At 41.1% G+C, this 97,199-nt stretch carries 78 protein-coding genes, 1 tRNA gene and 1 pseudogene; 42 read left to right on the top strand and 38 right to left on the bottom strand.

Going from position 1 to position 97,199, the window contains the following annotated elements; genetic code table 11:
* Nucleotides 1-355: 355 nt before the first annotated feature.
* Together B3R63_RS03395 and B3R63_RS03390 are read right to left on the bottom strand one after the other, a co-directional pair.
* Entirely contained in the window at nucleotides 356-982 is a 627-nt protein-coding gene (locus B3R63_RS03395; RefSeq protein ID WP_005015109.1) for a superoxide dismutase, read from the bottom strand.
* Between the two features lie 149 nt (nucleotides 983-1,131).
* Nucleotides 1,132-1,890 (bottom strand): Nif3-like dinuclear metal center hexameric protein, encoded by a 759-nt coding sequence (locus B3R63_RS03390; RefSeq protein WP_286728294.1) that lies wholly within the window; start codon nucleotides 1,888-1,890, stop codon nucleotides 1,132-1,134.
* 170 nt (nucleotides 1,891-2,060) lie between these two features.
* Between B3R63_RS03390 and B3R63_RS03385 the strand changes: the two genes are divergently transcribed.
* A complete protein-coding gene (locus B3R63_RS03385; protein WP_005015106.1) occupies nucleotides 2,061-3,242 on the top strand; it encodes a S1C family serine protease in 1,182 nt (393 codons plus the stop codon).
* Between the two features lie 52 nt (nucleotides 3,243-3,294).
* Here B3R63_RS03385 and B3R63_RS03380 read toward each other — a convergent pair whose 3' ends face one another.
* The 9 genes from B3R63_RS03380 to B3R63_RS03340 form a co-directional block, all read right to left on the bottom strand.
* Complete coding sequence (locus tag B3R63_RS03380) at nucleotides 3,295-4,542, bottom strand: multifunctional CCA addition/repair protein (protein ID WP_286728293.1); 1,248 nt, start codon at nucleotides 4,540-4,542, stop codon at nucleotides 3,295-3,297.
* An 85-nt stretch (nucleotides 4,543-4,627) separates the two neighbouring features.
* On the bottom strand, nucleotides 4,628-6,898 hold the full coding sequence (locus B3R63_RS03375) for an NADP-dependent malic enzyme (protein WP_005015102.1): 2,271 nt from the start codon (nucleotides 6,896-6,898) through the stop codon (nucleotides 4,628-4,630).
* A gap of 357 nt (nucleotides 6,899-7,255) precedes the next feature.
* A complete protein-coding gene (locus B3R63_RS03370; protein ID WP_286728292.1) occupies nucleotides 7,256-7,975 on the bottom strand; it encodes a 16S rRNA (uracil(1498)-N(3))-methyltransferase in 720 nt (239 codons plus the stop codon).
* A gap of 40 nt (nucleotides 7,976-8,015) precedes the next feature.
* Nucleotides 8,016-8,852 (bottom strand): methylenetetrahydrofolate reductase [NAD(P)H], encoded by an 837-nt coding sequence (gene metF / locus B3R63_RS03365; protein WP_286728291.1) that lies wholly within the window; start codon nucleotides 8,850-8,852, stop codon nucleotides 8,016-8,018.
* 81 nt (nucleotides 8,853-8,933) lie between these two features.
* Nucleotides 8,934-10,316: an adenosylhomocysteinase gene (gene ahcY, locus B3R63_RS03360; RefSeq protein WP_005406147.1), complete on the bottom strand. Its 1,383-nt coding sequence runs from the start codon at nucleotides 10,314-10,316 to the stop codon at nucleotides 8,934-8,936.
* A gap of 481 nt (nucleotides 10,317-10,797) precedes the next feature.
* Nucleotides 10,798-12,237, bottom strand: a complete 1,440-nt coding sequence (locus B3R63_RS03355; protein ID WP_286728290.1) for a cryptochrome/photolyase family protein — start codon at nucleotides 12,235-12,237, stop codon at nucleotides 10,798-10,800.
* A 138-nt stretch (nucleotides 12,238-12,375) separates the two neighbouring features.
* Entirely contained in the window at nucleotides 12,376-12,858 is a 483-nt protein-coding gene (locus tag B3R63_RS03350; protein ID WP_005015096.1) for an FKBP-type peptidyl-prolyl cis-trans isomerase, read from the bottom strand.
* Nucleotides 12,859-12,996: 138 nt separating this feature from the next.
* Nucleotides 12,997-14,268, bottom strand: coding sequence for an NAD(P)/FAD-dependent oxidoreductase (locus tag B3R63_RS03345; protein WP_286728289.1), 1,272 nt, complete (start codon nucleotides 14,266-14,268; stop codon nucleotides 12,997-12,999).
* A gap of 115 nt (nucleotides 14,269-14,383) precedes the next feature.
* Nucleotides 14,384-15,697: a D-alanyl-D-alanine carboxypeptidase PBP6B gene (locus B3R63_RS03340; protein WP_286728288.1), complete on the bottom strand. Its 1,314-nt coding sequence runs from the start codon at nucleotides 15,695-15,697 to the stop codon at nucleotides 14,384-14,386.
* Nucleotides 15,698-15,877: 180 nt separating this feature from the next.
* Here B3R63_RS03340 and B3R63_RS03335 point away from each other — a divergent pair, with 180 nt between their 5' ends.
* Both B3R63_RS03335 and B3R63_RS03330 read left to right on the top strand, forming a co-directional pair.
* Nucleotides 15,878-17,581, top strand: a complete 1,704-nt coding sequence (locus tag B3R63_RS03335) for a M61 family metallopeptidase (RefSeq protein WP_286728287.1) — start codon at nucleotides 15,878-15,880, stop codon at nucleotides 17,579-17,581.
* A gap of 516 nt (nucleotides 17,582-18,097) precedes the next feature.
* Nucleotides 18,098-20,335 carry an NADP-dependent isocitrate dehydrogenase gene (locus B3R63_RS03330; RefSeq protein ID WP_286728286.1) on the top strand — a complete coding sequence of 746 codons (2,238 nt, stop codon included), beginning with the start codon at nucleotides 18,098-18,100 and terminating at the stop codon, nucleotides 20,333-20,335.
* A 224-nt stretch (nucleotides 20,336-20,559) separates the two neighbouring features.
* Here B3R63_RS03330 and B3R63_RS03325 read toward each other — a convergent pair whose 3' ends face one another.
* On the bottom strand, nucleotides 20,560-21,576 hold the full coding sequence (locus B3R63_RS03325; RefSeq protein WP_286728285.1) for an ELM1/GtrOC1 family putative glycosyltransferase: 1,017 nt from the start codon (nucleotides 21,574-21,576) through the stop codon (nucleotides 20,560-20,562).
* Nucleotides 21,577-21,909: 333 nt separating this feature from the next.
* Nucleotides 21,910-22,734 carry an rRNA large subunit pseudouridine synthase E gene (locus B3R63_RS03320; RefSeq protein WP_111280729.1) on the bottom strand — a complete coding sequence of 275 codons (825 nt, stop codon included), beginning with the start codon at nucleotides 22,732-22,734 and terminating at the stop codon, nucleotides 21,910-21,912.
* 191 nt (nucleotides 22,735-22,925) lie between these two features.
* Between B3R63_RS03320 and icd the strand changes: the two genes are divergently transcribed.
* Nucleotides 22,926-24,182, top strand: coding sequence for an NADP-dependent isocitrate dehydrogenase (gene icd / locus B3R63_RS03315; RefSeq protein WP_005406129.1), 1,257 nt, complete (start codon nucleotides 22,926-22,928; stop codon nucleotides 24,180-24,182).
* Nucleotides 24,183-24,235: 53 nt separating this feature from the next.
* Here icd and B3R63_RS03310 read toward each other — a convergent pair whose 3' ends face one another.
* Nucleotides 24,236-24,829 carry a flavin reductase family protein gene (locus tag B3R63_RS03310; protein WP_286728284.1) on the bottom strand — a complete coding sequence of 198 codons (594 nt, stop codon included), beginning with the start codon at nucleotides 24,827-24,829 and terminating at the stop codon, nucleotides 24,236-24,238.
* An 81-nt stretch (nucleotides 24,830-24,910) separates the two neighbouring features.
* On the opposite strand from B3R63_RS03310, the gene B3R63_RS03305 reads away from it, so the two are divergent.
* The 3 genes from B3R63_RS03305 to B3R63_RS03295 all read left to right on the top strand — a co-directional run bounded on the left by B3R63_RS03305 (nucleotide 24,911) and on the right by B3R63_RS03295 (nucleotide 30,580).
* Nucleotides 24,911-25,738: a PhzF family phenazine biosynthesis protein gene (locus tag B3R63_RS03305; protein WP_005015083.1), complete on the top strand. Its 828-nt coding sequence runs from the start codon at nucleotides 24,911-24,913 to the stop codon at nucleotides 25,736-25,738.
* Between the two features lie 525 nt (nucleotides 25,739-26,263).
* Entirely contained in the window at nucleotides 26,264-27,655 is a 1,392-nt protein-coding gene (locus B3R63_RS03300) for an L-cystine transporter (protein ID WP_005015082.1), read from the top strand.
* Nucleotides 27,656-27,808: 153 nt separating this feature from the next.
* A complete protein-coding gene (locus B3R63_RS03295; protein ID WP_286728283.1) occupies nucleotides 27,809-30,580 on the top strand; it encodes a M16 family metallopeptidase in 2,772 nt (923 codons plus the stop codon).
* Nucleotides 30,581-30,669: 89 nt separating this feature from the next.
* On the opposite strand, the gene B3R63_RS03290 is transcribed toward B3R63_RS03295, so the two are convergent.
* Together B3R63_RS03290 and B3R63_RS03285 are read right to left on the bottom strand one after the other, a co-directional pair.
* Nucleotides 30,670-31,734, bottom strand: coding sequence for an amidohydrolase family protein (locus tag B3R63_RS03290; RefSeq protein WP_265768962.1), 1,065 nt, complete (start codon nucleotides 31,732-31,734; stop codon nucleotides 30,670-30,672).
* 119 nt (nucleotides 31,735-31,853) lie between these two features.
* Entirely contained in the window at nucleotides 31,854-32,249 is a 396-nt protein-coding gene (locus tag B3R63_RS03285) for a DUF3144 domain-containing protein (RefSeq protein ID WP_286728282.1), read from the bottom strand.
* Nucleotides 32,250-32,357: 108 nt separating this feature from the next.
* Between B3R63_RS03285 and B3R63_RS03280 the strand changes: the two genes are divergently transcribed.
* On the top strand, nucleotides 32,358-32,990 hold the full coding sequence (locus B3R63_RS03280; RefSeq protein ID WP_286728281.1) for a hypothetical protein: 633 nt from the start codon (nucleotides 32,358-32,360) through the stop codon (nucleotides 32,988-32,990).
* Between the two features lie 68 nt (nucleotides 32,991-33,058).
* Here the strand turns inward: B3R63_RS03280 and B3R63_RS03275 are convergent, their stop codons facing one another.
* Complete coding sequence (locus B3R63_RS03275) at nucleotides 33,059-34,540, bottom strand: CYTH and CHAD domain-containing protein (RefSeq protein WP_005015073.1); 1,482 nt, start codon at nucleotides 34,538-34,540, stop codon at nucleotides 33,059-33,061.
* Nucleotides 34,541-34,857: 317 nt separating this feature from the next.
* On the opposite strand from B3R63_RS03275, the gene B3R63_RS03270 reads away from it, so the two are divergent.
* The 3 genes from B3R63_RS03270 to hemL all read left to right on the top strand — a co-directional run bounded on the left by B3R63_RS03270 (nucleotide 34,858) and on the right by hemL (nucleotide 37,286).
* Nucleotides 34,858-35,238: a DUF962 domain-containing protein gene (locus B3R63_RS03270; protein ID WP_005015072.1), complete on the top strand. Its 381-nt coding sequence runs from the start codon at nucleotides 34,858-34,860 to the stop codon at nucleotides 35,236-35,238.
* Nucleotides 35,239-35,310: 72 nt separating this feature from the next.
* The gene (gene thiE / locus B3R63_RS03265; protein ID WP_286728279.1) at nucleotides 35,311-35,940 is read left to right on the top strand and encodes a thiamine phosphate synthase; all 630 of its coding nucleotides are present in this window, start codon (nucleotides 35,311-35,313) and stop codon (nucleotides 35,938-35,940) included.
* 44 nt (nucleotides 35,941-35,984) lie between these two features.
* Nucleotides 35,985-37,286, top strand: a complete 1,302-nt coding sequence (hemL, locus tag B3R63_RS03260; RefSeq protein WP_286728278.1) for a glutamate-1-semialdehyde 2,1-aminomutase — start codon at nucleotides 35,985-35,987, stop codon at nucleotides 37,284-37,286.
* Nucleotides 37,287-37,391: 105 nt separating this feature from the next.
* Here the strand turns inward: hemL and B3R63_RS03255 are convergent.
* Nucleotides 37,392-38,174: pseudogene (locus tag B3R63_RS03255) on the bottom strand (hypothetical protein).
* A gap of 186 nt (nucleotides 38,175-38,360) precedes the next feature.
* Between B3R63_RS03255 and B3R63_RS03250 the strand changes: the two are divergent.
* The 3 genes from B3R63_RS03250 (at nucleotide 38,361) to rapA (ending at nucleotide 42,838) form a co-directional block, all read left to right on the top strand.
* On the top strand, nucleotides 38,361-38,855 hold the full coding sequence (locus B3R63_RS03250) for an isochorismatase (protein ID WP_286728276.1): 495 nt from the start codon (nucleotides 38,361-38,363) through the stop codon (nucleotides 38,853-38,855).
* A gap of 359 nt (nucleotides 38,856-39,214) precedes the next feature.
* On the top strand, nucleotides 39,215-39,859 hold the full coding sequence (locus tag B3R63_RS03245) for an RluA family pseudouridine synthase (protein WP_248123404.1): 645 nt from the start codon (nucleotides 39,215-39,217) through the stop codon (nucleotides 39,857-39,859).
* A 141-nt stretch (nucleotides 39,860-40,000) separates the two neighbouring features.
* Nucleotides 40,001-42,838, top strand: a complete 2,838-nt coding sequence (gene rapA / locus B3R63_RS03240; protein WP_010700104.1) for an RNA polymerase-associated protein RapA — start codon at nucleotides 40,001-40,003, stop codon at nucleotides 42,836-42,838.
* A gap of 73 nt (nucleotides 42,839-42,911) precedes the next feature.
* On the opposite strand, the gene B3R63_RS03235 is transcribed toward rapA, so the two are convergent.
* Together B3R63_RS03235 and fabR are read right to left on the bottom strand one after the other, a co-directional pair.
* Nucleotides 42,912-43,301: a hypothetical protein gene (locus B3R63_RS03235; RefSeq protein WP_005015065.1), complete on the bottom strand. Its 390-nt coding sequence runs from the start codon at nucleotides 43,299-43,301 to the stop codon at nucleotides 42,912-42,914.
* A 175-nt stretch (nucleotides 43,302-43,476) separates the two neighbouring features.
* Nucleotides 43,477-44,172, bottom strand: coding sequence for an HTH-type transcriptional repressor FabR (fabR, locus tag B3R63_RS03230; RefSeq protein ID WP_101160901.1), 696 nt, complete (start codon nucleotides 44,170-44,172; stop codon nucleotides 43,477-43,479).
* A 137-nt stretch (nucleotides 44,173-44,309) separates the two neighbouring features.
* Between fabR and B3R63_RS03225 the strand changes: the two genes are divergently transcribed.
* Entirely contained in the window at nucleotides 44,310-45,365 is a 1,056-nt protein-coding gene (locus tag B3R63_RS03225; protein ID WP_286728275.1) for a ferredoxin reductase, read from the top strand.
* A 19-nt stretch (nucleotides 45,366-45,384) separates the two neighbouring features.
* Nucleotides 45,385-46,497 carry a fatty acid desaturase family protein gene (locus B3R63_RS03220; protein WP_286728329.1) on the top strand — a complete coding sequence of 371 codons (1,113 nt, stop codon included), beginning with the start codon at nucleotides 45,385-45,387 and terminating at the stop codon, nucleotides 46,495-46,497.
* Between the two features lie 369 nt (nucleotides 46,498-46,866).
* Here B3R63_RS03220 and B3R63_RS03215 read toward each other — a convergent pair whose 3' ends face one another.
* The gene (locus B3R63_RS03215; RefSeq protein WP_005015057.1) at nucleotides 46,867-47,568 is read right to left on the bottom strand and encodes an SIMPL domain-containing protein; all 702 of its coding nucleotides are present in this window, start codon (nucleotides 47,566-47,568) and stop codon (nucleotides 46,867-46,869) included.
* Nucleotides 47,569-48,037: 469 nt separating this feature from the next.
* Here B3R63_RS03215 and B3R63_RS03210 point away from each other — a divergent pair, with 469 nt between their 5' ends.
* Nucleotides 48,038-49,411, top strand: a complete 1,374-nt coding sequence (locus tag B3R63_RS03210; protein WP_005025302.1) for a diaminobutyrate--2-oxoglutarate transaminase — start codon at nucleotides 48,038-48,040, stop codon at nucleotides 49,409-49,411.
* A 3-nt stretch (nucleotides 49,412-49,414) separates the two neighbouring features.
* A complete protein-coding gene (locus tag B3R63_RS03205; protein ID WP_075040098.1) occupies nucleotides 49,415-50,947 on the top strand; it encodes a pyridoxal phosphate-dependent decarboxylase family protein in 1,533 nt (510 codons plus the stop codon).
* A 104-nt stretch (nucleotides 50,948-51,051) separates the two neighbouring features.
* On the opposite strand, the gene B3R63_RS03200 is transcribed toward B3R63_RS03205, so the two are convergent.
* A complete protein-coding gene (locus tag B3R63_RS03200; protein WP_005015053.1) occupies nucleotides 51,052-51,531 on the bottom strand; it encodes an Lrp/AsnC family transcriptional regulator in 480 nt (159 codons plus the stop codon).
* Nucleotides 51,532-51,667: 136 nt separating this feature from the next.
* Here B3R63_RS03200 and B3R63_RS03195 point away from each other — a divergent pair, with 136 nt between their 5' ends.
* The 8 genes from B3R63_RS03195 (at nucleotide 51,668) to sohB (ending at nucleotide 62,335) form a co-directional block, all read left to right on the top strand.
* Nucleotides 51,668-53,389, top strand: coding sequence for an alpha-keto acid decarboxylase family protein (locus B3R63_RS03195; protein ID WP_286728274.1), 1,722 nt, complete (start codon nucleotides 51,668-51,670; stop codon nucleotides 53,387-53,389).
* Between the two features lie 148 nt (nucleotides 53,390-53,537).
* Nucleotides 53,538-54,920 (top strand): amino acid permease, encoded by a 1,383-nt coding sequence (locus B3R63_RS03190; RefSeq protein ID WP_286728273.1) that lies wholly within the window; start codon nucleotides 53,538-53,540, stop codon nucleotides 54,918-54,920.
* 811 nt (nucleotides 54,921-55,731) lie between these two features.
* Nucleotides 55,732-56,763 (top strand): substrate-binding domain-containing protein, encoded by a 1,032-nt coding sequence (locus B3R63_RS03185; RefSeq protein WP_005406106.1) that lies wholly within the window; start codon nucleotides 55,732-55,734, stop codon nucleotides 56,761-56,763.
* A 100-nt stretch (nucleotides 56,764-56,863) separates the two neighbouring features.
* Complete coding sequence (pstC, locus tag B3R63_RS03180; RefSeq protein WP_075040094.1) at nucleotides 56,864-58,243, top strand: phosphate ABC transporter permease subunit PstC; 1,380 nt, start codon at nucleotides 56,864-56,866, stop codon at nucleotides 58,241-58,243.
* Nucleotides 58,240-59,637, top strand: a complete 1,398-nt coding sequence (gene pstA / locus B3R63_RS03175) for a phosphate ABC transporter permease PstA (protein WP_248123415.1) — start codon at nucleotides 58,240-58,242, stop codon at nucleotides 59,635-59,637. The genes pstC and pstA overlap by 4 nt, the downstream gene beginning before the upstream one ends.
* Nucleotides 59,638-59,650: 13 nt before the next feature.
* Nucleotides 59,651-60,559, top strand: a complete 909-nt coding sequence (pstB, locus tag B3R63_RS03170; RefSeq protein WP_286728271.1) for a phosphate ABC transporter ATP-binding protein PstB — start codon at nucleotides 59,651-59,653, stop codon at nucleotides 60,557-60,559.
* A gap of 92 nt (nucleotides 60,560-60,651) precedes the next feature.
* A complete protein-coding gene (locus B3R63_RS03165; protein ID WP_248123417.1) occupies nucleotides 60,652-61,323 on the top strand; it encodes a hypothetical protein in 672 nt (223 codons plus the stop codon).
* 49 nt (nucleotides 61,324-61,372) lie between these two features.
* Nucleotides 61,373-62,335, top strand: a complete 963-nt coding sequence (gene sohB / locus B3R63_RS03160; RefSeq protein WP_286728270.1) for a protease SohB — start codon at nucleotides 61,373-61,375, stop codon at nucleotides 62,333-62,335.
* Nucleotides 62,336-62,430: 95 nt separating this feature from the next.
* Here sohB and B3R63_RS03155 read toward each other — a convergent pair whose 3' ends face one another.
* The 10 genes from B3R63_RS03155 to B3R63_RS03110 all read right to left on the bottom strand — a co-directional run bounded on the left by B3R63_RS03155 (nucleotide 62,431) and on the right by B3R63_RS03110 (nucleotide 71,827).
* Nucleotides 62,431-63,033 carry a DUF1269 domain-containing protein gene (locus B3R63_RS03155; RefSeq protein ID WP_286728269.1) on the bottom strand — a complete coding sequence of 201 codons (603 nt, stop codon included), beginning with the start codon at nucleotides 63,031-63,033 and terminating at the stop codon, nucleotides 62,431-62,433.
* A 558-nt stretch (nucleotides 63,034-63,591) separates the two neighbouring features.
* On the bottom strand, nucleotides 63,592-64,239 hold the full coding sequence (locus B3R63_RS03150) for a DUF2238 domain-containing protein (protein ID WP_286728268.1): 648 nt from the start codon (nucleotides 64,237-64,239) through the stop codon (nucleotides 63,592-63,594).
* 91 nt (nucleotides 64,240-64,330) lie between these two features.
* Entirely contained in the window at nucleotides 64,331-65,719 is a 1,389-nt protein-coding gene (gene purB / locus B3R63_RS03145; RefSeq protein WP_286728267.1) for an adenylosuccinate lyase, read from the bottom strand.
* A 56-nt stretch (nucleotides 65,720-65,775) separates the two neighbouring features.
* Complete coding sequence (hflD, locus tag B3R63_RS03140; protein ID WP_265768976.1) at nucleotides 65,776-66,507, bottom strand: high frequency lysogenization protein HflD; 732 nt, start codon at nucleotides 66,505-66,507, stop codon at nucleotides 65,776-65,778.
* A gap of 17 nt (nucleotides 66,508-66,524) precedes the next feature.
* Nucleotides 66,525-67,658, bottom strand: a complete 1,134-nt coding sequence (mnmA, locus tag B3R63_RS03135) for a tRNA 2-thiouridine(34) synthase MnmA (protein WP_286728266.1) — start codon at nucleotides 67,656-67,658, stop codon at nucleotides 66,525-66,527.
* Between the two features lie 4 nt (nucleotides 67,659-67,662).
* Nucleotides 67,663-68,148 (bottom strand): NUDIX hydrolase, encoded by a 486-nt coding sequence (locus B3R63_RS03130; protein WP_005406038.1) that lies wholly within the window; start codon nucleotides 68,146-68,148, stop codon nucleotides 67,663-67,665.
* A gap of 846 nt (nucleotides 68,149-68,994) precedes the next feature.
* Entirely contained in the window at nucleotides 68,995-69,531 is a 537-nt protein-coding gene (locus B3R63_RS03125) for a gamma carbonic anhydrase family protein (protein ID WP_005015027.1), read from the bottom strand.
* 98 nt (nucleotides 69,532-69,629) lie between these two features.
* On the bottom strand, nucleotides 69,630-70,778 hold the full coding sequence (gene dacC, locus B3R63_RS03120) for a D-alanyl-D-alanine carboxypeptidase PBP5/6 (protein ID WP_005025331.1): 1,149 nt from the start codon (nucleotides 70,776-70,778) through the stop codon (nucleotides 69,630-69,632).
* Nucleotides 70,779-70,896: 118 nt separating this feature from the next.
* Nucleotides 70,897-71,295 (bottom strand): MCR_0457 family protein, encoded by a 399-nt coding sequence (locus B3R63_RS03115; RefSeq protein ID WP_005015023.1) that lies wholly within the window; start codon nucleotides 71,293-71,295, stop codon nucleotides 70,897-70,899.
* A 160-nt stretch (nucleotides 71,296-71,455) separates the two neighbouring features.
* Nucleotides 71,456-71,827 (bottom strand): MCR_0457 family protein, encoded by a 372-nt coding sequence (locus B3R63_RS03110; protein ID WP_286728265.1) that lies wholly within the window; start codon nucleotides 71,825-71,827, stop codon nucleotides 71,456-71,458.
* Between the two features lie 106 nt (nucleotides 71,828-71,933).
* Here B3R63_RS03110 and surE point away from each other — a divergent pair, with 106 nt between their 5' ends.
* From surE to B3R63_RS03095, 3 genes are all read left to right on the top strand, one after another.
* On the top strand, nucleotides 71,934-72,707 hold the full coding sequence (surE, locus tag B3R63_RS03105) for a 5'/3'-nucleotidase SurE (RefSeq protein WP_248088095.1): 774 nt from the start codon (nucleotides 71,934-71,936) through the stop codon (nucleotides 72,705-72,707).
* A gap of 122 nt (nucleotides 72,708-72,829) precedes the next feature.
* Nucleotides 72,830-73,651: a peptidoglycan DD-metalloendopeptidase family protein gene (locus B3R63_RS03100; protein WP_286728264.1), complete on the top strand. Its 822-nt coding sequence runs from the start codon at nucleotides 72,830-72,832 to the stop codon at nucleotides 73,649-73,651.
* Nucleotides 73,652-73,749: 98 nt separating this feature from the next.
* A complete protein-coding gene (locus B3R63_RS03095) occupies nucleotides 73,750-74,679 on the top strand; it encodes a LysR family transcriptional regulator (RefSeq protein WP_005405327.1) in 930 nt (309 codons plus the stop codon).
* 55 nt (nucleotides 74,680-74,734) lie between these two features.
* On the opposite strand, the gene B3R63_RS03090 is transcribed toward B3R63_RS03095, so the two are convergent.
* The gene (locus B3R63_RS03090; RefSeq protein ID WP_034684245.1) at nucleotides 74,735-75,949 is read right to left on the bottom strand and encodes an aspartate aminotransferase family protein; all 1,215 of its coding nucleotides are present in this window, start codon (nucleotides 75,947-75,949) and stop codon (nucleotides 74,735-74,737) included.
* Nucleotides 75,950-76,110: 161 nt separating this feature from the next.
* Between B3R63_RS03090 and grxD the strand changes: the two genes are divergently transcribed.
* Nucleotides 76,111-76,452, top strand: a complete 342-nt coding sequence (gene grxD / locus B3R63_RS03085; RefSeq protein ID WP_005015011.1) for a Grx4 family monothiol glutaredoxin — start codon at nucleotides 76,111-76,113, stop codon at nucleotides 76,450-76,452.
* Between the two features lie 55 nt (nucleotides 76,453-76,507).
* On the opposite strand, the gene B3R63_RS03080 is transcribed toward grxD, so the two are convergent.
* The gene (locus B3R63_RS03080; RefSeq protein WP_414630829.1) at nucleotides 76,508-79,141 is read right to left on the bottom strand and encodes a Lon protease family protein; all 2,634 of its coding nucleotides are present in this window, start codon (nucleotides 79,139-79,141) and stop codon (nucleotides 76,508-76,510) included.
* A gap of 181 nt (nucleotides 79,142-79,322) precedes the next feature.
* On the opposite strand from B3R63_RS03080, the gene B3R63_RS03075 reads away from it, so the two are divergent.
* The 4 genes from B3R63_RS03075 (at nucleotide 79,323) to rpmE (ending at nucleotide 83,470) form a co-directional block, all read left to right on the top strand.
* On the top strand, nucleotides 79,323-81,476 hold the full coding sequence (locus B3R63_RS03075) for an AmpG family muropeptide MFS transporter (RefSeq protein WP_005406044.1): 2,154 nt from the start codon (nucleotides 79,323-79,325) through the stop codon (nucleotides 81,474-81,476).
* A 2-nt stretch (nucleotides 81,477-81,478) separates the two neighbouring features.
* Nucleotides 81,479-81,880, top strand: coding sequence for a lactoylglutathione lyase (gloA, locus tag B3R63_RS03070; RefSeq protein WP_286728263.1), 402 nt, complete (start codon nucleotides 81,479-81,481; stop codon nucleotides 81,878-81,880).
* A 159-nt stretch (nucleotides 81,881-82,039) separates the two neighbouring features.
* Nucleotides 82,040-83,041, top strand: coding sequence for a bile acid:sodium symporter family protein (locus B3R63_RS03065; RefSeq protein ID WP_286728262.1), 1,002 nt, complete (start codon nucleotides 82,040-82,042; stop codon nucleotides 83,039-83,041).
* A gap of 204 nt (nucleotides 83,042-83,245) precedes the next feature.
* Entirely contained in the window at nucleotides 83,246-83,470 is a 225-nt protein-coding gene (gene rpmE / locus B3R63_RS03060) for a 50S ribosomal protein L31 (protein ID WP_005015004.1), read from the top strand.
* Nucleotides 83,471-83,531: 61 nt separating this feature from the next.
* Here rpmE and B3R63_RS03055 read toward each other — a convergent pair whose 3' ends face one another.
* The 3 genes from B3R63_RS03055 to epmB are packed head-to-tail and all read right to left on the bottom strand — an operon-like array spanning nucleotide 83,532 to nucleotide 88,435.
* Nucleotides 83,532-85,667, bottom strand: a complete 2,136-nt coding sequence (locus B3R63_RS03055) for an EAL domain-containing protein (RefSeq protein ID WP_286728261.1) — start codon at nucleotides 85,665-85,667, stop codon at nucleotides 83,532-83,534.
* On the bottom strand, nucleotides 85,649-87,403 hold the full coding sequence (locus tag B3R63_RS03050) for a GTPase (RefSeq protein WP_286728260.1): 1,755 nt from the start codon (nucleotides 87,401-87,403) through the stop codon (nucleotides 85,649-85,651). The genes B3R63_RS03055 and B3R63_RS03050 overlap by 19 nt, the downstream gene beginning before the upstream one ends.
* Before the next feature lie 15 nt (nucleotides 87,404-87,418).
* Nucleotides 87,419-88,435, bottom strand: a complete 1,017-nt coding sequence (epmB, locus tag B3R63_RS03045; RefSeq protein ID WP_286728259.1) for an EF-P beta-lysylation protein EpmB — start codon at nucleotides 88,433-88,435, stop codon at nucleotides 87,419-87,421.
* Between the two features lie 70 nt (nucleotides 88,436-88,505).
* On the opposite strand from epmB, the gene efp reads away from it, so the two are divergent.
* From efp to B3R63_RS03010, 7 genes are all read left to right on the top strand, one after another.
* Entirely contained in the window at nucleotides 88,506-89,075 is a 570-nt protein-coding gene (gene efp / locus B3R63_RS03040) for an elongation factor P (RefSeq protein ID WP_005406143.1), read from the top strand.
* 180 nt (nucleotides 89,076-89,255) lie between these two features.
* A complete protein-coding gene (locus B3R63_RS03035) occupies nucleotides 89,256-91,361 on the top strand; it encodes a carbon starvation CstA family protein (protein ID WP_005014998.1) in 2,106 nt (701 codons plus the stop codon).
* A complete protein-coding gene (locus tag B3R63_RS03030) occupies nucleotides 91,361-91,663 on the top strand; it encodes a YbdD/YjiX family protein (protein WP_005014997.1) in 303 nt (100 codons plus the stop codon). Before B3R63_RS03035 ends, B3R63_RS03030 begins: the two co-directional genes overlap by 1 nt.
* Before the next feature lie 79 nt (nucleotides 91,664-91,742).
* Entirely contained in the window at nucleotides 91,743-92,702 is a 960-nt protein-coding gene (locus tag B3R63_RS03025) for an AAA family ATPase (RefSeq protein WP_005404840.1), read from the top strand.
* Nucleotides 92,703-92,713: 11 nt separating this feature from the next.
* Nucleotides 92,714-93,622 carry a DUF58 domain-containing protein gene (locus B3R63_RS03020; protein WP_286728258.1) on the top strand — a complete coding sequence of 303 codons (909 nt, stop codon included), beginning with the start codon at nucleotides 92,714-92,716 and terminating at the stop codon, nucleotides 93,620-93,622.
* 2 nt (nucleotides 93,623-93,624) lie between these two features.
* Nucleotides 93,625-95,631 carry a transglutaminaseTgpA domain-containing protein gene (locus tag B3R63_RS03015; protein ID WP_286728257.1) on the top strand — a complete coding sequence of 669 codons (2,007 nt, stop codon included), beginning with the start codon at nucleotides 93,625-93,627 and terminating at the stop codon, nucleotides 95,629-95,631.
* A 25-nt stretch (nucleotides 95,632-95,656) separates the two neighbouring features.
* A tRNA-Val gene (locus B3R63_RS03010) sits at nucleotides 95,657-95,733 on the top strand.
* Nucleotides 95,734-95,888: 155 nt separating this feature from the next.
* Here B3R63_RS03010 and B3R63_RS03005 read toward each other — a convergent pair.
* Nucleotides 95,889-96,260: an META domain-containing protein gene (locus B3R63_RS03005; RefSeq protein ID WP_286728256.1), complete on the bottom strand. Its 372-nt coding sequence runs from the start codon at nucleotides 96,258-96,260 to the stop codon at nucleotides 95,889-95,891.
* A 624-nt stretch (nucleotides 96,261-96,884) separates the two neighbouring features.
* On the opposite strand from B3R63_RS03005, the gene B3R63_RS03000 reads away from it, so the two are divergent.
* Nucleotides 96,885-97,097 carry a transposase gene (locus B3R63_RS03000; RefSeq protein WP_286728255.1) on the top strand — a complete coding sequence of 71 codons (213 nt, stop codon included), beginning with the start codon at nucleotides 96,885-96,887 and terminating at the stop codon, nucleotides 97,095-97,097.
* Nucleotides 97,098-97,199 lie beyond the last annotated feature (102 nt).

Here is a 97,199-nt window from a genome sequence, read left to right as displayed (position 1 = left end):
AGCTATGGGAGAATCTGTGGGCTATTCTATGGAGGAAGAGATAAATGGTCAAGTGGAAACAGCTAAAAAATCATTAGATTTAAAGCGTTTGTTTTAAAAATATTCAGTAAGTGAATCTTGGCGAACAATAAGACCCATCAATAGGAATAATTTGAATATATTCTTGGCGTAATAAAAAAAGCCCACTTAAATAAGCNNAGCTATGGGAGAATCTGTGGGCCATTCTACGGATCAATTATATAGGCGTCAATTAAATAATTTATAAGAATAAACTGATTGATCTATAAATATTCATTTATAAAATAATGTAATAAAAAATCACCCCGCAGGGTGACTTTTTAAGGCAAGAGAAAGATTATTTCTCAACTCCAGCAGGCTGGCCTGCAAGTTTTGCATTTACATATTCCCAGTTTACCAGGCTTTCCAGGAAAGTAGAGATGTACTTAGGGCGTGCATTGCGGTAGTCGATATAATAAGCATGCTCCCATACATCAATGGTCAGAATCGCTACTTTACCATGAGCCAATGGCGTATCCGCATTTGAAGTTTTCATGATTGACAGGTTGCCATTTACTTCATCAGCTACTAACCAAGCCCAACCTGAACCAAACTGTGTAGTAGCCGCAGTTGCGAATTCTTCAGCAAATTTTTCATAAGAACCGAAAGCTGCATCAATTTTCTCAGCAACAGGACCAGTAGCTTTACCGCCACCATTTTTAGTCATACAGTTCCAGTAGAATGTATGATTCCATACTTGGGCTGCATTGTTAAAAATACCTGCTTTAGATGCATCACCCGCAGTTGCTTTGATGATGTCATCCAGCTCTTTACCTTCGAGGTCAGTACCTTCGATTGCTTTAACCAGATTCACCACATAAGTGTTGTGATGTTTGTCATGGTGGAATTCTAAAGTTTCTTTACTAATGTGCGGCTCAAGCGCATCGTAGTCATAAGGAAGAGGAGGTAAAGTAATGGTTGTCATGTTCTAATTCCTTGCATTTGCTGGGTTATACAATTAAGTGCCTCTATTGTAATTGATTATCTGCATGGTAGGCCACGCTTTTTAAATAACAATACATAATAAAGGCCGAATTTATAAACTTGTAAACAATTCCAATCGTAACATAAGGTTTAAACCGGATTGTTCAGTTCATGATAATGATATTCGAGGGCAAACTGTTCAGCCAGTGCTTGACCTAAGCGTTGTACACCATAACGTTCAGTCGCATGGTGCCCACAGGCATAGTAATGTACATCTAATTCCTGAGCCTCATAATAAGTTCGCTCACTAACCTCACCGGAAATATAAGCATCACAACCCTGGGCAGCTGCTTTAGTAATGAAATCCTGAGCAGCTCCAGTACAAAAACCTATTTTTTGCACAGATAACTTTTCCGCAGGTAGATGAAGTACCTGGGTATTTAAACGTTCTGCCAGATAATTTCTAAATGCTTCCGGACTTAATGCTTCTGGTAAATAACCAATGTTACCCACCGGATGCCGTTCAGATGGATCAAGTGCTTCAAGATGCTCAAGGCCAAGTAAATCAGAAATGGCAGCATTATTACCCAATGTTGGGTGCGAATCTAAAGGTAAATGAAAAGCGACAAGAGAGATATTATTCTGTATTAAAGTTTTAATACGTTTGCCGCGCATGCCGGTAATCGGATAGGGTTCGCCTTTCCAGAAATAACCATGATGAACCAATAGCAGATCTGCTTTTTGTGCAATCGCCGCATCAATAGCTTCTTGTGATGCAGTAACTGCACACAAAATTTTATTTACTTCCTGCGAGCCTTCAATTTGCAAACCGTTCGGCGCATAGTCACGAAATTCGGAAGTTTTCAATGTCTGATCACACCATTGAAGAATATCAGTCAACCTGGCCATGATTTACCTTAATAATTAAAATGGACAATGGGATATAGAAACATATTTTATCTTGTAACTAAAGCCAGACAAAACTTTAGTGTGTTTTAAAGCGTATATTTTGTATTTGTATTACAATCACCTAGATCTATTACGCATTAACAAATCAAAAGAATCTAGAGGATAATAACGTGCGCCGAACCTTTGCCTGGTTACCTTGGGTACTGCTGGTCATTGTGATTATCAGTTTTATTGGCTGGCAGAAATTCCATCAGCCCAAAGCGCCAGTCGCTGCTGATGGCGTAAAAATGCCTGCTGAAAAAGTTGAACCTTTAATTGATACCTCCCGTTCTGGAGGAGTAGTCTCTTATAATGCCGCAGTAAAAGTTGCTGCGCCTGCGGTGGTTAATATTTTTACCACGCAAAAAGTTCGGCAGATGAATCATCCCTTATTAAATGATCCGGCATTTCGTGAATTTTTTGGGGATCAGCTACCAGACCAGTTTAATAGCCAGCAGAATGAAAACAGTCTTGGCTCAGGTGTTATTGTGCGTCCTGATGGATACATCCTGACCAATAACCATGTAGTGGCACAAGCAGAACAGATTGTGGTGGCTTTAAATGATGGTCGCCGTGCTGAAGCAAAAATTATTGGTACTGATCCTGATACTGACCTTGCCGTTATCAAGATTGAACTGGATAAATTACCTGTTTTACCTTTTAAACTTAGTGGTAATGAAGTCGGTGATGTGGTGTTGGCAATTGGTAACCCGTTTGGGGTAGGGCAAACGGTAACGCAGGGAATTATCTCTGCAACTGGACGTTCTGATTTGGGAATAAATACCTATGAAGACTTTATCCAGACAGATGCTGCAATTAACCCGGGTAACTCAGGCGGTGCATTAATCGATGTTGCAGGTAATCTGATTGGGGTAAATACGGCAATTTTCTCACAGACCGGTGGCTCACTTGGAATAGGTTTTGCCATTCCGGCTAAAGTCTGTCAGCAGGTGTTAAATGCCATTTTGAAAGATGGCCGCGTAGTAAGAGGATGGCTAGGAATCAGTCTGGTCCCACCTGCACAAACTGATGTACTGGCACCACGTGAGCCAGGTGTCGTAGTTGCGGGAGTACTGGGTAATGGCCCAGCTGCCAAAGCCGGTGTAAAGGTAGGGGACCGCATTTTAAAAGTGAATAATGAGCAGATTACCTCAACATCGCATTTAATCAATTATGTCGCTTTGCAAGCACCGAACAGCACTATCCAGCTTCTGGTGGAGCGCGAAGGCAAGCAGCAGACCTTAAACGTAAATGTAGGAGAGCGTGAAGTTCAGAATCAGGACTCCCAGTTTATTCCATTACCTCGCCGTTAATCTTCCAGTAAAAAGCCTCCATATGGAGGCTTTTTTTATATTTATTTTAAAACTACAACTGGTTAGAAGATTGAGAAGAAAGAAACTCAGCCTTAAATGTGGCAATAGCTTCAATTCGGCGCTGAATCAACATTTCTCCAATATCCGGCCCTTGTATTTCCGGAGGTAAGTCTTGCGCCTTGATTGAACGGACAATCTCGATGACTTGATACATGTAGCTGGCTTGCGGATAAGGACGGTTTTCTAGACCTAAGCGGCCTCTAGAGTCACATTCACATGCCTGTACAAAAGCTTCGACCCGTTCCGGACGGCGTAAAACGTCTAAACGTTGCAACAGGCGCCATAAGGTTCCAGGTTTTAGAGTTAAAGCCTGATGGCATTTTAAGTGTTCTTTGCAGACTGCCAGAGCCAGTTGCTTGGTAGTAGCAGGAACTTTTAAACGATCGCATACAGCAGTTACGGGTTTTACACCACGTTCTTCATGCATGATATGGCGGGGTAGAATATCTGTTGGCGTAAGGGCTTTGCCAAGGTCATGAACCAGTACCGCAAAACGTACATCAAGTGAATAATTCGCCTGACATGCCTGCTGTAAGGACATCAGCGTATGAATACCACAGTCAATTTCAGGATGATATTCTGGCCGTTGAGGAACTCCAAACAGGGCATTCAGTTCCGGTAACAGGATATTTAAAGCGCCACATTCACGTAAAACTTCAAAATAGACATCAGCGCGCTGTTCCATTAAGGCACGAGAGGTTTCTTTCCAGACCCGCTCTGGGGTCAAAGTATCCAGTTCGCCTGTATTAACCAGTTGCTGCATGAGGCTCATGGTCTCTTCAGCAATCTTAAAACCGTAAGGAGCATAGCGAGCAGCAAAACGGGCAACACGTAATACCCGAAGCGGATCTTCAATAAAGGCATCGGAAACATGGCGTAAAACTTTATTTTTGAGATCTTGCCGGCCCTGATATGGATCATATACCTGACCTTGTTCATCCATGGCCATAGCATTAATCGTTAAATCGCGACGGATTAAATCTTCTTCCAGAGTCACGCTGCTATCCGTATGAAATTCAAAACCATGATAGCCCTGACCGGATTTACGCTCAGTACGCGCTAAAGCATATTCATCCTTAGTATCAGGATGCAGAAATACTGGAAAATCCTTACCAACTGGCATAAAACCCTGAGCGAGAAGCTGCTCAGGCGTTGCTCCTACCACAACATAATCTTTTTCTTGATAGGGATGGCCAAGCAAATGGTCCCGGACAGCACCGCCTACTAAATAAACTTGCATGAAAAAACCTCTATTCTTCAAGCAATCATGCAACAGAATAGAGGTTTTCTCAAGTAAAGAACTTTAGCTTTTATTCAGTTGAAGCTTATACCTCAGCTTGCTGAATTTCAGCAACAGTCAGTGCAGTCATATTAACCAGACGACGGGTGGTGGCGGTTGGGGTTAAAATATGCACCGGTTTGGCAGCACCCAGCAGAATCGGGCCAATTGTTACGTTATTGCCTGAAGTAGATTTAAGCAGGTTAAACGAAATATTGGCTGCATCCAGATTTGGCATAATCAGCAAGTTGGCAGAACCTTTGAAGCGTGAATTCGGGAATGCAAAATGACGAATATTTTCATCAAGTGCTGCATCACCGTGCATTTCACCTTCAACTTCCAGCTCTGGCGCAATACGTGACAGAATTTCATATACCTGACGCATTTTTTGTGCACTTGCATCCGTCTGGTCAGAACCGAAGCTTGAATGTGATAACAGGGCAATACGGGGCGCGATCCCAAAACGGCGTACTTCTTCAGCTGCCAGAATTGTCATTTCAGCGAGCTGCTCGGCAGTCGGATTAGTATTGACATAGGTATCTGCAATAAACAGGGTGCGGTCTTCAAGCATTAATGCATTTAAAGTAAAGAACGTACTACGACCTTCACGTAACCCAATGACATTTTTAACAAAATCTAGGTGAATGTCATAGCTTGAATATGTACCGCAGAGCATACCATCTGCTTTGCCATGACGTACCAGCATGCCTGCAATCAAAGTGGAGCGGCGACGTGCCTCACGCTGTGCATATTCAGGTGTTACCCCTTTACGCTGCATTAACTGATAATAATCGTCCGCAAACTTTTCATAGTCAGGATTCTTTTCCTGATCTACGATTTCAATATTTACGCCCTGTTCAAGACGCAATCCTAGTTTTTTGATATTAGCTTCAATAACCGCAGTACGTCCAACCAGAATCGGCTTAGCCAGACCTTCATCTACTGCAATCTGAACAGCACGTAATACACGAAGGTCTTCACCCTCAGCATAAGCAATGCGTTTCGGATCAGTCTTCGCCTGTGCAAAAATTGGCTTCATGATAAATGCCGAGTTATAAACAAACTCGGACAAACGCTGGCGATAAGCTGAGAAATCTTCAATCGGGCGGGTAGCTACACCAGAATCCATCGCTGCCTGAGCGATAGCAGGAGCAATTTCCAGAATTAGGCGTTGATCCAGTGGACGCGGAATTAAATATTCACGGCCAAATGAAGCTGATTTTTCGCCATATGTCGCTGCATCTGCTTCAATATGTGCCATACGTGCAATCGCATGTACACAGGCAATTTTCATTTCTTCATTAATTGTAGTTGCACCCACATCAAGTGCGCCACGGAAGATATACGGGAAGCACAGGGCATTATTGACCTGATTCGGATAGTCTGAACGGCCTGTTGCCATAATGACATCAGGACGGACCTCGTGAGCATGTTCAGGCAGAATTTCAGGGTCCGGATTGGCAAGTGCGAAAATAATCGGGTTCTCTGCCATTTGCTTGACCATTTCTTTGGTCAGGATACCTGCGGCAGAAAGCCCCAGGAACATATCTGCACCGGCCATGACTTCATGGAGCTGGGTTTGCGGAATGTCCTGTACATAGCGTTTTTTAGACTCATCTAGCCCATCACGTGAGGTAGTTAGCAGGCCTCGAGAGTCAGCAACAATAATATTGTCTTTGTTTACGCCCAGCGCACACAGCAGATCAAGACAAGATAACGCAGCAGCACCGGCGCCTGAGGCTACAATCTTGATCTCATCAATTTTTTTATTGATCAGTTGCAAGGCATTTAGTAGGGCAGAACCTACAATAATACTGGTACCATGCTGGTCATCATGAAATACCGGGATATTCATGCGCTCACGGAGTTTGCGCTCAATATAAAAACATTCTGGTGCTTTAATGTCTTCAAGGTTGATACCGCCGAATGTTGGCTCAAGTGCTGCCACAATATCAACAATCTTGTCGGGATCATTTTCAGCAATTTCAATATCAAATACATCGACACCGGCAAATTTTTTAAAGAGTACGCCTTTGCCTTCCATTACCGGTTTAGAGGCTAATGGACCAATATTTCCCAGTCCTAAAACAGCAGTACCATTACTGACCACAGCAACCAGATTGCCCCGTGCCGTATATTTTGCGGCAGCTGAAGGGTCACGTTCAATCTCAAGACATGGAGCTGCAACACCTGGAGAATAGGCTAAAGCAAGATCACGCTGGTTGACAAGCTGTTTACTTGGAGTGACGCTAATTTTTCCTGGTGTTGGGAATTCATGATAGTACAAAGCTTGCTGTTTTAATGATTGATCGTCCATTTGAATCTCGATTGTTACATGTGTTGGCCCAGCAGCATGCTGGTCGGTTTTGGCTAAATTTTATCGAATATACCATTACTTGAGCGCTTATCCCAGCGTAAAACCAGGCTTTTTCCATTCACTCAAGTTATAGTCATAATGTCTGGCTTTATAGTTAAAATATTTTAAGAAAAAAGCGAGCTGAAAATAAAAGCTCACAATGCCCAGAGGATATAAGAGCTTATATCAAAATGATTACAGGTTTTTTTAAATACGAATATAACTGAAACTAGTCATTACTTAATCACATATTTACAAGCTTGAGTTAAAAGTGATGAATAATGAATTAATTTAACCTCGTATATCATCGGTATGATTTTAGCACGTTGAAAAATGGTGATTTAAGATAGATAAAGCGACTACAGGCGCTGTTTCAGTACGCAGTATGCGTTCTCCAATGCACCAGTTTTTAAAGCCAGCATGATTGGCCATGTCTATTTCTGCTTCACTCAACCCGCCTTCCGGACCGATTAACAGTGCCAGATCTGTTTGAGCATCGGTTAAAACATTCTGCTGACGCTTATTGGGAGCAAGCACTAGCCGGGTTGCTGGTAAATCTTGCTGTAGCCAGTCTGTGAGTGGAACAGGGGGTAATATCTCTGGAATTCGGTTCATGCCACATTGCTCACAGGCTGCAATTACAACAGCTTGCCAGTGATCGAGCTTTTTTTGATCGCGATCGTATTTTAAGCGCATTTCACAACGTTCTGATGTTAACAGCTGAATGGTCGTAACACCCAGTTCTGTGGCTTTTTGAATGACATAATCCATTCGGTCACCTTTGCTCATGACCTGACCCAATACTGTTGTAAAAGGTGGAGTACGATCTACCGGGTTAGACGTCCTGATTGCAACAGATGCAGTTTTCTTGCTGATTTCTGTCAAATTCGCTTCAAATTCACCACCCCGTCCATTGAACAGGGTGGCACTATCACCAATCTGTGCACGTAATACCTTCACCCAATGATGAAACACTGTTTCTGTAAGCTCAACTGTTGTTCCTACAGTTAAATCAGCTTCAATATAAAAACGTGGCATGAATGTATTACTCTTCAAAAAAGCAGATGATTAATTTAGCTCAGGCTAAACCCAGGTCAAGTACAAGCTGGCGGGCGGGTTCGGTCTGGTTCATTGAATAGAAATGCAGACTTGGTGCACCACCAGCAATCAGACGTTCGCAAAGCTTTAGCACGACTTCATGACCAAAAGCCTTAATCGCGGCACTGTCATCGCCATAAGCAGAGAGCTGTTTACGAATCCAGCGTGGAATTTCTGCACCTGTGCCGTCAGCAAAGCGGATCAGGTTGCTGGCGTTAATGATGGGCATAATACCTGGTGCAATAGGAATATGAATCCCTTCCTTTGCAAGGCGATCCAAGAAATAAAAATAGGAATCCGGGTTAAAGAAAAACTGGGTAATACCTGCATTTGCGCCAGCATTAACCTTTTCAATAAAGCGACGAATATCAGCATCAAAGCTTTCTGCCTGAGGATGCATCTCCGGATAGGCTGCAACTTCAATATGAAAGTGATCACCTGAATGTTCACGGATAAAACGTACCAGATCCTGTGCATATGGAAGTTCGCCCAGACCGACCTGACCGGATGGCAAATCACCACGCAGGGCAACAATACGTTTAATGTTTTGAGATTTATACAGATCCAGCAGCTCTGCTATACGTGCCTTATCATCCCCGATACAGGAAAGGTGAGGTGCTACCGGTGTACCCTTGCCATTAAACTCTTCAATTGCAGCCAAGGTACGTTCACGGGTGGAACCTCCGGCACCATAAGTCACCGAAAAGAATTCCGGATTCAAATGTTGAAGATCCTGGTGAACCAGTTTGAGCTTTTCTGCGCCAGCATCAGTTTTTGGCGGAAAAAACTCAAAAGAAATCGGAACACGTTTAGTCATTTTTCAAATCCTTTGTTTAATTTATAAATATGCCAGACAAAGAAAAGGGCAGGATGCCTAAACATCTGCCCTTAAGATATCTTAATATTTATAAGCGTCAGACTTGAACGGACCTTCTACCGGTACACCAAGGTAAGCTGCCTGCTCAGTGGTCAGTTGTGTCAGTACTCCACCAAAACCTGCAACCATTGCGGCAGCAACTTCTTCATCCAGTTTCTTCGGTAGCAGTTCTACACGGATTTTTGCTTGTTTTTGATCTTCTGAAAGATCAGCAAATTTCTCGGCAAACAGGTGCATCTGGCCTAAAACCTGGTTGGCGAAAGAACCATCCATCACACGAGATGGATGGCCTGTAGCATTACCCAGGTTCACTAAACGACCTTCAGAAAGAAGAATCAGATAATCGTTTTCATTTTCTGAACGATATACCTGATGTACCTGAGGTTTAACTTCAACCCATTTATAGCCACGCAGGTAAGCTGTATCGATTTCAGTGTCGAAGTGCCCGATGTTGCAAACCACTGCACCTGCTTTTAGTGTATCCAGCATCGCAGCATCACATACGTGATAGTTACCGGTTGTAGTAACAATCAGATCAGTATTTTTGAGAAGATCTACATTAATATCTTCTTTATTACCGGTCTGAACACCATTTTTATATGGAGATACTACTTCGTAACCATCCATGCAGGCCTGCATTGCACAGATTGGGTCAACTTCAGTTACGCGTACAATCATGCCTTCTTGACGAAGTGATTGTGCAGAACCTTTACCTACATCTCCATAACCGATAACAAGTGCACGGCGGCCAGAAAGCAGCATGTCTGTTGCACGTTTGATGGCATCGTTAAGTGAGTGACGACAGCCATACTTGTTATCATTTTTAGACTTGGTTACGGAGTCATTGACATTGATGGCAGGAACTTTCAGTGAACCGTCTTTCCACATTTCGAGTAGACGTGCAACACCCGTAGTAGTCTCTTCAGTAATACCATGAATTTTTGCAATCAGTTCAGGATACTTTTCATGTACAACAGCCGTTAGGTCACCGCCGTCATCCAGAATCATGTTGGCATCCCAAGGTTTGCCGTTTACATTGATTTGCTGTTCAAGACACCACATGTATTCTTCTTCAGTTTCGCCTTTCCAGGCAAAAACAGGAATACCAGATGCAGCAATTGCAGCAGCAGCGTGGTCTTGAGTCGAGAAGATGTTACATGAAGTCCAGCGAACTTCTGCGCCCAATTCAACCAGTGTTTCAATTAAAACTGCAGTTTGAATAGTCATATGGATACAGCCGAGAATTTTCGCGCCTGCCAGTGGTTTTGCTGCTGAATAACGCTTACGCAGACCCATCAGGGCAGGCATTTCAGCTTCAGCAAGTTTAATTTCTTTACGGCCGTAATCAGCAAGTGAAATATCGGCAACTTTATAATCTGTAAATGAAGCAGTAACCGCGTTCATCAGGATCTCCTAGAAAAAATAGTATGGATCATTCAGTTCGCGGATGCCGTTGTTGGTAAGCTTGAACAGACATACCGATCGTCGAGCCTGGCGATTTTACATTTAGTGCCTGTAAAACGTCGCAGCATCCCTCGACTAGCGCAGTATTGTACTTGGATTCTAAAAACGTTCCAAGTTATAAGATGCAATATTATTTATTTTCCTTATACCAAGGTTTTGACTGGTCAAAAGTCTGCCTGTTTTGGTTGTAGTTTTAAAAATTACATTACAGTTTTTAATCTTATTACCAGTTAAAAGTCATGATGCAATTTGCACTTAAATAAATATTATTTTTAATCTGAATAGTGAATACCTGACATGCAGTTTCTTATATCAGGTTTTAAAGTCCAGACGTGAAATCTGCTGTCAAAAAGCATCAATATTATTTCTGCAAAATACATATATTTGTATAATATCCAGTCTCTTTTTAAGAGTAGAAGTTCTACAAATACTGTTTAAAGTGGTCAATAGCCCGGGCACGACTGTATTTTAAATCTACTATGGGTTTTGGATAGTGCAGTTGCTGGACAGTTTTACTTTCATAGGGTGCGTGAATTGTTTTAGCATCCAGATGTGCCAGTTCCGGTATCCATGTACGGATATATTGACCTTCAGGATCAAACTTTCTGGACTGACTGACCGGGTTGAAAATACGGAAATAGGGCACTGAATCCGTGCCGGTGGAAGCACACCATTGCCATCCCCCATTATTTGCCGCCAGGTCACCATCAATCAAATGCTGCATAAACCACTGTTCACCTTGGCGCCAGTCAATCAGAAGATTCTTACACAAGAACATGGCTGTAATCATGCGGACCCGGTTATGCATCCAGCCAGTGACCAATAACTGCCGCATTCCTGCATCTACAATTGGAATACCAGTTTGGCCTTGCTGCCAGGCAGTTAATGCAGTTTTATCATCGTGCCAGGGAATATTCCGAGCATTGGCTTTGAAAGGTAAATATTTTGAGACATTTGGAAACAGATAAAGAATATGCTGATAAAATTCACGCCATAGCAGCTCATCTAGCCAGATGCTCTGGCCCTCCTGTTCAGGTACAAAGTACCCCCTTTGATGCCGGAATAAAGCCTGTATACATTGGCGTATAGAAAGTACGCCAATATTCAAATAGGCAGAGAGCTGACTGGTTCCGGAGTGTGCAGGAAAGTCTCGCTCAATATGATAATGCTGAATATGATTTTCAAGAAATTGTTCAAGTAATGTATGAGCATGGTTTTCGCAAGCAGGCCAGAGCTGTTGAATGGATTCTGGAACAGGTATGTCACAAAGCTGCCTGATATCTGGCGCTGTCTGCTGAAACTGATCAAGAGCAGGGAGAGTTATAGGATTTTGAGCTGTAATTTCTGTATAACATTTTGGTAGCGCTATTTCTAAACGGCTATAACAGGCTTTTTTAAAGGCACCAAAGACCTGATAAGGCTGTCCATTTTGGTTGGTAATACTACCGAAAGGGAATAGAGTGCGGTCTTGGTATAAAGTCAAAGCAATACCGGATGTATCGAGCAGTTGCTGACAGTCCTGATCACGTTGCTGCTCGTTTATACCTGCCTCAATATGGGCATGTATTTGCTGAACACTTAAACTTTGACAGCATTCAAGCAAAAACTCAGGAACTTCCTTCCAAAGAGGAATAGTTTTTATAATGATAGGGATATTGAGCTGTTTTAACTGTTCTTTTAAAACTTTAAGCTGTCTTAAATAAAGATCAATTTTGATCACGGCATCATCATGTTGCCGCCATTGAACTGGTGAAAGGGTAACAAGCGCAATGCAGGGACCAGTCTGTCTGGCATGCCATAATGCAGAATGGTCAACAATACGTAAATCCTGACGGAACCAGACCAGTTGATATGCAGACATAAAAGCCAGTAATTAAAATAACATTATGTTTATCATTAAGAAAAATGGTTAAAAAATCAAGCTGAAGCTATTTCTAATACTGAAAAATAACTATAAAAAAAGCAAAGCCTGAGCTTTGCCTTTTTTGATCAGATGATCTTAGTGGTGGTGACCACCCGCGCCATGAACATGCCCATGATCAAGCTCTTCTTGAGTTGCATCACGGATATCAACAATTTCAACTTCAAAAGTCAGGTCTTGACCAGCTAGCGGGAAGTTCGCATCAACCAGTACGTTTTCGCCTTCAACTGCTTTAACAGTCACAATCTGAACACCGTCATCAGTTTGTGCTTGGAACTGCATACCAGGCTGGATATTATCTACACCTTGGAACATTTGAGCTGGAACTTCCTGTACAAGGTCAGGATTATATTCACCGTAACCTTCAGCAGCAGGTACATTTACAGTAAATTTCTCGCCTACTGTTTTACCAGCCAACGCATTTTCCAAACCAGGAATAATGTTACCCGCACCGTGCAAATAAGCCAGTGGTTCACCCTGAGATTGGTCGAGAGTCTCGCCCTCTGCATTGGTCAGTGTATAGTGGAATGAAACCACATGATTATTTGCAATAGCAGTCATATTATTGATCCAGTCAATTTTTTGAAGGGTACATCATAAGATGAAACACAGCGCTTTTAGAAGAAAAATCCTAAAAAAACTGTGATTTCGATCTTTTTGAAGCCAATTTATTCAATTATGGGGTTGTGTGATGAAATTTCAATGCAATTTTATTTTCGGCCGAATTCTTCGTGTAACAAAATCTCTCACTGTGAGTGCACCAGCCTGGCTGTAGCCATATATATTAGCCTGATGTAAGCGGTATAGTGAGATATACAAGCCTTTGGCGACCGGTCCCTGGACATTTACCTGGCCCAGGAGTTGGCCCACAGCCTTATTCTGGCTTAATGAAATCAGTGAGCCCTTATCGGAAAAATGGAACATGGGTATTGGCCGCTCCGCAATACGGGCTGTTAAAGCTCTAACCAGAAAATTTGCTTGCTGGCTAGCAACCTGAGCACGGGGCCCAAGGGGTGGCTGGCCTGCTTCAAGCTGACAGTGCGCACAATCACCGAAAGCGAAAATATCCGGGTAACTATAAGTCTGCAGGGTTGCATAGATTTTAATACGGTTTAAGTGATCTTTTTCAAAGCTTTCTAGCTGTTCAATGACCTGCGGTGCCTTGATACCGGCTGCCCAGATATTTAAATCAGTTTGCAAGACACTTCCATCCTGAAAAGAGATATGGTCTTTAGCGACATGCTGTACTTTATGGCCAGTCAGGACTTCAATGCCTAGCGTTTTGATTTGTCGTAATGTATTTTCGGCCACTTTTTCTGGAAGGGCAGGCAAAATCCGGTCTGCTGCTTCAATTAAAGTAATTTTAACCAGATCAGGATGTATATGATTCAGGCCATAACGGTAAAAATTTTCTTTAGCCTCGACCAGTTGTGCTGCAAGCTCTACACCCGTTGCACCAGCACCGATGATTGCAATATTAAGATGATTAGGCTGTTGGGAATACTGTGCATCCAGATAAGTGTTCAATAAATCTTTCTGAAACTGGTCAGCCTGAGCACGGTTGTCCAGGAAATAGCAATATTCTTTAGCTCCTTCTGTATTGAAATCATTTGATACCGAACCTACAGCAAGTACTAGCGTGTCATAGCTTAACGTTTTAAGGTTTTTGCCTGTGGCGGAGCAAAGCTGAATCTGTTTTTTCTCGGGTAATACATTACATAGGCTGCCTGATACAAACTGGTAGTGATGTCTGGCGGCATGAGCAAAATAATTGACTTCCTCGCTATATGGGTCCAGCGTACCGGCAGCGATCTCATGAAGAAGAGGCTTCCAGACATGAGTAAGGTTCTGGTCAACTAGCGTGATTTTTGCTTTAGCTTGCTTGCCCAGACTATTGCCTAACCGGGTCACCAGTTCGAGGCCACCTGCGCCACCGCCGACCACGACGATATGATGTAATTCTTGAGCCATTTTGTACCTGTTTATATTTTATTTCTAAGGAAACATAAAAAAGAAGATGGCAAAACTATGCCATCTTCCTGATTGATTCTTTGTTATATTTATATGGGTTTATAGATTTTAACAGTTAAGAATTAAATACTTCTGGTGCAATTTTCATCTCATCATTACTCATAAACGGAAATAAGCTGACCAACCATAAAAAGATTCTCTGAAAAAAATTAGCTTCTTCAATATGCACTTCATTTTCAATATCAAATGTGCTGATCAGCTGGTTATTCTGATAGACATGCACAGTTGCAAGTTTCATGACCTGCATTAACGGGGCAGTTAACTGCTTGGTATTCAGTTCAATATTGATATGAGTGTTGGTCGTCTGCAAGGGTTCGATGGTTTGCAATATACCATTACCCGTATTAAGCATAATACGCTGGGTTGCATTATCAAAAGTCTGTAGGTCAATTGCATAAGGCTGGTTATATAAAGAGGTCGTTATAATCTTCAGTTGGGCTGACTTTACCTTAAACATTTTTAAGGTTGACTTGACTACCGGCAGTTCACCGAGTAGTTGTTTGTCTTTGATCGCAACTTCATCTCGCGTATATGCATAGCCTAGATTCAGCAACTTATAAGCTACCTCGGCACGTTTTATAGCACTGGTTGTACCCATAACTACTACAATCAGGCGGCGGTTAGGTAAATCTGCATTCATGGTAGGGCGACTGGCCGTAAGCGCAAGGTTATAACCCGCAGCTTTGGTAAAACCGGTTTTTAGTCCGTCTACTGTTGCATCCTGCTTGAGTAACAGATTGGTAGCACGATGAAAATGATTGTTATAGGTAAAGCTCTGCTGTTTGGAGTAATTTAGATAATCCGGTGTGTCATTTACCAGTGCCTGGCCCAGCAGTGCCAGATCATGCGCAGTTGAATAATGCCCATCCATGGTGATGCCAGCCGGATTGGTAAAATGAGTATTTTTCATTCCAAGCTTTTGAGCTTCCTGATTCATGCGTTCAATGAATGCAGGCACGTTTCCAGAAATTCGCTCTGCTAAAGTCACCGCAGCATCATTGGCTGACATCACAATAAGACCAGCCAGAAGCTGATCAACTGAAATCTGCTCGCCTTCCTTCAGATACATCTGAGATTCATCCCACATGACCATTTTTACCACCGGGGTCGCAGTCAGAATTTCATTTCGATTCAGTTTCCCGTTCTCAATTTCCTTGAGGGCAATATAAGCCACCATCATCTTGGTAAGTGAAGCAGGTGAGCGCTGTACCTCACTATTATATTCGGCAATTATCTGTCCCGACTGCGGGTCCAGAATGCTCCAGGCTGCGGCTTCAACTGATTCAGGGACCACCTGAAGCAGGCGGGCGTTGGCCAGACTGGCACAGCACAAGCTAAATAAAATAAAGAGGTAAGCAAATATTCTCAACGGGAAGTACCTTTATATGCCGGATTGATCGCAGATGATGCGAAAAACACAGGCATGCTATGCCTTTTTTTTTCTGAATGCTAGCGACTTTTAAGGACAAATAAGACTTATCCGCATCACTTTGTAAAAAAATGCTAAGCTAAATGCTAATTTCTTTCTGTTGATCTTTTATTACGACTTATGTTGCATTATCAAATCGAGTTCGATGACTATCGCCAGCACCTGATTCACGTAACTTTACGCTTCTTGGCCAATCCAAATCAGGTCCTGTGGTTACCGACCTGGATTCCGGGCAGTTATTTGATTCGTGAGTTCTCAAAGCATATCGAAGCAGTGAAAGCCTATGATGAAGCAGGCCGGATTTTAAACATCAGTAAGACTGAAAAAAATAAATGGCGCCTGTTTAATACAGACCATGAGCTGATTACGGTTGAATATGATGTGTATGCCTATGATCTTTCAGTTCGCGGAGCTTATGTTGACCAAACCCGTCTTTACGTAAATCCGGCCTGTGTTTGTCTGGGGCTGGAGGGGCAAGAAGACACAGCTATTGAGGCTGAGGTATTTTTACCGGAAGAGTTGAAACACTTTCAGCTTGCCACCGCTTTAAGCTCTAAGACACTAGTTCGAGGCCGTTATACCTTAAAAGCCAAGAATTATATGGAGCTTATTGATGCACCATTTGAACTGGCAGAGCAGACCCGTTTCAGTTTTAAAGCACAAGGCATTCCACATGAGTTTGTGGTATCCGGCAAACATGCAATGAATGTTGAGCGCATGCAGCAAGATATTGAAAAAATCTGTGCGACAGAAATTTCCATGTTTGGCTCAGCGCCGTTTGAACATTATACCTTTATGACCATGGCTACAGGTAACAGTTATGGTGGTCTTGAACATCCGAACAGTACCAGTTTAATTACTCCACGTGATGATTTGCCTAAGGCTGATGAGCCTGAAGAACCCTCCAAGGATTATCAGCGCTTTTTAGGACTGTGCAGCCATGAATATTTTCATTCATGGCTGGTCAAATTTATACGTCCAGAAAACTTTACTGACTATGATCTGAACAAGGAAGGTTACACTTCACTGTTATGGATTTTTGAAGGATTCACTTCTTATTATGACGATCTCATTTTATTGCGTAGCGGCGTAATCAAGCAGGAATCCTATTTAGAATTACTCAAAGCCCAGATAGACCGCTATTTACAAAATCCGGGCCGTTTTGTGCAGACCGTGGCAGAGTCAAGTTTTGATGCCTGGGTGAAATTTTACCGTCAGGATGAAAATTCAAACAATGCGGGCACCAGCTATTACAACAAAGGCTGCCTGGTAGCACTATGTCTGGATCTGGGCCTGCGTTTACGTGGTTCGAGCCTCGACGCTTTAATGCGTAAGTTGTATGAAAACACTCAAAACGGCATACAGGTAAATGAACGTACTATTTATGATTTGTGCGAGCAGTTGACTGGTGATAAGTGGATTGAACAGATTAATCATCTGATTAACACGACTGATGAATTGCCACTTGAGCAGCTCTTGCCGGAGTTTGGTCTTAGTTACAGTTTGAAAAATGACAAGTCTCTACCATTTGGTTTAAAACTGGCAGATAAAGCCGAGGGGGTAGTTGTGCAGACTGTACGCCGTGATGGAGTCGGTGCAAGAGCAGGACTTTCTGCCCATGATATTATTATTGCAATTGATGGTTTAAAAGCCACCACTAAACTGATTGAAAAATATGCAAAACAGCAAGGAAATTATAGCCTGCTTGCTTTCCGTCGTGATGAACTGATGCAGTTTGAAGTGCAAGGTGGTTCTACAGATCTAACTACTGTAGAGCTAAAAGTAGATAATCAAGCCAAGATTGAAACTTGGTTAAATGCCTAACAAGTGCTATATCTCACTTGAACCGGTACTCATGTACCGGTTTTTTATATTCTGTAATTTTAAAATTAGATATAGTTCGTTTTATCTTATAGAGTGAACTTATTATTTAGTAGAGCAAATCTTAAAATAGGATCTGCTTGATATAAACTATAAGAAATAGCTCATCATTTTATAAATAGAGTTTAGGTACCAAGCGGTAATATATTTGCTGTAGCTTGTAAGCAACTTAACTTAATAGTATTTCTTGGCGAAATAACAGTTGTGATGAATTGTATAAAAAGTGGTCGGTGTTTGGGAGGGTAATATTATATTTTATCTAAACTAACCATATTTCATAGTAAAGCTTTTAAGCTATACACTACTATTTCGTATCGAAATGTCGTTATCACAAGATCTTGCGTTGACTGAAAGGTCATGAGGGCTGATACTCTCAAGGTTTATTCAAGCATTTCGGTTTAAAGGGGCAGGGCCAAAAGCTCAATCCTTAAACACTCAATCCAACGCAAGGGGCTATATATGGCTGGTGGAAAGTCAACTATCATTTACACACTGACTGACGAGGCGCCACTGCTGGCGACCTATTCGCTACTGCCGATCATTGAGACCTTTACTAAGCCGGCCGGTGTTAAAGTTGTTAAAACTGACATTTCTGTGGCTGCACGCGTGCTCGCTGAATTCTCGGACTACCTCAGTGAAGAGCAGAAGGTAGTAGACAATCTTGCAGAGCTAGGTCGTCTTACCCAAGATCCAGATACTAATATTATCAAGCTTCCAAATATCAGTGCCTCTGTTGCGCAGTTGATCTCGTGTATCAAAGAGCTTCAATCAAAAGGTTATGCAATTCCGGATTATCCAGAAAACCCGGTAACTGAAGAAGAAAAAGCAATTAAGATACGTTATAGTAAATGTTTGGGTTCTGCAGTAAACCCTGTACTACGTGAAGGTAACTCTGACCGTCGTGCACCAGCTGCAGTCAAAAACTATGCGAAAAAACACCCGCACTCTATGGGTGAATGGAAGCCTTGGTCACAAACCCATGTTTCACATATGCAGGAAGGGGACTTCTACCACGGCGAAAAGTCAATGACACTTGACCGTGCGCGTAATGTAAAAATGGAATTGATCACCAAGTCTGGTGAAACCATTGTTCTGAAGCCAAAAGTAGCGCTTCAAGATGGCGAAATCATCGACTCAATGTTCATGAGCAAAAAAGCGCTTTGTGACTTCTATGAAAAAGAATTAGATGATTGTAAAGAAGCTGGCATCCTGTTCTCTTTACACGTAAAAGCGACCATGATGAAAGTATCACACCCGATCGTATTCGGTCACTGTGTGCGTATTTACTATAAAGATGCATTTGAAAAGCACGGTAAACTGTTTGACGAGCTAGGCATTAACGTTAACAACGGTATGGCTGGTCTTTACGAGAAAATTGAAACTTTACCAACCTCTGTACGTGAAGAAATTATTGCTGACTTGCATGCTTGTCAAGAGCACCGTCCAGCGCTTGCGATGGTTGATTCTGCAAAAGGGATCACTAACTTCCACTCACCAAATGATGTCATTGTTGATGCTTCTATGCCGGCAATGATCCGCGGTGGCGGTAAAATGTGGGGTGCTGATGGCAAACCTTATGACTGTAAAGCAGTAATGCCTGAATCGACTTTTGCACGCATCTATCAGGAAATGATTAATTTCTGTAAGTGGAATGGTAATTTCGATCCACGTACGATGGGTACGGTACCTAACGTTGGTCTGATGGCGCAAAAAGCTGAAGAATACGGTTCCCACGACAAGACATTCGAGATTCCTGAAGCGGGTATCGCGAACATCACTGATCTTGAAACAGGTGAAGTGCTGATGTCTCAGAATGTGGAAAAAGGTGATATCTGGCGTATGTGCCAAGTGAAAGATGCGCCAATCCGTGACTGGGTAAAACTGGCTGTAAATCGTGCACGTAACTCAGGTATGCCGGCTATCTTCTGGCTTGACCCATACCGTCCACATGAAAATGAGCTGATCAAGAAAGTACAGAAATACTTAAAAGATCATGATACGACTGGTCTGGATATCCAGATCATGTCTCAAGTACGTGCAATGCGTTATACGCTTGAGCGCGTAGCTCGCGGTCTGGATACTATTTCAGTAACAGGTAATATTTTACGTGACTACCTGACTGACCTGTTCCCGATTATGGAACTGGGTACATCAGCGAAAATGCTGTCTATCGTGCCATTAATGGCTGGTGGCGGCATGTATGAAACGGGTGCTGGCGGTTCTGCACCAAAACATGTTCAGCAGTTAGTTGAAGAAAACCACTTACGCTGGGATTCTTTAGGTGAATTCTTGGCACTGGCTGTTTCTTTAGAAGAAATGGGAATTAAGGAAGGTAATGACCGTGCCAAGCTGTTAGCCAGAACACTTGATGAAGCTACTGGTAAACTGCTCGACAACGATAAATCTCCATCACGTCGTACTGGTGAACTGGATAACCGCGGTAGTCACTTCTATTTATCACTATATTGGGCTCAGGCACTTGCTGCACAGGACGAAGATGCTGAACTTAAAGCAAAATTTGCTCCACTGGCCCAAGCCTTAGCTGAAAATGAAGAGAAAATTATTGCCGAGCTTGCACAAGTGCAGGGTCAACCAGCTGATATTGGTGGCTATTACGCTATTGATCAGGCAAAAGTAAATGCGGTAATGCGTCCAAGTACCACATTCAATAATGTAATTTCGAGCGTTGCTGTTTAACATTGTATAAAGCCGGATAACCTGCTGATAATATAAAAGCCAGTGCACATGCACTGGCTTTTTTAATCAAATACTAAAAAAACTTTTATAGAATGAATTTTTTATATGCTAAGGATATCACTGTTATTTTTAACTTTTATGTTTTAATTAGATTTATAAGATAGAACTCTAAACATTATTACTCCTATCTTTATTCCTTAAATGCTTGAGTTTATAAATTGTTTTTAAGCAAATTTCCTGCGCAGATCATAGGGCGCATAATGATCATCAAATAATAAATAATTGCGGAAATGACTACCCAGTGGGCGGATCAGATCTAGATCGGCAATATAAGGAAAACGTTCATCTGTATAAAAGGGCTGATTTGCTGGCTGGCGCTGTATAAGATGATTGTGTAAATACTTTTCAATCAACAAGTTGTTGTGTTCGGGATTCAGGCAGACTGACCGTACAATCCGACCGCTCTGAATTGCTTCAGAAAGCATGGTACTACTATCTTCAGTCACAAAAATATATTTGCTTCTCGCAACCAGATGTTCAATTGGTGTAGTGTCGTTTATAGACACAAATTGTAATCCTGAGGTCTTGAGATATTTTTTAATTCGGCTATTAAAGGCAGGCGTACGCCTCGAGCAAACAATATAACCTTGGATATTATAAGCCTGCACAAAAAAATCAAAATGACGGATAATGTTAAGATAGTCTGCTTGTGTAAAGGGATATTCGTGGGTAGGGCCGCCCAATAGCAAACTTGCCTCACCACAGTGAGGTTGGGCACGGAGTTCAATAAATTTTTTTCTGACCGGAAGTGTAGGTAAAATAATCTGTTCAACCTGAGTAGGCTGAGCCAATGCGCTAATAGTCCAGTGAATTAAGTGTTCATTAAAACTACCTATATCACCTGAAAATGCTAAAGGGATATCGAACTCTTGCGACAGATAAGCTGAATACAGCAGATTGGACATACCTGAACACACAATCAACCGATACTGGGCAATATGCACTGGGGCAGCACCAAATATTAGCTTTGCCATTACACGAAATAATCTAGGAAACCAAGAAAGGCGCTTTAATAGACTGACCATAGAGTTGCCCAGATTTACTGGAACTTTTAAGGTTTCATAAGAATTTCTAAACTGTTGTTCAAGAATCTCTCCAATTGCAAGAGAGGGGTTTAAATGACCAGTATGACCATCATGCACTACCAAAATTTGGGATTGGCTCGAAAGTTCTCTGATCATCCGTTCTATCCTGTGATTAATCTATTGAGCACAGAATAAACAAAAAAATGGTAGCTAGATGCAGGAAAAATTTATATAAATGTCAGATTTAACAGACTATTGTATCTCAAATTACAATTTTAAGAGTTTTAGATTGCAACAATCCAGCCTTTTGTAAGTACTGCATATATATGTAGCTCAGCCTTTATTATTATGCTCCATGTCTATAGCAGTGATATGTTTCAACAAGAAATTTCTATAGAGTAGGGCTATAAAAATACAGTTTCTAAAATAATTTATAAAATTGAAAAAGAGCAGAGAATTATATGATTATTCAACTGCTCTTAACTCTAATTAACCAAAGCGGTTAGATCGACGAATTTTTCCTGGACGGGTAGTCCCATTAGTCTTGCGACGTGGCTTAGCCTCACCTTCTTCTGTTTGCCATACGCGTTTTGTTCCGCCGGATGGTAACTTTTTACCTGCTTTGTTTGCACCTTTGTCTTTAGGCTGTTCTTTATTAAATTTGGACTTGCCATCTTTCTGTTCAAAGGGCTTTTTTGCTGCATTACGTGGTGCACTGCGGCCTGTATAAGGCTTATCTGCAGGCACATCTTTAAAGTCCGGATAAAGCAGAGGCTCAATTTCAACCTGCTCACCTGGTTGGAGACCAAGTTTTACCAAGTCAATAGTGCCAATTTGTGTGCGAATTAGACGTAAAGTCGGAAAGCCTACTGCAGCTGTCATACGGCGCACCTGCCGGTTTCGGCCTTCACAGATTTGCAGCTCAACCCAGCTAGTAGGAATGCTGGCACGAAAGCGCACAGGAGGATCGCGGTCCCATAACCATTCCGGCTGCTCAACCTTACGGGCTTTGGCCGGTAAAGTCATACCATCTGCCAGTTCGACCCCTTGACGTAACTGCTCGAGAGCTTCTTCTGTAATATCGCCATCAACTTGTGCCAGATAGGTTTTAAACTTTTTATTCTTGGGATTAGTAATGAACTGATTCAAACCGCCATGATCGGTGAGAAACATTAAACCTTCTGAGTCCAAGTCTAAACGACCAGCCAGCCGTAATTCAGGATCATGAATAAAATGGGAGAGTGTTAAATGCTTAGAGTCTTCACGAAACTGTGAAAGCACATCATAAGGCTTATTAAAAATGATAATTTTCATACGGAATTTCAACTTCAGTGTATACAACAAAAAATAACGACGTTTTATTTAATAGAGAAATGTTGTTATTTCTCGTATAAATCTCAACCAAGCCCTAAGATCGATTAAAGTATATCATGTAAGGAAAGTTGAAGAGTGTGCCTGCGTGGCATACATTTTATTCGTCAGCTACATAAGGGAGAACCTGCACAATGGGTTATCAGAAGATCGTAGTTCCTGCAGATGGTAATAAAATTACAGTCAATGCAGACCTGTCACTGAATGTACCAAACCATCCGATCATTCCTTTCATTGAGGGTGACGGTATTGGTGTGGATATTACACCAGCAATGAAAGCAGTGGTAGATGCTGCGGTTTTAAAAGCTTATGGTGGCAAACGTTCGATCGAGTGGATGGAAGTATATTGCGGTGAAAAAGCCAATAAAATTTACGGCACCTATATGCCTGAAGAAACATTCGAAGCCCTGCGTGAATTTGTTGTCTCAATTAAAGGCCCTTTAACCACGCCGGTTGGTGGCGGGATCCGCTCACTAAACGTCGCATTACGCCAGGAACTGGACCTGTATGTCTGTGTACGTCCAGTACGCTGGTTCGAAGGAGTACCTTCACCTGTCCAGCATCCTGAATTAACAGATATGGTGATCTTCCGTGAGAACTCGGAAGATATCTATGCCGGAATCGAGTGGAAAGCCGGTTCTCCGGAAGCTAAAAAAGTTATAAAGTTTTTAAAAGAAGAAATGGGTGTAACCAAGATCCGTTTTGAAGAAAATTGTGGTATCGGTATTAAGCCTGTTTCTAAAGAAGGTACGCAGCGTCTGGTACGTAAGGCTATTCAGTTTGCAATTGATAATGATAAACCGAGTGTAACGCTTGTGCACAAGGGTAATATCATGAAATATACTGAAGGTGCATTTAAAGAGTGGGGCTATGAAGTTGCACTTGAGCGCTTTGGTGGTGAACTGCTAGATGGTGGTCCGTGGGTTAAAATTAAGAATCCTAAGACTGGTAAAGATATTATTATTAAAGATGTCATCGCTGATGCATTCCTGCAACAGATCTTAATGCGTCCGGCAGATTATTCTGTGATTGCTACGCTAAACCTGAATGGGGACTACATTTCTGATGCACTTGCAGCAGAAGTTGGAGGCATTGGTATTGCGCCGGGTGCAAATATCGGTGGGGCAATTCAAGTATATGAAGCGACTCATGGTACTGCGCCTAAATATGCCGGACAGGATAAAGTCAACCCGGGTTCAATCATTCTTTCTGCTGAGATGATGCTGCGAGATATGGGCTGGACAGAAGCTGCTGATCTGATTATTAAAGGAATTGCTGGCGCTATTGCGGCCAAGACTGTGACTTATGACTTTGAGCGTCTAATGCCAAATGCAACACTTCTGCGCTGTTCTGAATTCGGGCAGGCAATTATTGAAAATATGGGCGAGTAATTTCTATTTTCCCCAATAAAAACCCGCGACAATCGCGGGTTTTTACTAGAAATCTATAACTCCAGATTTGCTTCTTCTACAGAGACTGCTTTACCGATACTATAAAAGTGTCCTCCTGCTACATGATGAATGGTTCGCCACTCTTCATTTGCATCTTCAAAGTGCCAGCGGCCCTGACTGAAAACCCTATTATCTGCATAGGCTGCAATAACCTTTCCAATAAACAGATCATGTGCCTGCTGGATATGGAGTTCCGGAATTAATTCACACAGTAACCATGCTGAACAGTCTGCAACCACGGGAAGATCGGAGTTTTCAAACTGGAACAGCTCAACCTGACAAATCTCCAGCTTATTAGGTTCAGTCATCTTGCTGGTAGTGCCGAGTTTGTATACGAGTTCCAGTTGTTTAAGAGTGGGAATCTGTAAGGCGAAATAACCCGAATTCTCAATAAGCTGCCGGGTTTTTGTGCTTTTATCCAGCACTACAGTCACTTTAGCTGGATCGAACTCAAGTGCACATGCCCATGCAGCAGCCATCACATCTGTCTCTTTATGGTCTTTACTCGAGACTAAAACAGTAGGACCATGTGTCAGCAGACGATAAGCTTTCTCTAGGGGAACATGTTGAATGTGTGGATTTAACATCTGCATTCTCAGTAAAACAATTTTGCCCAGCCTAGCAGAAAAAGCCTTAAGATACAGAGCAAAGAACGTAGGAAAAATCTTATGAAAATGTATCAGGTTGATGCTTTTAGCACAGAACTTTTTAAGGGAAATCCGGCTGCTGTGCTTGTATGTGAAGAGTGGTTAGATGACAGGATTATGCAAAACATTGCATTGGAGAACAACCTTTCAGAAACTGCCTTCGTCAAAATAATAAATGATGAAAATTATGAGATTCGCTGGTTTACCCCAAGTGTTGAAGTGGATTTCTGTGGTCATGCTACCTTAGCCAGTAGTTTTGTTCTTTTTAAAGATTTTACCACCACAAAAACGATTCATTTTCATGTAAAAGACCTAGGAGTCTTTATTGTCACACAAGGACAAGATGGCAAAATCACCATGAATTTTCCAGTACGTGTACCTGAGCCCTTGCCAGATTATCCTGTCTTGTTAAATAAGGTAGTAGATTGCCCTTTTAATGAAGTTTATGTAAACCAGCAAGCTTTTATTTTGGTCTGTGAATCTGAACAGGCTGTACGTGATGCAAAACCAGATTTTAATAAAATTAAAGAATTGGCAGTAGCCTATCAGCGCAGCACAGCAATCACTGCCGCTGACCTTGATATTTCCATTACCAGCAAGGCACAGCATTATGATTATATTGCTCGTTATTTTGCACCGCATAAAGGGATTGATGAAGACCCTGTAACAGGTTCCATGCATACTGGTCTTGCTCCACTCTGGGCCGATAAACTTTCAAAACGGCAACTGGTTGCCTATCAGGCTTCTGCTCGCGGCGGATTACTGTACTGTGATTTAAAAGATAATCAACGTATAGAAATTTCTGGTTATGCAAAGCTATATATGGTTGCAGAAATCTTTTTAGACTAGAGATATACTTTTCAACCTGGAAATTATCATTCAAGGTTCTCGGCCTCGGGAACCTTTTATTTTTATATTTTGCTTGTTTAATAATTTTTACTGTAGTAATTAAAAAATGCTTTTATTTATACCGCAGACTGAACAGATTAAATAAAGGGTAAATATAGGCTCTATAATAAATGCATGAAAATAGCTTGGTTATTAATATAGTGATTAAAATCATTTGTCTATAATTTTTATTCCAATCTAATATCTAAAAAACCGAAATAGCCAGCTAGAGCTTTAAATAGATTCTTGATATCAGAATTTACTAAAACTATCAGGAAGATAAATAAGTATAGCGATTTGATCCTTTCATCAAATTAGTCTTCATTTAAACTGCTAATTATATATTTAAAAATAATTAAGCATTACAAACAGATCGGTAGTAATTTTGATGCTATAAAATTGTTAAAAAGGCTAGGTGTTTAAGACAGACTATAGTCAAATATGCCACCTTAAAAGAATGCACCGGCAACTAGATGGAGTTTGGGAATGAATATACCCCTAATCATTAATATTGTGGTTTTTATCGGGTTGATATTTTTGCTTGCCCAAACACGCAAAACTACATGGAGCCTGTCTAAAAAAGTACTTGCTGGTCTTGTTCTGGGAGTTATATTTGGACTCGGATTACACGCCGTGTATGGCGCAAACCACCCAATTCTAGCCGAATCTATCAGTTGGTTTAATATTGTGGGCAATGGCTATGTGAAGTTTTTGCAAATGGTCGTGATGCCACTGGTCTTTGTTTCTATCTTAGGAGCTGTGGCAAAACTACATCAGGCTTCGTCATTAGGTAAAATCAGTTTCTATTCAATTGGAACCTTATTGTTTACCACTTTAATTGCGGCCCTAGTCGGGGTTTTCGTAACCAATCTATTCGGTTTAACTGCTCAGGGTCTGGTACAGGGAGCGGCCGAAACGGCCCGTTTAAATACTATTCAGTCTGATTACGTTGGAAAATTAACCGATTTAAGTGTGCCACAATTGATTTTATCGTTTATTCCGAGTAATCCTTTTGCCGAGTTGACCGGAGCTAACCCGACCTCAATTATCAGTGTGGTGATTTTCGCCATATTCTTAGGTATGGCTGCATTAAACCTGATGAAGGATGATGTGGTAAAAGGCCAGCGAATTCTGAATGCTATTCAGACTTTGCAAGCTTGGGTAATGAAACTGGTACGTTTGGTTATGACTTTAACACCGTATGGCGTTTTTGCTTTAATGACAAAAGTAGTAGCCAGTTCTAACCTTGCTGATATTCTGAATCTGGGTGGTTTCCTGATAGCCTCATATGTGGGTTTGGCCATCATGTTTGCTGTACATGCTGTTATTTTACTTCTTACTGGCATTTCTCCGGTAAAATTCTTTAAAAAGGTAGCACCTGTACTGACATTTGCTTTTACCAGCCGATCAAGTGCGGCTAGCATTCCTTTGAATATTGAAGCGCAAACTCGCCGGTTGGGCGTTCCAGAGTCGATTGCCAGTTTTTCAGCCTCCTTTGGAGCCACGATTGGTCAAAATGGCTGTGCAGGTTTATATCCAGCCATGCTGGCAGTGATGGTCGCACCAACTTTAGGAATCAATACTCTAGATCCGATGTGGATCGCATCACTGGTCGGAATTGTGACTTTAAGTTCAATCGGTGTAGCCGGAGTGGGTGGCGGGGCAACTTTTGCAGCGCTGATCGTATTGCCGGCTATGGGTCTGCCAGTAACTTTGGTGGCGCTCCTGATTTCTATCGAACCCTTAATTGATATGGGCCGGACTGCATTAAATGTGAATGGTTCAATGACAGCCGGTATTGTCACCAGTCAACTGATGGGCCAGACCGATAAAAGTATTTTAAATAGCCGTGAAGAAATTGAACTGGCACATCATTAATATTGTTATACCAAGATATTTACAGGCATATTTTCTATACACTGAGCCGTTGAAATAAGCGGTTATTTTTTTAGAAGAGGCTGTTAAATATAACAATCATTACCTATGATGATGAATAAATAGCTTCACTGAGCTGGAATAATTGGAATAATTATGTTAACGCGGTTTAAGACTCTTACTCTTTCATTATGTCTTCTCGGTTTAAATACAGCAGTATTTGCACAGCCGGTTCTGGTTAAATCCCAGCAAAAAATCGAGGAATACAAACTGGACAATGGCTTCCGTATTGTACTTGCCCCGAATGATAAAGAAAATAAAGTTTATATCAACACAATTTATTTGACCGGTTCCCTGAATGATCCGCAAGGAAAAGGAGGGCTGGCTCATCTTTTGGAACATTTGGCTTTTAAAGGTACTCAAAATGTAAAAGGTGAGGAATTTCAGCGGCGTCTGGACCAATATACCTTAATGACAAATGCCAGTACTGACTATTACTCTACTCGTTACCTTAATATTGTCCGACCTGACAGCAAAGCCCTGAATGAAGTTTTGTATCTTGAAGCAGAGCGAATGGATAAGCTGGTACTACAGCAAAAGTTTATTCCCTCTGAAATCGAGATTGTAAAACGTGAGCGCGAAATCCGTCTGGACCAGCCCTTCGCCGTACTCATGGACCAAATGTGGAAATCTGCTTATGGCAACCAGTATCTTGGGCGATTACCAATTGGAGATCTAGAAGAACTTAAATCAATCCGAATGGATGAGCTTAACCGCTTTTACCGTACCTGGTATGCGCCTAACAATGCAGTCATGGTCATTGCCGGAAAATTTGACAAGGCAGCCATATTAAAAACGATTGATCAGCAGTTCAGTCTAATTCCAGCACGTTCAGTGCCTGAGCAGGTTAAAGTGCCAAAACTGGACTCGACCCAGATCAAGAACCGTAATTTTATTGTCAGAAAAGGCAGCGATCTGGCCAAGTTCCATATTTATATGGATGGAAAAAATACCAAAATTCAGCCGGCACTGGCATTGGCACCATATTTGTATACCATGCAGCCAAGCGGTCATCTTTACCAGAGTATGGTCGAATCCGGATTAAGTACTGCTGTCCAGTCTACTACCTGGTTAGATCAGGATTTTAATCTGGTCTTTATGGGAGCTATTTATGCGCCAAGTCATGATGAAAATAAAGTTGAAAATACTTTGCTTTCCAGTGTAGAGAAAAACCAGAATTTCAATGATACAGAGCTAAAACGGGTTCAAAGTCTGATGCAGAATCAGGCAGACAGTATTATGAACAATGCGACTGCTATTGGTTCACGGCTCAGTGATTATGTTGTTTCAAGTCAGGGTAACTGGAACCAGTATTTCAATGATTTACAGGCCGTGCGTAATTTAAACACTGCCGAGCTGAACCAGACCCTGAAAAGCTTTCTGGTACCGCAACACCGGATTTCAGGTGACATCAAGCCTACACCAGAAGAACAGAAAAAGGCACTGGAACAAAAGCAGGCTGCCGAGCAGCCAAAAACACTTGATCAGCAGGCAGTATCAGCTGAACCTTTGCTTGACGTCAGTGTTTACAAGCAACAGGTTACCCAGTATCTGACTAACTCGAAACAGCTTCTGGACCAAGCTGAAAAGAAAATTCAGCGGGAAACCCTCAAAAATGGCATGCGATATGCGCTGTTTCCAACCGCTACTCGTGATGACAAAACTTACGCCACTATTACCCTGCAATTCGGTGATGAGAAAACGCTTTTTGACCGTGGGGAAACTCTGGAACTGATGGCTTATCTGCTACTAAGAGGAACAGATCAGTACAGTTTACAAGACATTGCAGACCGTTCGATAGAAGCCGGAGGTCAGGCCAGTGCCAGTGCGGATGAAAACGGTATTGTGATCCGGATACAGGCAAAAAAAGAAAAATTTGATGATTTTTTCAGATTTGTAATTGAGTTGCTGAAGAAACCTAAATTTGAACAGTCACAGTTTGATCTGATCAAATCACAAACTCTCGCTACTCTGGACAGGCCTTATACTGAACCTGATACCGTTGCTGCTTTAACTATGGCACGTTTAATTGAAATTTATCAACCGGGCGACCTGCGCTATCATTTTGAACCCGAACTGGCGAAATCCAAAATACAGACCGCCAAAGTAGAGCAGGTCAAACAGCTATATCAGCAGTTCTTTGCTATGGACCATGCTCAGGTCGCAGTTACTGGTGAATTTAAGCCTGAACAGATTAAAAAACTGTTGCAGCGTGAACTGGGTAACTGGAAGGGGGACCAGCCTTATAAAAAGCTGACCTCTGAACATAGGGTATATCAAGCACAAAAAGTACATGTGCTTTCTGAGCAGCGTGAATTTGGCAACTACCAGAGCATACTGACTTTTCCGGTAGGGGTGGACCATCCTGATGCACCTGCACTGATCATCTTTAGCCATATTCTGGGCAATTCTCAGTTATCATCACGCCTGGCACAAGAGCTACGTGAAAAGAATGCACTGGTCTATGGTTTTGGTAGTGATTTACAGCTTGATCCGGATGCAGCGGTTGGAGGTTTAAGTATTGAAGCAAATTATACGGCCGGCCGTTCTGCACAGGTGTCACAGTCGGTACATAAAGTACTGAATGATCTTCTGAAGCAGGGCGTAACCGAGCAGGAACTTGAAGCAGCCAAAGCTGATATTATGAAACAGCGCGTTACTGCACTGGAAGATGAGCGTAATATCCATGCCATGCTAAATAGCCAGCTGGAGCGCGGCAAAAAAATGGAAAGCCGTGCAAAGCGTGATATGGCCATTGCCGGTTTGAATAAAGCTGATATTGATGCAGTAATTCGTAAATACATCAAGCCGGAGCACTTGGTTGAAGTGATGGCAGACCAGTATGGTCAACCTCAGAAAGGCTCCTGAATGGAATGTAAAATAAGCCAGTTATGGCTTATTTCATCTTAAAGAATATAAATGTATACGCAGGTTGGCTATCAAAAGCCAGCCTGTTTTTACAGACGGTAGAATTGCCGTGCATTATTATAAAAAATATTTTTCAAAGCGCTAGCATTATAACTTGCCACAATATCACTATAAGCATCGATCAGATTAACCAGACTGGTGCTTACTTTATCCATGGGAAAATTGGAGCCAAACATTACCCGGTAGGTCCCGAAACTCTTGAGTGCGTGTAGAATCATCGGACTAAGCAGATCGATCATTTGCTGTTTGGTGGCCAGGCGTTTATCTTTATGAAATTGATGTCCTAAAACTGGCATCATCAGTCCGGACATTTTGGTATAAACATTTGGGCAGGTAGCAAGTTCTGCAATATCTTCCTGCCATTGATAAAAAATATTGTCACGACCGGTTTGGGTCAGTCCGGTATTTTTTCCGACTTTTCCAAATATACCCGCAGGTGTTCCAAGATGATCCAAAACAATCGAAGTTTCTGGAAACTTGCGTGCCAGCTGAATCAAGTCTTGAAGCTGGGTAGAGTAGACCCAGGCATCAAAACTGAGCTGGTGTTGAGCCAATTGCTCAAATCCCTTTAAGAATTTTTTATCAGTATAAAGATGGGGCTGATCTGCCCATGCCAGAATACCTTTATCTTCATGTACAGCTCCCATTCGGCGTATACCGCGCAGCCGTGAAGAATTCTTTGCATGGAGTTTGAGAATCTTTTTAAAATTACTCTGACGCGGATCAGCTGTTGCCACAATGGCACCCAGTTGAGTACGGGTTGTATCAAAAGGCAAGGATTCAATAAAACGGGTTTCGCCGACTACTCCTTTACCTCGGTCATCATGCCAGTGAGCTTCGATATGTACTACCTGCTCAGACTGATAGGGACCAAGATCCTGCTGGTAATTCTGGGGGAGGTAAGGAGAAGTTACATAGACAGTTTGACCTAAACTCTCGATCAGTTCTTTAGGTTTAACCAGGCGTATAACTTTGTCGAGTACAGCCGGATACCTACCAAAAACTTTAACTGCCATACGGGCACTATGTGGAGTATTGAGTGGATCCCACTGGTGAATATGTGAATCAATAAAATTAAAACCCAGATCTTGCATAATCATTCCATGTTGTTTTTATTTCTGAATATCCTGACCACAGATTATGATGAATCATCTTTTTATTCTAGATAAATCTGTAAACATAAAAAAAGCCCCGCAGGGCCTAAACAATGATTTCAATGGTCATGCTTGTGATCATGTTTATGAGTATGGAACTCCTCATTTTTACGAAAACGCAGATAGTTTTCAAACTGTTCGCAATATTCATCAAAGTTATCTTCCAGCATCATTTGAAACTGCTGAATCAGATAGGACATAACCTGTTCTTTCGCTTCACGCATCCCGTTGCCATCTTTAAAATTGTTAGCTGCAACCCATGTGTTAAAACGGGCAGCAGCAAATAACATGGCCGCACTAACCTGACCACGAAGTTCTACAGGATTGGCTTTTTCACCTTTGGGAGGACGGCAAAATTCATTAGCCTGTCTAATAAATTCATCGGCACGTTCAAAGAAAGCAGCATTTAAAACTTCTTCTTCGGTAACATCCGTTGCTTGAATCTTTTGAGACATGACATTTTCCAACTCAAAAATTTAATGTTCTATTATAGGCAAAGCCTTGCAGAAACTGAACCTTTGTCTTAATCTAAAAATAGCCTAAGCCTAGAATGAGGTAAACTCATGCAAGATGTCATTGCTGTACAAAGTATGAAAAGTGACATAGCCTTATTACGCCAGCATATATGGCCACCTAATCACCTAGAACATGTGGAAGGCTTGCCTATTTACTATGGTTCAAAATCTGAAGTAGCAGAATATTATCAGCAGTGGCGAGGCTTAATCGAGCGTGCTCAAGAAATGTTCCAGCCTTTTATGGAAGATGAAATTTTAGATGCAATTCATCTGCCCAGTCATTTAAATTTACCGCTTTTTTTCTTTCATGTAGACCGGATCCGTATTAATAAAACCCGCGCCAAAGAGTCTAAAACGTTTCGTGGCGTTGCCAGTCTGCTAGAGAAATGTGGCCAGTTCGAACCTGAACAAGTATTCGCTATGAAAGAGTGGCTGGAAAGTGATGATACCGCTGCACTGGTAGCACATCGTGAGTTTATTGACCTGCGTACCTATGTATTTCAGCACGGCCAGCGTGAATATACCCGTACCCGGTTTTATGTAAATGGCATTGTGCTGAGTGTAGAGCCTGACTTTAAACTGGTAGATGCCCGTGACAAGCCACGCAAACAGCGCAGTGACAGCTATAGTGATCCACTGGCTGATAACGGGGTGTGGAAAATCTACGGAAAATATCGCTAGTTAATACATGCTGCCCAATCCTGAGCAGCATTTAAAATCACTATGACCTAAAAAAAATTATCTCAAGATTATGACCAGAAGGTTTGAGCAGTGCAGAATTTTTCTAAAGCTTGAGCTGCCTCACGTAAAGCAGATTCCTGTCTGGCCTTAACCCAGCCAGCGGCATACCAGGCAGTAGGTTGCTGTGCAGCTGCGTTACGGAAAACCTCTTCTGCAATAATTAGATCATTATAATGCCCGAGAGCCTCCTGCACCGGACGTAGCTGCTTTAGATAGTGCTGGACCTCTTTTTCAGAATATAAGCTGCTCACAAATTCAATACCATAACGTAAGCGTTTAGCGCGTTTGCGGGTACGGTGCCGTTCTTCAGCTTCGAGCTGCATAAATTGCGATGCATCATGTACGATCTGCTGATGCATTTTCTCCAAACGTTTTTTAATCTTTTTCTTTACTTTAGTGGACTTATGCTGGTTTTCATTAGCAGAGCTGCCTGTATATGCAAAAGCCATCAGGTCGAGCAATGTGTTCATTACCATGGCTGAACGTACCACTGATCCAGCAGGATGTTCTGAATCATCAGATGCTGAGGGTAATTCAATAGTAATTAGACCTTCCTGGACAATCTGAGGCAGAATGTCTGCTTCTACTACATCGCGGTCACGTGCTGAACCAAGCTGGCTGAAGAGCTTACTCAGATTTTCTTCCCAGACAGGGTCTACAGCATCAGACCAGTTACTAAAAATCTTGAGAGCACTACGCAATCTGCGGATACCTACACGCGCCTGATGAGTATGTTCGGCATCAGCAACCTCTGCAGCAACTGCTGCCAGGTTCGGTAAAATTTGATCGAGACAGTTGGCCACGATTTTTCTTAAAACAGTATCAGTACTGTCTTCTTTCGATAATTCAATAGACTTGGCATGTACTGCTTTGGAGGCTTTTTGACCGAGCGCCAGTAGCGTGCCCCGTTCAGCTTTACTTCTAACATCGAGCCAGAGTTGATATTTCTTGATCCAGCCTTGTGCAAAATGAATCAGGCTTTCAGCAGGACCCTGTTTAAGTTCGAATTCAACTTCGTGAATAACATCAATATCATTTTGGGTACGGACTTCTCCCTGGTCGAGACAAACTTCAATTTCTGCATTATTAAAGTTAAAAATCCGGTAGATTCGCTGCACATCAGTTTCAAACTGTAATTCTAGCTCGGTTACCTGGTTCCCCAGTATATTTTCCAGAAGAGTTTGAGCTTCAGGATGTTCTGCAAAAAAATTCAGATCAGGAAGTTCAGGCTCTTCACTACATATACCAAGATCAACTTCTGCTTCAATACGATGCAGATGATTTTTACCAGCTGCCTTAAAAGTTTGAACCCAGTCTTCACCTTCCTTACGTAGCCGCAGCGCCATCCCATTTTTAGAAAGTAATCGTTCTGGTGTATCAAAGTATTTGGCTTGCAGATGAATAGACTGTGCAGTATCTGGTTGCAAAGCCTGCTTGAGTGATTTTTGTTGAGCCTCAGGAATTTGAAATTTTAATTCGATTTCCAGCATTGAACAGTCTCCGAGTTCTCAATCACGCTAAAAAAATAGTGATGTAAAATTTTAATCAGATCAGCTCTACCAGCTGAACAGCTATAAACATGAATTTTGACTATGACATAAAAAAAATAAACTACCAAATTTCCGGATTTAAAATAATATTATTAATTATTTGATTATAATAATTTATTTTTATTCATATATAAGCATATTGTATCTTTTTGCTATCTTGAATCTATGAAAATTACAATTCAAAACGCTCAGCTTTATTTTGCTCAAGAAATGCAGTAACGTGAAAGAAAATAAATAACCGGTATCAGGATGATTCCATGACAACAACACATTCACCCCATGAACTAAGTACAGAAATCAAATATCAGCTGCCAATACGTAATTATCACGAATTTTATAGGTTCTATCTGACAGAGCACCGTAATATTATGAGCCGACGTCTACATGTAGCTGGGAGCAGTACAGGTTTATTGCTGCTCGGTGTAAGTTTGGTTAAATCTAAAAAACGTTATCTTCCACTTGCTTTGCTGGCTGGTTATGCTTGTGCCTGGGTAGGGCATTTTATGTTTGAGAAAAACAAACCTGCCAGCTTCAAACAGCCCTTATACAGCTTTATTTCAGACTGGCGTATGTTTGCCGATGTCGTGCGTGGTAATTTAAGTCTAAAAGATCGCCGCTACGATAAAATTGACTCATAAGCAGAGCTGATAAAAGTCTGAAATTTGTTATACTTTATTGATATTTTTATTTAAATTTAAAAGTGAGGTTTTATGCGCGGTCTATATCTCATTACCAATGATGATCCAATTGAGCTCTTACTGGAAAAGTTGGAGGCTGCGCTAGCCACTCATCAAATTGAAATATTGCAGTACCGTCGTAAAAAAGTAGAAAAAGCTGACCAATTGCATGAAGTGGAACGGATTAAAGCCCTATGCGATTTTTATAAGGTTCCTTTGGTGATTAATGATGATATTAGACTGGCCGCACAGTTTGGTCTAGGCGTGCACTTGGGGCAGACCGATGGTGAAATTATAGAGGCGAAAACTCAGTTACCAGAAAATATGATCATTGGCCGGACCTGCGCTAACTCTATTGAACTGGCTGAACAGGCAACTGCAGATGGGGCAACCTATATTGCATTTGGTGCAATTTATGCGACTTCCAGCAAACCGGAAGCAGGTAATATCGGGCTGGAAACTTTAAAGCTGGCACGCCAGAAGTTTAGTCTGCCTATTTGTGCCATTGGGGGGTTAACGGTTGAAAATGCTCAGCCTGTGATTCAAGCTGGAGCAGACCTTTGTGCAGTCATTAGTGATATATTGGCATTGCCGGCCGAAGAAATTCCAGGCCGCGTACAGGCATGGGCTATTTTATTTGCAGAGACCCAGCCTGCTATATAAGCTGAATATTTTAATTTTATTGTGATTATTAGTTGAGACCTTCCATGAGCTTATCTCCAAAGCAAGAGCAGTTATTCAAGCAAGCCAGTAAACATATTCCGGGTGGCGTAAACTCTCCGGTGCGTGCATTTAATGGTGTAGGGGGAACGCCGGTCTTTATTAAAAAAGCTGCAGGTGCTTATCTTTGGGACGAAGATGATAAGCGCTATGTTGACTATGTAGGCTCATGGGGTCCAATGATCCTGGGTCATGCACATCCAGATATTATTCAGGCAGTACAAAATGCCGCTCAGGATGGTTTAAGTTTTGGTGCGCCTACTGTTCATGAAACTACACTGGCAGATATTATCTGTGAGATTATGCCATCTATTGAAATGGTGCGTATGACCAACTCAGGTACAGAAGCTACCATGACCGCGATCCGTTTAGCTCGTGGTTATACCGGTCGAGACAAGATTGTTAAATTTGAAGGCTGTTATCATGGCCATTCGGATTCATTACTGGTAAAAGCAGGTTCAGGTTTGTTAACCAAAGGGGAAGGCGAGCCGACCTCTAAAGGTGTACCAGCAGATTTTGCCAAACATACCTTAACTCTGCCTTATAACAATATTGCTGCTTTAAAAGAGTGTTTTGCAAAATTTGGCCATGAAATTGCTGGTGTCATTGTAGAACCGGTTGCAGGGAATATGAATCTGGTTAAGCCTATTGATGGTTTCCTGCAAGCAATCCGTGATGTCTGTGATGAATACAAGTCCGTATTTATCATTGATGAAGTAATGACAGGTTTCCGGGTTGCTCTAGGTGGTGCACAGGCTTATTACGATGTTAAGCCTGACCTGACTACACTGGGTAAAATTATTGGGGCCGGGTTACCCGTAGGTGCTTTCGGCGGAAAGCGCGAAATTATGCAATGCATCGCGCCTTTGGGTGGGGTATATCAGGCTGGTACATTATCTGGTAATCCGCTTGCCATGCGTGCTGGTATTGAAATGTTTAAAAATTTACGCCAACCGGGTTTTTATGAAAATCTTACAGTTAAACTCGAAAAACTGTTAACAGGTTTACAGCAAGCCGCAGATGAGATTGGTATACCTTTTAAAACCCAGCAGGCCGGCGGTATGTTTGGTCTGTACTTTACTGATCAGGAAGACATCACCAGTTTTGATTCAATGCTGGCCTGTGATGTAGAAGCTTTTAAAAAGTTTTTCCACGGTATGTTAAAACGTGGTGTCAACCTTGCACCTTCTGCTTTTGAAGCTGGATTTATCTCGGCAGCCCATAGTGATGAAGATATAGCTTTTACTATTCAGGCAGCAAAAGAAACATTTGAAGAAATGAAAGCTTAATAGTTTTGAAGTTATGCAGGAACAACCCGACTCTGGTCGGGTTGTTCAACCTATTTGCTCATGTGTGTTCTCAGTAAAGCAGAAATAATAGATTTTTTATTTAATCTATTCGTCAAAATCAAAAATTTCTAACGACTCTACGTAGGGTAAAATAAGATATTGATGAGCAAGTAAATGCTGTTTTAATTTTATATAGCCTATTTGACTAGACTGATAAATTTTCTTTAGTTCGTTCAGAAGTTCATCTATTTGTCTTTTATTAAACCTTGTGGTTTTAATAAAAAATAATAAACTTGCGCCTAGACCTATATACTTTAAGCCAAAATTTTGATCTAAGTGCTGAATCAGGCTAAAGGTCTCAAAAGGATTTAAATCACCAGCAAAGTAGCCATTAAGTTGTGCTGCAAATTTATAAGTTTCAGTGGTAGTATCCAGCAGTTTTACTTGAATAATTTCATCTAGAATCTGTTCAGGATATTTGTTGATTTTAATTAGAAGAGATAAATCCCGCTCACTATAATTGAACTTATTATGCAGCCTGTTAATCTCTATTAAATGTTCAGGTTTTAAAAGTTGCTGGATATGATATTGAAGCTCAAAGGGTTTGACATTATCTCCACTACTGTCTAGATCATCTTTAACAAGTTCAGTGATATCGAAATATAGTCTGTCTTCCATGGACGCATGCATGGAAGTGTATTCACATTGTCCAATGTCCTCTAAAAGAAAAAGTACTTTTTTGACAGAATTTTGTCTTTTAAGCTGGAAATATAGATCAAGGAGAGCTTACCAGGATTTAACTTCATGAACAGTAGCAAAGCATATTAATTTCTGTGCCTCATCATTTATAAGAGGACCCTTTTTATTTTCAATATAAAGCGTGACTATAATAATATTTTTAAATTAATCTGTTTGCTTGAGAGATTTATATCATAAAAATAATGATCTCTAACTGAATAATACTAGCGTAAAAAATCCTCACATTTATTAAATAACTGATATCTGAAATTTCCAAATTCTAATCTGGCCCATCAGTTATTATAATGAGTGCTTAATTCTTCTAAAGAGTCCTTAATGCTGTACGTGATGCCCAAGAAAATCCAGCTTGCCCCATCTCAAGCTAAATGGCAAATTTCATCATCAGGCTCGGTTTTGGTACTGGTTGGACTACATAATTTAAAAATGCAGGCTATGGTTCAGAAAACTGATCTTATGAGTAATCTTGTTCAAATCAATAATAAGGCTGTAACTTTAAATATTCCTGTGGTCGACCTGTATGGCGATGACCTGATACAAGGTATGCAGCAGCTTGGTGAATATACTTCCACTCATCCCCAGTTAGTCTTCGCAGGACAGGTAACACCGATGCTCAAACAGATTCTGCCGCATCTGCAAAGCGTGACGGATCAACTCTGTATTGTGGATGATGCCATCTTGCTGGCTAATCAGGAACAGCATATTCAATGGATAGAAAATATCTCGAAAGAAGGTTTGCACCATATGAACAGTTATAGTTTAACCCGGCTTTGGGATTTGAGTGCTCCATCAAGTTATATAGTTTCAAGCTGAGAAGTCATAGTTACAGTAAAGGCACTGGAGACAAAATGGCTCAAAAGGAAGGCGCTGAAGATTAATCCATAGACTGATTTAAAATATAATGGCTTGAATGCTGTTAACATGATGAGGTTATTAAATATATGGTGTGCATGAGGATGCGGGCGTTTGACAGGCAGATCTATTTAAATATAGTTTCCTAAGTAAATTGCTCGATTATATTTTGCAGTTAGCAAAGATTTTGGCTCTGATTGAGCAGTTTTCTTAACATAATCGGAAATTTCATCACCAATTGCCTAAATGCGCATTGTAATTATTCTCCAAGATTTCTATTATTGCCGGCTTGTTTTTAAATTCGCGATCGGAATAAAGCATTGGGTAATTTTCTAGCCGAACACCTGATTCATCGTGATGAAGACTTTATGGTAATTCATAAACCATCAGGCATACTCAGTGTTCCCGGTAAAGGTGAAGCATTGTCTGACAGCGTTCTGACACGTCTGGTCGCAATTGAACCTAAAACACTTTTAATTCATCGTCTGGATCGGGATACCTCGGGTATTCTGGTTTTCGGTTTATCCCGGCGTGGACAAAATTCAATTGCCAGACAATTTCAGGAACGCCAGACAACGAAAACCTATCAGGCGCTGGTAGCAGGGCATCTGCAAGGTGAAGGAACTATAGATGTTCCTGTCGTTTATGATCCAGCTCATCCGCCTTTGCATATTGCAGATGCTCATCATAATAAGCCAGCATTGACACATTGGCAGGCAATTGAGCAATTCGAAATAAACGGTCAGCAGGTGACGCGTGTCAAACTGGTTCCAGTTACCGGTCGTTCGCATCAGCTTCGTGTACACATGCAGTATCTTGGCCATGCTATTATTGGCGATACCTTATATGCAGATCTGGAGCAGCAACAGTTGATGCCCCGTTTATGCCTGCATGCCGAGCAGCTGGGATTTGCGCATCCGCAGACCGGTGAAGCTTTAAATTTCTATTGCCCGGTCCCATTTTAAATAGAATACAGATTTTCGAGATTTATTAGAGTTCTCCTTCGGGCGAGCTTTATGCCAAAATACATTGCTTAAAGACTACATAAACATACTCAAAAACTATCGGGTTTGAGTTTTAAAATGTAGTGCTAACTTGAAATAAAGGTGGAAAAATTGCAGCAGTTCGCTATTGGTCAACGTTGGTTATCAGATACAGAGACAGAACTCGGTTTAGGTGTTCTTATTGATGTTGATGAGCGATCGATCAGCATTTTATTCCCAAAAAGCGATGAAACTCGTGTTTATGCTCGAAATAATGCGCCATTGTCCCGTATCATTTTCAATATTAATGATGAAATTCAGGATCAGGAAGGCCATAAATGGCTGGTCGAGTCGCTTGAAGACCGCCACGGGGTAGTTCGTTATAATGTTGTCCGTACCTTGGAAAATGGTGAACAGGAACGCAAAGCGCTGAATGAAACCCGTGTAGGTGCCCAGATTCAGCTTTCCAAGCCTTTAGACCGACTGCTGGCTAGTCAGATTGACTATAAAGAGTGGTATGACCTGCGTATTGAAGCACTCATCATGCAGGCACAAATGCAGACCAGTCCGTTACGAGGGCTGATTGGGCCCCGAGTCGGGCTTATTCCTCACCAACTCTATATTGCCCATGAAGTAGGACAACGCTTTGCACCACGTGTTTTACTGGCCGATGAAGTCGGATTGGGTAAAACAATTGAGGCTGGCCTGATTATCCACCAGCAGCTTAAAACTGGTCGTTCTGAACGTATTTTAATTCTAGTACCGGATTCACTGCAATATCAGTGGATGATTGAAATGCGTCGCCGTTTCAATCTGCAATTTTCGCTATTTGACTTAACCCGTACTGCCGCGATTAAGGAACATGATCCTGAGTTAAATCCGTTCCTGACCGAACAATGCATCATTGCCAGTATTGACCTGATGATTGACCATGATGACCTGCGTGAACAGGCGGTAGAAGCCGGCTTCGACTTGCTGGTTGTCGATGAGGCACATCACCTGATGTGGAGCGAGGAAGAAGGCGGGAATGACCGTTATGACCTGATTGAGGAACTGGCTGAAAAGACCCCGGGTGTGCTGCTATTAACTGCAACACCTGAGCAGTTAGGGGTAGAGAGCCATTTTGCTCGCCTACGTCTGCTTGATCCTCAACGTTTCAGCTCACTTGAACGTTTTCTGGATGAAGAAGCGCAGTACCAGCATACAGCCCAGATTGCTGAAGTCTTAATGTCTGATGAGCCACTTTCTGAACAGCATTTAAATGCTGTTCAAGACCTGTTGGGCCACCAGATTGAAGACCAGCCTGAACAGCGTTTCCGGGCCATTCACGAGTTACTTGACCGGCATGGCACTGGCCGTATTCTGTTCCGTAATACGCGGGAGGCCATCCAGGGCTTTCCTGGTCGTGACTGCCGTCCGGCACCGTTGCCAGCACCTGAAACCTGGTCAATGGACGGTAAACTTCGCGAACAGATGTGGCCGGAAGAAGGTCAAATCGATGGCGCATGGATGGAAAGTGATCCGCGCGTTGCATGGTTAATGGAAATGCTGCGCAAAGACTTGAAACATAACAAGGTGTTGCTCATTGCTCGCAGCGGACCTGTAGTTGAAGCGCTGGAAAATGCGTTACGTCTACATGCAGGTATTCGTACAGCCATGTTCCATGAAGGCATGAGCCTGCTGGAACGTGACCAGGCTGCTGCATATTTTGCTGAAGAAAGCTATGGTGCGCAGATTCTGCTCTGTTCAGAGATTGGTTCTGAAGGGCGGAACTTCCAGTTTGCATCTGACCTGATTTTATTCGATTTGCCTGCGAATCCCGATGTTCTGGAGCAGCGAATTGGTCGTTTGGACCGGATTGGTCAGCAGAACCGTATCCAGATTCATGTACCTTATCTGGTGGGTACAGCTCAAGAGCGTATGTTCCGCTGGTACAATGAAGCATTGAATATTTTTAGTAATATTTCACCAGCTGCACAGACTCTGCAGGAAAACTTTATTGTTGAGCTGAAGGATTGTTTACTGTCTGATCAGGGGCAAACCTTTGAGGATTTACTGGAAGAAGTGAATGTACAACGTCAGGCACTGGAGAGTGAACTGCAGGCCGGTCGTGACCGCTTGCTGGAATATAACTCTTGTCGGCCAATTGTTGCACAGGAGATTGTTCAGGCACTTGAAGATTATGATGACAATACCACTTTGCCAATGTTTATGAAGCGTTTTATGGCTTCAACCAATATTGATTTTGATGAGCAAAGTAATGGTACAGTAATCATTAAACCAACTGACCAGATGCAGGTTCAAGGTCTGACTCTAGATGAAGAAGGCATGACTGCAACCTTCTATCGCGATCAGGCCCAGATCCGTGAAGATGCTCAATATCTGACACTTGAGCATCCATTTACTGAAAGTGTAATGGAAGTGATCCGTACACAGTCTTTCGGGAGTACCAATGTTGCAGTACTTAAGTCGAATGCATTAAAGCAGGGCTCAGTATTGCTTGAAATATGGTTTAAGGTCGATGTAGTAGCGCCAAAGGCATTAAATTTACAGTCAAGCCTGCCAAAACAGTTAGTACGTGTATTACTGAGTGAAAATGGCCAGGATTTATCTGAAAAGATTGATCCTTCGATTTTGAAACCTTATCTACATCATCTGGATGGTAATAGTTGCCGTCAGGTGGTCAAGGCACGCCGTGAAGTCATTGATGCACGTTATAAACAGGCGCTGGATATTGCCAGAGTTGCATTGCCTGAGCTTAAGCAGCAGGCAAAAGAAATTTATGGTAGCAAATGGCAGTATGAAATTGACCGTCTGAGTTATCTGAAACAGTTTAACCCTAGTATCCGGCAGGACGAGATTGAACGATTGCAAAAACTGCAAAGAGAAGGCTTGAACTTGCTTGATGGCCTATCGGTTACGCCAGAAGCAATTCAGGTGCTGGTTGTAGTTAAACCTTAAAAATATTTAAAGAAAGAGCTTCCTTGGTAGAGGCTCTTTCTTTGTATAAGTATTTTAAATAAATATTTTGTATTTATGTCTGAGGTAACTGAAACAGGCAACGCCCCAGCTGCTCTATTTCATGGTCAAATTCATATTCACTATTTAGCATGCGATAACGGTTCTTTAGACCTGCATAGGCAGGATGAGTTGCATCTACATAGACCCATACATGTGATCGGGCTGGAAGGGTTGCTAAATTAACTGCTTCTAATGCTGGACGTTTGATGGCTATAGCTATAAAAGGATTAATATAGGCGTACGATAGGGCATAATCTGCCTCTTGTTCAGAAGCAACAATAATATCTGCGTCAAATTTCTCACAGTTTTGATGGATAGTTTCTAAAATACAGGATTGAGGCTGAGACAAATCCAGTTGTATATTCTGCTGCCGAAGTTTAGGGAAAGTATTGATCAGGCGCATTTCAGCTCCTTTAAAACTCACCAGATGGATTTTTTATAGCTGTTTTTACCGCAAACAACTACAATGAAAGCGTAAATAAATGCAGTAAATATTTTAAATAACCAGATTTAAACTGAATTTTTGGAAAGAAGAAAGCGGCCTATTTAGCCGCTATTTTCACTGCTGTATAAAAAGATTATCGAATTTTTGATTCATCCAGATGACGGGCGCCTTCAAGAATCATTCTGATCATGATCATAGTTTGCTCGGCAATTTCCTGCCGGTCACTTGATGGCAAATTAATAACCTGTGCACCCATATTAAACACCAGCTGTGTTATAGCTTTTGCTGCTATATCTGGATGTGCCATATTGCTATGATTTAAGCGTTCCAGTCGCACCAGATCTTCCTGGAGTTCTTGCTGGAAAAAGTTGAGCTGTCGGTCAACTGCTGCCTTATAAGATTGTGAACCAGTATAACCTTCGCGTAATAGCAGGCTGAGGTTACCTTCATCTGCATCTAATTGCTCTATAAATACGTTCACTGAACTTCGAATAATACTGCTCTGTTTCAGAGCCTTAAGACGTGCCTGGTGTAGAATCTGACGTAATACAATACCCGAACGTTCAATCAGGGCAATTGCCAGTTCATCAATATCCTTGAAATGCCGATAAAAACTGTTAGGTGCAATCCCTGCTTCACGCGCAACTTCGCGCAGACTTAAAGAAGAAATACTTTTTTGTGGACCAATCAGATTTAAAGCCGCCTGAAACAGTTCTTCCTTGGTAATGGTAGCTTTTCTCCCGACCGTACGTACAGGCATTTTTTCATGCAGAACAGTTTCTACATGAGTATCTAGCTCTAGCTCGGCCGAAATTGAAGATGCGCTCATATATTTCAATACATTGAAAGAGTGATTCTATTATAGCGGTAGAGCGTAACGTTGTGAAACGAATACAGCAGATAAACTTATATACAAATGTATATACATGTGTATAATAATTAAAAACCACAGAGTTCAGATGTACTATGCAAGCTCTAAAAAAGCAACATTCGCCTTTATCCTTTTTAACTAGTTCCGTATTTGATACGGATGCAGCAAATTTCTGGCTAAAGAAACTAAATCCTTTATGGTCAGTTAACCAGTCATTAGGCCAGATTGTGCATAAAGAAAAAGCGGCAAATGGCATATTCAGTCTGAAAATAAAATGTAACCGACATTTTCGTATGGGGCAGGCGGGTCAGCATCATCCCGTATTTATAGAAATAGATGGGCGACGTTATGAACGTAGTTACAGCCTGCACCGTATAGATGAGCAGCATATCTTATTAACTGCAAAACAGGTTGAACAGGGCATAGTGAGTAACTGGCTGGCTGAACATGCTCAAGTAGGCGATCTGGTCGAATTCGGCCAACCCTATGGCGATATGATATTACCCGAAGCTTCAAATTTGGTGCTGCTGGCAGCTGGTAGTGGTATTACTCCAATGTTAAGCATGATTGAAACGTGGGCAAAGCAGCCTGATGCTTTAGCTAAAGTTCAGTTGCTGTATTGGGTTAAAGATTATGAAGATGCAGCTTTTGAAGCAAACTTTAAAAAAGTTGCTGAGACAAATGAAAATTTCAGCTTCCAGATTTTTTATACTCAGCAGACAGATCAGCGTTTAAATACTGAACATTTGTCTTTGGTAAGCCAGCCTGAACAGAGTACCGTATACGCATGTGGCCCATCAGGTTTTGTCTCACTGGCTGAAGAGCTATTCAGTCAGGCAGTGCTATTCAAAGGTGAGGCATTCAGCTTAAGTCAGGCTGATTCTTGTGATACAGGTTTCGTAAATATTACTTTGCTACAAAGCGAGAAAACAGTCGCCATCCCAAAAGGTCAGTCCATCTTGGCAGGTTTGGAACAAATGAACCTTAAACCAAAACATGGATGCCGTATGGGTATTTGTAATAAATGTGCATGTAACAAAGTGCAAGGTTCAACTAGAAATCTTGTGAATGGTGCTGAAAGTACCGAGCCAGGAAACCTGCTGAAACTTTGTGTGAATTCCGCACAGACTGACCTTGTTATTGATCTTTGAGTGAGTTTACATTATGAATATGTCAGTAAATTTTTCTACAGCAAAACCTATAAAAAACCAGTTTTTTAAAAATCCTAAAAATAGAGAGTTAACTGCAGATGAAATGAATCAGCTCGCCAAAGAGCTGGATGCCATCAAGCAGGAAGTATTAGATGATATTGGCGAGAAAGATGCCAAATATATTCGTCGTATTTATTCAACTATCCGCTATACCGGTGCAGCTGGACGTGCACTATTGTTTGCTGGCTGGTTTCCACCTGCTTGGGTATTGGGCACTGGCTTGTTAAGCCTTTCCAAAATTCTGGAAAATATGGAACTTGGCCATAATGTTATGCACGGTCAGTATGACTGGATGAATGATCCGAAATTCAATGGTCCAAAATATGAATGGGATATTGTAGGTACTTCCGAAAACTGGCGTCAGACACATAACTATAAACATCACACCTATACCAATATTAAGGGTATGGATGATGATATCGGATATGGCTTGTTGCGGTTATTTCCAGAACAACGCTGGAAACCAGGCTTTTTATTACAGCCCCTATATAGTATTCCATTCTGCCTGTTGTTCCAGTGGGGTGTCGCTATCCAGAATCTTGAGATTGGTAAAGTCTGGATGAAGCGCAAATCAAAAGAAGAGTTTAAAGAAGAGTGGAAACCGTTACAGAAAAAAATTACTAAACAGTTGTTCCGAGATTATGTATTTTTCCCGCTAATTGCCGGACCAGCAGCATTACCTGTATTTACAGGTAATCTGGTAGCGAATGGTGTGCGCAACATCTGGACCTTCAGTGTAATTTTTTGCGGACACTTTACCAAGGATGTGGAAGTTTTTCCAAAAACTGTTCTGAAAGATGAGAGCCGTGGCCATTGGTATATGCGTCAAATTCGTGGCTCATCAAATCTTAAAGGCTCAGAAGCATTTCATATTTTAACAGGCCATTTAAGCCATCAGATTGAACACCATCTGTTTCCAGAGGTACCTGCACGCCGTTACCGTCAAATGGCGCCTAAGGTTGAAGCAGTCTGTAATAAGTTTGGTCTGAATTATAATAATGCCAGTTTAGCCAAACAGTTTGGTCAAGTGGTGGGGCGTATAGTTAAATATGCTTTTCCCTTTAAGAAATAAAGTTAAAACAGTTAGTCCCAGATATTGTAAAACCAATTCAAGCGTCTGTTTAACTCTTACAAAGGCTATCTAAAGATAGCCTTTCTTATTTTCTGAAATTCAAGTTTTATTTTCTGTAAATAGAGAATACTGATGAATATATTCAAGGTTGAGAAGTATGACGAATTAACCTTCAATGACTCTTTAATTCATTTATATTTTTTAAAGTTAATATAGGAATTTTCAGATATTTATATAAGCCTTAGTTTTCTTGGTCTCTATGTAAAAATAATTTTTAAAATTTAATATCTAGAAAGAAAAAACCGGTGTTAGTGTATAAAAAAATGCCCGAAAGAAATTAACTTTCAGGCATTGTTAGCAAAAAATAGATTATCTGAACTGAATGGTACCGTTAGCATTAACTGTAACTTTAGATTCACCAGCGGCAACATCCTGTACAGGAGCTGCCTCAGCTGTAGCAAATTTTGCCATACTGCTGCGCATTAAAGGCTGGGGGAAATAATTATTGGTATTCAGGTTTAAACTAACCAGATTATATGAGCCTTTATTCCATGCTTGCGAGAGCAACTGTGCACGCTGCTGAAAGTTTTTGGAAGCTTCTACCATCAGCTCATTTTCAACTTTTTTGCGCTGCGCATCGGATACCGTAAAATTAATTGATTCTGTCTGGAATTGTTGCTGCAGTTCACTAATGAGCTGGCTGGTCATACGAAAATCTGTACCTTCCAGCTGAATTTCTGCACGACCACGCCACTCTTTGAGTTTACGACTATCATTGTCATATACCGGATAGGTTGTTTGTGAACCTGTTTCTACCTTAACCTGCGGATATTTACGCGCAATATTCATGGCCCAGTTCATTAACTGATTAATCTGTGCTGAAAGCTCGGCAGGCTGTTTATTACTTTTTTCTATAAAAAGTATGGCATGCATTTCATCATTTGAGATTTGACGGCTCGCTTCGGCCTGAATATTGACTAGGTTATAATTCAGTTTCTCATTTTCCTGAGCGAAAATATGAGTACTAAGAGCAGCAGTGGTAACTAAGGTGGCAAGAGCAAGATAACGCATGAGAAAGCCTTTTGTTCGTTTTAGAAAGTTTTATTGCTTTATATAAATATATTAATGATAACAAATGTTGAATTTTTGAAGAAATCGTAGTGGCTTTGTAATAGCCTATTCAACATTTTATAAAAAATATTTAAGGATAAATTTTTTATTATCAGTATTTTAGTAAAGTAATAGCTTGCAATCATGAGTTGACCATTATATATAGTTGATTTGGTAAATTCTTGAGCGTGTCACATACTCAATAGATAATTTTATTTAGTGCTTAACCTCTACGTTTTTTCCAATAAAACGCGGTTATGAAAGTACACAAAAAATGTTTTTTTTCTTTAAAAATTAGGTATCATCGCGCTCCTAGTAATAAGATATTAAAACCTTGTGTCTTCACTAGATTCTTAACAAGCACCGAGTCAAAGGACCAAAAGTCACCAGACTTATTTTCTTTTACCCTTATCAGAGATGGTAATCCGATATGAGCGTTACTTCTGTAAACCCTGCCACCAATTCCACCAACGAATATTATTTGACTCGCCAAAGTCAGATGGAATCGAATGTACGTAGTTATCCGCGCAAATTGCCGTTAGCGATCGCACAAGCACATGGTTGCTGGGTTACCGATGTGGAAGGTACAAAGTACCTTGATTGTTTAGCTGGGGCAGGTACATTGGCTTTAGGTCATAATCATCCTGCGGTGATTCAAAGTATCCAGGAGACACTTGCAAGTGGTCTTCCATTACATACACTGGATTTAACGACTCCTTTAAAAGATGCTTTTACTGAAGCACTACTGGCATCTCTGCCAGGTGGTCAGGAAGCTTACTGTTTACAGTTCTGCGGTCCATCAGGCGCCGATGCAACTGAAGCAGCGATTAAACTTGCAAAAACCTATACTGGTCGTAGCTCTGTTATCAGTTTTTCTGGTGGCTATCATGGCATGACACATGGTTCACTTGCCATGACAGGTAACCTGTCTGCTAAAAATGCAGTCAATGGTTTAATGCCGGGTGTACAGTTTATGCCGTATCCGCATGAATACCGTTGCCCATTGGGTCTAGGTGGTGAAGCGGGCGTAGACGCTTTAACTTATTACTTTGAACAGTTTATTGAAGATGTTGAAAGTGGTGTTACCAAGCCGGCGGCTGTTATTCTTGAAGCAATTCAGGGTGAAGGTGGCGTAGTTGTTGCCCCAACTAAATGGTTGCAAAAGATTCGTGAAGTGACTGAAAAACACAATATCGTGTTGATTCTGGACGAAGTTCAGGCAGGCTTTGCGCGTTCAGGTAAGATGTTTGCCTTTGAGCATGCTGGAATTGAACCTGATGTTGTGGTGATGTCTAAAGCAGTTGGCGGTAGCTTGCCACTTGCAGTTTTAGGTATTAAGCGCAAGTTTGATGCATGGCAGCCAGCAGGCCATACCGGTACATTCCGTGGTAACCAACTAGCCATGGGTACAGGCCTTGCGTCACTTCAGGTTATTCAAGAGCAAAATCTTGCACAGAATGCTCATGATCGTGGTGAGTTCTTGCAGTCTGAACTGAAAAATCTGGCAGCTGAATTTCCATGTATCGGCCATGTACGTGGTCGCGGCTTGATGATCGGTATCGAAATCGTTGACGAGCGCCAGCAGCCAAATCATATTGGTGCTTATCCTGCTGATGGTCAACTGGCTGCTGCAATTCAGGCAGCGTGTTTTAATCATAAACTGTTGCTTGAAAAAGGTGGTCGTAACGGTACAGTAATTCGTTTACTTTGTCCGCTGATCATTACTCAGGAAGAATGTGTAGAAGTAATTGCTCGCTTTAAGAAAGCAGTTGCTGAAGCTCTTGTTGCAGTTCGAGGCGCATAATTCATGGTAGATTTTGCAGAACACCGTAAAGCGTTACTCTGCAATGATGCTCAATCCATTGCTGACTATGAGTCAGCAATGGAACAGGCGACTAAAGCCGTAGCAGCATGGTTGCAAAACGATAAAATGTATACTGGCGGCAGTATCAAGGAACTCCGTGAAGCAATCGCCTTTCATCCTTCTAAAGACGGGTTGGGTGTACAGAAATCGCTTGAACGTATGGTTGAGCTTTTTCTGAATAAAAGTCTGAAAGTACACCATCCACATTCGCTGGCGCATCTGCATTGCCCAACTATGGTGGCAAGCCAGATTGCTGAAGTACTCATCAATGCAACTAACCAGTCAATGGATTCATGGGACCAAAGCCCAGCCGGTTCATTGATGGAAGTGCAACTGATCGACTGGTTACGCCAAAAAGTAGGTTATGGTTCAGGTCAGGCAGGTGTATTTACCTCAGGTGGTACACAATCAAACTTGATGGGCGTATTACTTGCGCGTGATGCCTGCATCGCGAAAAACTGGAAAGATGAAAACGGTAATCCGTGGTCTGTTCAGCGTGATGGTATTCCTGCAGAAGCAATGCGTACTGTTAAAGTCATTTGTTCTGAAAATGCACATTTCTCTGTGCAGAAGAACATGGCAATGATGGGGATGGGTTTCCAGTCAGTAGTCACTGTTCCTGTGAACGAAAATGCCCAGATGGATGTCGATGCACTGGAAAAAACCATGGCTCACCTTCAGTCTGAAGGCAAGATTGTGGCATGTGTAGTGGCAACCGCAGGTACAACCGATGCCGGTGCAATCGATCCCTTAAAACAGATCCGTGAAATTACCAATAAATATGGTGCATGGATGCATATTGATGCAGCATGGGGTGGTGCGCTGATTCTGTCTAATGATTATCGCTCTATGCTAGATGGTATCGAGTTGTCTGATTCTGTGACACTGGATTTTCATAAGCATTATTTCCAAACCATTTCTTGTGGCGCGTTTTTGCTTAAAGATGAAGCGAACTACCGTTTCATGCACTATGAAGCAGAATACCTGAACTCAGCTTATGATGAAGAGCATGGCGTGCCGAACCTGGTGTCTAAGTCTTTACAAACAACACGTCGTTTCGATGCGTTGAAATTATGGATGACAGTTGAATCACTGGGTGAAGAGCTTTATGGTTCAATGATTGATCATGGCGTGAAATTGACACGTGAAGTAGCAGACTACATCAAAGCAACTGATGGTCTGGAACTTCTGGTTGAACCACAATTCGCATCAGTATTGTTCCGTGTTGTTCCAGCAGGATATCCAGCTGAATTTTTAGATGCATTGAACCAGAATGTAGCAGATGAGCTGTTTGCCCGCGGTGAAGCTAATATTGGCGTAACTAAAGTGGGGCAGGTACAGTCTCTGAAAATGACGACCTTGAGCCCGGTAGCAACATTAAAAAATGTAAAGAATTTACTTGATCTGGTTTTAACCGAAGCTGACCGAATCAAGGAATCAATCCAGCAGGGTAGTTATACTCCGCCGATTGCCTAAACATTGTTCCTATAAAAAGCCGGTGTCTATGATACCGGCTTTTTATTATGGTGGATTAATAATCTGGAGTTTCTCTCGTCATAGATTTTTTCGTATGGAGTAATTTAGGAAGTATAGGAGGGAACTTTATTCTTGAGCATAAATTGATTCTGTTCTTTAAATTTTTTCAAAACAATGTAAGATTTTATGTGACCAATAAAATCACAAGATAATAACTTTTCTGTCACAAAGTGCGAAAGCTGCTCCAGATTTTCTGCTACTACTTTTAAAATAAAATCTGCATCGCCACTTAAAGAAAAAGCATCCTGTATACATTCTTCACTTTCAATCAGCTCCTGAAATGCTAGCTGGTTTTTGGCCTCATGTACTCTTAAATTTACATGGACCATTGCAGTAACTTCAAGGCCTAAAGCTTGCTGATGAATACGCGCGGTATACCCGATGATGATTCCTTTCTGTTCTAGAAATTGCCGTCTGCGCGAGCATTGTGATGCTGACAGTCCAATAAGCTCACCCATTTCCTGATTGGTCAATCTGCCATTTCTCTGCAGCGCCTGAATGATTTGCCAGTCAAATTTATCCATTATATGCACCTTATTCCTTTATGATACACATATCATGTATTTTTATTAAAATCCGTTTCTATTATGCATGAAATATAAGTTTTAGATGAAATATTATCTTTCTATGGAATAAAAATAGATGAGAAGGATGATAAAAATGTTCATGGAAATCGGCAATTTTTTAAATAAACGGTTAAGCGAACTGGGTATCAAGCATATTTTTGGTGTGCCAGGTGATTTCAACCTATCTTATCTGGAACAAATTGAAGCTGACTCAAAAATTGATTTCATTGGTAACTGTAATGAACTTAACGCAGCATATGCTGCTGATGGTTATGCGCGTATTAATGGTTTCTCTGCATTGGCCACCACTTACGGTGTTGGTGACCTGAGCGCCATTAATGGAATTGCAGGAGCCTATACAGAGAATGTACCCCTGATCCATATTTCAGGCATTCCACCACTGCATGCTGTTACTCAGGGTGCTTTAATACATCATACCTTGGTTGATGGTAATTATGACAATATCATGAATTGCATGCGTGAGTTTACGGTAGCCCAGACCCGTCTGACACCTGCCAATGCTGCTTCAGAAATTGACCGGGTACTGCGCCAGTGCGCACTAGAACGCCGTCCGGTACATATTCAGCTGCCTTCCGATATTACCCATGTGAAGATTCAGATAGATGATCAACCGCTGTGTCTGGAACGTCCGGTAAGTGATCCTGAAATACTTGAACAGGCAGTAGACGAATTATTTAAATGCTTATCTCAAGCAAAAAAACCTGCTCTACTAATTGATAATGAAGCCGATATTTTTAATGTCACAACATTATTAGCTGAACTTTCTGCCAAAACAGGTATCTCTTATGCCTGTCTTCCCACAGCTAAAAATATTATGGATGAATCATCACCACATTATTTAGGTGTGTATGTTGGTGCGGCCAGTCAACTATCTGTAAGAAATCTGATCGAATGTTCAGACTGCCTGATTGGAATCGGAGCCAGATTTACCGATATTGGTACGGGTATGTTTTCACATAAAATCAATAAAGACAGCTATATTGAAATTAAACGGTATGAAGTCAATACCGCACGTAAAAACTTCCCGGGAATTGAAATGGGCGAATTGCTGACAGCACTTAATCTACGGGTCATAGCTAAAAAGTCGCTTAAACCTACACTTGAGACGCCAGCCACTGAGCGAATTCAGGTATCAGAACACCAGAAGCTGTCGCATGAAATCCTTTGGAAATATATTGGTGATTTCTTTAAAGCAGATGATGTAATTCTGGGTGAAGTGGGAACATCAAATACAGCATTATCTGGGCTACGTTTACCGGTAACTGCCAAGTATATCTGCCAGCCTATATGGGGCTCAATCGGTTATACCTTGCCTGCATTACTTGGTAGTTTGCTCGCTGCACCAAAACGTCGGCAAATTTTATTTATTGGCGATGGTTCATTGCAACTTACAGTGCAGGAGCTTTCTACGATTATCCGTTATGGTCTCAAACCCATTATTTTTGTACTCAACAATGGGGGTTATACGATTGAACGATTAATTCTGGGTGAAAATGCCAGCTATAACGATATTCAGAACTGGAAATATACTGAATTGGTACAGGTGTTCAATGGTAAAGAAAAATATCAGACCTCTATGGTCGAGACCGCTGGCCAGCTAAAAAATGCGTTAGATCAGGTAGAGGCATATGATGGTTTAAGCCTGATTGAACTTAAATTACCGGCAATGGATGCTCCGGTGAGCCTGCTTAAATTTGCTGATGTCGTAGCGCGTTATGACTATGGTAATTTCGGCTACCAAAAACTTAAAACAGAACAGCACTATGTAGAATGTAAAAATGCAATATCTTTCTAATTTCTTAAAAATCAATCGGTTATTTTTTTATAAATTATTTTAATCTGACCTTAAGGAGCACTGGTTTTTACTTGGTGCTCCTGACTTAATTTCTCTAAACAATGATAAAGGGTGTAAAGGATATTACGCCTTCAATGGAGATAAAACTGTGGACACAAATCAAAATACATTGAAGAAAGGTCTCTCTAACCGGCATATACAGCTGATTGCACTAGGAGGCGCTATTGGAACCGGATTATTTCTGGGAATTACACAAACCATTAAACTTGCTGGCCCTTCAGTTTTACTGGGGTATGCAATTGCAGGCATCATCGCTTTCCTCATTATGCGTCAACTGGGAGAAATGGTAGTAGAGGAACCTGTGAGCGGTTCATTTAGTTATTTTGCCAATAAATATTGGGGCCGTATGGCAGGTTTCATGTCTGGGTGGAATTACTGGGTTTTATATGTACTGGTAAGCATGGCTGAATTGAGTGCTATTGGAACATTTATACAGTTCTGGTGGCCTGAAATACCCACCTGGATTACTGCAATGGGGTTTTTTATACTGATTAATGGCATTAACTTTATTAATGTCCGTTTTTTTGGAGAAACAGAATTTTTATTTTCCTGCATTAAAATTATTGCCATCTTGAGCATGATTGGTTTTGGTGCCTATTTATTGTTTTTAGGTACCGCTGGGCCAGAAGCCGGAATAGCCAATTTATGGCAGCACGGCGGATTTTTCCCAAATGGTATTTCTGGCCTGGTAATGGCTATGGCAGCTATTATGTTTGCATTTGGTGGACTAGAGCTAATTGGAATTGCAGCCGCAGAAACACGAAATCCTGAGAAAAATATTCCAAAAGCTACGAACCAGATTGTTTACCGTATCTTGATTTTTTATATTGGCGCAATCGGTATTCTGTTGAGTTTATATCCCTGGAATCAGGTGGCACAAGGGGGGAGCCCATTTGTACTAATTTTCCAGTCTTTAAATAATCATGGTGTAGCCAATGTCTTGAATCTGGTCGTACTGATCGCAGCAGTTTCAGTTTATAACAGTTGTATTTACTGTAATAGTCGTATGCTGCACGGACTGGCAGAACAGGGCAATGCACCGCAGTTTCTAAAAAAAGTGAATCGCCGTGGAATTCCAGTCGCAGCCTTGGCTGTATCCGGTTCGATTACTGCACTTTGTGTAGTCATTAACTATATTATTCCAGAAAAAGCGTTTGGTCTTCTTATGATGCTGGTGGTTGCTGCATTAGTAATTAATTGGCTTATGATTTCAGTCACTCATTTGAAGTTTATAAAAGTGATGAAGCAGCAACACAGGCTGACTGCATTTAAAGCTATTGCCAGTCCTTGGACAAATTATTTAACGATTGCTTTTATGTTTTTCATTTTAACGATCATGAGCTTGACACCAGATATGCGCTCAGCCGTTATTTTGGCACCTGTATGGCTTAGTGCACTGGCCATTATGTATTTTGTCTATTATCGCAAAAGAAATGTTGTATTGACTGGCGGGATCCAGCCTAATCCTTAAAAACAATTATTTAAGTATTTTGTTTTCTATATAAAGAGAGATCGAATGATCTCTTTTTATCAATTTAAGAGGAGATTTGAAAACTGGAGTAAGCCCCGATTTTAAAGTGGATTTTATATTTTTATGCTAGAACTATAAATTAATGAACAATAAATATTTTAAGATAAATCTATAAACCAATAGTCCAGTTTTTAGATTTCAGGTATTCAACACTTTCCTTTAAAATTTTTTTAACTGAGCCTATTAGAATACTTCAATCCATAAATTTCTATTTATAGGGCTTGAGAAAATATACAAACGCTCTGCTTGATCGCACTCCCATAGCAGGGGACTTATTGATGAAATTCTTATTAGGCTTAAATATCTGTTAGCTAGTACACTATTTATGTAATGAGCTATATCACATCTTATAAATATAGAAAGCTTAATTCTAACTTTTATAGATTAGTCCCACTGAAATTTTTTAAGATAACTCAGAATCTGTATAGATCTATTACAGTGAAAAACTACCTTAATAAAAGTGATACAGAATTAATTCTGGTTTGTAAGACGTCGGGATTAAATTTTTGACTGAATATTTTTAATATAATTTTAAATGCTTAATCTTGTTATTTAAAAAAAATTAAAATAAAAAATCTAATATAATTATATAGTTAATTTAATGCATGAAATGCTGTAGATGAGATCATGAAAGTGTCATAAAGGTGTAACTTATTTGTCATATTTTAAACTCAAAATGCACTTATCCAAAATGTACTAACACTGTAAACAAGTGGAGTACGGAAAAATTGCAAAATTAAGAGAGAAGAGAATGCGCTTAAATCCACGTCATGTTGGCATCATTTTAGCAGTTACTGGGGCAGCTGCAGCAACAACCGCGAATGCGGCTCGCGATACCATTCAGATTGCCGGTTCTTCAACCGTCCTTCCATATGCGAGTATTGTTGCTGAAGAGTTTGGTAATACTTTTCCACAATTTAAAACACCAGTTGTAGGTTCTGGTGGCACTTCGGGCGGACTAAAACAGTTCTGTCAGGGTGTAGGCGACAATACAATTGATATTGCAAATGCATCACGTGAAATTAAAGATACTGAACTTGCTAGCTGTAAAAAAGCTGGTGTAAACAAAGTTCAGGAAATCAAGATCGGTTATGACGGTATTGTATTTGCATCAAATGCCAACAAGGCAGCCTTCAAGTTAAAGCCTTACCATGTATATGCGGCACTGGCAGAAAAACTGCCTTCTAAAGGTAAACTGGTTGCTAACCCGTATACTCGCTGGAACCAGATTGACAAGACCTTGCCAAATGAACCGATTACTTTAGTTATTCCAGCATCTAACCACGGTACACGTGAAGTGTTCCAGGAAAAAATGGTTGATCTGGGCTGTAAAGCATATGAGTACAACAAGAATCTAGATAAAGATACTCAAAAAACTGTATGTTCGACTTTCCGTAAAGATGGTCGTGTCATTGAAATCTCAGGTGACTATACTGAAACACTCAGCCGTCTGAAAACAAATCCGAGCGCAGTTGGTGTATTTGGTCTAGGTTTTTATGACCAGAACCGTGACCGCCTGCGTGTAGCAACAGTAAATAATGTAACACCGTCTGAAGCAACTATCCTTTCTGGTAAGTACCCTGTTTCCCGTCCACTGTTCTTCTATGTAAAAGGTGAGCACCTGAAATCAATCAAAGGACTTGAGCAGTATGTAGAATACTTCCTGAATAAAAAGGTTTCAGGTAAAGGTTCTAAACTTGAAAAGGCTGGCTTGATTTCACTGTCTGACTCAGAACGTGCCAAAGTACTGGCAAATTTTAAAGCAGGTAAAACTGTTCAGTAAGGTGGACTTATTCAAGACTGATGGCAGGGAAGACCTGCCATCAGCTTTCGCGTAAATAAGATTTTTTCATGCGGTCATGTGAAAGAATTGTGGAGAATACATGAATCTGCTGCTCATTGGAGTGTTACTGGCGCTGATTGCAATTGCTTATCAGGTTGGGCTCACCAAAAGCCGTAAACTGGCAGGTAAAGAGAATAATTCTGCCAGTCTGCATTCGCGTCCGGGCTATTATGGCGCACTGGTTGCATTATGGTGTGGTATACCGGCTTTTATAATTTTAATTGTGTGGAATCTGGTTGAGCCAAATATTCTAAAGCATATTATCCTTAATAATATACCGGCAGCGACTGTAACGGCACTGGACCCTGCTGGACTGGATGTTATCGTTGAGCGAATCAGGGCAATTGCATCAGGTTTTGGGGTAAGTGATCAACCAGCAGCTTATGAGGTTGCAGCGGCAGAACAGTTAGCCAAATTCCAGATGATTGGTAACTTTGCTAAAATGGCTGTGGTTATTGCTGTAGCGCTAGGTGGTCTGGTCTGGGCAAAAAAACATGTAAGTCAGCAGTACCGAGCACGTAATCAGGTCGAAAAAGCCATTAATATTGGCCTGATTTTATGTTCAGGAGTTGCTATTCTGACCACGATTGGCATTGTACTTTCGATGTTTAGTGAAGCAATGCGCTTTTTCCAGTTCGTCAGTCCTCTGGAATTCTTTTTTGGAACAGAGTGGAATCCGGGCTTTAGTACATCAGGTGGCGCAGAAGGCAGTTATGGTTTGTTGCCACTGATCTGGGGCACACTCATGGTCAGTGCTATCGCTTTGCTGGTAGCTGTCCCAATTGGACTGTTAATTGCGATTTATCTGGCTGAATATGCATCTCCAGGTTTACGTTCCTGGGCGAAGCCCACTATTGAGATTCTGGCGGGTATTCCGACGATTGTTTATGGTGTCTTTGCTTTAATGGTCATTGGCCCGTTCTTTAAGATGCTGGGAGATACGGTTGGCCTGCATATCAATGCGACCAGTGCACTGACTGCCGGTTTTGTGATGGGAATTATGATTATTCCTTTTGTTTCTTCACTGTCAGATGACATTATTACTCAGGTGCCGCGTTCACTACGGGACGGTTCACTGGGACTTGGAGCGACCAAGTCTGAAACCATTCGGCAGGTGGTACTTCCAGCAGCTTTACCCGGAATTATTGGTGCCTTTTTGCTAGCTGCTTCACGTGCCATTGGCGAGACCATGATCGTGGTGCTGGCTGCGGGTAACAGTCCAATCCTGCACGGTAACCCACTAGAAGCTGTCTCTACAGTAACAGTTACTATCGTTAACCAACTTACTGGTGACACTGATTTCGCCAGTCCACAGGCACTGGTGGCGTTTGCCTTGGGCTTAACCCTGTTTGTAATTACTTTGGGTCTTAACATTGTTGCACTTTACATTGTGCGTAAATACCGCGAGCAATACGAATGAGTACATCCAATACTTCTCCGCTGGGCCAAAAAGATATATTCGATGCTCAAGCTGCTGCCGATTTGCGCGCAAAACGTAAAGACAGAATTGCCAAATCACTCAGTAAGCGTCATCGTAAAGAGAAAATCTTCCGTATTGCTGGCTTTAGTGCAGTAATGGCCGGGCTATTCTTTGTGGCTTTACTTTTTGGCAGTATTCTGATTAAAGGTTTGCCCGCGTTCTGGCAAGCTGGTATGTCGGTACCTGTATATTTTGACCCTAATATTATTGACGCTGGACCACGTCCAGTTCAAAAAGCAGGCGAAAGTCCAGCCCAGTTCCAGGAGCGTTACATTGCCTGGCAAACAAAGATGGGTATGGTAGATTGGGATGCCTTGATCGTAAATGGTATTATCTCTAAAGCACCTGCACTGGCGCCACAGCGTGATGAGCTAGGGGAGATTTATACCAGCTCGGAATCTTACCGATTACGCGATATGGTATTTGAAAATCCCGCTTTAATTAGTAAAACGCAAGACATCAAGATTTTGGCTGATGCCAATGTGGATGTCTGGGTGCGTGGCCAGATTGACCGTGATCTTCCGGATGAGCAGCAGCAGTTAAGTCCAGAAGTACGCAAGCTTGCAGATGAAATGGAAGCACAAGGTGTATTGACCACTTCATTTAATACTCAAATCTTTACGAATCCCGATTCGCGTAGTTCTCCTGCAACGTCAGGACTGGCTGGCGCTTTTATGGGTTCGCTGTTTATGATGCTGATTGTCATCTTTATCTCGATTCCAATCGGTGTGGCAAGTGCGATTTATCTGGAAGAATTTGCGCCAAAAAATTATATTACCGATATTATTGAAGTAAATATCAATAACCTGGCCGCTGTACCTTCAATTGTATTTGGTTTACTAGGTGCTGCGATCTTTATTGGCTGGATGCATCTGCCATTATCGGCACCGTTAGTGGGTGGTCTGGTACTGAGTTTGATGACATTGCCTACGGTTATTATCACAACACGAGCCTCGTTAAAAGCTGTACCTCCCTCAATTCGTCAAGCTGCATTAGGTTTGGGTGCATCCCGTGTACAAACTATTTTTCATCATGTGTTACCTCTTGCATTACCAGGAATTTTAACCGGTGCAATTATTGGGGTAGCGCAGGCACTAGGCGAAACAGCTCCTCTATTATTGATTGGTATGAGTGCCTTTGTGGCCAGTGTGCCAACCTCCCCATTAGATCAATCCACGGCTTTACCTGTACAGATTTTTCTGTGGCAGGGCAATGAATTACGTAACTTTTTTGAAGGGCGTACAGCAGCCGCCATTATTGTACTGCTGGCACTCATGATTGGCCTAAACAGCTTGGCCATCTGGTTACGTAAGAAATTTGAAGTACGCTGGTAATTGAGGACAAGATATGAATACTAATGTTATGAATGCTTACAAGCAGGAACCGTCCGTGAATTCAGAACCAACCCAAATACCTGTCACCGGATCAGGCAAGACATCTGCAACTTCGTTTGTATCCCAGTTCGATACATCTGCAGCGTCTAAAAAAGTAACAGCACACAAAGTCAAAATCTGCACTGATGATGTCCATGTTTATTATGGCGAAACAGAAGCGATCAAAGGAATTGACCTTGAAATTTATGAAAATGAAGTGATTGCATTCATTGGACCATCAGGCTGTGGTAAATCAACATTTTTGCGTACTTTGAACCGCATGAACGATACTATTGACAGCTGCCGGGTTACAGGAAAAGTAACACTGGATCAGCAAGATATATATGATCCAAATCTGGATGTCGTATTACTGCGTGCACAGGTCGGAATGGTGTTCCAGAAGCCGAATCCGTTTCCAAAATCGATTTTTGATAATGTTGCTTATGGGCCTAAACTGCACGGTCTGGCACGTGACAAATACGACCTTGAAGAAATTGTCGAAAACAGCCTGCGTAAGGCTGGACTTTGGGATGAGGTCAAAGACCGTTTGAATCAGCCTGGTACAGGACTTTCAGGTGGACAGCAACAGCGCTTATGTATTGCCCGTACTATTGCGGTAAGTCCAGAAGTGATATTAATGGATGAGCCATGTTCTGCACTTGACCCGATTGCGACTGCAAAGGTAGAGGAACTGATTTCGGAGCTTTCGAATCAGTATACTATTGCGATTGTAACTCACTCGATGCAGCAGGCAGCGCGTGTATCTGACCGGACAGCTTATTTCCATTTAGGTGATCTGATTGAGGTCAACTCTACAGAAAAGGTTTTTACACAGCCTGATCATCAATTGACTGAAGCTTATATTACAGGACGCTTCGGCTAATTATTTAACCTGAGATTTTAAAAAAAACAGAGTCTTGATACTCTGTTTTTTTGTTATGATGCGAGATATAAAAATTTCATACTAAAAGAATAATGCAACTGACACCGGAAGAACGAGAATACGCAAAAATTTCGAAACATGCTTTAAAAGACTTATTCCAGGTTCTGTTTGGCACCAAATATATAGATCAATATTTTGCTATGCTGATGGTAGGATTGAGTATAGCTCTTGCAACTTTAATACCCCATCATGGCTTGTTTGCAACATCTCAAAGTCCGGGAATGACCAATTATCATCGCTGGTTATATGACATCTTTGTGGTTGTATCGAGTTCAATCGGCTTTGTATTTTATTTTTGGTTAAAACGACAAAAAAGTAATATTAAGGTTGGCCAAAAATGGCGAGCTTATATTAAGGCAAATTCTGATTTTAAAATGTATCGTTATTGCATTGCTCAACTTAAAGGTAAAGAACCTTTTATGCATACCCCTTTTAAAGAATATTGCTTTATTCTTCTTTTCCTGGCCTTATTTATTCTGATGTACTCACTGCTTACCCCTTTTGAAAATGGCCGACGTGGTAACTTCTGGATTCAAACTTGGTGGCCAGTAAACGCCTTCATTATAGGTGTATTATATTCAGGATTATTCTGGATATATTTCCGTTTATTCGCCATCAAAGCAATCATGAATCAATATGCTTTATTGATCAGACAAGAACGAGCAAATAACAAACATAATAAGGCTATTGAAAAATGCCAGTAGTGACCTAATCTAAAGATACAAACCGAATTAAACTGAGAATAGATTTTTTATGTTATTTCATACGCCAAAGTTACCCGCAGAGATTCGTATCAGCCATCTTAATGCGCGTATCAATGAACAACGGAAAAAAATTGCACAGACAACAGCGTCTAAACTCGAATTATTGCAACTTGCTCAACAACTGGCAAAAGAAGGGCGGGCACGTAAAAAAAATAACCAGAAAATTTATGTCATCGATTTTAAAGGTGACGTACAAGCTTCAGCTGTTGAAAATCTGCGTGAAGAAATCACCTTGATTCTGGCAACGGCTAAAGCAGGAAAAGACCGTGTAGTGGTGCGTCTGGAAAGTCCGGGTGGAATGGTACATGGTTATGGACTCGCAGCAGCACAGCTGGTGCGTTTACGTGATGCAGGATTTCACTTAACTATCTGTGTAGACAAGGTTGCTGCCAGCGGTGGTTATATGATGGCCTGTATTGCAAATGAAATTATTACCGCACCATTTGCTGTTGTTGGTTCAATTGGTGTTGTGGCTCAGGTACCAAATTTTAACCGTTTATTAAAAGAACATAATGTCGATTTTGAGCTTTATACTGCAGGCGAATATAAGCGTACTGTTACTATGTTCGGCGAAAATACGCCAGAAGGTAAAGCCAAATTTGAGCAGGAACTGCAACAGACCCATGCTTTGTTTAAGCATTTTGTAGAAAAATACCGCCCAAAAGTAAATGTTGAGAAAGTAGCAACAGGTGAGCATTGGTATGGTCAGGATGCTCTAGATTTAAATTTAGTAGATGAGCTGAAAACTTCAGATGAGTATTTACTGAGTGCTCTACCACAGCATGATGTGTATGTTATTTCAACTCGCCGTAAACCAACCTTAGGCGAAAAACTGGGTCTTCAGGCCGCGCAAATGGCAGATGCACTGGTGCCAGCAGTATTAAATAAAGTAATGGATACCTTAGCTAAAACCAGTTCTAATTTGGTACAGATGCGTGATCCAGAACTTTAAGATTATCGTGAAGTCGGATTAAAAAAGCTCACTAAAGTGAGCTTTTTTAATAGGAAATTATATTGATGTAAAAACAGGACAATTATACAGAGAAATTATTTAGCATGCTCGCGATGGAAATGGGATTTAAAAGCTTCCCATTTAGCTTGACGTCTTGCTTTATGCTCAGCTTTCTTCTGTTCTTTCAAAGTCAAATTTGCAATACGTTGAGTTTCTTGCCAGGTTTCAATACTGGCTTCAATTTCTGCCTGTACATCTTCATAATCCCAGCGATAAATTGTTGCTCCGGTTTTTTCAAAAAGCGCATCAATAAAATCTTCAGACTCTTCATGAATATCAATGAGTATACCCACAGTGCCGAGGGGCAATGCTTGGCTAATTCTAGCCAGTACAGCTAAATCATCTTGTTCACGATTAATATCATAGGTTCCACCAATTAATGCACCTGTGGTAAAACCTAAAAGTAAGCCAAGTGGACCACCCAATATTCCAATTAAAGAACCCAGTAGGCTGCCACTTAAAATCCCATTATTTTGTTTGGGATCTATTTGTTCTTCAATTTTAAAACTACCATTTTCTTGGCGTTTTAAAAGCGTAACTTCATTAATATCCTTAATAGGGGAGTCTTTAAATTTACTAAAATTTTTAAAGGCTTGTGCTGATTCATTCCAAGTAACTAAAATAATATTATGTGCCATTTCTTCACCTGTATTGATTATAATGTGTATAATATTTATACAGTATTAAAATAAGAGAAATAGTTAACTTTTGTGAATATAATAAAAATTCTATTGTACCAATTTGATTTTAATAATATTTAATTTTATTAAAAAATAATACTAATATTTTGTTTCTTATTTTTTATAAAAATGAATAGTATTCAGCTTCTAATAAAAAATTTTTGATAAAGTTGGCTTTAATAATAGATATTATATAAGTTGTGATTATTTTTATTAAAATCAAAGAAAAAATTAAGCGTATTTTTAAAGTAAATAGTAATTACAGAGAAAAGGGTTATAATCTCAATAAAATATTATTATTGATTGTAATATTGAAATTAAGACCTTATTAAGGGTAAATCCTAATTATTTATAAACAGTGAATTTAATTTTGCAAGATTAATTTTTTATTTTGGATATTAATGTGTGTATTTTTATTTCAGCTAAGTAAAATAAATTTTTGTTTAAAAGAATATTAGTATAAATCTAAATAACTACATGTTATAAAAATATTAAAGAAAATTATTTAATAATATTTCAAGATCTATTTAATAAATTTTTATAATTCTCCTTAATTAAAACGATGATACCTGTCATTATTGCTCCGAGAGTTGCAAGCAATATATCTTTATGTGCATCCCAAATATCACCTTGCTGGCCATTATAGTTTTCTGCAGCTTCAGGTGATAAGTTAATTGCTATCAGCCATTCTATCCATTCGTAAATCAGGCTGGTACTCATGACAGACTCAATCACAAGGATAAACCATATCCAAGGTTTCAAATCTGGTAGCCAAACCTGATGTAACCTTAAAAATACCGGATAGAGTAGTAAACCATAAGCAAAGTGTACCAGACGGTCATACATGTTACGTTGCCAGCCCATCATCTGATTCAAATCTATTCCTGATAACTGAATGAACCATTCATTATAAGGCACATAAGAATAGAGATAATGGGCACCTAATACATGAATCAGCAGAAAGATAATATAAAAAGTTACGCTACCAAAGCCGAGTCCGATTTTCTTAATAAGAATAATCAGAGCGATCCACATCAATAGGGTGCCGAGTTGATGGAGAAGATAAGAAGATAGGTCCATTGGATGAATGCTAGCAATCATCACAGCCAAAGCTAAAATTATAAAGACACCCCAATGTTTCGCATGTAAATGGTAATCAATCATTTTAATTTTAGAAAACTTTAAGTTTAAATATATGAGTTAAAGTCATCATAATAAAAAAGCGGAGCCAAAGCTCCGCTTTTTTATTTTTCAATTAGATTTTTTCAATCAGCTCTTTAAGCTGTTTTGCCTGTTCAGCAGCATTGCCGGTATAAGTTGCGGGGGTCATTTCAGCAAGACGGGCACGATCAGCAGCAGGCACGGCTTCCAGCTCACTGCCATTTACAAAGTTTACCATCATCTCTCGCGTCATAGCCTGGCCACGAGTTAATGCCTTTAATTTTTCATAAGGTTTTTCTACGTTGTAACGACGCATTACTGTTTGAATCGGTTCTGCCAGTACTTCCTGCGCCTGATCAAGATCTTCAAGCAAGCGGTTAGCATTTAGCTCAAGCTTACCTACACCTTTAAGACATGCATCAAACGCAATCAGGCTTTGTGCAAAACCTACACCCATGTTACGAAGTACGGTAGAGTCCGTCAGGTCACGCTGCCAGCGAGAAACAGGTAATTTTTCACCCAAGTGAGCCAGTACTGCATTAGCGATACCGAGGTTACCTTCAGAGTTCTCAAAGTCAATCGGGTTAACCTTATGTGGCATGGTGGATGAACCAACTTCACCTTCTTTAAGTTTTTGCTTGAAATAACCTAGAGAAATGTAACCCCATACATCCCGGTTAAAATCAATCAGAATGGTGTTGAAGCGGCGTAGGGCATCAAAAAGTTCCGCCATGTAGTCATGCGGTTCAATCTGAGTTGTATACGGATTAAAGGTGAGACCTAGAGACTCAACAAAAGCCTGAGAGTGTGCTGGCCAGTTGATATCTGGATAAGCTGAAAGGTGGGCATTATAGTTACCTACTGCACCATTGATTTTTCCAAGCAGTTCAACATTTTCAAATTGCTTGATCTGACGCGCCAGACGATAGGCAACATTTGCCATTTCTTTACCCAAGGTAGTCGGACTGGCTGTCTGGCCATGAGTACGGGACAACATTGGCTGGTCTGCGTGCGTTTCAGCCAGTGCAATAATCGAGTTTAATAACTGCTGCATGATTTTCAGTAGCACATCGCGGCCATTTTTCAGCATTAATGCATGAGACAGATTATTTATATCTTCAGATGTACAGGCAAAATGAATAAATTCACCTGCATTCTTCAGCTCATCAATACCGGCAATTTTTTCTTTCAAGAAATATTCGACTGCTTTGACATCATGGTTAGTAGTGCGCTCTATTTCCTTGATCTGGTTAGCATCGGCTTCAGAAAACTCTGTAACAATCTGGTCAAGAGCAGCATTGGTTGCAGCACTAAAATCAGCAACTTCAGTAATTTCAGGATGTTTTGCGAGCGCTTGTAACCAACGCACTTCAACAGTAACACGGGCATGGATCAGGCCAAACTCAGAAAGATAAGGGCGTAATGCATCGCATTTGCTTGCGTAGCGCCCGTCGAGTGGTGAAAGTGCAGTTAAAGCGTTCATAGTGATTCCTTGAAGTCTGGAATTAAAGCTAAAGCAGCAAGCCCATTTTGCATCAGTTAAACCGCCTGATACTGTAAACGAGCGAGATCCTGAATATCCTGTAGTAATTTACGTTTCCTGAAAATCATATTCCAGGAGCTGCCACCGAGCTGACGCCACAAATGTGCCATTTGCAGACCAGTAAACAGGCTGGCGCGAATCCGGTTGGTATGTTGTGTGTCTTTAAATGCTTCAGCGTTACCACGAACTAAAATACGCGGATTAATCTGTCCTGCTGTATCGACATAGGTCTGGGCAAGATTAGCAAGAATACTGGGGTGCAAATAATTATTATCGAAAAAAGAAAGCTGTTTTAATATTTTTTGCTGGGATTTTTCAATAATCTGGACATATTCCGGATTCCGATAAACCTTCTTTTCTAATTGCAGCAAGGCCATAGCATACGACATGGGCAGTTTAGCTGCCGAGATTTTAGGAATACGAGATTTGGGGGTGCTTGAAAAAGGCTGGATTATACTGCTTTCCAGCGTTTTTAAACCTAAAGATATATCGGCAAGCTGATTAAAAAAATCGAGTGTCTGGCTAGAATGGTTAACAGTTGGGCGAATATTCAAACTGGCTTTAATCAGCTGTTCGAAATAGAAATTACCACTTTCGCCCATACTTTTTTGACCGGACATGGCGGTCATATGAGTAAGCTGAGTAGCCTGGAATACGGCTGCCAAGGCTAAAGCCCTGTTTTGGCGCTCACTCAGGGTTTGAGGCTGTTGAAAGGGGAAATCAACCATGCCTGATCACTTCCTTGTTAAATAAAATCGGGAACAGGTGCATTGGTATGATGAATCACGCCACCACCTAAGCAAACTTCACCACTATAAAATACTACACTTTGTCCTGGTGTAACTGCGCGTTGGGGATCAGCAAATTCGACCCGTACCCCTTGCGTACTAGAATCATCTTTATAAACCGTACAATCCTGGTCAGCTTGGCGATAACGAGTTTTTGCTGTACAACGTAATCCGGATGCAGGAATTTCCTGTTCACCCGCAACCCAGTCAATCGCTTCACTCCAAAGAATTGTACTCTGCATAAGAGGATGCTCATGGCCTTGGCCTACTACCAGGCGGTTACCTGCAATATCTTTATACAGCACAAACCACGCACCTTCAGCCGCACCCTTTAAGCCACCAATTCCAATACCGCCGCGCTGGCCGAGTGTATAGTACATTAACCCGTGATGCTCACCAACCTCTTTACCATCATCGAGAACGATTTTCCCCGGCTGTGCTGGCAGATACTGTTTAAGAAAGTCATTAAAGCGGCGTTCACCAATGAAGCAGATACCGGTTGAATCTTTCTTTTTTGCTGTGGCCAGACCAAGCTCTTCTGCGATTTTACGTACCTGCGGTTTTTCTATTTCTCCTACTGGAAATAGAGTCTTGTTAATTTCACGGCCATGAACAGCATGCAGAAAGTAGGTCTGGTCTTTATTCGTATCTACGCCACGCAATAGTTCTGCATAAGCTTCACCTTGCGAATTATATTTAGTTTCACCTCGGCGAGCATAATGGCCAGTAGCAATAAAATCTGCACCCAGTTTTACGGCATGATCTAGAAATGCACGGAATTTAATTTCCTTGTTACAAAGAATATCCGGGTTAGGCGTACGGCCTGCAGCATATTCGGCCAGAAAATGTTCGAATACACGATCCCAATATTCCATTGCAAAATTTGCGGTATGCAGCTTGATGCCGATTCTGTCACAGACAGCCTGTGCATCAGCCAGATCTTCCATTGCAGTACAGTACTCCGTGCCGTCATCTTCTTCCCAGTTCTTCATGAAGAGACCTTCAACCTGATAACCCTGTTGAAGAAGAAGTGCTGCAGAAACAGAAGAATCTACACCACCAGACATACCGACGATGACACGTTGTTGCATAGGATTAAGCATCCAGATTTGAAATAAGGGGAGAATTTTGGTGCTCATAGATGAGCGATAAAGGAAATTTTTGCCCTGACAGTGCGTCTTGAACTGCTTTGATGACCAGTGGACTGCGTGCACGGGCTGTCTCGGTCAGCTCGTCTAGAGTCATCCATACTGCGCCGACAATACCAGTGTCTAGTGGTGCATCAGCATGGTAAGTGCCTGCCTTGGCAAGAAAACAGAAACGATAATAAGTGCGATCAGGAAACATGGGAGGGGTATAAGTATAGATGCCTAGCAAAGAGTGTATTTCTACCTCATAACCAGTTTCTTCCATGGTCTCACGCACAGCAGCCTGAACGACTGTTTCATCTGCTTCGACATGGCCTGCAGGCTGGTTAAATACAGTATGAGTTACGCCTTCAGCCTGTTCTTCAACAAACAGAAATTTACCATCTTTTTCTACGACGGTTGCGACAGTCACATGTGGTGTCCAAGCAGTCATTTAAAAGCACCGGAAGGTAAAAGCCGTATTCTACAAAATTTAGGCGGATATGGCTATGCTCATGCCAGACTAAGTATTGAATAATATTTTATTGCTTATTATCTGTGCTGGAAAATATCGATCAATTATTGAAACTTTTTCGCTTGGCTACCTGTCCATATTACAGGTCACAAACGTCATTTACAGCCAGATGTCTCAAGATCCGGTGTTCCAAAGCCACCAGTCTTATATCTTCAGTTAATATTAATCCCTTAAATTTTATTTACTTCTGAATTGTAGATATAACTGAATTTTTAGATTTAAAAAATTGATAGCTGTATTATTCCGGTCAAGTAGCGGCTGATCATACAGAAACTTTATATCAGAGTTATTCTTTCAAACAAATCTGCTTTTACAGATGGCCCAGGTTGATAAAGTGCAGGATAAAAGCACTGTTATAGTAGCTGAGTGCTATACCAAAATAGTCTTTAAATTTTTTTTCATCAATCAATAAAAAATTGGATCGACTTTCCTTAAAAAATGATTATAGCTTTTCTTCCAGTTATAAAATTCACCTTGCTCAACCGGCTCAGTTACATGGCTGATTATGCTACTGACGACAGACAAGCTCAATCATATAATTTTCGGAACGCTGATAAGTCTAAAAAGCCTAATACTATATAAAAGAGAGCTGTCCGTGGCATTTACTGAAATGCCTTCGAAGCCATACTTTTTAATATCATTTTTAGTCTTTTCTCATAGCTGACTATGTTTAGGTTAGTGTTGATCTTAAGCAGAGTTCATAGATTTTTTCTTGGACAAGATAATTTTAAACCTAAATGATAGAAGAGATCATTAGGCTATAAATTAATTTTCCTGATAATTATTTGCGACTTTTACATAGTGTCTTGCTGAGTATGGAAGAAATTCTTTTTCTTTATCTGTAAGTGGTCGAACTTTTTGTACAGGACTCCCTACATATAGATAACCGCTCTCCAGTCGCTTGCGTGGCGGTACCAGACTGCCTGCCCCAATCATTACGTCATCTTCAATGATGACATCATCCAGAATAACGGTCTTGATGCCAACCAGTACCCGGTTTCCTATAGTACAGCCATGTAATATTACATGATGTCCAATCGTCACATCTTCACCAATAATCAGTGGAGAACCTTCAGGTTTATCAGCTTTTTTATGGCTAACATGCAGCATGCAATGGTCTTGTACATTACTGTTCTTTCCAATACGAATACTGTTTACATCGCCACGTACCACTGCAAAAGGCCAGACAGAAACATTTTCAGCCAAATGCACATCTCCAATAACGACTGCCATGCTATCGATGTAGCAGCTGTTATCAACTTGTGGTGTATGTTCGAGGTAGGAGCGAATATTGTTATTCATTTCTGGAGAACCAATCAAAAATCAGGTCAGTATAAAATAAAAAGCATCCATACCGCAGTACAGATGCCCTAACTTTAGCATAAGCTTAAAAAGTATAATTAGAACAAGTTGCTAAAGAACTGTTTAATATGATCAATCATACGTGAAAAGAAACCTGCTTCTTCTACCGATTTTAATGCGACTAATGGCTTTTCTGCAATAACTTTACCATCTAGGCTAGCCACCAATTTACCTACTACTTGGCCTTTTTGCAGAGGAGCATTCAGTTTAGGCTGAACCACCAGCTGGGTTTTAATTTTGTCGGCCTGACCTTTTGGCATAGTCACGTTAAAGTTCTCGGCAAGACCTACTTCAACCTCATTTTCCTGACCAAACCAGACTTTTGATTTAGCCAGAACCTGTTTTGCAGGTTGTACATTGGCAGTTTCAAAGTTGGCATAACCCCATCCCAGCAGATCACGGGTCTGAGTTGCGCGTTCCTGCATGGTTGGCGCACCAAAGATTACTGAAATCAGCCGCATTGGTCCACGTTTTGACGAAGTAGTCAGACAGAAGCCAGCTTCATCAGTGTGACCTGTTTTCAAGCCGTCCACACTTGGGTCAGTATAAAGCAGGGCATTACGGTTACCCTGTTTGATACCGTTAAAGGTAAATTCTTTTTCTGAATAGATCGGATAATATTTAGAGCTGTCTTTAATGATGTGCTGTGCAAGTATGGCCATATCTTTGGCCGTAGAAACATGACCTTCAGCTGGCATACCTGTCGAGTTAACGAAATGAGTATTTACCATGCCAATACGTTTTGCTTCCTGATTCATCATATGGGCGAAGGTACCTTCATTCCCAGCTACGTGTTCAGCCACGGCCTTTGATGCGTCATTACCAGATTGTACGATGATACCTCGCAGCATTTCCAGGACAGAGGCTGTTCCATTTAAAGGAACGTACATACATGATTCAGAACTGCTTCCCCGGCACCAGGCTGACTCGTTCATACGAACCTGTTCGTTTTCGGTGAGTTCACCTTTTAATAATTTTTGCTCAATGATGTAGCTGGTCATCATTTTAGTCATTGAGGCAGGTGCCAGCTTTTCATTTTCATTTTTTGCAGCCAGGATTTGCCCGGTCTCATAGTCCATCAGAACATAGGATTTATTATTCAATTCTGGTGGAGAAGAGAGGACTGTTGCTGCATATGAGAAAGATGGTAACAAGAGTAGGGCAGCAATGGCACTTTTTCGGGTCATTCTAGGAGGTTCCAATACTTAATATGAGCACAAAAAGAGGCTAGCATTTTAGGCCAAAGCACAGCTGACTTCTACCAGGAAGCCAGCTTATTTCATACAGTATTGTAACTATCGGGTATTAGGCACCGTAACTAGCGACGTCACGGCAAACTTGGGTGTTTTTAGATTTGCCTGCATTTTTAGCATCCTGACGTGCTTCTTTCAGAACACTCTGGAAATTTTTTGCTTTACTGCGTTTTTCTAGGGCAGAAACTGCATTTTTCTCGCCAGGCATATGTGCCTGAGCTAGACGGCTATATCCCTCATTAAATTTCTGGTCTTTACCAATCAGTCCCGGACAGATCTCAGACAGCACATAAATAGCGGCGAGCTCTTCTTGAGTAACCTGCTGCTGTGGTGTTACATCAATGTTTTCAGAACCAGCTTTGTTGTTTTCTGCCGCATAAGTACCAGGCGCAGTTAACATAAGAGCTGTTAACAAACCTAAACCCATTTTAGAGAAGTGTTTTAATTTCATTTAGTTTTAGTCTCATAATACAAGCAATTAGCAAATTAGCTTAATCAAAAATCATGGAAAGAAAATAGATAAAGTGTATCTAGCCTGTACATGAACCATAAAAATCCCGGCTAGGAAAAGCCGGGATTTCTAAAACAGGTTATATTTTTAAGTCGATGTTTTACTCAAAGTCCAGAACATCCTGACATACTGATTTTTGTTCTTCCTGATCAGCTTCTTTTGCAGCTGAACGTGCTTCAGCAAGCACACGCTTGTACTCTATATCATTTTGTAAATGGGCATAAGTCATTGAGGAATAAGAGTATTCTCCCAGATAGCTATTAATCAGCTTTTGGATATTAGTGTCCAGACGAGTATTTTTCCCCAAGATTGCTGGACATACCTCTGCCAGTACCTGAGTGCCTGCAATATCTTCTTTGACCAGTGTATCAGCCTCTTGCTGAGTCAAGCCCTCATTGGCCAGTGCCACCTGAGACATGACTGCAACAAACCCCAGACTCATTAGTCCCCGTAATAAAAATGACTTAATCATTGTTTTCACAAATTTATAGGTAGATGTAGAGAGTCAAATATATATAATTTATTGAATAATTCAATTTAATGTCCTCTACAGTCATTTTTTTAACCGAGATTTTTGTGTGAATATTCTAATTGCCAATGATGATGGTGTGTTTGCTCCAGGCCTACAGGCGCTTGCACAAGCCTTGAAACCTTTAGGTCGTGTAGTTGTGGTTGCTCCTGAAGCCGAGCGGAGTGGTTATTCGAGTGCGTTAACCCTAGACCGTCCTTTAAGACCGGTACCTATTGCTGAAGATGTTTGGGCTGTTAATGGCACACCTGCAGATTGTGTTTACCTGTCTATGAATGGCCTGTTTGATTTCGAGTTTGATCTGGTCGTCAGTGGTATCAATAGTGGAGCTAATTTAGGCGATGACGTACTGTACTCTGGTACAGTAGGTGCTGCTTTTGAAGGCCGTCTCATGAAGCAGCCGGCTATTGCCGTTTCACTTGCTGGCGGTAATGTACGCTCATATGTACATCCTGATGAGTTCAAGGTTGCTGCTCGTTGGGTTCATGATTTTATTGCTCGTGGTTTGCCCCAGTTACCGCCACGTCATATCTTGAATATTAATATTCCAGACCTACAGGAAATTAAAGGTGCCCAGATTACCTATCAGGGTCAGCGTTCTCAATCTAAACCCATTACCAGCCATGTAGACCCACGTGGTCGCCAAGTGTACTGGATTGGTCTGGCTGGTGAGGCAGTAACAGAACCGCGAGAAAATATTCACCAGATTCAATCAGATTTTTTTGCAATTGCCAATGGTTATGTGAGTATTACGCCAATTCAGATGGACGCCACCAATTATGCAATACTGGAGAGTTTACAAACAGATCTTGAGCTCAGCTAAACACGGACAAACCAGTTATGTTATAAGTTTGTGAAAAAGGAAAGGTGAAATGATTTTCACCGGACTTTTTTGATACCCTTAGCGCAGTTGTTTTTTTGAGTCTATATAAGAGAGGGAGATCAATGCAATTGGTTCCACAACACCGCCTATTTCCTGTTCCAACTACAACAATCATGAAAAAAATAGTGTTGTCGGTTGCTGTTGTTTCTACTCTGATTCTTACAGGTTGCGCTTCTAAACCTCAGATCAATAATCCGACTCGTTATGCAACTGCACCAGATTATTATACAGTACGCTCTGGTGACACCTTAAGCGGTATTGCAGCGCGTTATGGTCTGAGCTATTTAAGTATTGCTGAAATGAATGATATTTCAGCCCCTTACCGGATTTATGTAAACCAGTCATTGCGCCTGAAAAATTCAGGTACACGCCGTAGTCAAACCCAGCCGATTACCCAGGCTGCCCCAATTCAGCGTCAACGTGTTGCTCTGCCAACACCGCCGCCTGTAACCACAACTACTCGTACGACTGTCCAGCCAACCAGCCCTACACCGAGCATACCGGTTCGTAGTACTACATTACGATGGGTGAAACCGGCCAATGGGCCTGTACTTCAGGCTTATAATCCGGCAAGTAATATTAAAGGAACCCGTTTTTCAGGAAATCTGGGCGATCCAGTATTTGCAGCAGCAGACGGACAGGTGGTTTATGCGGCAGATGGCTTGAAAGAATATGGAAATCTGGTCCTGATTAAGCATATAGATGGTTATATTAGTGCTTATGCACATAATAGTAAAATGCTGGTAAAAAGCGGTGATAATGTAACAGCAGGACAAAAAATTGCTGAAATGGGTTCTAGTGGTACGAATCAGATTATGCTGGAATTCCAGATCCGTCTGGATGGTAAACCGATCAATCCGGCAAGCATTTTACCGATTAATTAATAAATTAATGCAAAACTAGAAAATCCCCGTATAATACAACGAGTTGTTTTTATCAAATATTGAATAATAAAGACAGCTCAAAGTTCAGAGGGAATTTTATGTTAGATCAACTCCGGGCAATGGGAGTATTTGCTTGCGTTGTTGAAAAAAGCTCGTTTAGCGGTGCGGCTCGTGAACTTGGTATTACGACAAGCGCCGTCAGTCAGCAAATCCGCTCATTAGAAAATGAAATGGAAGTAATTCTTCTGCATCGTTCTACCCGGAAGTTGAGTCTGACCGAAGCGGGACAAGCTTTTTTCCACAGCTGTCGAGAAATGCTCGCTGCTGCTGAACGTGGAAAGGTTCGAATTAATGAACTGCGCGATGAACTGGTCGGTGACCTGCGCATTGCGACCACGCCAGAAATAGGTGCCATGCATCTTGTACCTGCTCTGTCTCACTGGATATCTGCACATCGCGGTTTATCTGTTCATTTTGAGGCTGAGAATAAATATATTGACCTGATTGAAGGCCGTATTGATATTGCTGTACGCATGAGTTCAAAAATAGAGGATTCTAATCTGACTGCCGTGCCGCTGGCCCGTGTTGAGCAGATTCTGGTTGCTTCTCCAAGTTACCTGAACCAGTCTGCTCCAATATCACGTCCTGAAGATTTAAAAAATCATGATCTTATTCCAATTAATGTCATGAATAATTATCAGCAGTTTTCATTCCAGCATGGTGTGACAAGTGAAGTTGTTGACCTGGAAATGCGTAGCCGTCTGTACAGTAATAATGTGCTGGTTGCGAAATCATTATGTCAGCATGGACATGGCTTGGCGCGTATTCTTTATCTGGATGTGCAGAAAGATCTGATTAATGGATCTTTGGTTGAGGTATTGCCTGAGTGGAAACTGCCTGCTTTTACTCTTTATGCAATTATCTCTCGACGTGAACAGCAGCCAATGAAAATTCATCGCTGTCTGGATGCTCTGAAACAGTATTTTAGTCAACTTCCCGGTGGCAGAGTCTATCAGGAAGCATCTTAAACAAGAGTATAAAAAAGCCGCACTGAGCGGCTTTTTTATATTACTTTCTTATCTGTTAAGCCTTAAGAAAACTCTTGATTGCCGGGATTAGACGCTGAATCAGATCATCGGCTTGCTCTTGTGTCATGTTAAGTGGCGGCAATAAACGGACCACAGAACCAGCAGTTACATTAATAATCAGTTTGTACTCGTCGCGTGCAATATTTACCAGTTCGCCACAGTCTTTCGGTAATTCAATACCAATCATCATTCCGAAACCGCGGACTTTAACCTGATATTCTTTCAGCTGTTCACGAATCTGGTCCACAATATATTGACCGATTTGAGCTGCGTTCTCGAGCGCATTTTCCTTTTCTAAAAGTTCAAGTACGGTATAAACCACACGTGAACCCAGTGCTGAACCACTATAGGTTGAACCATGATTTCCGGCAGCAAGTACGCCTACACCACGGCCTTGAGTCATTACCGCACCAATTGGAAAACCGTTGCCTAGGCCTTTAGCAGTCGTCAGTACATCTGGAATAATATTGGTATGCTGGTAAGCAAAATATTTGCCGGTACGTCCATTTCCGGTTTGTACTTCATCCAGCATCATCAGCCAGTTGTGCTGGTTGCAAATTCGACGGACATCTTCCAGATAGCTGAAGCCTTGTGCTGCGGTATTCACGCCACCTTCACCCTGAATAGGCTCAATCAGGATAGCGACAATATCCGGATGCTGAAGTGCAGCCTCTTCAATGGCTTCGAGGTCGCCAAATGGTACACGGATAAAGCCTTCTACCAGTGGAGCAAAGCCTTCCTGGACCTTTTTATTACCTGTGGCAGATAAAGTTGCCAAAGTCCGGCCATGAAAAGACTTGTCCGCTACAATAATTTTAGGGGTAGCTATACCTTGCTGATAACCGTATTTACGCGCAATTTTGATAGCACCTTCATTGGATTCAGCACCACTGTTTGAAAAGAAAATCTCTTCCATACCAGAGACCTGAGCCAATTTCTGCGCAGCAGCTGTTTGCCAAGGTACTTCAAACAGATTGCTGGTATGAATGAGAGTCATCGCCTGTTCGGCAATTGCTTCGGCCAGTACTGGGTGAGCGTGGCCTAAACCGCATACGGCAATACCGGTAAGTGCATCCAGATACTCGGTGCCATCTTCGGTATAAAGATATGCTCCTCGGCCTCGGACAAAACTGATCGATTGACGGCCAAAGACTGGCATCAGATGCGATGGTTGATCAGCTTGTACAGGGGCGAGGGTAATATTATTCATGGCTAACTCTTGATGTTAGGTGGATTAAAAAGTTTATATAAGCAAAAACAGCCTCAGAATAAAAGGCCAAAAATCAAATTAACATAGAAATATCTTTGACACGGACCCAGTTTTCCTCAGTTTTAGGTATAATGGCCGATAGAATAGTTGAGGATTGATCTATGACTGAACAAGCACGTGATACTGAAGCGTTAATTCGCGATCAAATCGCTAAACATGCTGTACTTCTTTATATGAAAGGCACTCCACAATTTCCGCAGTGTGGTTTCTCAGCGCGTGCTGTAGAAGCACTCAGTCAAATTGGCCGTCCATTTGCGTATGTAAATATTCTGGAAAATCAGGATATTCGTGCAACACTGCCTAAAATTGCTAACTGGCCAACTTTCCCACAACTCTGGGTAAATGGTGAGCTGGTAGGCGGAAGTGACATTATGCTGGAAATGTTTCAAAATGGTGAGCTCAAGCCATTGGTCGAGCAGTATAGCCCAGCTCCAGAAGCTTGAGTAACTGCCCAACCATAAAAAAGCGCCTTGTTAAAGGCGCTTTTTTATTAAGAGGTCAGGGCTGACCAGAAAGTTCAGCAGATATATTACCTGCTGGTATTTGATCGACTGTATTCCCTTCAATGGCAATCTTTATTTCATTTTTCTTCTTTTTTTTCTTCTTTTTTTTTTTCTTCTTAGGTTCCTCACTCATTTCTTCACCATCTTCAAGTGCTTGCCAGTATTCAAGCTGCTCCATAACTGCCGCATAGATGGAACCTTTACTATAACGGCCTTTTTTATCTAATGTACCTACAGGTTGGGCCATTAAAATCTCTAGCGCCTGATCAATCGTGCTAATAGCATGGACATGAAACTGGCCGGCATTGACAGCATCAATCACATCTTGGCGTAGCATCAGGTGCTGCATGTTTTGGCGGGGAATAATGACGCCCTGCTTTCCGGTCAGACCTTGCAGTTTACATGCATCAAAGAAGCCTTCGATCTTGGCATTGACGCCACCCACCGGCTGTACCTGACCAAGCTGGTTCATAGAGCCTGTAATTGCCCAAGACTGGTCAATCGGAATCTGACTAATAGCAGAGAGCAGGGCCGATAACTCTGCAACAGTGGCGCTATCTCCATCTACTTGTCCATAACTCTGTTCAAAAGCCAATGCTGCCGAGAAATGAAGCATTTGCTCGCGGCCAAAATGTGCTTTCAAAAAGCTGGACATCAGTAGTACGCCTTTGGCGTGTAAAGAACCACCAAGTTCAACACTGCGTTCGATATCAAGAATATCTCCACCGCCTTGGTATACCGATGCAGTCAGGCGGGAAGGCAGGCCAAACTCTACATCTGTATAATGAATTACAGATAAGGCATTAATCTGGCCTAGACGGTGCCCAGACGTTTCAATCAGCTGAGTACCGCGGGATAGGTCCTGCCAATAAAGCTCCCTTAAATAACCTAAGCGATATTTACGATGGTCAAGTGCCATATTGATGTATTTGGCAGAAACCACCTTGTCACCCGCCTGATGGGCGTGATGATGAGCTTCACGTATCAGGTCACCTAAAGTCAGTGCATGTAAAGACAGAGAACTTTGATCTTCTGCCTGGCGGCTTGAGTCTGTCAGGAGCGCAGCAAGTGCAGAGCGGTCAAAGGGTAATAACTTATCTGCCTGTACATAATCTGCAATGAGCTGCATGTAAGCCTGTTCGTTAGTGTCATTACGTTGTAATGTATCAGTAAAATCTGCACGGATTTTAAAAATACTATCGAGTTCTGGTTCAACCTCCAGAATCTCATAATAAATCTCAGGTTCAGCCAGTAGAACCACCTTTAAGTTTAAAGGTACAGGTGCAGGTTCGATTGAAATACTGCCAGTCAAAGTTAGCATATGTTCAAGCGATGATAATTTAAGCTGCCCAGACTTTAAGGCACGTTTTAAACCCTGCCATGCATAAGGCTGTTCTAAAAGCTGTTCTGCTTCTAAAATCAAGAATCCGCCGTTGGCTTTATGCAGTGCACCAGGGCGGATCAGACTAAAATCTGTACTGATCGTACCATTTTGAGTTAGCTGCTCAACATGGCCTAAAAGATTGTAGTGGGTTGGGAAATCTTCAAAAATAACAGGGGCGCCGCTGTTTGGCTTATTACTGACTATAGTATTGACCTGATAGCGGGAAGGGACACGACTGAATAAAGCAGGCGAGAATTCGTCTTCTTCCTGATCCAGAATCATCTCGACATTTTCAATAATGTTTTCTGCATATTGCTTCAGGTATTTCTCTAAGCCGGCAACTTCAGCGTATTTATTGAGAATACTCTCAATTCGCGGCATTACCACCTGTTTAGCAATTTCGCGGTTCAGGTCTGATACCTGATCTCTGGCTTCATCTTCAAGATCACCCAAATGTAAGCCCAATCGCTCCAGTTTTTTATCCATATAACGCATATTGGATGCGATTTCAGCACGTTCTTTGCTGCTCAGTGCATTAATTTCGGTCTGGCTCAGTTCTTCAAGTTTGCCATCTTTAATCTGTACAGGAACAAAGCAATGCTGTTCTTGATGGGAGACCAGTTTAAGGTCAAGGCCTTCGCCCTCTTTGGTTAATTCTACCAGTGCCTGCTTTTGTTCATTGCCGGTTTGCTGACGAATTAACTCGATCTGGTTGTGATAGGTCTCGGCACTAAAGCGCCGTTCTAACTGTTTGAGTGCAACCTGCCAGGTTTGATGCAGGGCTTTTTGAAACTTGGGTCCATGTCCGGCCGGAAAACGTAGTAGTATGGGCTGGCGGGCATTTTCAAAATTATTGACATACACCCAGTCGTCTGGCGTAGGCATGGCTTTGGCATGCTGCTGTAACAGGCGCCGGATCATGGTACGTTTACCCAGACCTGCTGTACCTACAGCAAAGATATTATAGCCTGAATAAGGTAGCGTAATTCCGGCCTCGACAGAGGCTTTGGCCCGGTCTTGACCTAAAAAATTATTAAGAGGCTTGATCCGTTTTGTTGAGGAAGGAATTTTCTCCAGATCAGGAATATGAGTAAGCTGTTCTGGCTTGAGCGCAGTTAAGTTTAAAGTATTTCGAATTTCAGTCCGGTCCAATGCTGATGGATAGGCATGATCAAGTTGTTTCTCAAGATTAATTGTAGTAGTGGTAGATAAAGAAGATGTCATTTGATCGAGTCTTTGGGTCACTGTAAAATCCAAAACTTAATATTCGCTAGAGTTTTAAAGGTATACAGGTTTAAGGGAAAATATCAAGCAGGCGAATCAGCTTTCATTATAAAAGACAGCGGATTTCATAAAAAGCATTGAAACCTGATCAATTAAACGTTTGAATAGCAAAATTTAAGATTCACTGGAAAATAATTATTCAATGTCCACACAAAGTTCAGGATGGAAAGCCGCTTTCTTAGCCTTTCTTGACCGCCGAGCCCTTATTATGCTGTTTTTGGGTTTTTCTGCCGGTATCCCTATTTTATTGATTTTTTCAAGCCTGTCACTGTGGCTGGGCGAGGCAGGGATAGATAAAAGTGCAGTGACTTTTTTTAGCTGGGCAGCATTGGGCTATTCTTTTAAGTTTGTATGGGCACCTTTAATTGATGAGCTGCCTGTCCCGTATCTGACCAGAACTCTAGGGCGTCGCCGAGCCTGGTTGCTCATTGCACAGTGTTTGATCATTACTGCAATTTGTATTATGGCTTTTTCTGATCCGGCGCTCGGGCAGAGTCATCTGATCCAGATGGCAGCAGGTGCCGTATTACTAGGTTTCTCGGCAGCAACACAAGATATTGTAATTGATGCCTACCGAATCGAGCTTGCTGAAACAGAAATGCAGACAGTCCTTGCATCTACTTATAATGCCGGTTACCGGATTGGTATGATTGTCGCCGGTGCAGGTGCTTTATTCCTGGCAGCATATTTAGGAACTGCTAAAGGTAATTATATCTATACTGCGTGGCAGACTACTTATCTGGTTATGGCAGCCGTCATGTTAGTTGGTGTATTGACTACACTTATTATTCGCGAGCCACAAGTAAACCGGATCTATAAAGAATATAAACGTAGTGATTACTACCGGCTGGTGGCAGTATTTTTTGTTGCGGTAATCAGCTTCGTTACTGCCTATATTTACTCAGGTACTGCCGTTGAAGCACTTGTTCATAATATGGGTATTGAAGATAGTTTTCTTTTGTTCCTGTTTGAAGCTTTGCGCTTTTTAGGCTCAGGCGCAGTATCAATACTGGTAGGTACTACGCTGGTAAAACTGGGCGCTGTAAACCGGCAGATGGCTTTTGAAACCTGGGTAAATCCAATATTAGATTTTTTTAAACGCTATGGATTAAAACTGGCGCTGGTATTATTGCTGTTAATTGGTTTTTACCGGATTTCCGATATTATTGCTGGTGTCATATCTAATGTGTTTTATCAGGATCTCAATTTTAGTAAAGAACAGATTGCCGAAGCGGTTAAAGTATATGGCGTAATTTTTAGCCTGATCGGTGGTTTTTTGGGCGGTTTGCTGGCGCAGCGCATTAACATCATGAAATTAATGTTTGTAGGGGCAGTATTGGCCAGTTCTACCAACTTAATCTTTATTGGCTTGGTTAAATCTGGCCAGCCATTAGGTGATATTGAAATTTCAGTGGGTCATCAAACTTATCAGACTACTACAGATGAAGTAGGAACTTGGAGTGTAGCAATACCCAACAGCCAGCTTGCACAGCAAAGCCAGATTTCAGTAAAAACTCAGTATGCAGATAGTCCTGAGCAGGTTAATGCCTATATACCTTATTTAACTCAGGGTCATAACCGTTCTCAACTGCTGTTACTACCCATTACCAGTGATAACCAGCTGGATCAGCAGGAGCAGAAAAATAGCTTAGTGGTAAGAGGGCAGTATGCTGGCCCTGCTTTTAATCCAGAGCAAAAAATAGTTTTACGTCTGGATGGTCATAATTTCGATGCCAAACTTGATGACAACGGTATATTTAGCGCAGCAATAGATGCTCATCTGCTAGTCAATTCTCCAAGTAAAACAGTTATTGCGGAGTTGATAGAAAACAAGCAGGTAAAATTACGAACAACACACTCTTATAAAGTGAATAATTTAAAAACAGCCAAACAGCTTGATATTGATATTCAGCCACTTTCTGTTGTTGACCCCCAAAAAGACACAACAGTTGTAAATGGTAAAGTCATTAAACCTTATAGCTCGCTCTGGTTATATTTTGCCATTATTGTTGATAATCTGGCGTCCGGCCTGGCAGGTGCAGCATTTATTGCCTTTTTATCTAGCTTGACCAGCGTTTCTTTTACCGCTGTTCAATATGCTATTTTTAGTTCACTTATGACATTAACTCCTAAGATTTTAGGAGGGTATTCAGGTACTATTGTTTCCAATATCGGTTATCCAAAGTTTTTCCTTATGACTACACTAATCGGTATCCCGATTTTGGTATTAGTCGTATGGGTAGCAAAATTACTGCGACAACATCAATCTCTAGAATCTGAACATAAAGGTGATTAATCATGCGCATGCTGCATACCATGTTACGAGTAGGCAATTTAGAACAGTCTCTCAAGTTCTATACTGAAGTGCTCGGTATGACTTTACTTCGTAAACGTGATTATGAAGAGGGCGGCTTTACTCTGGCATTTGTAGGATATGGTGATGAAGCAAACCATACAGTACTTGAGTTAACTCACAATTGGGATACAGAAAGTTATGAATTGGGCAATGCTTACGGTCATATCGCCATTGCAGTAGAAGATGCCTACAAGGCATGTGAGGAAATTAAAGCACGTGGTGGTAATGTGGTTCGTGAAGCTGGACCGATGAAAGGTGGAGTTACCGTAATTGCCTTTGTTGAAGACCCAGATGGTTATAAAATTGAGCTGATTCAACAGGACGATAATGCTAGAAACAATTAAGTAAAAGACTAAGTGTTCAAAGAAAATACCGAACATTTTAGCTAAACACTAGCTTAAATAATTACGCTCAGTAAGATGAAACTTTACCTAAAGGTAAAATCGTCTGACTGGGCTTTTCTATTATTAATTTTCAGCCTATAAAGAAACAGGATGTTGATTATGAATATATTAAAATTACTGGCATTGGACCGCTTTACTATATTGCTGATTGTAATGGTTATACTGGCAACTTTTTTACCAGTAAGTGGTGAGCTAGCTAAAGTCTTCGGGGTTATTACCAATATAGCGATTGCCATTTTATTTTTTCTGCATGGAGCAAAATTATCACGCCAGGCAATTGTTGAAGGTATATTGCACTGGAAATTGCATGTAGTGGTTTTTGCTTTTACGTTTGCTGTATTTCCTATCATTGGCCTATTAGCCAAACCTGTGCTACTTCCGATGCTTGGTGAGCAACTATACTTGGGTTTTCTGTTTATGTGCTTTTTGCCATCTACAGTTCAATCTTCAATCGCTTTTACTTCAGTTGCCAAAGGCAATGTTGCGGCGGCAGTATGTAGTGCTTCATTTTCAAATCTAGTGGGTATGTTTATTACTCCGGTTCTTGTCAGTCTTTTTATTTTTGGACAATCCAAACATGATTATGATCCGACTTCATCCATTATAGAAATTACTTTATTACTGCTTGTTCCATTTATTGCGGGACAGTTATTACGGCCTTATGTTTTTCCCCTTATGCAAAAAGCGCCAAGTATTGTAAAAACTTTTGATCAGGGCACTATTTTAATGGTGGTCTATGGCGCATTTAGTGGTGCTGTTGTAACAGGTCTCTGGCAACAGGTAAGCTGGTTGACTCTATTTAACCTGACTCTAATATGTTCAGTTTTTCTGACAGTGATTATGTTGCTGGCCTGGTATATTCCTAAATGGCTGGGATTCAACAGACCAGACCAGATTGCAGTATTTTTTTGCGGTTCAAAGAAGACCTTGGCTAGTGGTGTACCCATGGCACAGATTCTGTTTGCAGGGCAGCCACTTGGCATGATTGTTCTACCGATTATGATTTTTCATCAGATTCAACTTATGGTCTGCGGCGTAATTGCTAATTATTGGTCTAAACAGGACACTGAGGAATATATGGGTGAAGAGGCGGCAGAATAATTCGCTATAAATTAATTTTTAATTTATAATACTGGCCACTTGTTGTGCTTAGCCCTGACGGAAACCGTCTCGGTGGGCCAAGAGAATGGTCTGTTGTGGTGTTGATCTGCTGTGGTTTTTATTAAGCCCGGCCTTCCTCAAATGATTTGAGAGTGGTCAATTGCGATGACAGCAAAACCTTTCTTTACTTAGGAGTAATCGACGATGCGCGCCGATATTCACCCAAAATATGAAAAACTTGTTGCTACCTGTTCTTGTGGTAACGTAATCGAAACTCGTTCTGCTTTAGGTAAAGAAACTCTTTATCTGGACGTTTGCTCAGCTTGTCACCCATTCTATACTGGTAAGCAGAAGAATGTTGACACTGGCGGTCGTATTGACAAGTTCAAACAACGTTTCGCTGGTATGTCACGTTCTATCAAACGTTAATACTAGAAAAAGAAAACGGGCATTAAGCCCGTTTTTTTACGCTTGAAAACAGCAGCCTGAATTACTGATCCTGTACATCAGTTAAGAATTCCAGTTTTTTCTGGAAATAATTACCTTCCAAATAACGTGCTTCAATATTCCATGCATTGGCAAACAGGTTCATGTCATCAAGTTCACGCAAAATAATTTCAACAGGCTTAATTGCCAGGAAATTGATAATTTTTTCTTGCAGGTTACCTAGTTCTTTATCATTGGAAATCAATTGTGTTAACTGTTGATCTAAGGTGACATACTGTAGCTCTATCTGATTTAGTAATGATTCACTATAAATAGAATTTCCAAAATTCCGGATTGAGATCTCTGCACCATATTGACGTAATAGCGCAATCTGCTTTTGTGCTGCCGGTAAATTGTAAAGAATTTCTTCCTCAGCAAATTGCAAAATAAGTGGATGGGACTGTTTACTACCAATAATGGTAATAAGTTTAGCCACCAATTCAGGAAGCTGTGAGTCATTAAATAAAATATGCTGATTCAAGTTAACAATCAGTCTGGCGTCAGGGTATTGGCGAATAAAATTATGTAATTGTTTACAGGCTTCTACCAGTACCCAGCGATCAAGTTTGATTGAAAGCTCATGGTTTCCTTGTAGGTCAGCTAAACCAGAAAATTCTTGCCAGCGATTTTCATAAATAATACCGCTGGTAACTTCATAAGTATAAAGATTGATATCTTGCTTATCATAAAGCTGTTGATATCTTAAATGAATATCTGCCTGCTGGAGTTTCTGGGCCAATACTTGTACCAGTGAAGGAGTAGAGGTGGCTGCGCTCAGAGCGGTTTCTGGAACTTCAGGTACCGGAGCCGGCTCAACTTCAAGCGGAGCAGTTAATTCTAGTTCAGGCTCATGTTTCAGCTCAGGCAGGTGATGGTTAAATGCATACTCCAGAAGCTCTTCGAAATGATCATTGTCCCGAATTTCATCTGGAATGAGTGTATAACCAATTTGTAGTTGCAACGAGAAATTCACATCATTAACTGTCAGAAGCTGGGCTTTTTCGAGGGCGCGCAGACTCATTAACTGAGATTCTAATATTTCTTCAGATTCTGCTTGGAACAGAGCACCATATAGTATGGTATGAACTTTAAAGACCAGCGTATGAGTTTGCTCTCTAATAAAGTCTTCAATATTCAGAAAGTAAGTTTTTAAAGTATTCCAGTCACTCTTGAAAATCTGATCAGAGCAGGTGGCCAGACTAAATACCACCAGAGCATTAAATTTTGCAGGCTGGCTAATTAAATAACGGTTGACCAGCTGGAAAGGGTTAACTGAACTTGAGTTTTTCTCTGATATCTGGGGTGAGCTATTATTAGAGAGCAAGGTATTAGAATTACTTGAGTCACAATTAATTCTAATTTGTAGAGCGTCTTCCTCAGCAGCAGATACAAATTCAAGTTCAAGTGCGGATGAACAGGCAACCTGACTGTTTAGAGTGCGTATTTCGAAATGCCCCTGATCAAACTGCCCCTGACTGATTTTTTTAAAACGCTGTTTAAAATCATTCAGATCTTCAGGCTGTAATATATCTAAAAGAGGTAATCCAATAACTTCGTCTTCTTTTTCCAAGCCGAATAAATTCAGGTATTCATTGTTTGCCTGAATATGAATTCCTTCCTGAATAATAGCAACAGCTTTATGACTTTCCTGAACCAGGGTCTGCGCCTGATTCTGGGCCATCTCAAGTTCAATACTTAAACGCTGTTGAGCCTGTACCAGTCGGTAATATGAAAGTGCCCGTACCAGCCCTATATAAAAACGTTCTGGAAAATCCAAGTTAATGACATCATAGACACCTTTATATATATAGTGATTATATTGTGCCGGTTCATATTGATCAGGCTTTATAAGGAGCACCGGCAAACTTGACTGGGTTGATGCCTGTACGATTGAAAGAGCCTGTTCAACTTTAAGATCATAGGCCCGGCCGAAAATAATCAGATCCCAATCCAGATGAAGCTGCTTTTCAAAACTTTTTAAGTCATCCAACAGCACTGCCTGTACCAGATGATCTTGCTGAGCAAAAATCTCTATAATCTGGTTATAACGGATCTGATTATCATCAATAATGAGTAGACGCGTTTCAGTACGTTTGAATTTTTTGGAGAGTAGCGGGTTTCTCACTTCAATGCTTCCCATAAATCTTGTTTATTTAATTCTTGCGCCTGTTTATCCATAAACTGATCGAGTAACCCCTGTTGCTGCTCGTTAATCAACTCAAAATTGAACTGGATAAAGCTTTGGGTAATCAACAATGCCTTGGTAAGACAAATTTTGATTTCTTCCTGGCCCAAGCGCAAGTAAATAGTTTGGTGTTCTTTAAAGGTTTGTGAACCTGGTAAAATAAGGGTGACCTGCTGCTGAAAGACGGCTTTTTGAATAAGTAAAGCAGGATGATAATTAATTGTATGAAGATCAATCTGCATTCGAACTGCGCACGGATACATCTCTTGTGCCAAAATTTCCAGTCCAAGTTCTAGGCTTTTATTGGTAGACTGCTTAATCCAGCGAATGACTCCACCTCGCCATTTCTCTTGGGTTTCTTCCTTAACCAATATAAATTCGCCTGTGCGTAAATTTTTTGGGGTTTCACCTTTCCATTTAATTCGGTAACCATTTAAGCTGACATCAAGCACGCTGGTCTGATAAAGCTGTTTGGCTTTCCGATCCAATAGCCGGCTAGAGCTGACCTGGGGAAGAGTATCAGGCGTATCTTTATCCCAGTTTAATAATAATTTTGATTCACTTTGAAAGCCATAATTATTTTCCAGCATTAATGTTTCATTAAAAGTCTTGGCTTTTGAAAGATAGAAATGTGCAGACAATAAACTAAAACAGATATCTAGCTGTGCAGAATATTGATAGCGGTCATGACGGCGTTCTGTCGTGCTGCCTAAAATGGTTTGTACATGGAATTTGAGTGCCAAACTTAAATTTTTCTGTTCATGTTTTGATAAAAATTCTGGCGTTCTTCCAAAAGTCGCATTGATGTGTTCCAGCAATTCCTGAGTAGTAATAAAAAAACTGGGTTCAAAATCCGGATTCTGTTTTTTCTGGTGAATTGGTGGGTAGTCTTTATTGCAATCTACAACATATTTGGTGAGAGTCGTTGCTCTAGGTAAAATTTGGATCAGCTTCGCCCAGTCAAAACTGCATTGATAAAGTGACTGAATTTCAGAGGGCCGAATTTGATGAGCATTAAAAATGTCCAGTAAGATCAGCTGGGCATAGGTTTGATTAATATTGGCTAAAGTATTTTGAGTGCCCTGTATCTGGTTAATACTGTTCATATGAAAATCATTTTTTAAAGCAATATCATACAGCTGATGAGCAATGAGCCATTGACCGGTAAAATAGTGACTATAAAGTATTTGCTGTTGATACAGTAGGCTGACAAGTTGTTGCAGGGCATAATAAATTGCCAATGTTCGAGCTATAGATAAGTTTTTTTTCTGATTAAAAGCAAAAAGAGAAAATTTTTGATGAGCGAGCTGCTCGTGCGCAGAACGCGCAATATTAATATAAACTCCTGCAAAGTGACAGCGTAGTAGCATAGCCAGTTCAATAATATGCTCATTACGGTCAGTACTGATAGGACCCTGATTAAAAAAATGTTTTTCTAAGCTGGCCAGTACTTTATCGATGGTAGGATGCAAACTATGAATCAGGTCAAATCTGAGTGTTTCACTACATTTTAAGCGAGAGATTTCGAGTACGGCATGAAACAGCGACTTAGAGGTGTCACCAAGCTGCATGAAAGACAGATTACCTGCCCACATTTCCAGATCTTTCACTGTAGCGGGTGCAAAGCTAAGTTTTTCCCTATCAAGAACATTGGGGGAATGAAATATTTCTGAAAATGTACTATTCATCATACTTATTATAGAAACTCAAATTGTTATAGTCCCAAACAGCGGTGTCTTATTCTTCTCACCTGCAATCTCCCTAACCAGTTTAGGTACTAAATAACCTGGCAGACTTGCTAGGACCTCTTTATAAACTTCATCAATCTTTGAAGAAGGCAAGTCAAAGTGATGGGCCCCCTTAACTTTATCCAGCACATGTAAATAATAAGGCATAACCCGTGCCTCGAACAGTCTATAACTTAAATTGATTAATACTTCCGCAGAATCATTAATACCCTTAAGTAAAACTGCCTGATTGAGCACAGTGACCTGACGGCATGCCAGTTCATGCAGTTTTGAACAGGTGAAGTCATCGAGTTCTGAAGCATGATTAGAGTGTACCACCAGTATAATACGTAGCCTACTGTTTTCCAAAAGAGAAATTAACTCATGATCAATACGGTCTGGAATCACAATCGGCACACGTGAATGTATTCTAAGCGTATCAATCTGGGGAATAGACTCAAGCCTTTCCAGCCATAAACCGAGCTTACGGTTGGATAAAGTCAGTGGATCACCACCACTTAAAATAATTTCATGAACCTCAGGTTGACTTAAAATATAATTTTTAATTGCTGGCCAGTCTTCATTTTTAGGTAAATTTTCCTGATAGGGGAAGTGGCGGCGAAAGCAATAACGGCAATGAACTGCACAGGCGCCTGTTAAAGTAAGCAGGAAACGTGTTTTATATTTATGCAAAACACCAGGTAAAAGATTGGCTGCCTCTTCACCTAAAGGATCAGTAACAAATCCTGGAACATCCTCTAGTTCAAGATGATGTGGCAAGACTTGCAGCAAAAGAGGATCAAGAGGGTCACCAACGCACATTTTTGCAACAAATGCGCGCGGTACGCGCAATTTAAACTTTTCAGAAGCCAGAACTGCCCCTGATAATAACTGTTCGGGTGAAAGCTGAAGCGCGTGTAACAATTCTAGCGGGTCAGTAATTAGGTCACTGAGTTGTGATTGCCAGTTTTGCTCTTGATATAAATAGTTTATCATGCCACACGTTAAAAATAATGCTAGTCTAGCATTAATAGATTTAAGTTAGTAAGTTTGGAGCGTGCCAGTCATGGCCAATTATTCTACAAATGATTTCAAATCAGGCCTCAAGGTTATGCTTGATGGCAACCCATGTTCAATCATGGAAAACGAATACGTAAAACCGGGTAAGGGGCAGGCGTTTAACCGCGTTAAACTGCGTAACCTGAAAACGGGCAAAGTATTAGAAAAAACATTCAAGTCAGGTGATTCACTCGAAGGCGCCGATATTGTAGAAGTAGAAATGAACTACTTGTACAACGATGGTGAAATGTGGCATTTCATGGACCCTGAATCTTTTGAACAGATTGCTGCTGATAAAAACGCTATGGGCGATGCAGCAAAATGGTTAAAAGATGATTCAAATGAAGCCTGCACAATTATGCTGTTTAATGGTGTACCTTTAAACGTAAGTGCACCAAACTTCGTTACCTTAAAGATTATTGAAACTGATCCGGGTGTACGTGGTGATACCTCTGGTGGTGGCGGCAAGCCGGCAAAACTGGAAACTGGTGCAGTAGTACGTGTTCCATTATTTGTACAGCAAGAAGAAAGTGTTCGTGTAGATACCCGTACTGGTGAATACTTAGAACGTGCATAATGGTTTAAAAATAGACTATTATCAAAAGGGATGATCATGATCATCCCTTTTTTAATGCCAAAGTATTAGATGAAAACAAAAAGATGAGGAGTAGAGTCAAAAAAGGAAATTTGCAAAGGGAAAGTAGCACGATGAATAACAATAACTAACCTGCTTAAATAATTGAAATACGAGGTCAAGATGGAATCAATTCAAACTAAGTCATCCCCCTTTTCAAAATTGATCTGGGTGATTGTAGCAATTATCGGGGCAATATCTTTCGGGATACTTGCTGTCAGTCGTGGTGAACATGTTAATGCAGTCTGGTTAGTGCTTGCTGCTGCCTGTGTCTATAGTATTGCTTATCGTTTTTATAGCCTGTTTATAGCCAACAAGGTGTTTGAGCTTAATGCCAGACGGCTCACTCCAGCTTATCGGATGACCGATGGCCTGGATTATGTCCCAACCAATAAATATGTACTTTTTGGCCATCATTTTGCTGCAATTGCCGGTGCGGGACCTTTGGTAGGACCGATTCTGGCAGCCCAGATGGGGTACTTGCCCGGAACGATCTGGTTGCTGGCTGGTGTAGTACTGGCTGGTGCTGTACAGGATTTTCTGGTCCTGTTTATTTCTACCCGGCGTGATGGACGCTCACTGGGGGAAATGGCAAAACAGGAGCTTGGATCTTTTGCCGGTGTGATTGTAATGCTGGGCGCACTTGGGGTAATGATTATCATTTTGGCAGTACTGGCGCTGGTCGTAGTCAAGGCTTTAACGAATAGTCCTTGGGGGGTATTCAGTATTGCGGCTACTATTCCTATTGCAATTTTCATGGGCATTTACATGCGCTATATACGCCCGGGCAAGATTGCAGAAGTCTCAGTGATTGGTTTCATTCTGATGATGCTAGCCATTGTGTATGGAGGAAATATTGCTGCACATCCATACTGGGGACCATTTTTTACACTTTCAGGTACTCAGTTGACCTGGTGTCTGATTATTTATGGTTTTGTGGCTTCAGTACTGCCAGTATGGCTGTTGCTTGCACCACGTGACTATCTATCGACCTTCTTGAAAATTGGGGTAATTGTCGGGCTGGCTGTTGGTATTATTTTTGCCTTGCCAGAACTAAAAATGCCTGCTGTAACTCACTTTATTGATGGTACTGGGCCTGTATTTGCCGGTTCGCTCTTTCCATTTCTGTTTATTACTATTGCCTGTGGTGCAATTTCAGGTTTTCACGCGCTCGTTTCTTCAGGTACCACACCAAAGCTGGTTGAAAATGAAGTTCATATCCGCATGATCGGTTATGGCGGTATGTTGATGGAATCTTTTGTTGCGATCATGGCCATGATCTGTGCAACGGTACTGGAACCAGGAGTATATTTTGCAATTAATGCTCCTGCTGCTGTTTTGGGTACAACAGTTGAAAGTGCAGCAGAAGCTGTACGTAATCTGGGCTTTGTTGTGACACCCGAAGCATTAGCACTGCTCGCAAAAGAGGTAGGAGAAACTACGATCTTGTCCCGTACAGGGGGAGCGCCAACATTTGCAATTGGTATGGCTCATATTATTTCCGAAATCTTTAACAGCCGTGCCATGATGTCATTCTGGTATCATTTCGCTATTCTGTTTGAGGCTTTATTCATCCTGACAGCAGTCGATGCCGGTACACGTGCCTGCCGTTTTATGGTACAGGATACAGTAGGTATTGTAATTCCGGCTGTAAAACAGTCTCATAATTTCTTTGGAAACCTGCTGGGGACTGCGGTAGCTGTAGCCGGTTGGGGGTTCTTTGTATATCAGGGCGTTGTCGATCCGCTAGGCGGTATTAACAGCTTGTGGCCATTATTTGGTATTGGTAACCAGATTCTGGCAGCAATGGCACTAATCTTAGGTACAGTCATCCTTTTCAAAATGAAGAAAGAAAAATATGTTTGGGTCACGATTTTGCCTACTATTTTCCTTTTCATCACTGCAATGACAGCAGGCTGGCAAAAAATCTTCCATGAAAATCCGAAAATTGGTTTCTTGGCGCAGGCTAATCGCTTCTCTGATGCAATTGCTCGTAATGAGATTCTGGCTCCGGCAAAAAGTATTGCTGAGATGCAGATGATTGTCATGTCGAATCAGATTAATGCCGTCCTCTGCGGTTTCTTTATGATTGTGGCAATCGTGATGGTCATTGCATCTATCCGTGTGGTACGTCGTGCCTTGGCTAGCCCAACACCGACAGTAAATGAAGCACCCGCGGTATATCGTGATGAGACAGCGCCTGTAACTTCGGTCAGAGGAGAGTCTTAATGAAATTGAAGCTTGCAAAAAATAGTACGACTGTTCTGGCAAAGATAATCAAATTTACACTTTTGTCGCAAAAGCATCTGATTTTCTCTCCTAAGAACTGGTCACGTATCGCGACTTTATGGCAACGTTTGCAACAAAGTTTTCGCCTGATGGTAGGGGTGCCTGATTATCAGACTTATTTAGAACACATGAAACAGCACCATCCAGATCTTGAAGCAATGGACGCTAAAACATTTTATCGCCACTGTGTAGATTCACGTTATCCATCGGCAGGTGGAGATTTAAAAAAATGTCCATGTTAGTAATAATTTAGTAACTTAGAAAAACATAAAAACGGTGTATGTTAAATATACACCGTTTTTTTATTCAGGAAGGAAGGGGATGTGGGGAACCAACAGGCTTCAAAAGAATGAAAAAGATCAACAGAATGAAAAACTAGCCAGGCAGATAGGAGAGTATGCCTCACAAATAGACAGCTTTTTACAGCAGATCAATACCATTATTCTGGATAAACCGCAGCAAACTAAATTGGCCTTAAGTTGTTTGCTAGCAGGTGGGCATGTCCTGTTTGAAGACTTGCCCGGATTAGGTAAAACTACTTTATCGAGTGCATTAGCGCATATTGCCGGTTTAAGATTTCAGCGCATACAGTTTACCAATGACATGTTGGCCAGTGATGTAATTGGAATTAATATATTTAATCAGGCTGAACATATTTTTGAGTTTAAACCAGGACCGGTTTTTACCCAGATTTTACTGGCTGATGAGATTAACCGTTGTAGTCCGAAAACACAGAGTGCCTTGCTGGAGGCTATGGAGGAAGGTTGTGTCACGGTAGACGGTGTCCGACATGCTTTACCTCAGCCATTTTGGGTGATTGCTACACAAAACCCTTTATTCCAGAGTGGAACTTATGCCTTGCCAGAGTCCCAGCTGGACCGTTTTTTAATGCGATTATCCTTGGGCTATCCATCGCGCCAGGCAGAAAGGATTCTGTTACAACAGGACTCGCGTCAGGCATTAATATCAACAATTGAGCATGTCTTTAGCCAGCAGGATATTCTGAATCTTCAACAACTGGCACGTAATATTTATTTAAGTGATGTAGTGCTGGATTATATTCTGGATTTGGCTGAAATGACCCGTAAAGGCCGACATGGGTTATCTACCCGCGGAATATTGGCCTTAAAAAAAGCTACGCAGGCCTATGCTCTATTAGAAAAGCGCAGTTATGCGACTACAGATGATGTACAGGCCGTATTTAATGCTGTGGTTTCTCATCGTCTCGGAACAACTGATGCAGAAAGCTATAAGCTTCTGCAAAGTGTGGCGGTTAGTTAGGAGCACACCATTTGCAGAAACATATCCAAGGCTGGCTTGCCAAGCGTTTCCGGATTGATGGGCAAAGAACCCTCAAGCAGCGGGATATATTGGTCTTTATGTATCAGCAGGGTTACCTGTATTTGGTTCTCATACTGATTACTTTTATTGCCGGCGTTAACTATGCCAATAACCTGATACTGGGTTTCTGCTTTTTAATCAGTGCTGTACTTTGTATCAGTTTTTATCTTGCTTTTAAACAGTTGCATCAACTCAAAATAGAAGTGATTGTGCCTGAAGTCGGCCGGGTAGGCCAAGCCATGCAGATAGAGATTATTTTTTATCAGGAGCGAGAGATTGTACGTTATTTAAACCTGTATTATGCAAAGCAAATCATTCCAGTTCTAGTACAGCATAAACAGCAGCGTTTTCATTTACTGGTGTGGCCAGAAGAACGCGGACCATTATATTTACAACGCCTACAGATATATTCTACTTATCCTTTCGGATTGGTTCGCGCCTGGACCTATCTTTATCTGGAGCAAATGAGCTGGATTGCTCCCCAGGCTTTAGATTTTAAAGCTGAGAATGCTGCACAAAATGCATTACAACAGGCACAGGATATGGATGAATTTCAAGAACTGCGTGATTTTAAAACGGGTGACTCTTACCATGCAGTGTCATGGAAGCAGGCTGCTCGAGGTCAGGGCCTCTATATCAAGGTATTTGAAAGCTATCCCGAGCAGAATAAGATAGAAATTTGCTATGAGCATATGCCAAGTTCAGAGCATGAAGAAAAACTGAGTTTAATGATGGGGCTGGTAGATCAATGCGAACAGCAACAATGCCCTTATCGTTTGGTTTTACCACAGGACGAGCTGGCCACCGGATCAGGTGAAGCTCAATTTCAGAAAGCACAAAAATTACTGGCGCAGGCTTAACCATGTTAAATCGACCTGTTCATGGCGCCATGCTACTGGCTCTCGGGCTGATCTGGCTGGCACAACTGGCTTTCACTCCTATAATGAACAGCCTTCTATTTGCTTGTGTAATAATAAGCTTGGCATGGCAATATCATAAAAATCTCCATAAAAAACAGTCTAAAATTTTTCAGGTCATTTTTGTTCTATTGAGCTTTGCTGTGATTTACTGGCAGTATCGGAGTTTCATCGGTGTAGAAGCAGGGGTAACACTATTAGCAGTGGGCCTGTATGGTAAAGCTTTAGAGACTCGAACTCGGCGTGATTATCTAATTATTTTTAACTTTGCACTATTTGTAAGCGCCAGCCTGTTCCTTTATAGTCAAAACATCGGGATGGCTATATTAATCTTATGTTCACTCATCAGCTGCTTGATCGGGCTGTACCGGATTCAGATAAGTGAGTTTAAACAAGAACAGGTTAAAGGCCGTTTAAGAAAGGACTTTCAGCATGTAACTAAGCTGATTCTCTATGCCATACCATTTTTTATAGTACTATTTATTTTTTTCCCACGGTTGCCTCCACTCTGGTCAGTACCATTACAGACTGATCGTGCCACCACCGGCATAAGTGACCGAATGTCACCAGGAGATATCGCCCAGATTTCTCAATCCAGTGCGCTGGCATTCCGGATTTTAGGCAATATACAGAAACTACCTGAGCGTGAGCAGCTGTACTGGCGCGCGATGGTGCTGGATGAATTTGATGGACGGACTTGGACTAGCCATTTTATTAATCAGCAACCTAAGACATTGCCATCTCTTCATATAACTGACGGGCTAGATTACCAGTATCTGCCTGCTGACTCACAACAGCAATGGGTAGTATCGCTTGAAAAGTCTATTCCTTTACAGGCGAACTTCCAGTTACATCAAGACTGGAGTATTACTCCAACCCGTCCAAATCAGGGTGCACAGCCCATTCGACTGCAATGGTTGGGACAATCAGCCCAGACGGTAGCACCCCAATATTCGGATACAGTTCAGGCTATAAACCTGAAAGTACCGAGTAGCACTAATCCCCGGACCCGGCAGTTAGCCAGCAATTTATTTAAACAGAGTAATCAGCAACCTGCCCGGTATGTAGAGAATGTATTGAACTGGTATCGTCGCAATGGCTTTGTCTATACTTTAAGTCCAGGCCGTCTTGGGCAAGACAGAATAGATGAATTCCTGTTTAAGTCCCGGCAGGGTTTCTGTGAGCATTATGCAGGTAGTTTTACAATGTTGATGCGCTATGCCGGTATTCCTGCCCGGGTAGTAGTCGGGTATCAGGGAGGACAGCCGGCTCCAGATGGACAAAGCTGGGAGGTGCGGCAGATGGATGCTCATGCGTGGTCGGAAGTCTATTTAAATGGCCAGTGGCATCGAGTTGATGCAACAGCTGCGGTAGCACCAGAACGGGTAGGGTCGGGCATGCAAGACTATCTGGAACAGGAGCCTTCTACACTAGGCAATAATCACCGTTCTGGCTTGCAATATCAACAGTTTGCCTTGCTTAAAAATATTCGGGTATGGAGTGATTATGCTTCCTATCAATGGCAAAGCAAGGTCGTAGGATATGATACTGATAAACAAAAAAACTGGCTTGCACGTTTAGGTTTAAAATCTATTTATAGCTATATTCTGATTTTATTTATTAGTATTGTGATGCTGGTTCTAATCTACTTGTTGATACAGTATCGTCAAAATCTACAAAAAATGACCCCTTATGAACGTTCTATAAGAAAATTTACTAAAAATCTTCCCGTTGAACTGCATAAGTACTCTTATGAGACTTTTCAACAGTGGATGATAAGATTGGCTCAATACAGTAATGACACAAGTTCTTTTTATGAACTAGCTCAACTTGACCAGAAAATTCGGTTCATGCAACAGGACACGCCAGAGAATCTTAAAATGTTTAAGAAATTGCTTAAAGACTGTGCATTTGCTTTAAAGCTGAATAAAAAAAACTTGTCAGAAAAATAAAAAATGCATATGATGCAAAACACTTAGGCGTATAGCTCAGTTGGTTAGAGCGCTACGTTGACATCGTAGAGGTCTCCAGTTCGAGTCTGGATATGCCTACCAAATATGACACCTTATGGTGTAAAGGTTTCAAGGAAATACAAGTACTTGAAGCCTTTTTTAATATCTGGCATTCATAAAATAAAATGTTTTTAATTTTATAGGCGCTGTCATAGATATAGAACGTAAAAAAGTCCTCATAGTGAGGACTTTTTATATTAACGCTGAGTTTTAAATTCAAGCACTGTATTCTTGTTGCTGTCCATTAGTTTTAGCTCAGTTTCACTCACCTTATATTCAGTAACCTGATTCAAAGCATTAGTAAATTTATCTGGTAAATTTGTAGGGCTTAAACACGCTCTTCGTGTTTTGGCTATTTCTGAGAAAGTAATTTGTGTACCTTTCACTGTATAGCCCCCCATAAGACGGTTACAGCCATCAGTTCCGCTAAGTTGAGTATTATCAAAAGTTAAACTTGGGACATCAGATTGCTGAGGATCAGCCTTATATTTTACATCATTGATCTGAGTTACTATCCAAGTCTTGTTTTGTAATAAAGCCAAGTTGCGGTCAGTAGATGGGTTGTTCATAGTAGCACAACCGGCAAAAGCTAAAGTGGATGCAATGCTAGAGGCTATAAAAAGTTATTTTATCAATTTTTTCTCCTATAAAACTTTAAATTATATTCTTAGGTTAACTACTACAGCATAGAACAAATTTAACTAAGTACGCAGGTAAATTACTTTTTATCAATACTTTATTAATAAAAATAACATAGATAATATTTTTTATATAAAAATTTAATAAAATTATATTATTAAGTTTGAAAGATTTTTAATTTTAAAAAAATAAAAGATAAATAATAAGGTTTTCTTTAAAAAAATTAAAATTAAAAATAGTAAAATTAAATTTTAATTAAAAAATTATTTAACTATGAATATAAATTATATAGTTATTATATTCTTTATTGCCAAATTAAAAAAATTTTTTGATCATAAAAACCTATAATTATTTCTAATAAGTTTGTTATTTCAGAAAGCTGTGCTAAGATATAAAACTTAATGAAGGCAAACCTCATACGATGCCACTCCCATTTTTCAAGATTCTCTTGAGATTTTGTAGTTATTAAAATTAAAACAATTTTATTTTAATCAAATAATTGTTCGAAAACTGCTCTAAAGAGTTTACTAAAGTTTATTGTATTGGTGTATATATTGAAATATCCAAATTTTCGTACCGCGAAATCTATCGACGGTGATATTATTCGTGTTCAGATTATAGCTTCAGAAAGAAAACAAAATATTTCTGGTGGCTTTAAATGGGTAAAAGTAGGTGAAAAAGTTCTACTTGATTCCGGAAGAGAGATTAATTTTAATCTGGATGGCCAAAGCTTTTATGTTGCGCCTAATCAGATGTACCGGTTATAAATATTAAGCTCACTTTAGTGGGCTTTTTTATTTGCTAAGAAGTGATAATTTCAATAAATTATAAATTTTTAGAAGAGGAATAATAAGAATTAATGTAAAGAA

This window comes from Acinetobacter sp. UBA1297, assembly GCF_002307755.1.
GTDB classification, from domain to species: domain Bacteria; phylum Pseudomonadota; class Gammaproteobacteria; order Pseudomonadales; family Moraxellaceae; genus Acinetobacter; species Acinetobacter radioresistens.
The sequence above is the reverse complement of the archived record's forward strand: the minus strand, read 5'-3'. Positions and strand labels throughout refer to the sequence as shown.

Bases quoted from the DNA above. Each gene is read 5' to 3' on its own strand.
- fabR (WP_101160901.1), bottom strand. From the start codon at position 44,172: ATGAGCGCATCTTCAATTTCGGCCGAGCTAGAGCTAGATACTCATGTA.
- B3R63_RS03305 (WP_005015083.1), top strand. From the start codon at position 24,911: ATGAAAATGTATCAGGTTGATGCTTTTAGCACAGAACTTTTTAAGGGA.
- B3R63_RS03150 (WP_286728268.1), bottom strand. From the start codon at position 64,239: ATGATTGATTACCATTTACATGCGAAACATTGGGGTGTCTTTATAATT.
- B3R63_RS03380 (WP_286728293.1), bottom strand. From the start codon at position 4,542: ATGCAAGTTTATTTAGTAGGCGGTGCTGTCCGGGACCATTTGCTTGGC.
- B3R63_RS03395 (WP_005015109.1), bottom strand. From the start codon at position 982: ATGACAACCATTACTTTACCTCCTCTTCCTTATGACTACGATGCGCTT.
- metF (WP_286728291.1), bottom strand. From the start codon at position 8,852: ATGACTAAACGTGTTCCGATTTCTTTTGAGTTTTTTCCGCCAAAAACT.
- B3R63_RS03095 (WP_005405327.1), top strand. From the start codon at position 73,750: ATGTTAGATCAACTCCGGGCAATGGGAGTATTTGCTTGCGTTGTTGAA.
- B3R63_RS03275 (WP_005015073.1), bottom strand. From the start codon at position 34,540: ATGCTGGAAATCGAATTAAAATTTCAAATTCCTGAGGCTCAACAAAAA.
- B3R63_RS03300 (WP_005015082.1), top strand. From the start codon at position 26,264: ATGAATATACCCCTAATCATTAATATTGTGGTTTTTATCGGGTTGATA.
- B3R63_RS03225 (WP_286728275.1), top strand. From the start codon at position 44,310: ATGCAAGCTCTAAAAAAGCAACATTCGCCTTTATCCTTTTTAACTAGT.
- B3R63_RS03050 (WP_286728260.1), bottom strand. From the start codon at position 87,403: ATGATGAATAGTACATTTTCAGAAATATTTCATTCCCCCAATGTTCTT.
- B3R63_RS03280 (WP_286728281.1), top strand. From the start codon at position 32,358: ATGCAAGATGTCATTGCTGTACAAAGTATGAAAAGTGACATAGCCTTA.
- B3R63_RS03200 (WP_005015053.1), bottom strand. From the start codon at position 51,531: ATGGATAAATTTGACTGGCAAATCATTCAGGCGCTGCAGAGAAATGGC.
- B3R63_RS03295 (WP_286728283.1), top strand. From the start codon at position 27,809: ATGTTAACGCGGTTTAAGACTCTTACTCTTTCATTATGTCTTCTCGGT.
- pstA (WP_248123415.1), top strand. From the start codon at position 58,240: ATGAGTACATCCAATACTTCTCCGCTGGGCCAAAAAGATATATTCGAT.
- B3R63_RS03075 (WP_005406044.1), top strand. From the start codon at position 79,323: ATGTCCACACAAAGTTCAGGATGGAAAGCCGCTTTCTTAGCCTTTCTT.
- B3R63_RS03210 (WP_005025302.1), top strand. From the start codon at position 48,038: ATGAGCGTTACTTCTGTAAACCCTGCCACCAATTCCACCAACGAATAT.
- B3R63_RS03375 (WP_005015102.1), bottom strand. From the start codon at position 6,898: ATGGACGATCAATCATTAAAACAGCAAGCTTTGTACTATCATGAATTC.
- B3R63_RS03235 (WP_005015065.1), bottom strand. From the start codon at position 43,301: ATGCGCCTGATCAATACTTTCCCTAAACTTCGGCAGCAGAATATACAA.
- rpmE (WP_005015004.1), top strand. From the start codon at position 83,246: ATGCGCGCCGATATTCACCCAAAATATGAAAAACTTGTTGCTACCTGT.
- B3R63_RS03250 (WP_286728276.1), top strand. From the start codon at position 38,361: ATGCTGTACGTGATGCCCAAGAAAATCCAGCTTGCCCCATCTCAAGCT.
- B3R63_RS03090 (WP_034684245.1), bottom strand. From the start codon at position 75,949: ATGAATAATATTACCCTCGCCCCTGTACAAGCTGATCAACCATCGCAT.
- B3R63_RS03355 (WP_286728290.1), bottom strand. From the start codon at position 12,237: ATGTCTGCATATCAACTGGTCTGGTTCCGTCAGGATTTACGTATTGTT.
- B3R63_RS03035 (WP_005014998.1), top strand. From the start codon at position 89,256: ATGGAATCAATTCAAACTAAGTCATCCCCCTTTTCAAAATTGATCTGG.
- hflD (WP_265768976.1), bottom strand. From the start codon at position 66,507: ATGGTTGATTTCCCCTTTCAACAGCCTCAAACCCTGAGTGAGCGCCAA.
- B3R63_RS03125 (WP_005015027.1), bottom strand. From the start codon at position 69,531: ATGAATAACAATATTCGCTCCTACCTCGAACATACACCACAAGTTGAT.
- B3R63_RS03370 (WP_286728292.1), bottom strand. From the start codon at position 7,975: ATGCCACGTTTTTATATTGAAGCTGATTTAACTGTAGGAACAACAGTT.
- B3R63_RS03215 (WP_005015057.1), bottom strand. From the start codon at position 47,568: ATGCGTTATCTTGCTCTTGCCACCTTAGTTACCACTGCTGCTCTTAGT.
- ahcY (WP_005406147.1), bottom strand. From the start codon at position 10,316: ATGAACGCGGTTACTGCTTCATTTACAGATTATAAAGTTGCCGATATT.
- B3R63_RS03025 (WP_005404840.1), top strand. From the start codon at position 91,743: ATGTGGGGAACCAACAGGCTTCAAAAGAATGAAAAAGATCAACAGAAT.
- icd (WP_005406129.1), top strand. From the start codon at position 22,926: ATGGGTTATCAGAAGATCGTAGTTCCTGCAGATGGTAATAAAATTACA.
- pstB (WP_286728271.1), top strand. From the start codon at position 59,651: ATGAATACTAATGTTATGAATGCTTACAAGCAGGAACCGTCCGTGAAT.
- B3R63_RS03220 (WP_286728329.1), top strand. From the start codon at position 45,385: ATGTCAGTAAATTTTTCTACAGCAAAACCTATAAAAAACCAGTTTTTT.
- B3R63_RS03325 (WP_286728285.1), bottom strand. From the start codon at position 21,576: ATGATCAGAGAACTTTCGAGCCAATCCCAAATTTTGGTAGTGCATGAT.
- B3R63_RS03185 (WP_005406106.1), top strand. From the start codon at position 55,732: ATGCGCTTAAATCCACGTCATGTTGGCATCATTTTAGCAGTTACTGGG.
- grxD (WP_005015011.1), top strand. From the start codon at position 76,111: ATGACTGAACAAGCACGTGATACTGAAGCGTTAATTCGCGATCAAATC.
- B3R63_RS03320 (WP_111280729.1), bottom strand. From the start codon at position 22,734: ATGAAAATTATCATTTTTAATAAGCCTTATGATGTGCTTTCACAGTTT.
- epmB (WP_286728259.1), bottom strand. From the start codon at position 88,435: ATGATAAACTATTTATATCAAGAGCAAAACTGGCAATCACAACTCAGT.
- B3R63_RS03270 (WP_005015072.1), top strand. From the start codon at position 34,858: ATGACAACAACACATTCACCCCATGAACTAAGTACAGAAATCAAATAT.
- B3R63_RS03005 (WP_286728256.1), bottom strand. From the start codon at position 96,260: ATGAACAACCCATCTACTGACCGCAACTTGGCTTTATTACAAAACAAG.
- hemL (WP_286728278.1), top strand. From the start codon at position 35,985: ATGAGCTTATCTCCAAAGCAAGAGCAGTTATTCAAGCAAGCCAGTAAA.
- gloA (WP_286728263.1), top strand. From the start codon at position 81,479: ATGCGCATGCTGCATACCATGTTACGAGTAGGCAATTTAGAACAGTCT.
- dacC (WP_005025331.1), bottom strand. From the start codon at position 70,778: ATGACCCGAAAAAGTGCCATTGCTGCCCTACTCTTGTTACCATCTTTC.
- B3R63_RS03055 (WP_286728261.1), bottom strand. From the start codon at position 85,667: ATGGGAAGCATTGAAGTGAGAAACCCGCTACTCTCCAAAAAATTCAAA.
- B3R63_RS03110 (WP_286728265.1), bottom strand. From the start codon at position 71,827: ATGATTAAGTCATTTTTATTACGGGGACTAATGAGTCTGGGGTTTGTT.
- B3R63_RS03130 (WP_005406038.1), bottom strand. From the start codon at position 68,148: ATGACTGCTTGGACACCACATGTGACTGTCGCAACCGTCGTAGAAAAA.
- B3R63_RS03195 (WP_286728274.1), top strand. From the start codon at position 51,668: ATGTTCATGGAAATCGGCAATTTTTTAAATAAACGGTTAAGCGAACTG.
- B3R63_RS03390 (WP_286728294.1), bottom strand. From the start codon at position 1,890: ATGGCCAGGTTGACTGATATTCTTCAATGGTGTGATCAGACATTGAAA.
- B3R63_RS03065 (WP_286728262.1), top strand. From the start codon at position 82,040: ATGAATATATTAAAATTACTGGCATTGGACCGCTTTACTATATTGCTG.
- thiE (WP_286728279.1), top strand. From the start codon at position 35,311: ATGCGCGGTCTATATCTCATTACCAATGATGATCCAATTGAGCTCTTA.
- B3R63_RS03310 (WP_286728284.1), bottom strand. From the start codon at position 24,829: ATGTTAAATCCACACATTCAACATGTTCCCCTAGAGAAAGCTTATCGT.
- B3R63_RS03290 (WP_265768962.1), bottom strand. From the start codon at position 31,734: ATGCAAGATCTGGGTTTTAATTTTATTGATTCACATATTCACCAGTGG.
- B3R63_RS03100 (WP_286728264.1), top strand. From the start codon at position 72,830: ATGCAATTGGTTCCACAACACCGCCTATTTCCTGTTCCAACTACAACA.
- mnmA (WP_286728266.1), bottom strand. From the start codon at position 67,658: ATGCAACAACGTGTCATCGTCGGTATGTCTGGTGGTGTAGATTCTTCT.
- B3R63_RS03015 (WP_286728257.1), top strand. From the start codon at position 93,625: ATGTTAAATCGACCTGTTCATGGCGCCATGCTACTGGCTCTCGGGCTG.
- B3R63_RS03155 (WP_286728269.1), bottom strand. From the start codon at position 63,033: ATGGCACATAATATTATTTTAGTTACTTGGAATGAATCAGCACAAGCC.
- pstC (WP_075040094.1), top strand. From the start codon at position 56,864: ATGAATCTGCTGCTCATTGGAGTGTTACTGGCGCTGATTGCAATTGCT.
- sohB (WP_286728270.1), top strand. From the start codon at position 61,373: ATGTTATTTCATACGCCAAAGTTACCCGCAGAGATTCGTATCAGCCAT.
- B3R63_RS03115 (WP_005015023.1), bottom strand. From the start codon at position 71,295: ATGAAATTAAAACACTTCTCTAAAATGGGTTTAGGTTTGTTAACAGCT.
- B3R63_RS03285 (WP_286728282.1), bottom strand. From the start codon at position 32,249: ATGTCTCAAAAGATTCAAGCAACGGATGTTACCGAAGAAGAAGTTTTA.
- B3R63_RS03030 (WP_005014997.1), top strand. From the start codon at position 91,361: ATGAAATTGAAGCTTGCAAAAAATAGTACGACTGTTCTGGCAAAGATA.
- B3R63_RS03350 (WP_005015096.1), bottom strand. From the start codon at position 12,858: ATGACTGCTATTGCAAATAATCATGTGGTTTCATTCCACTATACACTG.
- B3R63_RS03330 (WP_286728286.1), top strand. From the start codon at position 18,098: ATGGCTGGTGGAAAGTCAACTATCATTTACACACTGACTGACGAGGCG.
- B3R63_RS03335 (WP_286728287.1), top strand. From the start codon at position 15,878: ATGTTGCATTATCAAATCGAGTTCGATGACTATCGCCAGCACCTGATT.
- efp (WP_005406143.1), top strand. From the start codon at position 88,506: ATGGCCAATTATTCTACAAATGATTTCAAATCAGGCCTCAAGGTTATG.
- B3R63_RS03165 (WP_248123417.1), top strand. From the start codon at position 60,652: ATGCAACTGACACCGGAAGAACGAGAATACGCAAAAATTTCGAAACAT.
- purB (WP_286728267.1), bottom strand. From the start codon at position 65,719: ATGAACGCTTTAACTGCACTTTCACCACTCGACGGGCGCTACGCAAGC.
- B3R63_RS03345 (WP_286728289.1), bottom strand. From the start codon at position 14,268: ATGGCTCAAGAATTACATCATATCGTCGTGGTCGGCGGTGGCGCAGGT.
- B3R63_RS03205 (WP_075040098.1), top strand. From the start codon at position 49,415: ATGGTAGATTTTGCAGAACACCGTAAAGCGTTACTCTGCAATGATGCT.